The 115,343-nt window shown below is 69.4% G+C and carries 88 protein-coding genes, 1 other RNA gene and 1 pseudogene; 37 read left to right on the top strand and 53 right to left on the bottom strand.

The genetic code is table 11. The annotated features are described in order from the left end of the window. Positions 1–100: 100 nt before the first annotated feature. The 6 genes from BM076_RS32035 (at position 101) to BM076_RS32015 (ending at position 5,443) form a co-directional block, all read left to right on the top strand. Positions 101–661, top strand: a complete 561-nt coding sequence (locus BM076_RS32035; RefSeq protein WP_093717259.1) for a carbonic anhydrase — start codon at positions 101–103, stop codon at positions 659–661. Positions 662–1,992: 1,331 nt separating this feature from the next. Then, on the top strand, positions 1,993–2,379 hold the full coding sequence (locus tag BM076_RS36885; RefSeq protein WP_177246711.1) for a nuclear transport factor 2 family protein: 387 nt from the start codon (positions 1,993–1,995) through the stop codon (positions 2,377–2,379). Positions 2,380–2,441: 62 nt separating this feature from the next. Beyond that, complete coding sequence (locus tag BM076_RS38380; protein ID WP_093717257.1) at positions 2,442–2,996, top strand: alpha/beta hydrolase; 555 nt, start codon at positions 2,442–2,444, stop codon at positions 2,994–2,996. A gap of 326 nt (positions 2,997–3,322) precedes the next feature. Then, on the top strand, positions 3,323–3,565 hold the full coding sequence (locus BM076_RS36270; protein ID WP_143120697.1) for a hypothetical protein: 243 nt from the start codon (positions 3,323–3,325) through the stop codon (positions 3,563–3,565). 22 nt (positions 3,566–3,587) lie between these two features. After that, complete coding sequence (locus tag BM076_RS32020) at positions 3,588–4,520, top strand: GlxA family transcriptional regulator (protein ID WP_218160134.1); 933 nt, start codon at positions 3,588–3,590, stop codon at positions 4,518–4,520. Positions 4,521–4,726: 206 nt separating this feature from the next. Next, positions 4,727–5,443 (top strand): alpha/beta fold hydrolase, encoded by a 717-nt coding sequence (locus tag BM076_RS32015; protein WP_093717255.1) that lies wholly within the window; start codon positions 4,727–4,729, stop codon positions 5,441–5,443. A gap of 708 nt (positions 5,444–6,151) precedes the next feature. Here the strand turns inward: BM076_RS32015 and BM076_RS32010 are convergent. From BM076_RS32010 to BM076_RS31980, 7 genes are all read right to left on the bottom strand, one after another. Then, positions 6,152–7,123 carry an acetylxylan esterase gene (locus BM076_RS32010; protein WP_093717254.1) on the bottom strand — a complete coding sequence of 324 codons (972 nt, stop codon included), beginning with the start codon at positions 7,121–7,123 and terminating at the stop codon, positions 6,152–6,154. A gap of 106 nt (positions 7,124–7,229) precedes the next feature. Continuing rightward, positions 7,230–8,219 carry a hydroxyacid dehydrogenase gene (locus tag BM076_RS32005; protein ID WP_093717253.1) on the bottom strand — a complete coding sequence of 330 codons (990 nt, stop codon included), beginning with the start codon at positions 8,217–8,219 and terminating at the stop codon, positions 7,230–7,232. Positions 8,220–8,320: 101 nt separating this feature from the next. Beyond that, positions 8,321–10,561, bottom strand: a complete 2,241-nt coding sequence (locus tag BM076_RS32000; protein WP_093717252.1) for a cellulase family glycosylhydrolase — start codon at positions 10,559–10,561, stop codon at positions 8,321–8,323. Between the two features lie 109 nt (positions 10,562–10,670). Then, complete coding sequence (locus BM076_RS31995; RefSeq protein ID WP_093717251.1) at positions 10,671–12,596, bottom strand: heparinase II/III domain-containing protein; 1,926 nt, start codon at positions 12,594–12,596, stop codon at positions 10,671–10,673. 69 nt (positions 12,597–12,665) lie between these two features. Beyond that, entirely contained in the window at positions 12,666–13,553 is an 888-nt protein-coding gene (locus BM076_RS31990) for a carbohydrate ABC transporter permease (protein WP_093717250.1), read from the bottom strand. Positions 13,554–13,560: 7 nt separating this feature from the next. Then, entirely contained in the window at positions 13,561–14,469 is a 909-nt protein-coding gene (locus tag BM076_RS31985) for a carbohydrate ABC transporter permease (RefSeq protein WP_093717275.1), read from the bottom strand. A 143-nt stretch (positions 14,470–14,612) separates the two neighbouring features. Next, complete coding sequence (locus BM076_RS31980) at positions 14,613–16,109, bottom strand: ABC transporter substrate-binding protein (RefSeq protein ID WP_093717249.1); 1,497 nt, start codon at positions 16,107–16,109, stop codon at positions 14,613–14,615. Between the two features lie 325 nt (positions 16,110–16,434). Between BM076_RS31980 and BM076_RS31975 the strand changes: the two genes are divergently transcribed. From BM076_RS31975 to BM076_RS31965, 3 genes are all read left to right on the top strand, one after another. After that, entirely contained in the window at positions 16,435–17,472 is a 1,038-nt protein-coding gene (locus tag BM076_RS31975; protein WP_177246709.1) for a LacI family DNA-binding transcriptional regulator, read from the top strand. Positions 17,473–17,780: 308 nt separating this feature from the next. Further along, on the top strand, positions 17,781–18,737 hold the full coding sequence (locus BM076_RS31970; protein WP_245796583.1) for an SAM-dependent methyltransferase: 957 nt from the start codon (positions 17,781–17,783) through the stop codon (positions 18,735–18,737). Then, complete coding sequence (locus BM076_RS31965) at positions 18,734–19,963, top strand: cytochrome P450 (RefSeq protein WP_093717246.1); 1,230 nt, start codon at positions 18,734–18,736, stop codon at positions 19,961–19,963. Before BM076_RS31970 ends, BM076_RS31965 begins: the two co-directional genes overlap by 4 nt. Positions 19,964–19,970: 7 nt before the next feature. Here BM076_RS31965 and BM076_RS31960 read toward each other — a convergent pair whose 3' ends face one another. The 5 genes from BM076_RS31960 to BM076_RS31940 all read right to left on the bottom strand — a co-directional run bounded on the left by BM076_RS31960 (position 19,971) and on the right by BM076_RS31940 (position 24,199). Beyond that, complete coding sequence (locus BM076_RS31960; protein WP_093717245.1) at positions 19,971–21,050, bottom strand: terpene synthase family protein; 1,080 nt, start codon at positions 21,048–21,050, stop codon at positions 19,971–19,973. Between the two features lie 171 nt (positions 21,051–21,221). Then, on the bottom strand, positions 21,222–21,428 hold the full coding sequence (locus BM076_RS31955) for a hypothetical protein (RefSeq protein ID WP_093717244.1): 207 nt from the start codon (positions 21,426–21,428) through the stop codon (positions 21,222–21,224). Between the two features lie 701 nt (positions 21,429–22,129). Further along, the gene (locus BM076_RS31950; protein ID WP_093717243.1) at positions 22,130–23,260 is read right to left on the bottom strand and encodes an MAB_1171c family putative transporter; all 1,131 of its coding nucleotides are present in this window, start codon (positions 23,258–23,260) and stop codon (positions 22,130–22,132) included. After that, positions 23,253–23,624: a hypothetical protein gene (locus BM076_RS31945; protein WP_218160133.1), complete on the bottom strand. Its 372-nt coding sequence runs from the start codon at positions 23,622–23,624 to the stop codon at positions 23,253–23,255. The genes BM076_RS31950 and BM076_RS31945 overlap by 8 nt, the downstream gene beginning before the upstream one ends. Before the next feature lie 137 nt (positions 23,625–23,761). Next, the gene (locus tag BM076_RS31940; protein WP_093717241.1) at positions 23,762–24,199 is read right to left on the bottom strand and encodes a helix-turn-helix domain-containing protein; all 438 of its coding nucleotides are present in this window, start codon (positions 24,197–24,199) and stop codon (positions 23,762–23,764) included. Between the two features lie 258 nt (positions 24,200–24,457). Between BM076_RS31940 and BM076_RS31935 the strand changes: the two genes are divergently transcribed. Further along, on the top strand, positions 24,458–24,913 hold the full coding sequence (locus BM076_RS31935; RefSeq protein WP_143120696.1) for a hypothetical protein: 456 nt from the start codon (positions 24,458–24,460) through the stop codon (positions 24,911–24,913). Positions 24,914–25,133: 220 nt separating this feature from the next. Further along, positions 25,134–25,544: a hypothetical protein gene (locus tag BM076_RS36265; RefSeq protein WP_143120695.1), complete on the top strand. Its 411-nt coding sequence runs from the start codon at positions 25,134–25,136 to the stop codon at positions 25,542–25,544. 237 nt (positions 25,545–25,781) lie between these two features. On the opposite strand, the gene BM076_RS31925 is transcribed toward BM076_RS36265, so the two are convergent. Together BM076_RS31925 and BM076_RS31920 are read right to left on the bottom strand one after the other, a co-directional pair. Continuing rightward, complete coding sequence (locus tag BM076_RS31925; RefSeq protein ID WP_093717238.1) at positions 25,782–26,939, bottom strand: epoxide hydrolase family protein; 1,158 nt, start codon at positions 26,937–26,939, stop codon at positions 25,782–25,784. Positions 26,940–26,990: 51 nt separating this feature from the next. Continuing rightward, on the bottom strand, positions 26,991–27,749 hold the full coding sequence (locus BM076_RS31920; protein WP_093717237.1) for an SDR family NAD(P)-dependent oxidoreductase: 759 nt from the start codon (positions 27,747–27,749) through the stop codon (positions 26,991–26,993). A 122-nt stretch (positions 27,750–27,871) separates the two neighbouring features. Here BM076_RS31920 and BM076_RS31915 point away from each other — a divergent pair, with 122 nt between their 5' ends. Then, positions 27,872–28,435 carry a TetR/AcrR family transcriptional regulator gene (locus tag BM076_RS31915; protein WP_093717236.1) on the top strand — a complete coding sequence of 188 codons (564 nt, stop codon included), beginning with the start codon at positions 27,872–27,874 and terminating at the stop codon, positions 28,433–28,435. Positions 28,436–28,629: 194 nt separating this feature from the next. Further along, positions 28,630–30,655 (top strand): annotated as a pseudogene (locus BM076_RS38375) (transposase). 16 nt (positions 30,656–30,671) lie between these two features. Here BM076_RS38375 and BM076_RS31900 read toward each other — a convergent pair. From BM076_RS31900 to BM076_RS35860, 21 genes are all read right to left on the bottom strand, one after another. After that, the gene (locus tag BM076_RS31900; RefSeq protein WP_093717234.1) at positions 30,672–31,247 is read right to left on the bottom strand and encodes a hypothetical protein; all 576 of its coding nucleotides are present in this window, start codon (positions 31,245–31,247) and stop codon (positions 30,672–30,674) included. Further along, positions 31,244–32,023, bottom strand: a complete 780-nt coding sequence (locus tag BM076_RS31895) for an aldo/keto reductase (RefSeq protein WP_245796582.1) — start codon at positions 32,021–32,023, stop codon at positions 31,244–31,246. The genes BM076_RS31900 and BM076_RS31895 overlap by 4 nt, the downstream gene beginning before the upstream one ends. Next, on the bottom strand, positions 32,020–32,610 hold the full coding sequence (locus BM076_RS31890) for an AAA family ATPase (RefSeq protein ID WP_093717233.1): 591 nt from the start codon (positions 32,608–32,610) through the stop codon (positions 32,020–32,022). The genes BM076_RS31895 and BM076_RS31890 overlap by 4 nt, the downstream gene beginning before the upstream one ends. Continuing rightward, on the bottom strand, positions 32,604–33,206 hold the full coding sequence (locus tag BM076_RS31885) for a 3'-5' exonuclease (protein ID WP_093717232.1): 603 nt from the start codon (positions 33,204–33,206) through the stop codon (positions 32,604–32,606). The genes BM076_RS31890 and BM076_RS31885 overlap by 7 nt, the downstream gene beginning before the upstream one ends. Then, positions 33,203–34,423, bottom strand: a complete 1,221-nt coding sequence (locus tag BM076_RS31880; protein WP_245796581.1) for a radical SAM protein — start codon at positions 34,421–34,423, stop codon at positions 33,203–33,205. Before BM076_RS31880 ends, BM076_RS31885 begins: the two co-directional genes overlap by 4 nt. Next, entirely contained in the window at positions 34,420–34,968 is a 549-nt protein-coding gene (locus BM076_RS31875) for a nucleoside-diphosphate kinase (RefSeq protein ID WP_245796580.1), read from the bottom strand. Before BM076_RS31875 ends, BM076_RS31880 begins: the two co-directional genes overlap by 4 nt. Further along, positions 34,965–35,999, bottom strand: coding sequence for a thymidylate synthase (locus BM076_RS31870; protein ID WP_093717229.1), 1,035 nt, complete (start codon positions 35,997–35,999; stop codon positions 34,965–34,967). The genes BM076_RS31875 and BM076_RS31870 overlap by 4 nt, the downstream gene beginning before the upstream one ends. Positions 36,000–36,052: 53 nt before the next feature. Further along, positions 36,053–36,982: a hypothetical protein gene (locus tag BM076_RS31865; protein WP_093717228.1), complete on the bottom strand. Its 930-nt coding sequence runs from the start codon at positions 36,980–36,982 to the stop codon at positions 36,053–36,055. Beyond that, complete coding sequence (locus tag BM076_RS31860) at positions 36,979–37,512, bottom strand: helix-turn-helix transcriptional regulator (RefSeq protein ID WP_093717227.1); 534 nt, start codon at positions 37,510–37,512, stop codon at positions 36,979–36,981. Before BM076_RS31860 ends, BM076_RS31865 begins: the two co-directional genes overlap by 4 nt. Further along, a complete protein-coding gene (locus tag BM076_RS31855) occupies positions 37,509–37,739 on the bottom strand; it encodes a hypothetical protein (RefSeq protein ID WP_093717226.1) in 231 nt (76 codons plus the stop codon). Before BM076_RS31855 ends, BM076_RS31860 begins: the two co-directional genes overlap by 4 nt. A 162-nt stretch (positions 37,740–37,901) precedes the next feature. Then, on the bottom strand, positions 37,902–40,121 hold the full coding sequence (locus tag BM076_RS31850) for a tetratricopeptide repeat protein (RefSeq protein WP_093717225.1): 2,220 nt from the start codon (positions 40,119–40,121) through the stop codon (positions 37,902–37,904). After that, complete coding sequence (locus BM076_RS31845) at positions 40,118–40,858, bottom strand: hypothetical protein (protein ID WP_093717224.1); 741 nt, start codon at positions 40,856–40,858, stop codon at positions 40,118–40,120. Before BM076_RS31845 ends, BM076_RS31850 begins: the two co-directional genes overlap by 4 nt. Continuing rightward, positions 40,855–42,057, bottom strand: coding sequence for a hypothetical protein (locus tag BM076_RS31840; protein WP_093717223.1), 1,203 nt, complete (start codon positions 42,055–42,057; stop codon positions 40,855–40,857). The genes BM076_RS31845 and BM076_RS31840 overlap by 4 nt, the downstream gene beginning before the upstream one ends. Further along, entirely contained in the window at positions 42,054–43,205 is a 1,152-nt protein-coding gene (locus tag BM076_RS31835) for a hypothetical protein (RefSeq protein WP_093717222.1), read from the bottom strand. The genes BM076_RS31840 and BM076_RS31835 overlap by 4 nt, the downstream gene beginning before the upstream one ends. A gap of 348 nt (positions 43,206–43,553) precedes the next feature. Beyond that, positions 43,554–43,976: a hypothetical protein gene (locus BM076_RS31830; protein WP_093717221.1), complete on the bottom strand. Its 423-nt coding sequence runs from the start codon at positions 43,974–43,976 to the stop codon at positions 43,554–43,556. A gap of 69 nt (positions 43,977–44,045) precedes the next feature. Beyond that, on the bottom strand, positions 44,046–45,269 hold the full coding sequence (locus tag BM076_RS31825; RefSeq protein ID WP_093717220.1) for an acyl-CoA dehydrogenase family protein: 1,224 nt from the start codon (positions 45,267–45,269) through the stop codon (positions 44,046–44,048). Between the two features lie 49 nt (positions 45,270–45,318). Further along, on the bottom strand, positions 45,319–45,873 hold the full coding sequence (locus BM076_RS31820; protein ID WP_245796579.1) for a GAF domain-containing protein: 555 nt from the start codon (positions 45,871–45,873) through the stop codon (positions 45,319–45,321). After that, positions 45,870–46,496: a GTP-binding protein gene (locus BM076_RS31815; RefSeq protein WP_093717219.1), complete on the bottom strand. Its 627-nt coding sequence runs from the start codon at positions 46,494–46,496 to the stop codon at positions 45,870–45,872. Before BM076_RS31815 ends, BM076_RS31820 begins: the two co-directional genes overlap by 4 nt. Beyond that, the gene (locus BM076_RS31810; RefSeq protein ID WP_177246708.1) at positions 46,493–46,879 is read right to left on the bottom strand and encodes a DUF742 domain-containing protein; all 387 of its coding nucleotides are present in this window, start codon (positions 46,877–46,879) and stop codon (positions 46,493–46,495) included. Before BM076_RS31810 ends, BM076_RS31815 begins: the two co-directional genes overlap by 4 nt. Position 46,880: 1 nt before the next feature. Beyond that, positions 46,881–47,369, bottom strand: a complete 489-nt coding sequence (locus BM076_RS31805) for a roadblock/LC7 domain-containing protein (RefSeq protein WP_177246707.1) — start codon at positions 47,367–47,369, stop codon at positions 46,881–46,883. Positions 47,370–47,440: 71 nt separating this feature from the next. Further along, the gene (locus tag BM076_RS35860) at positions 47,441–49,114 is read right to left on the bottom strand and encodes an ATP-binding protein (RefSeq protein WP_177246706.1); all 1,674 of its coding nucleotides are present in this window, start codon (positions 49,112–49,114) and stop codon (positions 47,441–47,443) included. A 242-nt stretch (positions 49,115–49,356) separates the two neighbouring features. Here BM076_RS35860 and BM076_RS31800 point away from each other — a divergent pair, with 242 nt between their 5' ends. The 4 genes from BM076_RS31800 (at position 49,357) to BM076_RS31780 (ending at position 53,627) form a co-directional block, all read left to right on the top strand. Further along, on the top strand, positions 49,357–50,523 hold the full coding sequence (locus tag BM076_RS31800; protein ID WP_177246705.1) for a helix-turn-helix domain-containing protein: 1,167 nt from the start codon (positions 49,357–49,359) through the stop codon (positions 50,521–50,523). Between the two features lie 9 nt (positions 50,524–50,532). Next, positions 50,533–50,976: a GNAT family N-acetyltransferase gene (locus BM076_RS31795; RefSeq protein ID WP_093717216.1), complete on the top strand. Its 444-nt coding sequence runs from the start codon at positions 50,533–50,535 to the stop codon at positions 50,974–50,976. Between the two features lie 562 nt (positions 50,977–51,538). Further along, positions 51,539–52,939, top strand: coding sequence for a helix-turn-helix domain-containing protein (locus BM076_RS31785; RefSeq protein WP_177246704.1), 1,401 nt, complete (start codon positions 51,539–51,541; stop codon positions 52,937–52,939). 94 nt (positions 52,940–53,033) lie between these two features. Beyond that, positions 53,034–53,627, top strand: a complete 594-nt coding sequence (locus BM076_RS31780; protein WP_093717213.1) for a 2'-5' RNA ligase family protein — start codon at positions 53,034–53,036, stop codon at positions 53,625–53,627. 340 nt (positions 53,628–53,967) lie between these two features. On the opposite strand, the gene BM076_RS31775 is transcribed toward BM076_RS31780, so the two are convergent. Both BM076_RS31775 and BM076_RS37770 read right to left on the bottom strand, forming a co-directional pair. Beyond that, positions 53,968–54,780 carry a hypothetical protein gene (locus BM076_RS31775; protein ID WP_093717212.1) on the bottom strand — a complete coding sequence of 271 codons (813 nt, stop codon included), beginning with the start codon at positions 54,778–54,780 and terminating at the stop codon, positions 53,968–53,970. After that, a complete protein-coding gene (locus tag BM076_RS37770; RefSeq protein WP_245796578.1) occupies positions 54,777–55,919 on the bottom strand; it encodes a C40 family peptidase in 1,143 nt (380 codons plus the stop codon). Before BM076_RS37770 ends, BM076_RS31775 begins: the two co-directional genes overlap by 4 nt. A 382-nt stretch (positions 55,920–56,301) precedes the next feature. On the opposite strand from BM076_RS37770, the gene BM076_RS37765 reads away from it, so the two are divergent. The 11 genes from BM076_RS37765 (at position 56,302) to BM076_RS31715 (ending at position 86,984) form a co-directional block, all read left to right on the top strand. Beyond that, positions 56,302–56,679 (top strand): hypothetical protein, encoded by a 378-nt coding sequence (locus BM076_RS37765; protein WP_245796577.1) that lies wholly within the window; start codon positions 56,302–56,304, stop codon positions 56,677–56,679. A gap of 112 nt (positions 56,680–56,791) precedes the next feature. Continuing rightward, entirely contained in the window at positions 56,792–57,502 is a 711-nt protein-coding gene (locus BM076_RS31760; protein ID WP_245796576.1) for a hypothetical protein, read from the top strand. Between the two features lie 37 nt (positions 57,503–57,539). After that, positions 57,540–59,006 (top strand): hypothetical protein, encoded by a 1,467-nt coding sequence (locus BM076_RS31755; RefSeq protein WP_143120694.1) that lies wholly within the window; start codon positions 57,540–57,542, stop codon positions 59,004–59,006. A gap of 28 nt (positions 59,007–59,034) precedes the next feature. Beyond that, positions 59,035–60,537 carry an SCO6880 family protein gene (locus BM076_RS31750; protein ID WP_245796575.1) on the top strand — a complete coding sequence of 501 codons (1,503 nt, stop codon included), beginning with the start codon at positions 59,035–59,037 and terminating at the stop codon, positions 60,535–60,537. Positions 60,538–60,539: 2 nt separating this feature from the next. Then, positions 60,540–61,898 (top strand): ATP/GTP-binding protein, encoded by a 1,359-nt coding sequence (locus BM076_RS31745; protein WP_093717210.1) that lies wholly within the window; start codon positions 60,540–60,542, stop codon positions 61,896–61,898. Then, the gene (locus BM076_RS31740; RefSeq protein WP_093717209.1) at positions 61,895–63,715 is read left to right on the top strand and encodes a type IV secretory system conjugative DNA transfer family protein; all 1,821 of its coding nucleotides are present in this window, start codon (positions 61,895–61,897) and stop codon (positions 63,713–63,715) included. The genes BM076_RS31745 and BM076_RS31740 overlap by 4 nt, the downstream gene beginning before the upstream one ends. After that, positions 63,709–64,323 (top strand): hypothetical protein, encoded by a 615-nt coding sequence (locus tag BM076_RS31735; RefSeq protein ID WP_093717208.1) that lies wholly within the window; start codon positions 63,709–63,711, stop codon positions 64,321–64,323. Before BM076_RS31740 ends, BM076_RS31735 begins: the two co-directional genes overlap by 7 nt. Positions 64,324–64,345: 22 nt before the next feature. Then, positions 64,346–64,864, top strand: a complete 519-nt coding sequence (locus BM076_RS31730) for a hypothetical protein (RefSeq protein ID WP_177246703.1) — start codon at positions 64,346–64,348, stop codon at positions 64,862–64,864. A gap of 52 nt (positions 64,865–64,916) precedes the next feature. Then, entirely contained in the window at positions 64,917–84,530 is a 19,614-nt protein-coding gene (locus BM076_RS31725) for a UvrD-helicase domain-containing protein (RefSeq protein ID WP_093717207.1), read from the top strand. Next, positions 84,508–85,779, top strand: coding sequence for a DUF1173 family protein (locus tag BM076_RS31720; RefSeq protein WP_093717206.1), 1,272 nt, complete (start codon positions 84,508–84,510; stop codon positions 85,777–85,779). Before BM076_RS31725 ends, BM076_RS31720 begins: the two co-directional genes overlap by 23 nt. 665 nt (positions 85,780–86,444) lie before the next feature. Then, on the top strand, positions 86,445–86,984 hold the full coding sequence (locus BM076_RS31715) for a hypothetical protein (protein ID WP_143120693.1): 540 nt from the start codon (positions 86,445–86,447) through the stop codon (positions 86,982–86,984). Positions 86,985–87,062: 78 nt separating this feature from the next. On the opposite strand, the gene BM076_RS31710 is transcribed toward BM076_RS31715, so the two are convergent. Both BM076_RS31710 and mobF read right to left on the bottom strand, forming a co-directional pair. Further along, on the bottom strand, positions 87,063–87,347 hold the full coding sequence (locus tag BM076_RS31710; RefSeq protein ID WP_093717204.1) for a hypothetical protein: 285 nt from the start codon (positions 87,345–87,347) through the stop codon (positions 87,063–87,065). After that, complete coding sequence (gene mobF / locus BM076_RS31705; RefSeq protein WP_093717203.1) at positions 87,344–92,182, bottom strand: MobF family relaxase; 4,839 nt, start codon at positions 92,180–92,182, stop codon at positions 87,344–87,346. The genes BM076_RS31710 and mobF overlap by 4 nt, the downstream gene beginning before the upstream one ends. Positions 92,183–92,547: 365 nt before the next feature. Between mobF and BM076_RS38080 the strand changes: the two genes are divergently transcribed. Further along, entirely contained in the window at positions 92,548–92,964 is a 417-nt protein-coding gene (locus tag BM076_RS38080) for a hypothetical protein (RefSeq protein WP_093717202.1), read from the top strand. A gap of 42 nt (positions 92,965–93,006) precedes the next feature. On the opposite strand, the gene BM076_RS31695 is transcribed toward BM076_RS38080, so the two are convergent. From BM076_RS31695 to BM076_RS31640, 13 genes are all read right to left on the bottom strand, one after another. After that, entirely contained in the window at positions 93,007–93,330 is a 324-nt protein-coding gene (locus tag BM076_RS31695) for a hypothetical protein (protein WP_143120691.1), read from the bottom strand. 383 nt (positions 93,331–93,713) lie between these two features. Next, positions 93,714–94,154, bottom strand: coding sequence for a helix-turn-helix domain-containing protein (locus BM076_RS31690; protein WP_093717200.1), 441 nt, complete (start codon positions 94,152–94,154; stop codon positions 93,714–93,716). Positions 94,155–94,216: 62 nt separating this feature from the next. Beyond that, the gene (locus tag BM076_RS31685; protein ID WP_093717199.1) at positions 94,217–95,851 is read right to left on the bottom strand and encodes a class I SAM-dependent methyltransferase; all 1,635 of its coding nucleotides are present in this window, start codon (positions 95,849–95,851) and stop codon (positions 94,217–94,219) included. Positions 95,852–96,090: 239 nt separating this feature from the next. Then, a complete protein-coding gene (locus tag BM076_RS31680) occupies positions 96,091–96,837 on the bottom strand; it encodes a GP88 family protein (RefSeq protein ID WP_093717198.1) in 747 nt (248 codons plus the stop codon). A gap of 280 nt (positions 96,838–97,117) precedes the next feature. Next, positions 97,118–97,627 carry a hypothetical protein gene (locus BM076_RS31675; protein ID WP_093717197.1) on the bottom strand — a complete coding sequence of 170 codons (510 nt, stop codon included), beginning with the start codon at positions 97,625–97,627 and terminating at the stop codon, positions 97,118–97,120. 301 nt (positions 97,628–97,928) lie between these two features. Next, positions 97,929–98,543 (bottom strand): hypothetical protein, encoded by a 615-nt coding sequence (locus BM076_RS31670; RefSeq protein WP_093717196.1) that lies wholly within the window; start codon positions 98,541–98,543, stop codon positions 97,929–97,931. Positions 98,544–98,552: 9 nt separating this feature from the next. Then, the gene (locus BM076_RS31665; RefSeq protein ID WP_093717195.1) at positions 98,553–100,055 is read right to left on the bottom strand and encodes a DUF6884 domain-containing protein; all 1,503 of its coding nucleotides are present in this window, start codon (positions 100,053–100,055) and stop codon (positions 98,553–98,555) included. 157 nt (positions 100,056–100,212) lie between these two features. After that, positions 100,213–101,475, bottom strand: a complete 1,263-nt coding sequence (locus BM076_RS31660; protein ID WP_143120690.1) for a hypothetical protein — start codon at positions 101,473–101,475, stop codon at positions 100,213–100,215. A gap of 95 nt (positions 101,476–101,570) precedes the next feature. After that, an RNA gene (locus BM076_RS31655) (hammerhead ribozyme type II) lies at positions 101,571–101,636 on the bottom strand. A gap of 5 nt (positions 101,637–101,641) precedes the next feature. After that, positions 101,642–102,019, bottom strand: coding sequence for a hypothetical protein (locus BM076_RS31650; protein WP_143120689.1), 378 nt, complete (start codon positions 102,017–102,019; stop codon positions 101,642–101,644). A gap of 434 nt (positions 102,020–102,453) precedes the next feature. Then, positions 102,454–102,969 (bottom strand): hypothetical protein, encoded by a 516-nt coding sequence (locus tag BM076_RS36260; RefSeq protein ID WP_143120688.1) that lies wholly within the window; start codon positions 102,967–102,969, stop codon positions 102,454–102,456. 259 nt (positions 102,970–103,228) lie between these two features. Beyond that, positions 103,229–104,095, bottom strand: coding sequence for a hypothetical protein (locus BM076_RS31645; RefSeq protein WP_093717192.1), 867 nt, complete (start codon positions 104,093–104,095; stop codon positions 103,229–103,231). 273 nt (positions 104,096–104,368) lie between these two features. Beyond that, positions 104,369–104,584, bottom strand: coding sequence for a hypothetical protein (locus BM076_RS31640; RefSeq protein WP_143120687.1), 216 nt, complete (start codon positions 104,582–104,584; stop codon positions 104,369–104,371). A 349-nt stretch (positions 104,585–104,933) separates the two neighbouring features. On the opposite strand from BM076_RS31640, the gene BM076_RS31635 reads away from it, so the two are divergent. Beyond that, entirely contained in the window at positions 104,934–106,733 is a 1,800-nt protein-coding gene (locus BM076_RS31635) for a helix-turn-helix domain-containing protein (RefSeq protein WP_143120686.1), read from the top strand. Between the two features lie 250 nt (positions 106,734–106,983). Further along, positions 106,984–108,207 (top strand): PAS domain-containing protein, encoded by a 1,224-nt coding sequence (locus BM076_RS31625; protein ID WP_143120685.1) that lies wholly within the window; start codon positions 106,984–106,986, stop codon positions 108,205–108,207. Between the two features lie 32 nt (positions 108,208–108,239). On the opposite strand, the gene BM076_RS31620 is transcribed toward BM076_RS31625, so the two are convergent. After that, positions 108,240–108,923 (bottom strand): hypothetical protein, encoded by a 684-nt coding sequence (locus tag BM076_RS31620; protein ID WP_093717187.1) that lies wholly within the window; start codon positions 108,921–108,923, stop codon positions 108,240–108,242. 372 nt (positions 108,924–109,295) lie between these two features. Between BM076_RS31620 and BM076_RS31615 the strand changes: the two genes are divergently transcribed. The 6 genes from BM076_RS31615 to BM076_RS31590 all read left to right on the top strand — a co-directional run bounded on the left by BM076_RS31615 (position 109,296) and on the right by BM076_RS31590 (position 114,994). Further along, positions 109,296–109,652: an SH3 domain-containing protein gene (locus tag BM076_RS31615; RefSeq protein WP_143120684.1), complete on the top strand. Its 357-nt coding sequence runs from the start codon at positions 109,296–109,298 to the stop codon at positions 109,650–109,652. A 200-nt stretch (positions 109,653–109,852) separates the two neighbouring features. Further along, positions 109,853–111,139, top strand: coding sequence for an MFS transporter (locus tag BM076_RS31610; protein ID WP_093717185.1), 1,287 nt, complete (start codon positions 109,853–109,855; stop codon positions 111,137–111,139). A gap of 36 nt (positions 111,140–111,175) precedes the next feature. Beyond that, the gene (gene egtD / locus BM076_RS31605; protein ID WP_093717184.1) at positions 111,176–112,150 is read left to right on the top strand and encodes an L-histidine N(alpha)-methyltransferase; all 975 of its coding nucleotides are present in this window, start codon (positions 111,176–111,178) and stop codon (positions 112,148–112,150) included. 102 nt (positions 112,151–112,252) lie between these two features. Then, positions 112,253–113,350 (top strand): GNAT family N-acetyltransferase, encoded by a 1,098-nt coding sequence (locus BM076_RS31600; RefSeq protein WP_177246702.1) that lies wholly within the window; start codon positions 112,253–112,255, stop codon positions 113,348–113,350. A gap of 265 nt (positions 113,351–113,615) precedes the next feature. Then, entirely contained in the window at positions 113,616–114,050 is a 435-nt protein-coding gene (locus BM076_RS31595; protein WP_245796574.1) for an XF1762 family protein, read from the top strand. After that, positions 114,047–114,994, top strand: a complete 948-nt coding sequence (locus BM076_RS31590; protein WP_245796573.1) for an adenine nucleotide alpha hydrolase family protein — start codon at positions 114,047–114,049, stop codon at positions 114,992–114,994. The genes BM076_RS31595 and BM076_RS31590 overlap by 4 nt, the downstream gene beginning before the upstream one ends. Positions 114,995–115,343: the final 349 nt, after the last annotated feature.

Raw genomic sequence — 115,343 nt, 5'->3', positions numbered from 1 at the left:
TCGCCCATTGTGAGGCGCCGGATCGGGCTGTGAAGTAGGCCTGCGGCGGCCGACCACGCGTCCGCCTCCGCATTCCTACGATCCGAGGACGAGGATTTCGATGACTGGCTTCACCCGCCTCCTGGAACACAACGAGCACTTCGCATCAACGGACGCCAGGGAACGCGTGCCGGCGATCCCTTTTTTGCCCAATCGGCAGGTCTACGTCCTCACCTGCATCGACCCGCGGGTGGACCCGTCCAGCATTCTTGAGCTCGACCTCGGCGACGCCATCGTCGCCCGCACCGTCGGCGGACGTGCGAACCCTTCCTTCCTGGAAGACCTTGCCTGGATCTGCTACCTGCACCGGACGAAGACCCCTGATGCGGACTGGTTCGAGATCGTTGTCATCCACCACACCGACTGTGGCTCCGGCCTGATGGCCGACGACGACCTGCGGGCCGGGTTCGTCGCGGATGGGCACGACGATCAGGTGCTGCTCGACACCGCGGTCACCGATCCGCATCTAACCGTTCCCGTGGACGTGCGGCGCATCCTCGATGCGCCCTTCCTCCCAGACGCCGTCACGGTGTCCGGCTACGCCTACGACGTCACCACCGGACGGCTTTCCCTCGTCACTCCTGCGGCAACGCGGGGGTTGCAGCCCGCACGGTCAAGCTGACCGCGGCAGGTCGAGCTGCGCCGTGACGTGAGTCCCGGACGTGGCGTAGCGACCGGTCCACTCGGCCGCGGAATAGCTGCGACCCCGGATCGCGCCGGCCACGGCGCGCCTTGTTTTCGCCGAGCCAGGTTCCGGCAGTGCTGCTTCCACTTGTTTCGCTCAGGAGTAGATGCAGAATGCGACAACACTTTTCCCATCTGCTCGCAAAGCCATGGACAGCGACGGGTGCCGCTGCGCATGGTGATCGCCGCGGCGCAGCGATCACCATGCCCCTGGGAATTTACACCGCTTTTGCGCCAATCGCGCAGGCAATCGATGACGGGCAGGCCGCAATCGTCATTCGCGGGGACACGCAGTTCGAGGTGAATGGTGCGTGCCGGTGCGCCGGCACGTTGAGGAGCGCCACGTGGGAGTTGACCGCGAAACACTGCATTATTGCCGGATCCGGGCAGGCAGCCATATTCCTGACAATGCAACCTTGCGGCTTAACAGCCGGCGGCAGGGTCAGGGCATCGACCATGGTGCCGCGCAATTTGTGTTGCACCCGACGACGGATGCAGCCCTGATCAAGTTGAGCAGTTCGGTGCCGGCGTCGCTGTCGGTGGGGCTCGGGACCGGCACCCTCGGGTCGCCCGGGGTTCCGACCCCCGCCCCACCCTGACCATCTCCGGGTGGGGTGAGACCAGTGAAAATCCCGGGCAGCCGACGACCTTGATGAAGACTGCGACCATGAGCTTGGCTGCGGGGACTGGGGCAGCCCCTAATCATTGCCGGCTGGTCCCGAGCGGGACGGCCCCGGGACTCGCGACGCACGGCGACTCGGGCGCTGGCATCATTTACCGTGGGATCACGTGCGGTGTCATCATTCAAGCGTCCACGCTGCAGAGTTACGCAGACGCGGTCGCGACGGACGGCATCGCGGGCTGGATTACGCAGACGACAGGACTGAGCGGCCGCGGGAACCAGTGCATCGGCCGTAATGCGGAGTCCGAGCGTGTTCGGCTGATGCCATTCGGCGACTCCATCACGTATGGGATCGGCAGCAGTACGGGCAACGGCTGCCGAGCAGATATGCAGACGCTGCTGAAAACGACCGTGGGACGGGTCGACATGGTCGGATCCCAGCGGTCAGGTTCGATGGGCGCCAACGAGATCGAAGGCCACCCGGGGTACACGATCGACGAACTCGAATCCGTCGCTCAAACGGAAGTGGCCCGTCACAAGCCCAGCGTCATCACCCTTCATGTCGCGAACGACATGAACGACAACGACGACCGGCTGGCGCACCGGCGCGACTGCACCAGCTGCTGGACACCATTTACGGAGAAACCGTGCCGCAGGTTCAACCAGCCCCTCACGAGGCCCTGGCCTTATCGACACAGTGGCTACGAGCCCATCTACATCGGGATGCTGAGTTCATACGCGCGAACGCCGCAACACCCGACGATACCGCCGTGCACACCATCGGCAGCTTCCCGCTCGAAGTCACATTGGCGAAGTTCCTCCAACTGCTGGAAGCCAGCGAGCCGGCCGACATCCAGATCGAGTCCCACCCCTCCGGATTCGTCCGCAACAATGTGGCATGGGTGACAGATCTCCCGCGTTTCCGGATGCCCTCCGGTGAGACTCGAAGAGGCCGACAGACGATCGTGATGATCGAATTGCATGGCGCCTGGAAGGTCGTGCACTCCCACCTCTCCAGGGGCGTCGTCGGCTAGCGACGGCCGTGCGACAACCCTCTGCACGGTCGCCGTCGTCGACATCTGGCGCGCGTCAATCCATGCAGAGGTCAGCAAGGAGACCGATGAACAGCACGACTGAGACAACCGGGTCGCCTGGTTCCCCGCTGCTCTCGCCTGCACGGCGCTTCCTGATGGTCCACGGTGTGCAGCATCGTCGCCCACGCCAGCACTGGATGTGGTGGCTGACCGAGGTGTTGCGTCAACACGGCGAGCAAGTCCTCTACCCGCAGCTTTCTGCCCCCGAGCAACCGTCGGTGAGCGCGTGGCTTGACCTGCTGTACGCCGAACTCGCTCAACTCGGCAACCGTGAGCGAGTAGTGGTGTGCCACTCCCTTGGCTGCGCCCTGTGGCTACGCGCCGCGCTCAGCCTGCCGGCGGAACTTCGGGTCATCCGGGTGCTGCTGGTGTCTCCGCTCGGCGACCACGCTTTTCAGCGCAGCCGACAGGAACGAGGCGTTTCGGCAGGATCCTGCCGACCCGCAACTCTTGGCCGCGGCGTCGGAGAAGCTGCCACGGGTCGTCATCTAGGTGACCGACCCTTACGCACCTGGCGACCCCACGGGATGGAGCACCGCGCTCGGGCTCGAATATGACGTGCTGCCTGCGGCTGGTCACGTCACGCCCCAGGACGGATACGGACCGTGGCCAGCGGCACTTGCTTGGTGCCTACGCGAAGAGATGCCGATCTTGCCCACGGCCTCGGCAGCACGGTAGGTAGCGGTCGTCATGGCCCGTCCGACGCCGGGTGCTGCCTCCGTACGGCGGCCCAGCTCACGAGCGCTGCGAACGTGCCGTTTAAGACCTTCGACCTGACGCTCATCTACGGCGCAACTCTGGCCTGACATGTGAGCCGGTGAAGCTGCTTTGAGCGGATGGTTCCAATCCGCACGGCAGCGCGAGCGTCACCGCACATCCGAGCGTGATCGTCACGGGCGTAAAGAATGGCGGAGCCCGCGAGCCGAAGGTCGTCTTTATCGTCGACCGCTTCTGGACTAATGCGCGTCAGAAGGCGGTGACGACGATAAATGCGCCACTTGTCGGCAAGATCGGCGGATGGTGGCATTTCTGCGCCGCACTTCCGTCCGTGGCCCGTCATGCACGGCTAATGCTCCCTGTAGCGAATGCTGCCGAGGCGGCATCGATCCAATCGATAGGATCATGACATGCCTCGAAGGCGCATGGTGGTGCTGCTTCTCGACGGCGTGCTGCCACTGGACTTCGCCATTCCGATGCATGTCTTCGCGCGCGAAGCGCCGGAGTTCTATGACGTGGTGACGTGCTCGGTCGGCGGCCTCGTGGTCGCTGTTGCCGGGGGAATGCAGGTCGTGGCTGATGGCGACACCTCGCTCCTGCGAACGGCCCAGATCGTCGTCGTGCCCGGATGGGCCAACGCCGCATCAGCACAGGTCGATCCGATCGCACTCGACGAGCTCCGCCGTGCGGCGTCGCGAGGCGCGCAGATGGTATCGATCTGTTCGGGTGCGTTCGCGCTCGCTCAGGCGGGGTTGCTTGCAGGGTTGCGAGTGACTACGCACTGGTCGCTCTGGGATGTCCTTGCCGAGCAGTTCCCGGACGTGACGATCGAGCGGGACGCGTTCTTCGTCGACAACGGGTCGGTGCTCACCTCCGGTGGTGTCACTGCCGGGGTCGACCTCGCGCTTCACATGCTTCGCAAGGACCTTGGTCCTGCGGTGGCCAACCATGTGGCCCGCAGGATCGTGACGCCGCTGAATCGGGAAGGCGGGCAAGGTCAGTTCGTTGAGGTGGCACCGGAACCTCCAGGAGACGACGTGATGGCCGCCGCTCAGCAGTGGATGCTGCACGAGCTGAGCCGTCCAGTGACGGTCGAGCAGATGGCTGGACATGTGAACCTGTCGGCGCGAGCATTCCATCGACGATTCCGCGCCCACACCGGGACGACACCTCTGGCGTGGCTCCAGCGGCGCCGCATCGAGCGTGCGAAGGAACTGCTGGAGTCGACGTCCTTGAGTGTCGAGGACGTCGGCGCGATCACTGGGTTCGGTACGCCGGCAAACCTGCGCGCACAGTTCCGACGAGCCACGGGTCTCAGCCCGGCCGCGTACCGACGGCGTTTCTGGCACGACACCCCGCCTTAAACAATCGCCGCGGGCTGACCCCGCGCACCAGCGAACGATCCGCGCTGGCTCTCCACAGGCCGTGCGGCAGGATTCTATCGATTGGCGTCGTTCCTGTTGCTGTCGTACCGCACACGGCTGTCGAACAATCGAATGGACGGGTCCTGGCAGCTGTCCACAGCGGCCGGTTTCCTGATCCGACCCGATTCACGACCGAGGAGTCCACCGTGACCAACACCCTGCCGACCGCCGTCCTCATTCACGGAGCCCTGACCGACGCATCGGTGTGGCACGACGTGATTGCGCGGCTCACGCAACAGAGCATCCCGGTCTTCGCCCCCGCCCTTCCGATGCGTTCGTTCGACGGTGATGTCGCCTACGTGCGGGCCGCGCTGGACACGCTCGACGGGCCCCTCGTGGTCGCCGCACACTCCTACGCTGGGTCAGTGATCTCGGCACCGGCCGCACTCACTGAAGCCGTTCGCGCGCTCGTGTTCGTGGCCGCGTTCCAACCGGCGGCAGGCGAAAGCTCCGGCGAGCTCAACGGCAAGTTCCCCGGCACCCAACTGGTCCCAGAGAATCTGATGGTCCGTCGATATCCCGGCGGCAACGAGGTCTACCTTGCTGTCGACCGGTTTGCCGAGGTCTACGCCGCCGATGTCGAGCCCACGCACGCCGCGGTGATGGCGGCGGCGCAGCACCCGTTCGACCCCGCCACCCTCGATGGCACGTTCGCCGAGCCCGCCACCTGGACTAACCTGCCGAGCTGGGCAGTCGTGTCGACCTCCGACGTGTCGATCCCCACCGAGGCACTCCGGTTCATGGCGCGTCGGGCTGGCTCGACAGTCGTGGAGATCGACTCGTCCCATGCCGTCCCCGTCGCTCACCCCGACGCGGTGGCTGACGCGATCGAGGCGGCGGTAATTTCGCTGACCTCCAGGTGACTGCGTTGGTCATTCACTTTCGTTGAGCTTGAGACGCACAATCCAGGGCGTAGGTGCCATCGCGTGCCAGGTTGCTACACCCCTCTGCATGCCCGCAAACAAAGTTTCGGCATTCGCTGAAACCGATCGAGTTTGACTGCGTGCAAATTATCGCTGTCTGCGATGGTTCGGCTTTCGCGTGTAGTGAATTCGAGCAGAAGGAAGTGCGCGTCGGTGACGTCATTCTGTTGGGGGCGAATGTGCTGTGCGGCTGTGGCCCAGAGAGTCTCTGAGCGTCCGGGCCCATCAGCACGCCGCCGGAGCGCTCAAGGGGGCGAATGCCGGGAACCCGACGATGACGCGCTCGGACGCTCCGCGGAGGGCCTTTACCGTTCCCTCCGGTCAGGCCGGTGACGTGCCAGCCTTCGAGGCGGTGATGTCCGCATCCGCGTGTCCTGAGTTGGCCGGGGCAGGTTCCGGACCCGATCCAACGCTGTCCTGGCCCACCGCGCCTGCTCGGCGCGCGCCAGCCGGGCGCATCTTCGGCGCCGGGGAATCCGCGCAGTCATCCCGTCAGATCGACAACCGCCAATGGTGGGGGTGCCACGTGTGCGTGACGTGCCATTGCTTCCGCCTCCAGGTCAGGACGGTGGAGACTTGATGGTTCAGGCCGGGGAGTGCGGGGTCTAGCAGGCCTGCGGGGGACGGGATCCGGGGGGCGGAACTCGTTCAGAGCGTCTTGAGGTAGCGGAGCTGGACCTCGCTGTGGTGGGCGGCGCCTCCCTCGTGGTCGTTCCACGGGTAGACCTTGATCCGTTTGGGCCCTTTCCAGTGGTTGTGCGCGGCGAAGACGGTGGAGGGCGGGCAGGTCGCGTCCATAAGGCCGACGGAATGCAGCACGGGGACGTCGGTACGCGCAGCGAAGTTGACACCGTCCACGTAGGACAGTGTGCGGAAGGCCTGGTCCTCTGCGCCATGTTGGGTAGCGAGGAAGTCGGCGATCTCACGGTACGGGTTGCGGTCGGTGAGGATGACAGCCCTCCGAAAATGGGACAGGAACGGCGTGTCTACCAGCGCGGCTCTGACGCCCGGATAGAGCGCGGCGACGGCGGTGGCGATGCCTCCGCCCTGGCTCTCGCCCCGTACGACCAGCCGCGAGGCATCGATCGCCGGGTGGGCGGCGGCCGTGTCGACAGCGAGGACAGCATCGGTGATCACACGCCGGTAGTAGTACGTCTCGGGATCGAGCAGACCGCGGGTCACGAACCCGTTGCCTTCGGCATGGGTGCCGCCGTACGGATCCGGAGTGGCGCCTGCGGTACGGCAGTTGACCGCGCCTTGACCGCGGGTGTCCATGATCAGCGCAGCCCAGCCGGCGGCCGGCCACACGAGGTGTTCGTACGGCATGCCCCGCCCGTTGTTGTATCCGAGGTAGCTGATCACGCAGGGGTGCGGTCCTTTGCCTGCGGTTGTCGGCAGTAGGACCCAGGCCCGGATGCGGTGGCCGCCCCAGCCGCTGAAGACGCAGTTCTCAACTGTCACGGTGCTCAGCGCAGCGTCGTGCGGTTCGAAGTGTGGTGGGAGCGCGCGAGCGCGGGCCTCGTCCAGGGTGCGCTGCCAGAAGGCATCGAAGTCGTCCGGCTCGTCCCGGGCGGGTCGGTAGAGGCGCAGGTCGTCGAGGGGCAGATCGAAGAGCGGCACGGGAATCCTCCCGGTAAGGCGGCGCTGGATGGTAGGGGGGAGGTCTGTCGGAGGTCGGCTGCACAAGGTCCTTGCGAGAAGTCCGGGCGCCGGACGTGCGGGGGCGTCAGGCGCTCCGGGCGAATTCCTCGGGTGTGACCGCTCCGGCCACCGGTTCGCCCCCGAGATACCGCTCGACCTCGGCGACGGCGAATTCGCCGAGCCTGCGCAGTTCGCGGCCGCGGGACCCGGCCAGATGCGGGGTGACCAGCACGTTGGGCATGTGCAGCAGCGCATGTCCGGGCGGCAGTGGCTCGGGGTCCGTGACGTCGAGGACCGCGTCGAGCCGTCCCGTGGCACAGTGCCGGGTCAGCGCCTCGGTGTCGATGAGGGAACCTCTCGCCGTGTTCACGATGATGCCGCCGTCCCGGATGAGTGCGAGCCGCCGCTCCCCCAGCATCCCGGCGGTGGTGGGGAGCTGCGGGGCGTGCACACTCACCACGTCGCTTGCGGCGCACAGCGCGTCGAGATCGGTGAGTGTGACGCCGAGCGCGGCCGCGGTCTTCGGATCGAGGTACGGGTCGCAAACCAGTATCCGCACGTCGTAGGCCCGCAGCAATTCCATGACGAGCCGACCGACGCGGGAGGCGCCGATGACCCCGACCGTCAGCCGGTACCAGCCGGAGTCGCGGGTATCCTGCGCGGCGGGAAGTCCGGCCGCGAGCGCTCGGGCCTCGGTGAAGGCGCGCTTCGCGGCGAGCAGCATCGCGGCGACCGCGAATTCGGCGGTGGGCCTGGCGTTGGCGGAAGCTGCCGAGGAGACGGTCACGCCCTGGTCGAGCAACAGTGGGCTGACGAGCTGTTTGACCGATCCCGCCGTGTGAATCACCGCGCCGAGTCCGGGCGCGCGCCCGAGCAGTCCGGCGCCGAGGTAGGGCGCGCCCCACCCGGTGATCAGGATCTCCGCGGTGCGCAGGACGGGGTCGTCCAGGGCGCGCAGCACATGACCCGGGTCGCAGCGGACGCCGGCGCACAGCCGTTCCAGGGTCTCGGCCGGGAACAGTTCGGGGATCAGCCCGGGGTCGAGCGCGAAGACCGCGTGGGGCAGGAGCGCCATCGGGAAATGATGCCTTTCGGGAGAGGGAGATGGGTGCGTGCGGCGCCGTGCCGTTGTCCGTCTGCCGGGATGTGCGGGCGGGGCACGGCGCCGTGCGCCGATCAGACAGGAATGCCGGTGGCACTCGACAGCGCGGACCAGAATCCGCTCATCTGGGCGTCGGACAGGGCGGCGGAGAACGGGAACATGCCCCATACGTCGCCGCCGTAGTAGACGTTCGGGTACCAGCGGAAGTAGCCGATGTTGACATGGTTGTCGTACTGGAAGGTGATCTTGCTGGTCTGGGCTGTGGCGGTGGCGATCGGGACGCCGTCGACATAGGTCGACAGGGTGCCGCCACCTGCCCAGCGCACGGCGTAGATGTGCCAGGCGCTGGGGTCGATTCCCATGTCGAGGTCGGTCTCGCCGGTGAGCTGGAAGGTGCCGGCCGCGCCGCCCGACATCAGCAGGTACTGGGTGAGGTGCCAGCTCAGGAGCCGGTTCATCGACGCCTCGGTGGTCGGTTTGGCGACGGTGAAGCAGGTGAAGCCGGTGAGACCGTCGATCGGTGAGACGGCGTCCATCCGGTTGCCGGCGAAGCGGAGCACGGGTGAGTCGTTGAGGCCGCCGAGAACCAGTTGGGGGTAGTCGGCGGTGGAGGCGGGCAGTTGAGTGCCGCCGCTGCCTTCCTTGTTGGAGGTGACGACCGGTCCCGCGTGTCGGCCGCCGGGGCCCTGGTCGTACAGAGTGACGACGTTGACGGCGCTCGTGCCGGCCCACGCGGAGATCGCGGCGGTGTCCATGGCGTCGGTTGCGGTGAAGCCGAAGTTCTTGGTGGCGCCGTCCGAGGCGCGGCGCAGGGTTACCGCGTTGCCGATGTACGGGCTGTAGAGGCGTTGCGTCGCGAGGACGTTGAGGACGGTGGCAGGGTCGAGCGTGCTGTAGGGGTCGGTTCTGGTGGAGTAGCCGAGCGGTGTGGGGTCGCTCAGGCCGGAGCTGTTGGTGCAGCCGATCGTGTACGTCGCGGTGCCCGGGGCCTTGTAGGTGAAGGTGGCCAGGCCGTTGAAGCCTGCGGGCATGGTGAGGGACGCAGGGCTGAAGGTGCCGCCCGCGGCGTTGTCGGTGGGGACGATCGTCAGTGCGGATGTGTGGTAGCCGCGGTAGTCGGCGGTGAAGGCGGTCGACGCCTTTCCCTTGGCGCCGCGCTGCGGACCGGACAGGTAGAGCATCGTCGGCGCGGCGGCGCCGGTGTATTTCTCCAGGACGGCCATCTGTACGGTGTCGCGACCGTCGGCCTGTTGTTCTATGCCCATGGGGTAGTTGCGGAACCAGGCGCCGGCCGCCCAGTAGGTGACGCCGATGCCCTTGGTCCGGCAGAATGCGAGGGTCTTGTCGAGCGTGGTCAGCCAGTTGGGGTCGGTATTGGCGGTGCCGACCTCTCCGATGTGGCCGTAGTGCCCGTTGGCGACGAGCCAGTCGGCGAAGCCGGTGATGCGCTGCACCCCGATGTCGGTGGTGAGCGGCGCGGGCGGGGTGTGCAGGGCGTCGCCCGCGGCGACTTCGGTGGGCCAGTCGAAGTGGATGCCGGAGGAGTCGCGGTCGAAGTAGACGTGTGCGGAGTAGACGAGGTTCTTGCCCGGATCGTTGATCGCGAGGGCGCCGTTGACGGCCTGCCAGCTGGCGGCCGAGGACCAGTGGTCGCCCTCGCAGAAGATCGCGGTGTGTTTGTCCACGGCGCGGATCGCGTCGACGGCGGCCTGCGCGGCGGTCGGCCAGACCGTGGCGTCCGGCATGGCGTTGGGCTCGTTCATCAGGTCGTAGCCCGCGACGCCCTTGCGTCCGGCGAAGACGGTGGCGAGCCGGGTCCACAGGTCGGCGAAGTCGGCGACGGTGACGGCGCTGCTGCCGATCTTGTCCGGGCCGTACGAGCCGAAGGTGTGCACGTCGAGGATGAGTGACTGGCTGTGGCTGCCCGCGTGGTCGACGAGCGTGGTGACGAAGCCGAGATAGGTGGCGTCGAGGTCGCCGCCGAGCGCGGGCTGCATGCGCTGCCAGTTGAACGGCAGGCGGACCACCTTGATGCCGTGCGCGCGCAGATAGTCCAGTTCCGTGGTGGTGGGCACCGCGTAGTCGGTGCGCGGGACGCCGGGGACGGCACCGCTGTTGACCTCGAGGCCGGAGAGGTTGGCCCCGGCGTAGAACGCGGGTGTGGCGGCACGCGCCTTCGGGGAGAACACACCGCCCAGCGCGAGCGCCGCGGCGGTGGCGCCGCCCACGGTGAGCAGGCCGCGGCGGCTGACGCCGTCGGCGAGCGGGACGGCGGGGTGGGAGTCGGCTGCTGACATCCGGTCGTGTGCGGTCATGACTGCCTTTCCGTACGGGTGACGGGTGGGGGCTCGGCCGGCTCGCCGAGCCCTGGCTCAGAGGTCCGTGGGGGCTTGGTCGGGTTCCGGTACGGGATACCGGGTGGCGTTATGCGGCGCGCCGGAACGCGAGCGTGTGCTCGGCGGTGGAGGCGGGGCGCCGGGCGGACAGCACCAGGCGGTGCAGCAGCGGTCCCCAGACCTGTTCGAGAAGCGGATCGTCGATCACGACAGGCTCGATGTGGGCGTCGAACTCCGTCCCCTGCCAGACCAGTTCGAGCCGCGCGTCGTCGCCGACGATGACGGCCCGGCCGGAGTTCATGAGGGTCAGGTCGCCGCTGAGCAGCAGATGCAGCGCGAGCGCACCGGGCGGCGCGGTCGTCTGCCAGGCGTCGTGCACACTGATCCGTCCGGCGGCACGGTCCAGCCGGAAGGTGCGCCGCCAGGTGTGCAGCGCCGCGACGTCCGGGTAGGCGCCGGCCAGGTCGAGCCCGAGCGTGACGGTGTCCTCGCCGGACATGTACTCCACCGCGCGGGAGCGGTGGTGCGAACCGGCGGCCTGCTCGACGCCGTTGACCAGGGGCACGTTGTGGTATCCGCTGCGCATGGTCCAGATGCCGTAGCGGTCGGTGGGGTCGAAGGTCTCCCTCCGGTACGTGCCGACACCGGCGTCCACCACCAGCGGGCGTCCATCGAGGCCGACGATGAACGAGCCGACGTCGTTGTGATTGTGGCTCTCGTCGTTGTGGCCGCCCTTGGCGGCGAGCAGCAGGCCGTCCGTGGTGCCCTGCCGGTGCCGGGCGATCAGCATTTCCGTATCCGGCAGCCACGTCTGGGCGGGAAGCGCGAAGGCCGCGGGCGGCGCCTGCACCCACTCCGTGTCGAGCAGGTCGTCCAGCACGCGGCGCAGGACGATGCCCTCGTACGCGGGCACCGCGGGGTCGCCGTCGCCGCGCAGCGCACGGGCGTGCGCGATGACGTCCGGCGCACCGACCCGACGGCCGAAGCGGTGCAGCAGTCCACAGGCACCGCCACCGCCGCGCGCCGGGCCGTCTGCGAAGTTGACCACCCAGCCGTTGCCGAGCGAGGCGACGAGCGGATAGCGCGCCATGGCCCGCAGCAGCGGGTGCCCGAAAACGCCCTCGTCGTCACCCGTGGCGGCCGCCAGGGTCTCCAGGCATTCGAAGAGGCTGCCCGCCGCGCGCCACCAGTAGCGCAGGCCCTCGTCGCAGCCGCCGTCGGCGGGCTGACCTGTTAGAAAGTGGTCCAGGCCGCGCAGCACCCGGCGCACCACGGTGTCGAGAGCGTCGTCCGATTCGGCGCAACGCAGCGCGGCCAGCAGCAGATTGGAGTGGATCCACGGATTCCAGTTGTTCGCGGGCACCGTGCTGCCGTCGTACCAGCCGAGGTCGGTACGTTCCAGATACGGCCGCAGCACCCGCTCTCGGACCTGCTGGTGCACTCGGCGGCGCAGGATCGGGTCGTACGCGTCCAGGTCGTCGGCGAGTATGCCGTCGGTGAGGACCAGCAGGGCGGCTGTCTCGGCGGCGAACAGGTCGATCTGCGGCCGCTCGGGGTCGTTGAGCGGGCGGTCCTCGGTATACGTGCGCGGGTCGTGGGCGGGCAGGCACCAGGTGGACTCCTCGCACAGCAGCCACAGTCCGTCCACGATGTCGGCGAACAGCCGCTCGCGCCACGTGGGTTCGGTCTCTGCCGAGGCGGGCTCGGTCACCGCGGCGGCGAGTACGTCCCAGGCCAGCCGGTCGCGACGGGCGAAGTACGGCCGCTCGTAGGCCGTGCGGTCGCCGTCCTGCCGGAATCGGGCGAAGAGTGAGGCGGGAAGAGCCGTCCACGGTTCGTCGAGGTGGCGCGCGGCGGCGCGGACGATGCGTTCTCGTGTGACGGGCGGCACGACGTCCCACGCGGCGCGGTCCGAGGAAGCGGGAGCGGGGGTCCAGCCGAGCGGCAGCGGTCGGCCGAAGTGCCTGGCGAGTACCGGTCGCGGCGTCGCCGGGGCGGCGTGCGGAGGGGTCATGATCTGCTTTCTGAGCGGGCGCGAGGATGCGCGCGGTGCGGGAGGGCGACGTCGTCGTGCGGACGGGGGTCAGCCCTTGACGGCTCCGGCGATGGCGGAGACGACATGCCGCTGGGCAAAGGCGAAGACCAGCACGATCGGCAGCAGCGAGATCACCGAGCCGGCGCACAGCACGCTCCAGTCGGTCGAGGTCTGCCCGATGAAGGAGTAGAGCCCGACGGAGATGGTCTGCCGTTCCGGCCGGCCGAGGGTGAACACCAGCGGGATCAGGAAGTCGTTCCAGGAGCTGATGAACACGAACAGGCCGAGCGAGGCCAGCATCGGCCGGGCCAGCGGCAGTGCGATCCGGAAGTAGAGCTGGTGGAAGGTGGCGCCGTCGACCATGGCGGCTTCCTCGACGTCCTTGGTGACGGTGCGGAAGTACCCCATGAACATGAAGGTGTTGAACACCATGGCGTTGGCGACCTGGACCAGCACGACCGCCCAGATCGAGTCGAGCAGACCGAGGTGGTTCACCAGGTCGTAGACCGGGATGATGGTGTAGCCGCGTGGCAGGAAGAAGGTCACCGCGATGACCGCGAGCAGCGCGCGCCTGCCGGGGAATTCGGTCCTGGCGAGCACGTATCCGGCCGCCGAGGAGAACAGCAGGGTGAAGAAGACCGTCGCGACCGTGATGAGCACGGTGTTGACGAAGTAGGTGCCGATGCCCGCGCTGTTCCAGGCGTCGACGAAGTTGTGCCAGCGGTATTCGTGCGGGATCAGGCCGAGGCCGGAGTCGAGGAAGCCCATGTCGGTCTTCAGCGCGCCGGACAGACCCCACAGCAGCGGATAGATCCATGCGAACGCGGACAGCAGCAGCGCCACGTGCGGCAGGGACCGGCCGAGGGCGGGTCCGCGGCGCTGCCGGGCCGGCACCGTGCGGGGCGTCCGGGCGATCGGCGGGGTGGTGGAGGCCATGGGTCAGTCAATCCCCTTCTCTTACGCCGCGGGCCGCGTTCCTGCTGGCGCGCACCCGGCGCAGCAGCAGCGCCTGCGCCACGGTGATGACCATGAGGATCAGCCCGTAGAAGAACGCCGCGGCCGACGCGAAGCCCACATTGGGCTGCACGGTGATCCCGGCGCCGCCCGCGGACAGCCCGCCGCCGAAGGCCTGCTGGTAGATGTAGGTGTTGACCACGCTGGAGGCGTAGTACGGTCCGCCGCCGGTCAGCACCTGCACCAGGTCGAAGACCTGGAGGCTGCCGAGGACGGCGAGGAAGAGGATCATCAGACCGACCTCGCGCAGCCCCGGCAGTGTGACGTGCCAGAACTTGCTCCATGCGCCGGCGCCGTCCAGCGACGCCGCCTCGTACAGTTCCTCGGGGATAGACTGGAGTCCGGCCAAGAAGTACACGAGGTTGTAGCCGAGGGTGTTCCAGATGCCTATGCCGATGACCACCCACATCACACTGTGCGGGTCGCCCAGCCAGTCGACCTGATGGTCGATCACGTGCGCCCTGATGAGCCGGGTGTTAATGCTGTCGCCGAAGTTGCTAAGCAGGAGCTGGAAAATCACCGCGATGATCGCCGGAGACATCACCGCGGGGAGGAAGAACACCGACCGGTAGAAGGTGGAGAAGCGCAGCCTCTTGTTGTTCAGCACCACGGCGAGGACCAGCGCGAGAGCCAACTGGACCGGCACCACCACCGCGGCGTAAAGGAAGGTGTGGCCGAACGATCGCCAGAAGACGCCGTCGTGGACGACCTGGCGGAAGTTCGCGAGTCCCACGTAGTGGTCCGGCGAGCCCACGCCGTTCCACTGGAAGAGCGTGTACACCAGTGACGCGCCGATCGGATACAGCGTGAAGGCGCCCACCAACAGGACGAACGGCATGAGATAGAGGTACGACCAACGGCCGGCCCTGAGACGGGCGCCGATGCCGGGGCGGGGGCGGCCCGGGCGCCGGCCGACAGTCCGGCGCGGCGGCCCCGCGACGGGCGGTGGACCGCCGGTGGATGCGCGTACGAGGTTCTCCGTCACTTGGGGTACTCCGGAATGTCCCACTTGTAGGGCTTGGTGGGATCCCAGTCGGCGAACACCCAGTCGGCGGCACTGATCTTCAGACCGCGCTTCTGTCCGTCCTTGATTCCCGCGTCCAACGCGGACTGGCTGCGTTCGCCGAGCGAGGTGAGCGCGCCACTGATGTCCTTGATCTGTCCGCTGTAGACGCCCGCGACGAAGGCGCCGAGGTCCGGCTGCACCGGAGCGACCACAACGCCCGAGGCGGCGGGGTTGCGGATCCAGGGCTGCGGTCCGGGCAGTGACAGATCCTGGAGAGCCACGTATTCGGCGAACGGCTTGAACCTGATCGCGTCCGACGCATTGGCCTCCGGATGCGCGGACAGGTCCTCGCGGTACTTCTGCACCCACCGGACCGCCGCGGCCTTGCTGTGCCACCAGGAGAACCACTGCCAGGCTGCGTCGGGGTGCTTGGTCCGGGCATTGATGCCCATCAGCGCGCTGCCTGGTGTGCGGTAGAAATACGCTTTGTGCGTCTCGTCGGGACCGACGAGCGTGGTGACGCTGTAATCGGTGAATCCGTGCGCGGTCCATTCCGCTTCGTTCCACACGCCGCCGACGGTCATGCCGAACTTTCCGCGCTCGAAGTACGCGCGGGCGATCTCGTCGGAGACGCTGAGCGAATTGGGATAGAAGTAGTCCTTCTTCTTCCATTCCATGATGAGATTGGTCAGGTCGGCATAGTTGCGGTCGGTGCCATAGGTGTACTTGCCGACCCGCAGATCCAGGCCGGTGGAGCCGCCGGGGCTGCCCGCGCCGCGGATCAGCACGTCGAACCACCAGGCGAAGAGGTTGGTCGAGCCGTTGCCGAACCCGAGGCCGTAGGTCCTCCCGCCGCTCCTGCGGACAATCGCGTCGGCGGCGCGGCTCATGTCGTCCCAGGTCCTGGGCACCTGGACCGAGCCGTCGGCGTTCGTCAGACCGGCGTCGCGGAAGACCTTGTTGTTGACGAAGAGCTGGTTGGGCGGGCCGGAGCCGACGAAGGGCGCGCTGTAGATCTTGCCGTCGAAGACATTGAGTCCTTCGACGAAGGAGTACGCCGGGAAGGTCCGCACCCACTCGGCGGTTGCGTACTTGTCCAGCGGCAGCAGCCAGCCCTTCTGCACCTGCTGGTTGATCGGCACGGTCTGCTTGGTGAGGAAGAAGGTGTCCGGGGTCCTGCCGCTGCGCTCGGCGAGATTGAAAAGATTGTCGTAGCCGGCCTGGGCGTTCTTCGTCCGGCGTACGTGGATCTCCGGATGCGCCTTGCCGAAGAGCGCAAGTTCGTTCTTCACCCAAGGCTCCTGCGAGTCGTAGAAGTCCCAGTGGGTGAGAGTGGTGCCGCCGCCGCTGCCGGACGAGGAACTGCATGCGCTGAGCGCACCGCCCAGCGTGGCGGCACCGCCGAGCACGGCGGCCGACCTGAGCAGGCCGCGCCGGGTGAGGAGGGTTCTCGAAGGGTCCGTCGCGGACATCGTCTCTCTCCAGACTTAATCGATTAACACGATGAGCAGGGCCATCCCCGACAGGCGAAGGAAAGGCACGCGAATGGCGTTCACGCACCCGCGGCGGTGAACTCGCGCTCCACACACGCGGATTACCCGGGTACGGTGTCGGCGCGTACGTGCGGCTCAATCGGATCGGCCTCGCAGCCGACTGGCTTGTGTTACGGTGATGAAACACCTTAAAGCTTTAAGACGCAAGGGGTCCGGCATGGTTTTCCCCGCGGAGCATCGCGGGGGCTCGCACAGCCGGACGCCACCACATATCGCCCTTCCCACATCACAGGAGCGTGCGGGCATGGCCCCCAGGCGAGAGCCGAAACGCGCCACGATCAACGACATCGCGCGACAGGCGCAGGTGTCCACCGCCACCGTCTCGTACGCGCTCAACGACCTGCCCGGGGTGAGTCAGGAGACCAGGCGGCGCATCCTGGAGATCGCCGACCGGATGGGCTGGCGGCCCAACAGCTCCGCCAGGGCGCTGCACCGCTCGCGGGTCGACGCCGTCGGCATCGTGCTCGTCGGCTCCAACCAGGTCAAGGGCGTGCTGCCGGAGTTCCTGCTGCGCTTCCTGCCGGGCATCCAGGAGGAGTTGGCGAGCCGCGACATCCTCCTGATCATGCACAACGTCGCGGATCTCGCGACCGCCAACCGCACGTACCAGAGCTGGCGCGACGAGCGGCGGGTGGACGGCGTGCTGGTGCTCAACCCTTACCAGGACGACCCGCGGCTGCCGTTCCTCGAACAGATCGGTCTGCCGGCCGTCGTCATAGGCGACACCCGGGAAGTCTCCACCATCCCGTCGGTGTGGACCGACGACGAGTCGGCGATGAATCTCGCGGTGGAGCATCTCGCCGGACTCGGCCACCGCCGGATCTGCCGGATCGGGGTCCGCTCCCAGTACCGGCACTCACTGGCCCGCGAGCAACTGTTCCGCGGTGCCATGGAACGGGTCGGTCTGCGGGCCGACTTGATGGGCTATCACCACAAGTCGGACCCGGCCGAGGAGGACGTGCTCTCCCGCTGGCTGCGCTCTGACGACCCGCCGACCGCCCTCATCCACGAGGATCCCACGCTCGCGGTGGAGACGATGTTCGATCTCCAGCATCGCGGAGTGAACGTGCCGGGCGACCTGTCGATCATCGGCTGGGACGACTCCGTCCTCTCCGATGTCGTCCGGCCCGGGATGACCACCCTCCACCGCGACCTCTTCCAGTACGGAATGGTGGCGGCCCGCCAACTCGTTCTGCTGGTCGACGGCGAGGAGGCCAGCCATCTGCGGGGCACCACCACCGAGTTGCTCGTCCGCGGCAGCACCGCCGCGCCGCACGCATGACCGGCGCAGCAGGGGCGTGGTATTTCCCTGCATCCGCGAAAAGCTGACGTGTCGATCATGCAAGGAACCAGTGACAACGACGTCCGTGGTGGGCGCTAGGCCCCATGCGATCGGAAATTTCACAACAGGCCCTATATGCATAGTGACCTGTCAACGAGTGTGGAATGGCGGGCTACGCCGAGGACAGTGCCTCCGTGCGCCCTGCGCATGCGCTCCCGCGGGCCTGCCGCGCGGGCGTATGCCTGGAGGGAGGGAGGGGGGCGGGCTGGTCGCCGATGTGGACCGGCTAGGCCCCCGGAGGGAGTGCCGTGGAGATCTACGAGGTGGATGCGGAGCGTCCGAACCCCTATCGGGGGAAAGTGGAGAGCACTTACGACGACCCGCCATGGATGTGGGAGGCCGCGCTCGGACCGGACAATCTCCTCTTCCAGTTCGGGCTGTTCGGCGCGTCGGAGCTTGCGGCCGGCCCTGGGCCGGGTTCGGTGGGGCCGTCCGAAGTGCGGCACTTCGAGCAGCAGCTGGAGATCGCCGGCCTCAGGAAGGCCCGGGGGAGCGACGTGCGGCGCATCTTGGACCTGGGAAGCGGCTGGGGATTTCTCACCGGGTATCTCGCCGAACAGTTCCCCGGCGCCCGCCGGGTGGACTCGGTGAACGTCAGCCGTCGGCAACTGGAGGCCGCGGCGGCGCGCCTGGCCGGATCTCCCGCCGCGGAACGTATCCGGCTGTATCTGTGCGACGGCCAGGACATCGGACTTCTGCCGGAGCCGGAAACGCCGTACGACCTGGTGGTCGTACGCGGCGTGTACACGCACTTCCCCGACGAGGTTTTCGAAGCGTCCGCGGCGGCCGTCGCCGCACGGATGCGGCCCGGCGGCCTCCTCATCATCTCCGACACCCTGTACAAGACGGACATCTCCCAGTACCGCTCCCCGGTGACGGACACGGTGGACCGGCTGGCCTGCGGCCATCGCAAAACGCCCGCCTACTTCCTGTCGGTGCTGGAACGCAGCGGGATGATGCTGGAGGACATGAGGGTCATGCCGAGCAACCGCGAAGTGATCCACTGGTTCGGCAAGGTGCGGGCGAATATCGACGCCCGGTTCCCGGAGGGTGTGCGGGGACCGATCGGTGAGCTGCGCGAGATGTGCGACAGCTTCTCCACGACTCTCGCCGCGGACCAGGCTTGCGTGTGCAGCGTCATCACCCGCCGGGCACCGGATCCCGGCCGCTTCGAGAGAAGCAAGCGTATGGAGACGGAGCGATGACCGGGGAGACAAGTCCGGGGGCGGGGCCAGCCCGGGGATTCCCGTGGCCGCGCGCGCACGCGCTGGACCCGCCGGAGGAACTGACCCACCTGCGGCAGCAAGGCGGCGTAGCCGCCGCCCTGCTGCCGGATGGCACGCACGTGCATCTGGTGCTGGGCTATCACGAAGCACGGCAGGCGCTGAGCGATCCGCGCCTCAGCCGCGAGTCGCTGTCCCGCAGCGAGCCCGGTGAGCTGGTCGCGGGCACCGTCCGTCGCCCAGCGACGAACGGCGAGGAAGCGGTGACGGGGGCGGGGGCGACGCCGTACGGACTGGTGCTGAGCATGCTGTCCCCGCGGGGGGCCGAGCGGCTGCGGCCGGCCACGCGGCGGGAGGTGGGCCGGCTGCTGGACGCGATGGACGAGGCCGGCCCACCCGCGGACCTGATCGCGCACCTGGCCCGGCCGCTGCCCGCCGTAGTGACCGGGGAACTGCTCGGGGTTCCCGCCCAGGACCGGACCTGGGTGCAGCGGCTCGCATCCTCCACGGTGGTGTTCGCTCCCACCGCGGAAAGCCGCGGTGCGGTCGCGGAACTGCGCTCCTACTTCCGCGAACTCCTCGCGGAACCGCCCTCGACGGGGCCGGCCGGGCCGGAAAAGCCCGGCATGATCGGACGGCTGGCCGGTGCCCGGCGCCGCGACGGCACCCGCGTACCGGTCGACGACCTGGTGACGATGCTGCTGCGGATCGCCGCGGCGGGCGGCCACTCCGTCCAGGTCAGCCTCGGCAAAGGTGTTCCTCTGCTGCTGCGCGACCGGTCTGTATACGCCGCGTTCACCGAACCCGGTCCGGCCCGGGACGGGCTGGTGGAGGAACTGCTGCGCCGCACCGCTCCGGCACCCACCGCACTGCCCCGGCTCGCCGTCGAGGACGTACACCTCGGCGGCAGGACCCTGCCGCGCGGCTCGGTCGTACTGATCAGTCTGGAGTCCGCCAACCTCGATCCGGCCCGTTACCCGGACCCCGATCAACTACGGCCAGAGCGCGGAGACAAAAGACACCTGTCCTTCGGCGCCGGCTCCAACTACTGCGTGGGCGCGGCACTGGCACGCATGGAACTGACCGAGGCCCTCACCGGGCTGTCCCGCCGATTCCCCACCCTGCACCTGGCCGTCCCCGAAGACGCCGTGCGGCTGCGGGAAGGCGGCATCGCCCCGGACCCCCTGGAAGTGCCGGTCCGGTGGTGACTGCCGGTCAGTTCCTCCCGGTCCTTTCCCGGGCGGCCGGGTCGTGGAGCCACCACCAGCCCACTGGGCCCCACGCATCCCCCGGGATACCGCCTCCCGCGCCGGTGCGGAGCGCGGCCGGGTCCTCGCTCACCCGCACCACAGCACCAGCCTCCTCGCGGTAGCGCCGGGAGCCGACGGCCCAGTCCACCCCTCCACGCACCAGCCGCTCCAGCATCCCCACATACCTCTCCACCTCACTCCCTCGCTCGTCGAGCACACGACGACGAACGCGGAGGAACAGGCCCATCACCTCATCACGCAGAAGCAGGGCCAGCTCCACCGACGCGTCGAAATCCATCCCGAAGGTGCGCGACACCACATCGATGGCGTTGTGCCCGTCACCACCCGCCCGCTTTTCCCTGCTCCACGACAGCAGCCCGGTGTCCCAGGACAGCAGCCAGCACGCCATCTCCGTCAGCGCCCGGACGCCGCGGTCCGCGCGCACCCGCCCCGGAACGCCGTACCCCTCGACCAGAGGGGACAGCACCGTCCACGCCTCCCCGCCGCCACTGACGAGAACCAGCGAGGAGTATTCCCCCAGCTCCGGCGTCCTCCCCCCGGCAACATTGCCCGACTTCCACGCCTCGGCGAGGAACCAGCCCCGCATCGACGCGGCCCAGGCCGCGACCTGCTCCGCCGGCCCGAACCCTTCCAGCCTGACCCTCAAGTCGTGCAGCGCGACCCCATAGCGGTCACCGAACACCGCTTCTTCGGGCACCTCCACCGAACGCTGAAGCAACCCCAGGACACGGACGAACCTCTCCGGGGAACGGCCCAGTTCGCCTTCGTCGCAGTACTCGTCATCGAATGCCACGTTCCATGTCGCGAAGTCGGCGGCCAACTGGAGCTGCTCCCGGTCCGCCTCCGGGGCCAGATATCCCCCCAGCACCCCGCACCCCGCACCCACCAGCCGCTCCCGGTGCGCCGCATCCGCGTACAGACCGAACCGGTCCAACCATGCCACCGACGCTGCCTGTGCCTCACCGGCCGCGCCGTTCAGCCGGGTAGGAAACGGCAGGTACAGCACCACACCGTCCAAACCCATATCTCTCACCCTCCGCCCAACACGACTCGCCCAAAACCGGGATACCCACCCGCCACACCGCCTAGCGCTCCGCGCGGCATGGCGCGGCGATCGACGCATACACGCCGGCGACCGGCCTTGCCAGGGGCTGAGCGAGCGGTAGCCAGCCTGTATCCGGTTCCACACCGCGGTCTACTGCTCGTGCCTGACGGATCCCCTCGCACCGTGGGAGAGCTGCGAGGGGATCGTCGTGCGGCCGCTCGTGGCTCCGAAGCCGAAAGCGGGCGAGGCCCCGAGCAGGACGGTCGTCTCGCCCCCGGCAGGCGCGTCCTGGAGCGGGACGGCGTCCGCGTCCGGTCCGTGCGAGACGCGGACGCTGCCCGAGTCGGTGGTGAGCACCGGGGATCGGCAGTCCCCGCCGGTTGAAGGACATCACGTGCGGCGGTCAGCGCATGCTGCCGGTCGCGAAGTTTTCGTAGTGCCGCATGTGCGGCGGCAGCCTCGCCTGTTCTTTCACGACGTCCCTCCGGCCCTCGTGCGGTCTCGCGGTCCGCTCCCGCGCTCTGGACCGCGTCGGTCTCCGACTGCCGGCGGTATCCCTTGAGCGCCGCTGGACCGGACCGGTGTTCGGATCGCGGGCTCGCCGCCGCGGGCGCCGGCTCCTCCGCGGCGCCGGGTTCCGGGCGGGCGCGGACGGCGCCGGACAGCGGGCACTCCGCCCGTACGTAGAACCAGCCGTCGCGGCTCAGCACAGTCATCGAGCCGCCGACCGCAGCCATCCGTGCGGCGAGGTTGTCCAGGCCGGAGCCGCGCCGCCGCGCGCCCGCGGCCTCGGGATGGGCGGCCGGGACCGCGTAGTCGGGGTTCCGGCGGGCTGTCCGGCGGATTGGGCTGCGGCCGTCATTCGAGTGCGCCGCAGCCGAATCCGCCGCCGGAGCCGGACGAATTGAAATCGGAGCCCGAGTAGTCGACGCCGGTTCCGTCGAATCCCTGGGCCGGTCCGCCGATCCCACCGCACAGTAAGATCACTGCGTTCCGGCCTCTGCTCACCCTTCCGGAGCTGACTGGATGCGTTGTCACATTCGACGGCCATGCACAGTTCAGCGGCCACGCGGCCGGCGGCAGCCGTTCAGCCAGGCAAGTGTTCTTCCGACCGCCGAGCGGTGCCGGTCCAAGCGGGCGGGCGGCTCGATGCCGCGATAGGCGTCGGCGAGCCGGCAGAGGTACTCGGTGTCGCTGGCGAGATCGTGGCCGCCCACCGCGACGGTTTTAGCTGAACGCAGTGGTATGCCCTTTTCCCGGGAATGCAGGGCGGCGGCGATCTCGGCGGCTTCCCGCTGATCATCCTCAAGTCCGTCGGCGTCGTCACCGGCCGGGAGGTAGGGGCGTAACGCGAGCAGACCGTCGCGGATTTCGATCACTCGCCGGTACAACTGCAACCGCGTGACGAAGAGAGGGTTGCCCCCCAGCAGGCCCGGGGGTTCCAGTGCGATGGCGGGTTCGGCCCGGTAGAGGGCGAACCACAGCGGGCCGAGCCGCCGGTAGCGCCGGTACCGGCGCGTCCACTCGGCGACGGCCGGCACCGCGACACCGGCGAGCACCAACAGATGGGCGGCAGCGGGAAGTGCCTGGCTCATCAGGAAGCCTCTTCCCAGCGGGAAGCCGACGGGAGTTCGGGCGGAGATCGCGACGAGGGTCTTACTGGTCGTGTAGCAGGCCGCCGCGCCGATGCCGGTGACGACCAGGCCGAGACCGACGTGCAGTGTCCGGTCCGGCGTGTGCAGCGCGTCCCGCAGGCAGAGCTGCGCGATGACGGCGAACTCGGGCAGCTGCGCCACGGCGTAGGCGATGCAGTACTCCATGACCCATGGGGACTGCGGGTACAGGTTCGGCGTGAGAGCGAACAGGAGGCACATCACGGTACCGGCGAGGACCGTCCACGCCGTGTGCACGCGGGCGCGCGCGTTGTACCCGTGCAGCCGCAGCAGGATCTGGGCCCCGGCCCAGAGGGCGGCGAGCATGGAGAGGTGGCCGACGAGCCGTTCGATGCTGTGCAGACCCACCGCGCGCGTGAAGGTGATGACGCCAGGGGTCAGGGCCGTCTGTGAGACGGCCAGGCCGAGCACGCAGAGCCGTACGAGCCGTCGGCCGGGCGCCGGCCCCGGCCGCAGCCACAGGAGCATCCCCCAGGTGAGCAGGACCGGACCATAGTGGAGCACCACCTCACCCACCGTTGCCACCGTTCTCCAGGGCGGACCGGAGGCGATCGGCGGCGGAGTCATTGTCATCGTGACGCGCCGGGCGGACGTGCTGGGCGAGCAGTGACGCCAGGAACTCCGCCTCCTGCTCCTCGACGCTGGAGTAGCCGGTACGGCCCAGTACCCGGCGGATCATGTCCGGGTCGAGCTTGGGCAGCAGGAGCCGGGCTTGCTCGGCGGGGCTGAGTGTGGCGGGGTAGTGGTCGCACAGCATGTGACCGATCTCGTGCAGCACGATGTGGTTCTGGTGCGGCGCGGTCGTGTGCTGTTCGTAAGCGATCAGATCAGCGGTGTCGGTCGCAATCCACAACCCGCACACGTCGAACAGGTCGGGCACGGGCAGCCGCCGGATCGGCCGCCCGCGCCGTGCGCTCAGTTCAGCGCACAGGGTCGGGACATCGAAGGGATCCGGAAGTCCTAAGTCCCGGAGCACCTCGGCGCAGCGCCGCCGCACCTTTCGCCGACGCGGCCCGATCATCGGTCCGGGTCGTCCGAGAGGTCCGGCAGTCCTTCGAGTTCGCGGACGCGCTCGACGAGATCGCTGATCGTTTCGAGGCTCTTCGCCGACAACCCTCGCGCGCGCAGGGCGATCTGCAGTACCGGCGCGCCGCGCAGCGCGCTGAGCAGTGCGAGCTCGGCGTCGATGCGCTCGGCCTCGGCGTCGTCGAAGAAATATGCCGCGGGGACGCCGAAGAACGTGGCGAGTGCTTCCAGGTGACGTTTGGTCGGGTTGTCACGAAGGCCCTTGCGCAGCTGCCACAGGTAGGTCGAGGAGATGGTGGGACCGCCCTGAGCCCTGATCGCTTCGGCGACCTCGTCGAACGTGTACTCGTCGCCGTCGGCCGGACGCACCACGCTGAACAAGTGGTCGAGCTTGGCCGCCAGCGCGCCTCTGGCGATGTCGCCTGTCATGGGGGCATGGTACTCGGGGCACACGCGGAAAACTGATGTGAAGAGAAGTCGGCAATTCTCATCCACACCAGTTGACGGGCTCGGTGGTGCCCGTTACGGTCATGCCCGTCCCGCAGATCCACGGCGACGGCAGGGGGAACGGACGCCTGCGGATCGCTGTGGGCCCCGGGCCGATACGGGGGCGCCCGGGGCCCACAGCCGTACGACCGCCCCCGTGATGTCCTTCCCGTTTACTCGAAGAGACTGGGAGTGGTGGTCATGGTGAGGTTGCAGGACACGCCAAAGGTGAAGAGCCGCACGAGGAAGGTCGGCCAGACCGTGACCGCAGTCGCGGCGGTTGCCGGGGCGATGGTCCTCGCAGCACCGCCCGCCTCCGCCGCCTCCGCCGCCGTCGATCTTCGGTATACGGCGAGCTACTACGTAGGCACGGCCAGCTGGTCCAACCGGTCGGTCACCATCGACGCATCATCGTTCAAGGCCACCGGGTGTCGGCGAGTCTACGCGGCCGCGTGGGCGGGCAGCACCCGGCTGGACTTCAGGAGCACCAGCACATGGTGCAACAGATCCGGGCCGGCGGACTTCCACCTCACAGCGGACGTCGTCGGCGGGTCCGACAACATCTGGGTCTACATGACCGATACGGACCCGGATCACCACCTCGTAGAACAGACCTGCTACCGCAGCTCCGGCGTCTGCTTCGACGGCTTGCTGTAGCGCCAGGGCCCGGCCCACGGTGGACGCGTAAGGCCGACGCGTCCACCGCGGGCCGGGGCGCGGGGGCATCGAGAACAGGCTCCCCTGTGCGCGACGCTCCGAGTCAGCGGTTCTCGAACTCTTCGACGGCTTCCCGGATTACCTTCGCCTGCCGCACCGCTTCCCGCGTGCCCGCCATTCCACAACGCACGCACGATTTCCCTCACCTTCAGGAGATCTTATGCGTTTCAAGCGAATCAGCGCGTCGCTCATGGGCGCCGCCGCGGTGACTGTACTTGCCGTGGGCCCCAGCTCAGCGGCGGACCCTACCCGCTTTGCCATCTCTTCCGGTTCAGGTGCCCACTCGGCATCGGGCAGCCTGACCTGGCTCAACCGCTCTGTGGGAGTTCAAGGAAGCGTGACTGACGTCGGTGGCGCCGGAACAAAGGTGAATTTCCTCGCGTGGGCCGGCGGCTCTCTCGTCGACGATCAGTACCGGCCTACCGGGGGAATACCTGCGGTCAACGAGACCGTGAGCTATAACTTCACCCTCGACGGATCCGCGTACGCAGGCGGAATCACAGAGGTAGACGTCTACATCTACGATGCCCACGCCAACCTGTGGTCCGGCCCCAAGGTGTACAACCGGTAACTTCAGGCTACCGATGGCGGTTCCGCCGCGACGCCTGGTAGCGCCGCCATCTCCTGCGAGGTCGCCGCCGGCTCCTGCCGGCCGCGCTGGTCCCGTCCGTGTCACCCTCGATTTTCAACCCTCCAGCCACCGCGCGCTCAAACGCTGGTGCAACCAAGCCGCCGCCGACCTCGGCTGAGGCGCTGGTGGATACCGTCGCATTCCTACCGGCCGAAGTAGCCGTCTCGGCTGCGGCCCTCATGCCGGGGCATGGGCGAATGCTGCGCGGATCTCCGCGCAGAAGGAGTCGGGCACTTCGAGCATCGGGAAGTGCCCGCCGCGCTCGGCAACGCTCCAGTAACGCAGGTCGCGGTAGCGTGCCTCGACCCAGGAGCGGGGCAGCTTTTGAAGGTCGCGCGGGAAGACCGTCACGGCCGCCGGCACCGTCACGGGTGTGTTCACGTCCGACATGCCCAGACCGCGGAAGCTCTCCCAGTACAGCCGGGCTGCTGAAGCACCGGTGCGGGTGAACCAGTACAGCGAGACGTCGTCGAGGATGCGGTCCCGGGAGACCGCCTCCTCGGGGTTGTCCTCCGAGTCGGAGAACTCGAAGAATTTCTCGGCGATCCAGGCGAGCTGGGCGGTCGGCGAGTCCACGAGCGCGTACCCGATCGTCTGCGGACGTGTGGACTGCTGGAGCGCGTAGCCGCGTCCTGACCGTCCGAACTCGGCGTACTCCTCAAGCCAGCGCTTCTCGGTGGGCGTGAGTGTGGTGTCGTCGAACCTGTCGGGGCGCGGGGCCCATGGCACGGTGGTGTGCATCATGGCAACCCGCTCGGGGTGGCGCACGGCGATCGTGATCGTGACCATGGCGCCCCAGTCCCCGCCCTGGACGAGGAACCGGTCGTAGCCGAGCCGTGCCATCAGCGCGGACCAGGCGTCGGCGATGCGGTCGATGCCCCACCCCGCGTCGGCTGGCTTCTGGGAGTGGCCGAATCCGGGCAGGGACGGGATGACGAGGTGGAAGGCGGGCTTGCCGTCACCCGGCTCGGTCAGCGCGTCGATCACGTCGAGGGATTCGACGACCGATCCCGGCCACCCGTGCGTGATCAGCAGGGGGCGGGCGTCCGGCCGCGAGGACCGGACGTGGAGGAAGTGGATACCGAGCCCATCGATGACCGTGTGCGACTGTCCGCGCGAGGCCAGCTCACTTTCCAGGCGCCGCCAGTCGTACTCGTCGCGCCAGTGGCGGATGAGCTCGGTGAGGTAGTCGAGCGGAATGCCCTGCTCCCAGCCGGGTGCTGTCGCCTCTTCGGGAAGCCGGACTCGGCTGAGGCGTTCTCGCAGGTCAGCGATCTCGTGATCCGGCACAACAGGCCGGAATGGGATGATCTCCGTAGTCTGCGGGTCATTCATGGGCTGTTCCCTTCTCGGTCGGTTCGATGTGGTCTCGCGCTGCAGAGGGCCTTAGCCGGTGACCGGGCGTATCGGAAGAACGGTGCCGGACAGGTGAACCGACACGTCGCTGCACAGGAAACGCACGAAGGGAACGATGTCTTCGGGCTGGCCGAGACGTCCGCCCGGGTACGCCGACGCGACCCGCTCGGCATAGCCGCCTTCGACCGTGCCGCGCATGCCCGGGGTGTCGGTCAGCCCCGGGGCCAGGGCCACGGTCCTGATGCCCTGGTCGGCGAGCTCACGGTGAGCGACGTTCGCAAGCAAATTGAGGCCGGCCTTCGATGCCCCGTACGGCGCGAGTCCCAGGCCCGCCTGGACTCCGATCATGCTGCTCATGTAGATGATCCGGCCTCCTCCGCCGCGGATCATGACCGGCGCGAATGCCTTCGTGACGATGAATCCCGCAACGAGATTCGTGTCCAGGACGCGGCGCACATCGCTGATGTCGGCATTGAGCAGCCGCAGCTTCTCCGTGGGGAGCATCAGTCCCGCGTTACTGACCAGGGCATCGATCCGCCCCCACCTGTCGTCGATCGCGCGGACCGCACTGGCGACGGCCACCTCGTCCGTGACGTCGCACGCGAGGGCCAGCGGCTTCTCCGCGCCCGGCACGCTCCGCTCGATCTCGCGAGCGGTCGCTTCGAGAGCCCCGCCGTCGCGCTCCAGAAGCGCGATACGGGCGCCTGCCGCCGCCAGTCCCAGGCCGAGCGCACGCCCGAGCCCCCGGCCGGCTCCGGTAATGGCGATGACCTTCTGATTCACATCCATGTTCAGATTATCCAACCAACTAGTCGGTTGGTATTGACCGTAACAACCCTGGCCAGGCAAGTCAAAGGTCTAAGACGTTTCAGACGGGTCAACCGTTCGGTTGCTAGTGGTACGCTCGCCACATGGCACGTGACACACGGGAGACCCGTCAGCGACTGCTGGACGCCGCGAGGACGGAGTTCGCCGAACACGGCCTTGAGGGCGCGCGGGTGGATCGCATCGCCAAAGCCGCAGGGGTGAGCAAAGAGCGGATCTACGGCCACTTCGGCAACAAGGAACAGCTCTTCGAAGCGGTACTCTCGGCCGCGCTGGCCGAGGCGGCAGAACTCAAGCCGGGAGCCGACCTCACCGATCCCGCCGCCTATGCGGCCGCGACATTCGACTTCCACCGCGCGAACCCACAATTGATCCGGCTCATGATGTGGGAATCGCTGCAGCGGCAACGCCTCACACCCGAGGCGGCGGCACAGCGCGCGCGCTTCTACACCGAAGAGGCCCAGCGCCTCGGGGCACCCGGCCTGGACAACGAGAACGCCCGTTTCATTCTCTATGGAATCCTGGCACTGGCGACATGGGTGCAAGCGCTGCCCATCGCCAGTTCGATGGTGTTCGGGGGCGCCCCCGACCCGGAAGACCTGCGGGAACGGATCGAGAAGGCCGTCACCGCCCTCGCCGAACCCCGTTAGACTTGTCGTTTGACGGCCGGCGTCGAACGCGTCTCGAACTTGATCAGAATGTTCGCAGTTCAGCGGACATGTAGGCGACGTCCGTCTGATCCTGTGCTCCGTCACAGAGTGGATCAGCGCGAAGGCCGTGGTCGTGGGTTTGGCGTATAAGGGCGTCCTGCGGGAGGCGTTCGCGGAAGGATCTCCAGTCGGATTTGTATAGATGCCTGACCGCGCGAGACGATGCGTTGTTCGAGTTGTACGACGCGCTGTCGTGCACGGACGGGCCGGTGCGGTCGCTGGTTGACCTCGCTCTGGCGCCGGAGCACCGCCGGGGCCACGGGGCCCTCTACGCTGGCCTGAACCGTGGCGGGCTCGATGTGGCCCGTCTGCGGCGGGCCCTCGCCGGGGTGCCGCTGCCGCGGGCGGCTGGTCCTGGCGGTTGGCGTCTCGCCGTGGCTGCGTCCCAACGCCGGCTCGGTACCGGACCGGTCGTTCTGCCACACCTACGGTCGGGGCAACGCCAAGCATCAGATGCTGCCCGGCTGGCCGTACTCGGTCGTCGTCGCCCTGGAGACCGGCCGCACCTCCTGGTCCGCGCTCCTGGACGCGGTCCGGCTCGCCCCCGGCGCGGACCTTGCCGCAGTCACCGCCTGCCAGGTCCGCGAGGTGGTTGAACGGCTCATCGCCGCAGGCCAGTGGACCGAAAGTGATCCGGACGTGCTGGTCGTGCTCGATGCCGGCTACGACGCCTCACGCATCGCGCACCTGCTGTCCGGCCAGCCGGTGGAAGTCCTGGGCCGGGCCCGGTCGGACCGGGTGATGCGCCGCCCGGCACCCTCGCGGGAGGAGTTCTTCCGGGCCCACCCCAAGGGCGGCCGGATGCCCAAGCACGGCGGGGAGTTCGTCTTCGGCGGCCCCGCCACCTGGGGCGAGGAACAGGCCGTCACGTTCACCGGCACCCGCCTCTACGGCAAGGCCACGTCCCAGGCGTGGGACCGGCTGCACCCCTGGCTGACCCAGCGGGCTGCCTGGCTGGACCACGACGGCCCGCTGCCGGTCATCGAGGGCACCGTCATCCGCCTGACAGTCGAGCACCTGCCGTCCAGCGGGGTGAACAAGCAGGTCTGGCTGTGGTGGTCCCGCACCAGCGCCACCCCGGCCGATGTCGACCACTGCTGGCAGGCATTCCTCCGGCGCTTCGACACCGAGCACACCTTCCGCATGCTCAAGCAGATCCTCGGTTGGACCCGGCCCCGCGTGCGCGACTCCGCAGCCGCTGACCGCTGGACGTGGCTGATCATCGCCGCCCACACCGAGCTACGCCTCGCCGGCCCCCTCGCCACCGACCTGCGCCGACGTTGGGAGAAGCTGGCGCCGCCACACAAACTCACCCCCGCGGGCGTCCGGTTCCGGCCGCCTGTCCACGGGGGTGTCCTATCCGTCGCAGCGCAGCAGGACTGCGACGGTGGCGTCGTCACGGTAACCGGCCGCATTCGCGCAGGCGGCTGCAACCAGCGCGTCGGCGAGCGTCGGCGGGTTGCCTCCGTGCTCCGCGCACAGCCGCGACCACACCTCCGGCTTGACCTGGTCCGAAACGCCGTCCGAGCACAGGACGATCAGCCGGACCGCTGCAGGAATCTGCGCCTGCATACACGTGGCCGCGGACGCCTCGGTAAGCCCGAGCCGCACGAAGTCGTCGTACGCCTCCGGGATCCGAGGAAGGGGCGCGCCGATGCGGGTGCGCAGGTACTCGCCCATCGTCTGATCCGTTGTCCACAGGGTGAGGCCGCCGGCCGCGGACCACCCGTACGCCCGGCAGTCGCCGATCCACACCAGGACAGTGGGCGAGTCCGGTCCGATACGGGCGTAGACGGCGGACAGATGAGGCGGTTCGTCGTAGGCGCGCGCCATCTGCCCAGCGGTCATCAGCGCGGGCACACCGCCGAGGGTGTTCCCGATGTGGGTGATGACGGCGGGCGCGATTCCCGCGTACCGCACGGTGGCCGGGCGGTGCCCGGCGCCGTCGACGACGGCCGCGCTGACCGTGCCGTGGGTGCGCTGGACGTCGTGCCCGTCGGCGCAGGGCGGTTCGGTGCCTGGACGCTGCGCGGTGCCGATTTTCACGTATTCGGTCATGTGGCTCCTCGTTGTGGACGTGCAGTTCCCGCCGCGGCGCGGCCCGGGACGGAGGATGGTGGATCGGCCGTGCCCGCTGCCTCGTTTGTCGACAGGCCCTGATGTTGCTGGTCGTTGGCTACGTTCCGGTGTGGAGTGCCGCGGCGGCCCGCAGCGTTGGCGGTTGGCGAGGGCGAGGAAGCGCGTCGTGTTTCGGTTCGCTGTGCGGGGGCGTGTCCGGCGCGGATCGCATGCCGTTGTCGAGGCGGTGGGTCTGGCCGGTGGCGAGTGCGTCGAGCGCGGCTTCGAGGCGCAGCCGTCCTCGTGGGTGAAGCACGGTGAGGGCCTCGGAGAGGGAGAGGATGCGGGGGTGGGCGCGGGCGTCGCTCGGGCGCAGTGCCGCCGCGTGATCCTCGGTGAGCGGGGTGGTGGCCAGGATGTGGACGTGGATATCCCTGCGGCGCATCTGCGTGGTGTCGATGACCAGCTCGCGGAGGTCCGGCAGGCCGGGGCCGTCGCTGAGCATGGTGTCGGCGGCGGCTTCGGCGGGTGTCGTGTGTGGGGGAACGGGGCCGCCGGGCAGGATGAACCGGCCGGGGGCGCCGAGGTGTTGGTTGAGGATGATGCGGCCGTGGCCGACCTCGATCAGCACGGCGGCCCAGTGGATGGGCGGGCGCCATTTCACGTAGGGCGCCGCGGGATCGGGCGCGGTCACAGGGCTACCTGCGTGGTCACGGAGGTGACGAGCTGCCGCAGGTGTTCCACGGCGCTGGTGCCGGGAATGGGCGCGAGGTGGTCGCCGGTCTTCATCAGCCAGCGCAGCGCGTCCCCGGGCCCGGACCCGGCTGCCAGTGCTCCGGCGTTCAGCGGCCGGTACGGCACGTAGGGGATCCCGAGGGCGCGGGTCAGGTCAAGGACCGGGTCGTGGGGGTGGGCGGTGTTGAGGACGTTCTGGACGGCGGCGACGGTGATGTGCCGGCGCGCTTCGACGATGGTGCCGGTGGTGACCTTCGACAGGCCGATGTGCCCGATCTTCCCTTCGTCCTGGAGGTCTTTGAGGGTGCCGAGCTGGTCGGCGAGCGGGTATGCGGGGACGACGCGGTGGAGGTAGCACAGGTCGAGGCGGTCCATGGCGAGGCGGCGGAGGCTGGATTCGACGCTGGCGCGCAGGTAGGCGGGGTCTCCGAGCGGCGTCCAGGCGCCGGGGGCGGGGCGGATCATTCCGACCTTGGTGGCGATGAGTACCTGTCCGGGGTACGGGTACAGAGCCCAGCTGATCAGGTGTTCGGCGGCGTGGGGTCCGTAGGCGTCGGCGGTGTCGATGTGGGTGATGCCGTGGGTGTGGACGGCTTCACGAATCAGGCCGACGGCGTGGTGCGGTTCGCGCGGCATGCCCCAGGTGCCGGGTCCGGTCAGCCGCATGGTGCCAAGTCCGAGGCGGGAGACGGTTTTTCCGGCGATCGTGATGGTGCCGCCGGGGGCGGTGCTCACGCCGGGACCGCGCTGAGGGCGAGGCGGACGGCGACGCGGATCGCGGCGTCCTGCCGGTGCGGGGTGCCGGGGACGCGGACGTGGCGGGTTCCGGTGTCGGCGAGGTGGCGGTGGACGTGGGTGTCGACCAGGGCACGATAGCGGGCGTCGTAGCCGTGTCCGGCGACCGGGGGGACCGCGGGGTCGGGGACGGTGGCCAGCAGCAGGTCGTATTTCGCGGCCTGGGCGGCAAGGAGCGTGAGCCGCTTGACGTCGGCGGTGTCGGAAGGTTCGTCCCGGTATTCCAGGGCGGCGGTGTAGTAGGCGAGGGCGTCGATGACGGCCCGGTCGGCGAGGATCACCCGGGCGCCGGCTGCGGCGAGGCGGATCTCGTCGGCGATGGTCTGCGCCATGATCCACTCGGTGGAGGCTGCGGTGTGGTGCTCCATTTTCGGCAGGCCGAGTGCGGCGGCCCGCTTGGCGAGACCGCCGGTGCGCGCGACGGTGACGCCCTGGGCGCGGAGTTCCATTTCGACGCGCCGCAGCAGGACGGTCTTGCCGGTGGAGTGCGTGCCGGTCACGCCGATGCGGACGGGGGTGTTCACCATAGGGTCGGGTCCTGTTCTGGTTGGGGTGCGCCGGGAAGATTCGGCGGCACGGCGGCGGCGACGAGCTGGTCCCAGGCCGGGTAGCGGCTGGCGAGGGCGGTGAGGATCTGGGCGGTGGCGTACGCGTCGTAGGTGGCGCGGTGCCGCTGGGCGGGTGCGAGGGTGAGGTCGGGCTTCAGGTGGTCGATGAGCGCGTCGAGGTTGTGGGCGGGAAGGCCGGGGACGGTGACCCTGGCCAGGCGGAGGGTGTCCAGGACACCGGCCGGCTGCCAGCCGGGCAGGTGCGCGGACAGCACCCGGTAGTCGGTGTGGGCGTTGTGCGCGCAGATCCACGCGGTGCCCAGCAGCCGGTGGACATCGGCGGCCACCTCGGTCCAGGCGGGGGCGTTTTCGAGGACCTTGTTGGTCAGGCCGTGCACCTGGGCCGCGAACGGTGTGACGGGCCTGGGCGGGCGGATCAGCCACGCGCCCGCGGCCGCGGTCTCGGGTTGTCCCTTGCGCACGGGGAGGGCGGCGACCTCGACCAGGTCCGGCGGGTTGGTGCCGTTGCCTTCGACATCGACGACGAGCAGGGGCGGCCAGGTGCTGAAGTTCATGCTGCTGATGGTCCGTTCGGGCCGGGCCAGCCGATCGGTGCGCGGCCGTGCTGGCGGTGGTGGTGGGGTTTGCTGCGGTCGTGGCACTGGTAGCCGTAGCCGTGCTGGAGGAAGTAGCGCGGCGGCTCGTCCAGGCCCTCCACGATGATGGCGCGGTCGGTGACCTCCACCTCGCCCACCGCGCCGAGCGCGCGCGCCTGCCGGGTGACCTCGGCGGGATCGGGCCGGACCCACGCCTGCCCGCACCGTTCGACCTGCTCCTCCGGGCAGATGTCGCACAGTTCCCGGATGCCGAAGTGCCCGTTGTAGTCCGCTTCCCCGTGGGCGTACGCCACCGCGCAGGAGGTCTTGCGGAACAGGGCTCCCCAGGGGGCGCCCTGCTGGGGGGTGTCGTGGAAGTGGTCGAGGATCCGCTGCTCGGACTGTTCGGGAAGGATCTTGCGCCGGGCGGTGTCGCCGTACGGTTCGGGCAGCCCGTGGGCCTGGTAGTAGTCGGCGATCTCCTGCCGGTAGAACAGGCCGGTGAACACCGTCGCGTGCGCGTGAGCCGACAGCTGTCGGGCGCGGCGGAGGTGGGTGTCGGAGTCGTTGAGGCCGGGGACGATGGGCCGCCAGTACAGCACGGTGCGGTACCGCTCGGCGTGCTCGTACAGGGTGCGCAGGCTGGCGGCGGCGATCGTGGAGTCGACCGGTTCGATGGCCGGGTTGTCGATGCCGGAGTGCGTGACGAGCACCGTGACCCGCAGGCTGGACAGTGGGTTGAGGACTTCACAGTCCTCGGGGGTGACGCGCCACCGGGTGATGATCAGGACGTGGTTGGTCAGGCCCTGGCCGTCCAGTGCGCGCAGGACCGCGAACAGGTGCGGTTTGACGACGGGCAGCATGGGGTCGGTGGCCCGGTTCAGGAGCTGGATCGGCGTGGTGTGCGGCCGGAAGTACCGGTGGCCGGTGAGCGCGAGGACGGCGTCCTCGTCGCTCATCAGCCGCCGCGGCGTCTTCATGCCGAAGTTGTCGAACAGGTGGCGTACGCAGTATCCGCATTCGAGCGGGCAGCCCACGATCCAGTTCAGCGACAGCCCGGACTTGCGGTACTCCACCGGGTCGGCGAGCGACGGCTTCAGTTCGGTGGTCTGCTGCCTGCTCAGGATGGGCAGCGGCCGGCGGGAACCTGTCAGGGGTGTGGACATACGGTCCTCCAGGGCAAGGGCAGTGGTCATCGGGCGGGCGTAGTGCGAGAGCGGGGGAGGAGCAGGCCGCGGTGCGCGGCGCCGTACCAGGTGCCGAAATCGCGGCGGGCGGCGTGCGCGTCGTCGGAGGTGTGCACGAGGTTGCGGATCAGGCGCTGTTCGGTGAGCGCGGCGGCCAGGGAGTCTTGGCCGAGGTCTGCGCGGATCGTGCCGGGCTTGGCCTTGGCGGGGTCGAAGTGGCCCAGCAGGTCGCGGAGGCGCTGGTGGATGCCCGGTGCTCCGTGGGCGAGGGCGACGGTGACGGTGCGTCCGGCGTACTCCGCCTCCAGGCAGGCGGGGATGTCGCGGCCGGGGAAGCGGCCGTCGTCGACCAGCAGGTCCCAGTAGTGGACGTGGATCTGCCACGGCAGCACCCGTACGTCGCGCCGTCCGGTCAGGCGCACACCGGCCGGGGCGAGCCGGGCCAGCACAGTGCCGGCCAGACCGCGTTCGACGGCGTCGGGCTTGCACAGCACGACCGACCAGCACTCCCAGTCAGGTCCGGTCAGGGCGCTTCGCGCCGGCTCGGCGGTCACCGCCGGTCCCCGGCGGTGGAGGTGGTAGGTGTGCAGGCCGGCCAGCGCTGTTCGACCAGCCACCGCAGCCCCGGGTCGAGCGCGCCCAGGACGTCGGTGCTGACGTGGTCGGTGCGCTCGTGCTGGATCTGCCGGTAGATCTCGAACAGCAGCAGCGGCTGCTGCCAGTAGACGTCCAGCCCGGTGGCGGCGATGTCGGCGGCGGTGCAGCGCAGTTGGTCCGTCCGCAGCAACTCCTCGTACCGAAGGACGGTGTCGAGGGTGGCGGTGTCGGTCGCGGCCGGCATCGTCGGGAACGCGAACTGCGCCGGGTGCGAGGGGACCGTTGCCGCCTCGTCCAGGACGCGGCGGACGCGGTCGGCGTTGCGGTCGCAGATGTGCGCCGAGCCGATGTGGTGGGTGTAGGTGCCCAGTTCGAGGCCGAGCCGGACGGCGGCGTACTCCTGGATCATCGTGAAAGAGAACACGTCGGACAGCAGCCCGCAGTCCAGGTCGTTGGCCCGCATGTAGCAGACCATGTGCAGCCGGCCCTGCCGCGGCAGCAGGTGCAGTCCCGCCAGACACGCCATGTCGGGGTTGTCGGGGTCGTTGAGTTCTCCGGCGGTGAAGACCGGGATGTACGCGCGCTTGGTGTCGGCCTCGGTGCGCAGCAGGTCCATGGCCCGGTCGAACGGGGACACCGACGCTCCGGGGGCCGGTTGGAAGATCGTGTGCCCGTACGCGGAGCCGCCGAGATGGATGCCGTCGGCTGACCCGGACCGCATGGACGGGGCGTAATAGCCGATCATGTCCAGGTCCCGGCGCCCGGCCAGATACCAGAGGGTCTCGGCGTAGTGGAAGACCGGGTTGGCCTTCCGCGCCGCGAGGTAGGGCAGCCGCTGGCGAGGGTCGGGGAGCCGGAAGCTCGCGCCGATGATCTCGGCGGCGTCGTTGCCGCGCGCGGAGATGCGGAAATCGGGATCGTCCGACACGCGGGTGAGCAGGCCGACGTAGGCGGCGTGGAGGTCGGGATAGGTCGTAGGGCTCGGCATGGCATCTCCAAAACGGGAGCGGACCGGAACAGGTCGGTGGGCTCGGCGGCTGTTCAGGACAGGCGGTTGGCGTACGCGCCGATGCGGGCGTTCCATGTCTCGGGGCGGTCGAGTTCGTCGTCTACAGGCAGGAGTTGGGGGTCGGTCCAGACGGTGTTCCACCGGGTGGTGCCGAGGTAGGCGATGGTCTGTCGGACGAAGGCGACTTCGGCGTGGGTGCCGATGGCGGGCCGGGTGCGGGCGGTACGGGCGCGCCGTTGTTGAGCCGTTTCGCGCTCGGGCATCGGCGTTCCGCGTCGCTGGTGCGCCCGCACGGCCGCGGCGGTGTCCCGCACGTGGAGGGAGCGTTCGCGCAGGACGGCGCGCCGGGAGACCGTACGGATCCCGGCGCCGAGGGCGCGCGGACCGAAGATCTCCTCGGTGACGTGGGCTTCGGCCCAGTCCGCGTGTCCCTCGAAGACGGCGACGAGCCCGTTGACGCGCTCGATTACCGGGTTCGGCCGGATCGCGATCGGGATCGGCACGACCCGGCCGGCGCTGAGCCGGATCTGGAAATGGTGGACGGCCTCGTGGATCACGAAACGCTCGAAAGCGACGCCTGCGGCGGCCAGACCGGTGTGGTGCATCGCCTGCGGGACGATCAGGGTCTGCGGCAGGCCCTCGCCGGAGGTGAGCGTCACCCCGTTCAGGAGCGGCCAGTACCACCGCGTGAAGGTGCGCTTCTGCCGGAGTTCTTCCCTGACCTCTGCCTTCTCCTGGATGGTTGCGGGGGCCTCGGTGAAGTTGAGATCGAGCTGGCGGGCGGCGTAGTCCCGGTATGCCCGCCGCCACGTGCGGGGGGTGACGAGACGGACCTCGCCGGTGGGCTCGGGGAGTTCGGTGATCTTGGCGATCGGCGGGAGTGCGGTGGCGAGGACGGTTTCGGCGCGGCCGGCGAGCTGGTGGCCGGCGGGTCCGGCGTCGTTGTGCACGGTGATGGTCATCGCGGCGCTCCCGGAGGGCAGGTGGTGGTGGGCTGGCCGTCGGCTGGGTCGGGCTGGGCCGGAGGCTGCGGGCGCGTCGGCAGGGCCGTTCCGGCGGTGATGTGGCGGTTTGCCCAGCCGAGGTGGACGGCGTGGGCGCGGGAGTCGGCGCCGAGCAGTTGGCGCAGGTTGCGGATGTGGAGTTTTGCTGTGCTCAGGCCGATGCCGTCGGTGGTGCTGATCTGCTGGTAGCTCTGGCCGTCGGCGAGTTGGAGCAGGAGGCGCTGTTGCTGTTCCGTCAGGTTCGGCGGCGGGGCGGCCGGCCGCGGGGGGAGGGGAAGGTTGCCGGAGCGGTAGGCCAGGTCCAGGACCTGGGCGACGTGGCCGTCGGCGCCGACGCGTGGGCGCACCCGGCGTATCGCGGCGCGGACCGTGGTGGTCACGCCGAGTTCGGCTGCGATGGACGCGCAGCGCAGCCCGTCGGCCAGCCGCGTCATGACGGTGACGTCCAGGGGGCGCAGTGCCGGTGTCCCGGCGGCGTGTGCAGTCATGCCGTGCTCCGGGTCGGGCGTGCCGGGGATATCGGAGGTGTCTTCCGGTCGATCGGGTGCGGCTGGTATGCCCCGGCGGGGACGGTGGTGATGGTGATCACCGGTACGGCGATGCGGCCGGTGGGCAGGGCGACGGCGACGGTTCCGACGCGGCCGGCGGGGTAGCGGCGGCGCGGTATCAGGAGCGTCTCGGGCCGGCGCGGCACCGTGATCGTGGAGGTCTTCAAGGGCGGCGGGTCCTGTTCGTGACGGGAGGTCGGATCTCAGCGGAAGGGACGGGGGACCGGTTCGGCTGCCGGTGGCGCGACGCGTGACCGTGGCGCGGTGGCTGCCGGGGAGTTCCTCATGGGCGGGGATGTCTGGGGGAGCGGCGCGTTCTCCTGTGTGGGTCACTGGCCCGCTCCGAGTCGGGCGATGGCGGTTTGCAGGCGGTGGGTGTCGCGGGTGGCGTGCAGGTCCCGGTAGGCGGCAAGGGCGGTCCGGTAGTGGGTGAGGGCCTGGTCGGTCCGGCCCTGGGCTTCGGCGGTTTCACCGAGGAACTCCTGGATGTGGGCGGGCCAGTGGGCCGAGCCGCTTTGCGTGAGTTGCTGGGCGGCGGCGCGCAGCCACGTCTCGGAGTCCGTGTAGCGGCCGGCCTGGCGGTGGGCGCGGCCGAGGTAGGCCATGGCGCGGGCGGCCTCGTACCGCTCGCCGAGGGCGGTCAGGTCGCGGAGCGCCTGGCCGAGCTGGTCGCGTGCCCCGTTGTGGTCGCCGGTGCCGCTGGCGGCGTTGCCGAGCAGGATGCGGGTGAGGGCGGCGCCGCGCGGGTCGCCCACCGCGCTCCGGGCGGCCAGCGCTTCGCGCAGGAGAGGGACGGCCTGCACGGGGCGGCCGGCCTCCAGGTGGATGGCCCCGGCCTCGTGGGCGGCCTGGCCGAGATCCCGTGGGTCGCCGGCCGCGTCGGCGCTCGCACGGGCCTCGTCGGCGAGTCTGATGGCGCTGGGGTAGTCGCCCGCATGGCGCAGGCGTCCGGCGGCGGTGGTCAGCATCCGGCGGGCGGCGGTGCCGTTGCCGTCGGCGCGGGCGGCCGGGAGTCCGGTGCCGAGCAGCAGGGTGACCGCGTCGGCGGGGCGGCGGAGTTTGATGACGGGCCAGACGGCGTCGACCAGTTGCCAGGCGAGGTCGGGCCGGCGCAGCGCGGAGGCGGCGTGGGCGGCGGCGGTCAGGTCCGGCCAGCGCACCTCCAGCCAGTCAGTAACGGCGCGGCCGGCGGCGGCGGTGTCCTCCTGGCCGGGATCGGGCAGGACGAACGGGGACACGTAAGTGGGCGGGACGGGGACCCGTTCCAGCCTGCGGTGACAGGGCGTCAGGAAACTCTCGGCGTCGGTGGCCGCCGCGAGCAGCCACTGTGCCCAGCACAGGACGGCGTCGTCCCGGTCGGCCTGGCCCAGGCCGTGTTCGGCGGTGGCACGGGCGTGCTCGCGCACCGGGTCGGGGAATCGGTACACGCCGCCGGGCGTGTAACGGCCGGCGTCCTGGGGCGGGCCGGCGGGGCGGGCGCTTTGGAGGAGGCCGGCCTGGTCGAGGCTGGTCAGGACCCAGTTCGCCTGGGCGGGTGTCAGGTCGCACGCGGCGGCGACGGTGCCGGTGTCCAGGATCGTGGCGGGCAGGGCCCCGAGCCGCTGATACGCGGTACGGGTCAGTTCGGGCAGAACCTGGTAGGTGCTGCTGATGCTCATCTGGACGGCGTGCTCCTGATCGTGTTCGGGGTCGTACGGGCCCGGCCGCGCCGAGGCTTGGGCCCGGCCGCCGCCGTTGGCGGTGAGGCGGTCGGCGAGCCGTTGAAGGGGGAGTGCGGGGTTCAGGGTGTGCTGGGCGGCCACGGTGTGCAGCGCGAGCGGCATCCCGGCGCAGGCGTGTGCGATCCGGCCGGCGGCGGCGCGGTCGGCCGTGCTGGTGCGGCGGGTGCGGCGGACCAGCAGGTCGACGGCCGCCCGCTGCGGGAGCGGGCCGAGGCGGCGGATCTCGGCGCCGTCGACGACCAGTCCGTCCAGGCGGGTGCGGCTGGTGACCACGACCCGGGCGGCCGGCCCGCCGGGAATCAGCGGCCGGACCTGCGCGATGCGCCGCCCGGCGGTGACGGTCCGCCACATCGCGGCCAGCCCGTCGGCCGTCGAGGGAACGTGAGTGCCGGCCACGCCGAGGTCGGCCAGGAACCGGGCCAGCGCCGCCACGGGCGTGACGGGGTCGGCGGCGTTGTGTCCGCGCAGGTCGACATACAGGTGCGGCTCGTCGCCTGTCGCGGGGAGCGTGCGGAGGAACCGTGACGCGAGGGCGGTTTTCCCGGCGCCGCCGGGCCCCCACACCACGGCGACGGTCACCTCGTCCCGGTTGTGCCCGCAGGCGCGGTGGAGCCAGGCGAGGTCCTCGCGCCGGTCGACCCACAGGGGGGCGGCGGCCGGGAGCTGGCGGGGCACCGGCGGTACGGCGGGCGCGGCGGGGTGCAAATGGAGGCCGCTGATCGTCCCGGCCTGGACAACCGGGCCGTAGGCGGTGCCGCCGTCCATGGCGTTCGACACCGGCGGGGTGGTGGGCGGGGTGTCCGGTCCGGGCCGGAGGGTGCCGCTCACCGCGCCCGCCTGTGGCCGGCCCCGGCGGTGGGGGCCGGTGTCGGGTCGAGTGCGGCGAGTTCGTGGTTGAGGTCGACTTCGGTGACGCCGTGGAGCTGGACCGCGTACTGGGCGGCGAGCGTCATGAACCGGGCCTGGCGTGTGTACGGGACGGGCACGTGCTGCAGTGGTTTCGGCAGGTCGACGGCCGTGACGCCGAGCAGGCCGGTGACCTGGTAGACGGTGCCGTGAACGCCGAACGGCCTGGCCTCCAGGGCGCGCAGGGCGGTGAAGCCACCGTGGCGGGCGCCGTGCCGGCAGCGGTCGGCCGCTTCGGCGGCGTGCTCCAGGCACAGCGGTGGCTGGGAGGTGATCGTGCCTTCCGGCCAGCGGGGTTTGGCCCGGCTCGCGGGGCCTGCCACGTCGAGGAACAGGGTGCCCCGCTCGGTCCGGCTGGGCTGCCCGGTGCAGTAGTGGCACAGCAGCTCTCGCATGCACTGGCGTTGCCGGGCGGCGTGGTTGTGTTTCCACTGCGGTTTGCCGGTCGGCCACCCGTCGGGTCCGCGGTTCTGGGTGTCGCGGGTGAGCAGCACGCCGTGGAGTCCGCGGTCGGCGTCGGTCTCGTCGTCGTAGGCGAGGCGCAGGCCGCGCGGCCCGGGGCGCAGTGCGAGGTCCCGGTCGGAGACGTCCCGCTCCCCGTCGCGCAGGGTGATGTAGGGGATGCCGGACCGGTTGGGGCCGGTGGGGGCCGCGGTCACTGCACGTGTCCCTTGCTAAGCAGCGGCTCCCCGGCCCGGCCGGCGGGCACCGGGGCGGCCGGGCGGGAGGGCTGCGGGAGGCGCTGGACGTAGCCGGCCAGGAGGTCGGCGTCGGTCTGCGGGTGCCGGGTGAGGGTGAGGGACTGGCGGGTCAGCCGGTTGAGGGCGGCCAGCAGCCGGCCGGTGTCCTCCTGGTCGGCGGCGTGGGGGCCGGTCACGCCGAGGGGATCACCCGGCGGGGGGCCGGGGGGCAGCAGGTCGGTGACGTTGACGGTGCGCCGGGTGCCGGCCATGGCGGGGAGGCCGCCGGGGCTGTGGCCGGGGAAGATCAGGGCGGCGGCGGTGCCGTGATGGGTGTGCTGGATGGACAGCCAGTAGCGCAGGACGTCCGGCCACAGGCTGACGGTCAGGTCTGCGTCGCGGGTGCCGGGCTGCGGGGCGGGCCCGGTGCCGCGCAGGATGCCGGCGGCGCGCGGGTCGCTGGCGGGGTGGAGATCCTGGCCCTCGGCGAGATGGTGCCGGACGAGTTCGTGCCAGCCGGTGATCGTCAGCAGGCCGAGGCTGACGGTGACGGGTGTGGGCCAGGGCCGGGTGGTGACGGTGCCGTCCGGCTCAGGGCGGGCGAGGACCAGTTCGGGGCTCTGCACGCCCAGCGCCACGGAATAGGCGCCGAGATACAGGGTGGCGGTGGTGGTGCCGCGCCGGCGCGGGCCGACGATGACGGCGGCGGCGTCGCCCCAGGTCACCGACGACGCACGCAGCAGCCGGAATCCGGCGGCTTCCATACGGGCGCGGACCAGGTCGCCGGTCATGCGCACGGCCGCAGTTGCCGCGGCGGTGGCCGTGCGGGCGGTGACGGTGACGTCCGTCCCGCGCACCTCGTAGACGGTGCCCGAGCCCGATTCCACGGCGATGACACCGTCGGCGGTGGTGGTGTGGCGCAGGATCCGCCGGCCGTCGCTGTGCTCCCGGGCGGCCGGGTCCGCGGTGACGGCGCGGGCGAGGTGGGCCGCCTGCGTCCGGTCGACGACGACGGTCAGGTGCGCGGCCGGAGCGGTCCGCTCCTCCGGATCCAGCGGATTCCACCACATGTGGAACATCCGCCGCAGCGCGGCGGCGACCGGACGCTGCGTGGTGGTGATCGTGACGCGGGCGCCGGCCGGGCCGTAGACCACCGGCGCAAGGGGCGGGGTCGTCATCGGGACTCCAGATCGGCGGTGAGGGCGGACAGCATGTCCGCGGTGGCGGCGACGTCGGTGGTGAGGACGGCGTCGAAGCGGGGCAGCGCATTGAGCAGCGCCAGGGCGGCCGGCCGGTCCTCGGCGCGCGGCGCCGTCGTGGTGAACGCGGCCCGCAGGCCGAGGAGATCGTTGCCGGGGGCGGCGAGGTCGGTGACATCGACCGGGCGGCCCCCGGACCGTAGGGACGGGGCGGGCGCGGAGTAGTCGAAACGGGGCACGACCACCGCGCCGGCCCTGGCCTGCGGGGCGAGGCCGATGCCGAACCAGTCCCGCAGCTGGTAGGGGTGGAGGAGCGCGGGGAGTTCCGGGCCGCCGCGGAACTCGTCCATGGCGGCGCGCCGGTTGAGGTGGAAGGCGTTGTCGACGCGCTGGTCCTGCCGGTGGTGCAACTCCTCGCCGCCCAGCACCCGTTCTTGGACCGTGGCGTACAGGCCGAGCGCGTCGAGAGCGGGCAGGCCGATCGCGGCGGGCCCGGCCCACGGCAGCAGGCTCACGGTGCCGTCGCGCTCGGCGCGGGCGAAGACCTTGCCGGTGGACAGCACCGCGAGCCCGCTCTGGCGGGCGAGCAGCAGCGCCGTAATGGTGGCGACCGCCTGGCCCGGCACCGCGATGAGCAGGGCCCGCCCGCCACGGGCGACCGCCGCCCCGTAAAGCAGCACGAAACCGGCGGCCTCCAGCCGGGCCCGGACGATCTCCCGCGCGACACGGGCGGCGGCGACGCGTACACCGTGAACGTCTATTCCGGTGACGCCGACCCCGTGGCCGGTGACGCGGTAGGCGACCGCGGGGTCGGAGGCGACAGCGAGCACCGTCCCGTCGTGGTCGCGCAGGATGTGCGTGCGCGACCGCGCGTAGACGCCCGTGGTGGAGCCCCGGTGCAGCACCGAGTTGGCGATCCGCCCGTACGCGGCCGGGTCCACGTCGGCGCGGACGACCGGGCCGGGCCTGCTCCCGGCCCCACCATGAACGGTGCCGGTGTCGGTCCAGACGCCCAGGTGCCGGGCGATCCACGCGGTGATCGCGGGATTGCCGGATGCGACGGTGAGTCGGGCCGGGGCGGGGCCGACGCCGGCGGAGGCCGGGCCGGTGGCGGGGTCGGTGGTCATCGGATCCTCGTGAGTCGCGGAGAAAGTGGGCGGTGGCGGGGTAGGTCGGGGTCCGGGCAGGACGGTCTGGTAGCGGCACGGACGGTGTTCCGGTCGGCGACGGAGATGACCGTGGGCGGCGGCGGTGTTCTCGGGGGCGCCGGTGCGGGGCGGGCTTCAAGCGGGCGGCTCGGCGGCCGGTACAAAAGCGGGCCGGAGGGGGTGGTGCTGGTGGGCGGCGCGGCCGGTCCGCCGTCGGTTGGTGCCGACTGCGGGCCGGCCGGGGGCCGTGCGGCGGGGTGAGGTGTCACGTGGAGGTGCTCTTTCCGGTGTCCGGGGCGGGTGCGGCCGGGGGGTCGGGGCGGCGGGTCAGGCGGAGCCGGCCGGCTGGGAGCACGGGCGTCCGGAGGCTTCGAGCGAGCGCAGAACGGGGGCGCGCTCCAGGAGCGGGCGGCCGGCGTCGATGGCGGTGAGCAGGTCCGACAGCGGTATTCCGTCGGGGAGGAGCATGCGGGGGATGCCGTCGGAGCCGATACGGACGCGTGGTGCGTGGTCGGCGGGCTGTGTGGGCTGCTTCGGGATGATCTCGACGTGCATGCCGCATGCGAAGCCGCATTCCTCAAGGCTCCGTACGGCGTGGTGGCGTGCCGGGCTGGGGCCGGTCAGGACCAGGTGGCGGACTCCGGCGTCGGCTGCGGTGCGTACGGTGCTCAGCCAGTCGAGCACTCTCATCTCGCCTCCGGAGAGGTCGAGTTCGAGGACGGGCGTGGACAGCAGCGCGTTGAGAGTCATGGAGGTGTCCTTCGGCGGATACACGGTGAAGGGGTGGTTGCGGCGGCCGGGTCTGCGGGCGTGGGCTGGTCAGGCGGCCGGTGCGGAGCGGACGTCGGGATGGGTGTGCGCGGTGCCGGGGAAGCGGGCCGACCATTGCGGGTGGGTGACGCCGGAGGCGGTTTCGCCGAGCCGCAGGAGCTGGATGTCGCCGGTCCCGGCGGGCGGGAACATGTGGAGGGCGTCGCGGACGTAGCGCTGGACGGGGTGTTCGGTGAGCAGTCCGGCGGCGGCCCATATGTTCATGGCGGTGCGCGCGGAGTCCTGGAGGAGTTCGGTGGTGACGTGCTTGGCGTTGATCAGGTCGTCGTCGCAGGGCCGGCCGGCGTCCAGGAGGCGGACGGCGTGGTAGGCCAGGGTGCGGGCGGTCAGCAGGTGGGACCGCAGTTCGCCGAGCTTGGCCCGGATCGTGGGGAGTTTCGCCAGCGGCTTGCCGTAGCGGGTGCGGGAGCGGGCGAATTCCGTGGTGGTGTCGTAGATCGCCTGGTGGAGGCCGAGCGCGACCGCGGTCAGGTTGGGCCGCCCGTACAGGGTGCTGGAGGAGTAGGCGACGGCCAGGCCGTCGCCCGGCTCGCCGATCATGTTGGCGGCCGGCACGCGGCATTCGTCCAGGACGAGTTCTCCGAAGGAGAATCCGTGCAGGCCGAGCGCGGGACGGTGGGGCGACACCGTCAGGCCGGTGCGCCCGGATTCCACCAGGAACGCCGTCAGTCCCTTGCTGCCCTTGCCGGTGCGGACGACCACGCCGTGGACGTCGCCGATGGCGCTGTTGCCGACGAAGACCTTGCGTCCGGTCAGGACGTAGTCGCGCCCCTTCCTGCGGCCGGTGGCCTGCATGCCCAGGACGTGTCCACCGCTGCCGGGCTCGGTGACCGCGATGGTGGGCAGGACCGTGCCGTCCGCGATCCGCGGCAGCCACTCGCGCTGCTGCTCGACGGTGCCGAAGTGGATGATCTTGGCCAGGCCGAGCTGGGACGCCTGGGCGGCGGCTCCCATGGCGGCGCTGACCCGCGAGATCTCCTCGACGATCACGGTCTTGGCCTCGTGGCCGGCGCCCATGCCGCCGTAGGCGGGGTCGATCGTGGCGCCGATCCAGCCCTGGGCGGCGATCAGCCGGGGCAGATCGTGCTCCACCGTCTGGTCCTGTTCGAGGCGGGTGACGTGCGGGGCGATCCAGGTGCGGGCGAAGTCCCGTACGACGCTGCGGAGACGCTCGTGCGGGTCGGCGGGGTGTGCTGTGACGGCTGCGGTCACCGGTGTCCTCCTCCAGATGGTCGGCAGCAACAGAGTTGGTGGCGGTGCGTCAGGTGATGAGGCCGGTGGCGCGGGCGCGGTCCCGGATGATGCCCACCACCTCGTCGCGGATGGCGTTGACCAGGAGGAGGTTGGGGTCTGCGGTCTCTTCGGGGAGCTGCTCGGGGCCGATGAAGCAGACGGTGCCGAGCGACAGGCCGAACTCGGGCACTCTCAGCGGGGATCCGCTGTAGGTGCGCACCCCGAGCTGGTCGACGACGACATTCGACCTGAAGTGGGGGTGTGCGCAGACGTCGGGCAGGACCATCGCGACCGGGCGGTTGACGACGCCGGGGCAGAAACCGTGATTGCGGGCCATGGTCCGGTCCACGGGCGGGGCGCCGGCGGCGACATACAGGCCGGCGAAGTGCTGCTTGTCCTTGGTGAAGAAGTTGACCATGGCCCACGGCTGGGCGGCCTTTTCGCCGAGGTCGGTGGCGATCTCGTCGCATTCCGGGTCGGCATCGACGTCCAGGCCAAGCTCGCGGAGCAGCGCGGCGCGCCGGTCGTCGTCGGGGTCGGGCGAGAACACGCGCGCGCCGATGCCGGGATCGTAGGTGGTCACGCGGGGGCTCCAAGGGGCGAGGGGGCGGCGTGCGGGAGGCTGTGCAGGGCGTGGCGCACGAGGGCGGACAGCGTGGCGGTGGCCGAGGTCCGCGAGCGGGCGTCGCAGAGCACGACGGGCACGCGCGGCTTCAGCTCCAGGGCGTCGCGGACCTCGTCGACGTGGTAGCGGTCGGCGCCGTCGAATTCGTTGACGGCGACGATGAAGGGCAGGCGGCGTGCCTCGAAGTAGTCCAGGCACGCGAAGCTGTCCTCAAGGCGCCGGGTGTCGGCCAGGACGACCGCTCCGATCGCCCCTGCGGCCAGGCCGTCCCACAGGTAGGTGAACCGTTCCTGGCCGGGGGTGCCGAACACGTACAGCGTCAGCAGGTCATCGGGTCCGCCGAAGGTGATGCGCCCGAAGTCGAAGGCGACCGTGGTGGTCGCCTTCGACTCCACACCGGTCAGGTCGTCGGTGGCGGCGCTGGCGACGGTGAGCTTCTCCTCCGTGGTCAGCGGCCGGATCTCGGAGACGGAGGCGACCAGCGTGGTCTTCCCGACGGCGAGGGCCCCGGCGACGAGGATCTTGACCGCGGTCGAGGTGGGCCGTGCGGCCTGCTGCACGGTGCGTCCTTCCTTGATCACGGCTGCCGGTCCAGTGCGTCCAGTCCGGCCAGGACCCGGCGCAGGACGGCCGGGTCGCGGCCGGGGGCGGGCGCGGCGGCCGGCATGGCCAGGGCGCCTGTGTCCAGCAGGTCGGAGACCAGGACGCGTGCGGCCCACACCGGGCGGCCGATCGTGTGGGCGGCCTCGGCGACGGAGATGCTCCGGATGGAGCAGGCGGCAAGGATCTGTGCCTCCTCGGCCGAGACCGGTCGCCGGGCGGTGTGACGGCCGGGCACGAGCTGGGCTTCCAGGCGCAGGTCACGCGTGGTCTGCACCCGCCCGCGGGTGATGGCGTAGGTCCGTGGTTCGCGCGGGATCGGCTCGGCTACGGCGGCCGGGTTGCGGCTGGTCGGGACGGCCATCTCACCGCTCACCACCGTCGGCGATGCCGGGGAAAGGGTGGCGGGCGACGCCGCCTTCCTCGATGGCGTCGCGTGCGGGGGTTGCCAGGTGCGACCTGACGCTGCGCACGAGCGTGGCCATTTCATGGCCGACGATCGTGGGGTTGGTCTCTTGGGTGCTGACGACGATCAGCAGTGTTCCTTCGGCTGCGGCCATCACGAACGTCCTCCGGCTGGAGGTGTCGTAGAGCGCCTGCCGCAGCACTTCGTCGTCGTCGCCTCCCACGACGGCCCGCATGCCGAGCGCGACGGAGTGCATGCCGGCGCCCACCGCCGCGAGGCGGTCGGCGTCGTCGCGCCCCAGGCCGGACATGGCCTTCATCAGGCCGTCGGTGGTGGCCAGGATGGCGGCGGTCACCCCGCTGGTGCGGCTGCGGAAGTTGTCCAGGAGCCAGGTGAGATCGGCGGTCGACTCGTCGACAGCGGCCGGATGCTGCTCTGCGATATGCACGGGGTTCTCCACGCGGTCGGATCGGGGCGTCGCCGCTGCGATGGGGACGGCACCGGCAGGACGGGGCTGGGTCACGGTCGTTCCGGATCGGGCACGGCACCCCGGGACGGCGTGCTGGCTGCGCCCTCCTGGGTTCCGGCGAGGAAGGCGCCGATCAGCCCGGGGGCGATCTCGCCCGTATCGGAGGGGGCGGTGTGCACGGCTGCGGCGGTATCGGCGGGCTGCGACCGCCGGCGCCGCGGAAGGTGCGGGCGCGTCCCCCCGCCTTCGGTCGGGGCCGATGCGCGGCGGTGCTCCGGCAGCGGGCCGCCGGGCGGCGGCGCCGGCGAAACCTCGGCCGGCACCGGGGGTCTTGGCGCCGGTCCCGTCGGCCGGGGGACGGGGCGGATACCCCCGGCGTCCAGGCCGGTGTGCTGGGCGGCGGGCATGGCGGGTGGTTCGTCGGCGGGCTGCAGGAGGAGCTTGGCGGGCACGGTCACCTCCGCCCGGGTGCCGCGCTCGCCGCACGGGAACAGGACGATCGACAGCCCGAACCGGGCGGCCAGCTTCGCGCACACCACCAGGCCGATCCGCCCCTCGGTCAGCCGGTCGCGGACCACGACGGGATCTGGGTCGGCCAGCAGGGCGTTGTTCGCCAGGAGATCGTCCGGCGGCATGCCCAGCCCGCGGTCGACGACGGAGATCACCAGACCGGCCGATGTGACAGTGCCTCCGACCTCGACGTTGTCCCCGCTGAAGCGCGTTCCGTTCTCCAGCAGTGCGGCAATGATGTGGATCAGCGACGGGCGGAGGTAGGGGACGACCTCCACACCGGCAATCGCAACGATGTCCACCCGGCTGAAGTGCTCTGTCTCGGAATTGGCCTGCCGCAGGACCGTGCCGAGCGCTCCCGGCCCGCTGTGCTGCGGGAGTTCACCGCCGGCCAGCACCAAAATCGAGTCGGCGTCCCGGCGGATCAGGTTGGCCCGGTGGTCAGTGGCCAGCACCATCCGCAGGCCCGCCGGATTCTCGGTGATGTTCTCCAGCCCCTGGAGTTCGACCATCATGCGGTTGGCCGCCGAATGCAGACGCCGCGCGAAGCTCGCGAAGACCTGCAGCTCCGCACCCGCGGTGTCGGTATTGACCGCTGCCGCCTGTGCCAGGGAGTCCCGGACCGTGTGGCCGAGCAGCGTCAAGTCGCGGTGGACGTCGCCGAACCGCCCGTACTGGTCGGCGGGAAGAGCGGGAAACGGGGGCCGGGCGGGTACACGCCCCCTGCGGATTCCCGCGAGCAGCTCGCCGACTTCGTCAACGGTCCCGGCGACCAACTGCTGGTAGAACCACAACCACTGGTCGACGAGCCGCCCGTACTCCTCGTCGCGCGCTGTGCCCCGCGCGGCCAAGGCGGCGCGCTCGGCGGCCAGCGCGGCACGGGCATCGCGCAGCAGCCCCGCGCTGTCCGCCAGCGTCTGGCCGGCCCCCCGCCAGACGTTCGCGGTCCGCTCGACGAGCGCGGTCACCTCCGCGGCGTCCGCGGCCGAGCGCCGGCCGGCCTCACTGGCCAGCAGTGCCGCAATCGCGCGGACGCTCCGCCGCACAGCAACACCCGCCCCCGCCAACCCGGCCGCAGTCACGGCGAGGGCCACCGGCGCGCCGACGGCATGCCCGACTGCCGCCGAACCGGCCCACACCAGCCCGGGAACAGCCGCCCACGCCAGGACCGGACCTGCCACCCGGCGGCCCAAGCGCACCGCAGCGTCGGACACCGGCCCGGCATCCCCGGGGACAGGGCCGGCAGACGCGGGCTCGACGCGGTGACGGACGGAACCAGCTCGACGGGACATCACAGACCTCGGCACAAGTCGACGGGAACCAGCGACTTCGACGGAGTCGCTGCGAGTGATCGCGGTAGGCAACTAGCGTTACCGGTGTGGCGGGTCAGCCACAGAGGGAACGTGTCCCCGGGTGTCCCCAGCCCTGGGGACACGCGGGACACGGTGGGGGTGCCGTGAGCACCGACGAGGACTTCAGCGCAGCGCTGCGACGGCTGCGTGCGAACCGTTCGGTTCGCGCCGTCGCGGACCTCGCAGCTGTCAGCAAGACCCACATCAGCGCCATGGAAGCGCGCCAACGGCTGCCCACCCCGGCAATCGCCGAAGCGCTCGACCGGGCCCTGGGCGCCGACGGTGAACTCATCGCCCTGGCCGCGAAGCACGCTCCGACGCCCATCGGCGCCCAGGCGGACGTGCTGCACCGCAGCATCTCCGAGGCGTTGACGGCAGCGGGCCCGATGACGGACGCCGGCATCCGGGACTGGGAGTACACCGTCGCGCTGCACGGGAAGAGCACCCGCTGGCGGCCCGAGTCCGAACTTCTCCCCGACCTGCTGAGCGACATCGCCGACCTGCAGCGCATCCTCAACCACCGCCATACGCCCCAGGCCCGGCGCCGCCTGACGACATGCCTGGCACAGCTCGCCGGGCTGATCGCGCTCACCCTGCTCAAGACGGGAGACCCGGGGGCACGCGACTGGTGGAGGACCGGACGCGCCGCCGCCAACGCCGCCGAGGACCGGGCGACGCTGAGCTGGATATACGCGCAGCAGGCGTATCAGCTCTACTACGACGGCGACCTCAGGGGCGCCCTCGAACTGGCCGGACACGCCCAATACGTCGTCGGCGGCCTGCCCTGCGTCGGACCCGCCCTCGCCGCACCTTTGGAAGCACGTGCCCACGCCGTCCTCGGGCGGCACGACCGCGCCGCGGCTGCTCTCGCCGCCGGACGGACCGCGCTCGACCGCCTCGACCCCGCCCAGCAAATCGCAAGCGCCCTCGGCTACACCGACGCGCACTGGCACTTCCACGCCGGCGACGCCTGGACGAGCCTCGCCGACACCGCCCGCGCCCGGGACGAGCTGGGCCGCGCCGTGCAGCTGTACCCCGACAGCGACTTCACCGACCGGGCGCTGATCCAGCTCGACCTGGCAGCCTGCCACGTCGCCGACCGCGACCCGGAAGCCGCCGCCGACCTCGCCAGACAGACCGTGCTCGGTCTCCCTGCCGCTCACCGGTCCGCGCTGATCATCTACCGTGCCCAGCAGGTGGCCGGTACGGTTCCCGAAGGAACAGCTCGCCGGGCGCTGGACCAGGCACTCATGCGGCCCGGAGCCGAATAGGAGCAGCACGTGCACATCGAGAGGGCCACAGCCGATGACACCGAGGCCATCGCGTCGATACTCGGCGAGATCGAGGCGTATTACGGCGGCAAGGACACCCCGCCAGACCCGGCACAGGTCCGCCAAGCACTCTTCGGCCCCGGCCCCGCAGCGACCGTGCTCCTCGCCCGCGAAGGTGACACCGTGCTCGGCCTGGCGTCCATCTCCTTGCTGTGGCCGGCAGCCGGCGCCGAAGCGTCGGTGTACCTGAAGGAACTGTTCGTCCGTGAAGGCGCACGGCGGCGTGGGGTGGCCCGACAGCTGATGACGGCCGTACGCGACGAAGCAACCGCACTCGGCTGCACCCGTGTTGAATGGACCGCCGACCGCGACAACCCGGCCGCCCTCGCCTTTTACGCCGGACTCGGCTTCACCGAACACAACGGCAAGGCGTTCTACCGGTGGGCAACGTAACGCGCGGGCGGTGATCATTCCTGTGCCCCCGACAGCCTGGTCAGCACGGTGCGTAGGCGGTCGAGGTGGCCCGTGATCGGGGCGAGCACCGCAGCGGTGCTTTCCCATATCGCGACCAGCCCGTCAGGGCGCTTGGGGATGCGGACAGTCAGCGGCAGCCGGATGAACTGCCGGGGCGCACGGCAGGGCGTCTGATGGGCAGTTGGCGTGTCGGATGTCATCGGTCCTCGAAGGGCATCGCGGAAGGGAAAGGGAACGCAGGCAGACGACGACTGGTCACCGGGACCTGACGCTCCCTCCTGGCCGACCGGGAAGCGTCAAGAGGGCGACGGCGTTCGCCGCGCCTCGGGGGAGCTGCGCGGGCGCGCGCGGAGTTGTCGAGCTGATTCACCGCGACCTTCGCCGACTGGGGGTGGAGGGGCGCCTGGTGCGCCGTTCGCTCAGGGGGAAGAGCCTCCGGGAAGCAAGTGACGAAACCAATTCGTTCAGTAATATCGGGCCATTGGGTTTTGAATGGGTCTGTGAGCAGCGCGGACTTGACGCAGATTCACGGAGGGAAACCGTGGCCGACCAGTGCCTGGACTGTGGTGCGCGCCTGAGCCGCTACAGCAGCCTGCCGCGGTGTGGCGCATGCACCCGGGCCCGCGTGCTTCCTGTCGGCATCTGGTCGCAGCCCGCGGTGATCGCGGCGCTGGCGGAGTGGGACTTCGGCCGCCTGTTCCGTATCGTGAGAGAGACCGCCAGGATCAGCCAGGGCACGCTCGCGGAACTGACGGGCCTGACCCAGGGCACCATCAGCCAGATCGAGGCCAACTCGCGGCGCCTGACTCACATCGACCGTATCCGCGACGTCCTGCGCACACTTGGCGTTCCCGAGGACATCTCGCCCTTGGCCACGGCACCGCCGGTACGGCCGGAGACGGTTTGGGAGTCACCGGCCGACGTGGCGTTACGGCTCGCCGAAACCCTGACCACGAATACCGATCCACTCGTTCTGCCTGCGTTCTCCGCAGCCATTCAGGCTGTCGTTTCCCGGTACGACACCCTGGGGCCGTCGGCGCTCGCTCCAGACCTGGTCCGGCTGCGCCGTCAGCTCCAGCGCCTGCTGGAAGACCGTCAACCACCGTCCGTGCGACGGGAGTTGTTCAAGCTCGCCGGACAGGCCGCCGCGCTGCTGGCCTACATGGCGGTCAACGCCGATCGCGTGCAGCTGGCCGACGCCTACAACGTGGAGGCCATGGCGCTGGCCTCCGAGACCGACGACTTGGATCTGAAGATGTGGATCCACGGCACCCGCTCCCTGCGGCACTACTACGCCGGCGACTACGCAGCGGCCCTGCACACAGCGCGCACCGGAATCGCTCTCGCCCCCAACCGCGCCCAGGCCATCCGGCTCCTCGCCAACGGAGAAGCCCGGGCGCTCGCCCGGCTCGGCGACCGCGCCTCCGCTCACCGCGCCCTCGGCCGGGCCGAGGAGTTGTCCGCCCATCACGACGTCCCTGACGAACTGACGCCGTGCATCTCGCTGGACCCGTACGGTGTGATCCGAACCCGCGCCAACGCCGCCACCGCCCGCCTGGCGCTGGGCGAAACAGACCGCGTCCTGCAACTGGCCTCGCAGATCACCCGGTCACCGGCAGATCCGTGGAGCCGGGCCCTGGTCACCCTCGACGCCGCGACCGCCCACCTGGACACCCCGGACGTGGAAGAGGCAATGGCCCTCGGTGCCGCGGCCCTTGCGCAGTCGGCCGGACCGCCGATCCTGTCCGTCGTCGCCCGTGCGCACGAACTCGGCGAACGCGCGCGCATGCGGTGGCCCGGACTTCCCGCAGTCGTCGACTTCACCGAGGTGCTGCGCGCTTGGACCGCGGCCCCGGACGTCGCCAGCCTCGGATGGTCTGCCACCATGAGCCCATCGATATCCCGGGGAAAGGCAGCACGTGCGGATCGGCCCAGCAGTTGACCCGACAGCCTTTCCTGCCGCACCGCCTCCCGACCCCGACAGCCCGCAGTCGGTAGCTACGCATGACTGGGAAGCCTTCCGGCGTATCAAGACCATGATCAACCACTGGGACCGGCCGGGCTGGACCAGCACGACGCGTGCGTACTACTGGCTCATCCCCATTGCGACCAAAGCCCTTGCCGATCAGGCGGAGCAGAGCCAACAGGCCCTTGCCGGCATGGGATTCGATCCCATCGACCGTACCGGTCTGCACCTGACACTCGGCCGGATCGGACTCGCTGAAGACATCACAGATCAGCACCTCACCCAACTGATCGAATGCTCCGCGAAGGGTCTGCCGCCGGCGGCAACTGCGCACGCAATCCCCATGGCCGGCTCACGCGGCGCTGTCCGCTACAGCCTCGCCCCCTGGACGCCGGTCCTACGCCTCCACCAGTACCTCGACACCGCCGTACGCGCTACGGGACTGCGCGGGCTCGGCCCGACAGCACGGTTGCGCCCGCACATCGGGATCGCATACTCGCATCGCGTTCAAGACGCCGGGCCAGTCCAGGCGGCGGTGGAGGCGCTCCGGTGCCTGCCCGCGATGCCGGTACGCGTGGACCGGGCAGTTCTGGTCCTGCAGCGACGGGAACCGGGCGCCTACCGGTGGGACGTTCTCCACGAACTCCTGCTGCCCGAAGCGTGAAGCGACGGCAGCTCGTGCACGTCGACCGTTGAGAGCAGACGCCGTCCTCCTGCTGGACTACTAGGTGATGGCGCGATGATCGACTTGTAGGGCAGCGTTAGCGGCAGAACCGTGTGGGGGAATCGCCGAATGGCGTACCGGCCAAGCTGGCGAGAAGGTCATCGGCGACTGCTGCGTCGTGTGCGGAGCGCGATCCACAGTAGTCCGACCGCTGCGACACTGAGAGCCTGAATCGCGGCCACGGCTCCACCCGGTACGGTGCCTACCTTCGCGGCAGCCAAGACGCCACCCACGAGCATGGCGTACGGGAGAAGAAGGAGAATCGTTCGCGGGTTCACGTCTACTCCTGCTGGTGTGTGACGGCCGTCAGCTGTCGATGCCGGCGGTGGACGTTCTGGAGTGCTTGATCCGAGCCTGGGGCGTTGACCGTTTGGATGAGAGACGTGATTATCCCGACCGTTGCCAGAGCGTCGGCCTGAGGCAATTGACCCCAGCACCAAATCGTGTTGGCCAGCATCGGGATGATCACAGGATCGGTGGACCCGAAGCGATCACGCCAAGCCTGAGTGATGAACGACCAAATTTGCAAGCCATATAGGTAGTCGCCGTTAGTAAGGGCGATGTCGCCCCGTACGACTCCAGTTGCGACGACGGTCGGGTGGCGGGATCCCATAGTCTGGGACAATTCCTGGATGATCTCGTCGACGCAGGTCACAGCGTCTTCAATGCGGCCGCAAGCTACGGTCTCACACGCAGACTTCAGCCGGCTGCGGTGCGGCTCCGGCAGGCTGTCGTAGGGGCGGTTGAGGTCCAGCGTCTCAGCGCGTGGTGCGGGCGGTACCGCGCGGTGGCCGGGCGACGCGGCCGGGCTGAATGGAATGGGCCGCTTCTTTGTGTAGCGGGCGTCAGGTGTAGCCGCGGGCTGGCTCGTGCCGTCCGGGTGTACGACGATGGCGATGGAGTAGTTGGCCTGCTTGTCGGTGATGGTGGCGGCGACGGTTGTTTCGAGGGCTGCTGCATCGAGGCGGAGGTGGTCGAGCACGCCTTCGTGCAGTGAGGCGCCCGGTGGCGGCACGAAGTGTTCGCCGTCGATGGTGCAAATGCCGTCGGCGGCTATGTGCACGTCAATGGTGGGTTGCGGCCGGATCTTCATGTGATTCCCTTCGGTATGGGGAGGGTGCTGGTGCCGGCTGCGTCCGGGAAGGCTGGCTCGGCCCAGCCGCGGTAGCGAAGCCGCCAGTGTCCGTTGGTGAGTTCGCGGCGGTGGACGATGGCAATGGCCCCCTCGCCGCTGAAAGTGTCGAGTACGTCATTGCTTGCGACCAGGTCGCCCCCGAGATAGAGGGCGACGTGGCCGACATTGTGGTTGTCGTAGAACAGGAGGGCTCCGGGGGGCGGCCTGCCGTCTCCCGGGTGCGCGAGTCCTGCGCCGACTAGGCGGTTCCAGTGGACATCGGCAGTCGCCGAGCCGGAGGAGCCGTACCCGTACGCCTGCGCCACGAAGTTGTCGCAGCGTCGGTACCAGCCCGGTCTCCCCGCCTCTGCGCGCGCTGCCGCGATTGCCTGCGAAGGGCTTCTCGGAGTGCGGGTGGTGAGGACTGCTGTCGGATCGGCAGTGGCGGTGTCGTCGCATCCGGTGGTGATCGACGTGACCGCGTAGGTGCCCCATGCCGTGGTCACGAGTGCGCCCGCGGCCTGCTCCCACTTGGCGTACGCCCCGGGTGCGGCACTTCGCTCGACTGCTTGGGCGGCCCGTGAGAGGGGCATCGTCTGCCAGTTGCGGATCTTAAGCAGAGCGTCGAAGAAGGCGTTCGTCGCGTACACGGGATCCGTGAGCTGCGCGGGCGTGCCCCATCCCTGGCTGGGCCGCTGCTGGAAGAGGCCGAGCGAGTCGCGGTCGCCGTCATCGAGGTTGTTGAGGCTGGATTCCTGGATCGCTGTGGCTACCGCTATGACCGCGCCTCGCGGCGGTACGGACCGAGTGCGGGCGACGGCTGTGATCGTTGTCGCGTTGCGGAGCTGCTCCCTGGTCCACCGGGCCGTCTGCTGGGGCCCGATGGGCTTGAGCGGAACAGTGACTTGACCGTGAGTGGGCAGCGTTCGGCGACCGAGCTTCACCGGATCGCCCGGCGGGCCGGCGCCCCCCGAACCCGGTGGAAGCGACTGGAGGACCGTGGAGCACGTCCGGGCGTTGGCTCTGCCTGTGGTGCCGGAGGCCACCAGCACGCACAGCGCGAGAAGTCCCAGGCCAGCGGCGACGACCGCCCCGAAGAGACCGACAGCAGTTTTCATGGAGTCCGCCAATGAACATTTACGTCGTGTCTTGCTGTTAAAGCATATGTCTCGACGGAGTGCCACCAGTCGCGACGCCCGGTCGGGTGTGCCGGTGTGCTCGAAGCCACTTGACGATCAACCTTGGGCGGAGGTGGGCCTGCGGGGCAGTCCCCTTCCCCGGGTCCACTGATCTGGTCCTTCCTTCCCGTCCCCGGGCTGGGTGAATGGTGCGAAGCGTTCCCCCAGTGCTGTCGGCGGAGCGTGCTCGCGGCCGACGGGTCGTGGCCGACGCAAGGTCACGACCATCGGGGATAGACATCAACACTTGTTTATGAGGATTCATATATGTACGGTGTCCTTCTATTGCCGCGTGCCCAATCCAGCGGGGCAGGAGGGGCAGATGTCTGTTGCGCACAGCGTGTTGTCGATGGCTGCCGACGGGAGCATCGGTGTGCTGGTCGACGGCCCGAAGCCCGGTGGAAGCGGCGGGAGCGGCGGCATCGGCTCCCTGGTGAACGGGCTCTCGCCTGACTGGGGACCGTTCGGCGCTCTTGGCGCCACTGCGCGTACGGTGATCCAGGCGCTCATGGCGGGGGTTCTCGTGGCGCTGCTGGGCCGCGCGATCGTCTCCGCTTTCTCGATGAAGATCGGGGAGCGCGAGCACGACACGGCGCAGGTCTCCAAGGGGAAAAAGGACCTCGCTGGCGCCCTCGTCGGAGCTTTTGTCGTGGCCAGCCTTGGCACGGTCTTCACGATCGTCTACGGCATGGGGATCTGACATGGCCCCAAGCCCACGCCCTCCAGCCGCCGGCCGTGGCGGAACCCGTTTCATCGGCCCGGATGACAGGGACGTTGCCGTCGGCACGCGCCCGTGGTGGCGCAGCGCCGCGATGGCCGGCGTCGCCTTCGTGCTTCTGGTGATCATCGCGCTTGTGGTCCGTACTGGAGGTGGCGACGGCAGGACCACGCCCGAGCCCGGCGGCGTCCGTACTCCGTCCACGGTTCCGGCCCCGGACACCGGGGCTGGAGGAAACTCGGCGATCTCGCCGCTGCGGCTCAACAACGGTGTGCCGGTGGGGTATCCGCATAGCTGTGGGGGCGCCACATGGGCTGCCGTGAACTTCGAGGTCGCCCGGTCCTCCGCGTCGTACTTCACCGACGCCGAGACGCGGCACCGGGTGATCGACGCGATCGCGGCGCGCTCCGCGCGCGACAGCCTGACGCGAAACGACGACACCGGCATGAAGCAAGTGCTCTCCTCCTTGGGCATCACGGCCGCGAACCGGGACACGCTCGTGGCTCGGGCTGCGGCCCTCGGGACCAGGACCGTTACCTGCTCCCCTGCGGTGGCGACCGTCGATGTGTGGATGGCCGGCCTGGTCGGCGCGACTGCCGCCGACGCCCCCCTGCCGGTGTCGGCGTCGTGGGCGACCTACACCCTGACGCTCCAGTGGGAAGACGCCGACTGGCGTCTGACCACGGTGAGTTCGGTCCCCGGACCCACGCCGCTGGACACAGGCGGTGACGGCACCCGCCCCTCCTCCACCGAGGAGTTCCGTACCGCAGATCGGGACTTTGATGCGCCCCCGTATATCGGCTGACGGCCTGGAGCGGCTGCGCCTGCGGATCCTGTGGATCGTGGGCCTGACCGCCACGGTCCAGGTGTTCGCCGGGTACGGGCAGCCAGCGCAGGCGAATGGATTCTCCGACTGGTCGTGCAGCCACATCCCGTTCGCCGACAAGGTTTGTGCGACCGTCGAGGCGACGAACAAGGGAGTCGACTTCCTCAGTGACCCCATGGGGTACATCGCCCAGTTCGTTAACAATGCGGTGACCAGCCTCTTCACCGAGTTGATCAAGGCTCTGCTGTCGACCACGACGATCGACTGGAACGACGCGGGATTTCTCCGTACGTACTCGATGGCTTTCGCAGCCTCGACGGTGCTCACGGTGATCTTGTGGCTGATCGCGGTGGCGAAACGCTCGCTCCAGGGGGTCGACCCGCTCCGGGCTGCGACAGAGTCCGTCGGCTACCTGCTGATCTCGGTGATCGTATCCGCGCTGGCGCCGGCCGTGATCGCGATCGTGACCGCGCTGTTCGACCAGGCCGCGAACGCGATGCTGGCCCCGGCGGCCGGCGACGCGGCGAGCATGGTGGTCACGGTGACCGCGGCCATGGCCGTGCTGATGTCGATTCCCGGCGGCGACGTGATCGTCATGTTCCTTGGCATGGCGATGCTCTCGGCGGTGGCGGGCGTGTGGATGGAGATGGTCATCCGCAACGCCCTCATCCTGGCGGGCCTGGTCTTCGGAGCAAGCGTCTTCAGCGGACTCGTCGACCGTGATCTGTGGCGCCACGTACGGCGGTGGGTCGGCGTCATGGGCGCGATCATCGCGAGCAAATACGTGACCTTCACGACCATCGCTCTGGCGACGGGCATGCTGGCGTCGGACGGCAGCCCCTCGGTCGGGCAGGCATTCGCGACCGTTTTCACCGCCATCGCGTTGATGTGGCTGGCACTCGTCCTGCCGTTCCAGATCGCGAAGTTCCTGCCGCTCATGGGCGATGAGGTCGCGGGCATGTACCAGGCCCGCGACGAGGCCAAGGGCCGCGTGAAGGAGGCCGGCGCGGCGGCGGGCGACACCTTCCGCGAACTGGCCGGCCGCCTCGGCGGCGGAACGGGCAAGTCCTCCTCTGGCGGCGGGAGCGCGGAGGAGGAAGAGGACGAGGCGTCGGGTGCCGAAAGCGGCGGCGCGGACGAAGTCGGCGGTAAGACCGCCCAGGGCGCTGGGAACGGCGAGGCCGGTACGGGCGACGGCGCCGCGAAGGAGTCTGCCGCCCGGGGCACCCAGGCCGCCACCACGGGCGACGACGAATCCACTGTTCCCGGCACCCGTTCGACCGGCACCGAACCCGGCGGCGACGACCGGGGGGACGGAGGGGACGGCGGCGCAGCACCCGGCGGCGAGGCGGCCGGGGCAATGCCACGGCCTTCCGGCGCTGCGAGCGCCCCAGATGCCGTACCGGGCGGTTCCACTGATTTGCCGTCAGATCCCGGCGGGAGTGACGACGGCGGCGCTGCGGGCGGAGTGGCGGCGCCATGAGCCCTGCGAACGAGCCGAGGAGGTAACGGTGTCGCGATCATTCTCTTTCCCCCGCCCCAGGCCGCGCGGACTGCTGGGCCGGAGGCTGGACGGCGACGAACAGCTCGTCCTGGGCGGCGGCCTGGTATGCGGACTGGCCGTGGCCGTCGTCGTCACCAGTCTGCCCTTGAGGATCTTCGGATTCCTCACCGTGGCAGGCGCGAGCGCGTGGATGACGCTCGCACCGTACCGGGGCCGGACCTTCCTGCGCTGGTGGGAGATCCGCCGCACGTACCGCCGGCTGCTGCGTGACGGCTCGCTGCTCTACCGCTCCCGCGCTCCGTACACAGGACGGCGGGTCGACGGGCGCCGGCCGAGAGTCGAGGTGCCGCCGGGGGTGCCTCGCGACATGGAATGGATCACCGCCAGGACTACGTTCGGGGAAATCGCGATTCTTCTGCAGCCGCGCGAGAGGCTGTTCACTGCCGTCGTCGAGGTCGAGGGCATGGGGGACTTCGGCAGTCTGGATGTGGGCGACAAGGAAGCGCTGATCAGGGCGTACGAGTTCCTGCTGCGGTCGACGGCAGACGGAGGCGGCCGCATCTGCCGACTCCAGTGGATCCTGCGGCTGGTGCCCACCGACCCCAACGCGCACGCGAGGGACGCCGCCGACCGGCGTGACCCCGCCGCGCCGCCCTGGCTCGACCAGTCCTACGCCGAATTGATCCGTACGGTCGCCGTCACGGCCGAAGACCGCCGCCTCCTGCTCGTTCTGGGCATCCCGTACACCACAGATCTTGTCGCCGAGGCCCGCCGCTATCCCAGTCTTCACGAGGGATACGCCGCCGTCCTCGGCGAAGAGATCGAGACGTTCGTCCGGAGTCTGGCGCGCGGTCAACTCCGGCTGCTGCGCACCCTCGACGAACAGGGTCTCGCGTCCTACCTTCACCACGCCTACGCGCCGAGCCACTGGATCGACGACACCACCGGCATGGACCAGGTCTCGGCCTGGCCGGCGGAAGTCGACGCCCGGGCCGCCGGGCATCTGCTCTCCCGCAGTTGGGAGTCGCCCACCGCGGGCTGGTACTCGCGTACGGCCTGGATCAAGGCGTGGCCCGTGCTGCCGGTCGGCGTGAATTTCCTGGCGCCGCTGCTCCTGTACACCCAGGACGTCATCATCACCGTGTCGGTCACGATGGATCTGGTCCCCACTGACCAGGCCATTTCCGACGCCATGGCCGATGCCACCAACGAACTCGGCCAGGCGGACAAGCGCCCAGGCAAGATTGAGGATCCGCGCGAGCAGAAGGACCAGCGCGCCACGGTCTCCACCATGCGGGACATCGCCGACGGAGCAGCCGGGATCCGCATGGTCGGCTGGGTCACCGTCACCTCCGAGAGCAAGGACGCGCTGCGCCGCGACTGCGACACGGTCCGGAACGCAGCCACCCGCAGCGGCCTGCGCCTGGAGTGGACCGATCACGAACACCACCGCGCGATCACCAACTCCTTGCCGTTCGCAGGCGGCATCCTCGCCGACGGGCGGCGCTGACCATGCTCGAACTGCTGCGACGACAGGACCAGACCCGCCGCCGGTCCATCCGCACCACCACAACGAACGCCTGCGGCCTGTACCCGGCCGTCGGCGCGGCCGGCATGGACCCGCGAGGGGTCATCATCGGCCGGGAGGCGTACAGCGGAAGGGCGTACATCTACGACCCGTTCATTCTGTACGACCCGGACGCCCGTACCCGACTGCCCAGCGGTCACGTTCTCGTGCTCGGCAAGTCCGGGCACGGGAAGTCTGCCCTGGAGAAGACCTACGTCCTGCGCCAACTCCGCTTCAAGGAACGGGCGTTCTGCGTACTGGACGCCCAGGGCGAGGACGGCACCGGCGAATGGAACGCGATCGCCAGCGAGCTGGGCATCACACCGGTCCGGCTCGTCTACGGCGGGTCCGGCCACGGCGTGCGCATCAACCCGCTCGACGAGCGGATCCCCGCCGAACACCAGCTGAAGGTGCTCGTCTCGATGATGGAGATCATCTCGGGACCGCTCGCGCCGCGAACGAAGTTCGCCGTCACCGAGGCCCACGCGCTCGCGGCGCAGGCCGCACTCAGCCAGAACCGCCCGGTGGTGCTGTCCGACGTGCTGGCCGCGCTGACCGCACCGCGCCAGGCGCTGCTCGGCCGCCAGACCGTCACCGCTGCGGAGCTGACCGCGTGGGGACAGCCGGCGGCGCTGGCGCTGGACGAACTGTGCGGCCCGGGCCGGGAGTTGGCGGGACTGTTCGACGGCCCGACGAGCGAGGGTATCGATCTCACGGCCCGCCTGATCGTGTTCGACCTGACCCGGCTGCCGCGGGAGGGAGCGGCGATGCCGCTGCTGATGGCGGCGATCGGCCCGTGGATACGGTTCGGCTGGATCAAGCCCGGCGACCGCATCAAGAGGACCTTGATCGTTGAGGAAGCCTGGCACATCCTCAGCCACCGGCCCGTCGCACGGCTCTTTGAGGAACTCATCCGGTACGGCCGCCGCCTCGGCCTCTCGTTCTGGGGCATCCTCCACCACCTGGCCGACCTGGTCCTGGCCGAAGCTCCCGAAGCAGCAGCGATCCTGAAGCTCAGCGCGACACGGGTGGTGTACCACCTGGACCGCGAGGAAGCCGAGATCACCGCCAACTATCTCGGGCTGACGGCCTGGGCACGGAAGGCCATCGCGGACGGTGCGAACGTGTGCGCCCCGGGACGGGCCATCTGGCAGGTCGGCTCGCGCATCAATCTCGTCGAACACCTCAGGACCGCCACCGAGATCCGGCTGACGGACACCAACCGTGCCATGGCCGAGCGCCGCAGCCGGACACCGGGAGACGCGGCGCCGCTGTTCCGCCTCGCCAAAGGAACGCGCCGATGATGCCCCGGCCGGCCACGCCCAACGCTGCGGGCCGTCTGCGCCTGGGGCGCGACGCCCTGTGGCTGCTTCCCCTGGCAGGGGCATTCGCGATGACGGGACTGGTGTGGCTGTCGGCGGTGCTGTCCGGCCTGCTGCAACACGGCCGCCCGGCCTCGGTGGGGTGGATGGACGCCGGCAACGGCCTCACGTCGGTCATCCGGCACCCCGGCCGGCCGGCCGCAGTGTGGCCGGGACGCGGCGTCGGCGGCCCCGCACCGTTCTGGACGGTCTTCGCGCTGCTCGCACTCGCCGCGGCACATGCCGCCTGGCGCTGGTACCGGTGGCGCACCCGCCGCGGCGCGGACGGCGCCGACGGCCGGGCCACATCGGCACAGCTCCAGAAAGCGATGGGAGAGAAGCAGGCTCTCGCCCGCGCGGCATCCCTGCGGCCCACCCTCCACAGGACGGACCCCGCCTCCATCACGGTCCGCCACGTCGCCGTCTACCTCGGCTGCTCCGATCCGTCACGCATCCACCTGTGGATCACCATCGAGGAGAGCGTCGTCCTCGTCGCGCCCCCCAGGGAAGGAAAGACCTCCCAGATCATCCTGCCCGGCATCCTGGACTTCGACGGCACCGTCCTCGCCACCAGCAGCAAGACCGACGTCCTCTACGCCACCGCCGCAGCGCGGGAGAAGCACGGGCCGGTGCACGTCCTCGACCCGACGGGCCTGTCGCAGTGGCCGCACCCGTTCCGCTGGCCGATCACATCGGGCTGCGAGGACTACCGGGTCGCCCGCAAACGCGCGGAGACCCTCGCCGCCACGACCAAAACCGAAGAAGGCACGCGAAACGGCGGATACTTCGCACTCAAGGCAAAGACGCTGATCACCTGCTGGCTGCACGCCGCAGCACTCCACCGCCGGCCCGCACTGGACGTCCTGCACTGGGCCACGGACCCGGACAACCGGGAGCCGATCGACCTGCTCGCCGCCCGCGGCCGGCACCAGCTCGCCGCAGCGCTCGCCGGCCAGCACGCCGCGGCCGACGAGGAGCGGTCGGCCGCGTGGGCCACCGCCGAGCAGTCCTTCACCGCACTGTTCGACGACGACGTGGCGGCGATCTTCGCCCCCGAACCCGGGACCGACGTATTCGACATCGAGCAGTACCTGACGCAGTCGGGAACACTCTTCCTGATCGGCGAGGACGAAGAGGGCAGCGCCCTCGCACCGCTGTATGCGGCCTTCGCCAAGGCCCTTTTCGACACGGCCAAACGCATCGCCGCGCGGAGTCCGAACGGCAGGCTTCACACGCCGCTGGGCTGCTTCCTCGACGAGGTGGCCAACATCGCGCCGCTGCCGGAAATCCCCAGCCTGCTCAGCGTCAGCGGCAGCGCGAATATTTTCATCCTGACCGTCCTGCAGGGCTACGCCCAGGCCGAGGAACGCTGGGGGCAACTGGGCGTCAGGAAGATGTTCGCCTCCAGCACCGTGAAGGTCTTCCTCGGCGGCATCAGCGACCCCGAAGAACTGAAGGGTTACAGCACCCTCACCGGTGAATTCGACGAGGACGTGGAATCCGTCTCCGAAGACGGCGGACGCATCTCGGTATCCACCTCGATCCGGCGCCGACCGGTCCTGGAACCGGCGGAGATCCGCATGGTGCCCGAGCGCGGCGGCCTGCTGCTCCATCGCCGCACACCCGCAACCCTCGTCACGTTCACCCGCGCCCACGAAGGCCCCCGGGCCGCGGAGATCAAGGCCGCGCAGCAGGCGGCCCGCGACCTCGTCGCCCGGGGCCGCGTCAGCCTCGCCAAGGACGGCGAACGGACATGGTGAGCGGAGGAGGCGGCTTCGATGCGATCTTCGCGGAACTCACCGAGATCAACGCAGAGGTCGTCCTCCTCAACGAACGCGTCGCGATCCTCGAAGAGGAAGGACCCGGCCGGGCCGGGACCCCGGACGACGGCGGCACGGCAGAGCGCCCGGCGGGTGCACCGGTGCTCTGGGCGGACCTGGAGGACGACGAACACGCCGTCCTGTGGCCACAGTTCGTCCACTGGGTCATCCGGACCGCCGACACCTACGAACTGACCACCGACCAACTGCCCCGCCAGTGCTGGTGGCTGCACGGCGCCGTCGTCGAGGAACTCACCGCCCTGTGGACCGGGCACCAGTCCGCCTACGCCGGCACCGACGACGCAGGCTCAGCCCCCTACCTGTGGCAGGACGCCCTGGCCCGCGCCATCGAACGCATCGGCCGCATCTGGCTCGGAACCTGCCGCAACGGCCAGCACAAACAGCGCCACCGCCAGCCGTGGTCGGGAGACGACCAATACCTGACCACCCTCCACCAGGCGGCCCGTCCTCACACGATCACCCTCGACTCCGGTGAGCCGCCCGACGCAGCCGGCTCCGGAACCACCCCATCACCCGGCAACACCTGACAGCCGACGAAGGAGAACACCCATGTCCATCAACCGGTACGGACTCGAAGCCCGCGCCTACTGGAAGAGGTGGCTGCCCCAGCGCTACGCCGCGCTTCCCGACCCCGCGGCCTTCTTCACCGCGCTCGGCGAGCAGGTCGAACAGCAGGCCGGCGACCTGTGGGATCAACTCGTCATCAAAGACACGCCGCCGGCAGAGGAGACCCACGAGCAGCGGGTGGGACGCCTGGGCTTGCTCAAGGCACAGGCCGAGCACGAGGTCCTCGCCGAGTTGGTCCGTCTGGAGCCCGAGCCCGGCATGGGCGTCGATGACGAGGACGGCCTGGAGAGCGACGAGCAGTTCGAGGCGCGCATGCAGCGCGTCGCCGCCCGCACCGAATGGCTGGCCGCGACCGCCGACGCGCTGATCGACGGCACCACCGCACTCGACGACCTCGACGACGCCGAACTGCGCCACCTCCTGGACTACATGACGCCCAGCTTCCTGGCGCTCCTCGGCACGTCTGTGGACGACCTGCGCGCCCGCGGGCGCCACCTGTAGGGACTCGCGTCCCCGCCCAGCACCGACACCGCACCAATGGTGGAGGACCACCATGTACCAAACGCCCCGCCACCTGTCCGACCTCGAATCCCAAGCAGCCTCCGGCACGATCGCCTTCCGCGCCTCTACCAGCCCGGACGCCGGACCCTGGCAGTACCGCCTCTACACCGTCGACATCGACAGCCCCGACGCGGATCCGGCCGAGGCAGGCAAGTTCCTCCTGCTCAGGGTCAGTGACAACGGCGGCGTCCACGAAGTCGCCTCCCCGCGGGTGCTTGCGCACCAGAGCTGGGCCGAAGACGCGTTCGACGCGCTGTGGGAGGCACAGGAGCGGGGCGAACTACCCGCGGCAGACGGCGAGCCGAGCCCCGAGACCATTACCGCGGAACAGGACATCGTCTCCCGGATCACCAGCCGCCCGGCCGTCCCCCCAGCCAGCAGCGTCAGTACCCCGACCCCCTCCGCTCTGACGCCGGACGACGAGGACAGCGCCCCCGCCGTCGACCGGCCCCAGCACCTCGAAGATCTCAACGATGGTGATCTGGTCTGGCACCTGGGCGACAGCCCGCACCACGGACCCGATCCGGAAGAGCTGGTCGAAGCCGTCGTGATCACGGTCACCGGTACCGACACTGCCGAGATCCTGGTGCAGGACCCCGACGCGGACGACGAGCCCTACCCCATCACCTTCGACATGGTGGTCGAGCGGCAGCGCCCCCACCGGCCGCAGCCCGGTGAAGCAGTCCGCTACCGCCCCCATGGGCAGACAAACCTTCCCCCCTCGGGCCCGCTCGGACGGATACGGGCGAACATCGCCGCAATCCGCACACTGCATGTGCTCCGCGGGGAGCAGCGCCCCGCCACCGCGGACGAACAAGCGGTTCTTGCCCGCTGGAGTTCGTGGGGCGCCGTGCCGCAGATCTTCGATCCGCGCAAGCGCGACCTGGCCGGCCTGCGCGCCGAGCTGCGATCCCTGCTCACGGAGACCGAGTGGCACGCCGCCGAGGCCACCACACGCAACGCCCACTTCACCGACCCCGACCTCGTCCAACCCGTCTGGCAGGCCCTCCAGGATCTGGGCTTCACCGACGGGCGGGTGCTGGAACCGGGAAGCGGCTCCGGGAACTTCCTCGCCCTCGCACCGGATGCAGCCCAGATGACCGGCGTCGAACTCGATCCGACCACCGCGGAGATCTCCGCCGCCCTGTATCCGGACGCGACCATCCGGGCGGAGTCCTTCGTCGACACCCGCCTGCCCGAGGGCTATTTCGACGCCGCACTCGGGAACGTTCCGTTCGACGAGATCGCCCTGCACGACCCGGTCCACAACCCCCTGCGGCTGGCCACCCACAATCACTTCATCGTCAAGAGCCTGGAGTTGGTCCGGCCCGGCGGCCTCGTCGCTCTTCTGACCAGCCGCTACACCCTCGACGCGATGGGCAAGACGGCCCGGCTGGAGATCGCCGACCGCGCAGAACTGGTCGGCGCCGTGCGGCTCCCGGCGGGCGCCCACCGCCGCGTGGCCGGAACCGACGCCGTCACCGACCTGGTCATCCTGCGCAGGCGCGAGGGTGCGATGCCCGCCACACCCCCCGAATGGGTGGGCCTGGCGAGTGTCCAGATCAGCCCGGACACCAACGTCCTGGTCAACAGCTACTTCGCCAAGCACCCGGATAGGATCCTCGGCTCCCTCGGCGTCACCAGCAGTCAATTCACCGACCAGGACATCACCGTCCGCCGCCGGCCCGGAAGCGATCTGGCCACCGAACTGTCGGACGTCCTGACGACGATCACGCGGCAGGCCCGTGAGGAGGGCCTGACCATGAGCGCCTCCCCGGACGCCGTCCAGCGTGCGGCGGTCGACCAGCGCGCGGAGCGGATGCGCCAGGCACAGGAGATGTTCGGCCAAGACCTCCAGCGCTACGAGGGCACCATCCTCGACCAGCACAACGGAACGTTTCTTCAGGTCGTCGGCGGTGAACTCGCCGAACGGCCGGTGTTCAGGAACGCCACACAGGAACTCTCCTCGCTCCTGCGGCTGCGCGACACCTACATCGACCTTCTCAGCGCCGAGTCCAGCGGCGACACGGACCAGGCGACCACCCTGCGCCAAAAACTCAACCAGTTCTACGGTGCCCACACCGGCCAGTACGGCTTCCTCAACGCACGCGACAGCCGCCGGGACCGGCGCTCGGCCCACGGCGCGTTCCGGAGCGACCCGTTCGCAGCCGGCGTGTACGCGCTGGAGATCTACGACACCGACACCCAAACGGCGCGGCGCAGCGCCATCTTCACCCGCCCGGTCACCCCGCCCCAGACCGCGCAGACCACAGCCGACACCCCGCAGGACGCTCTGGCCATCAGCCTCAACACCTACGGCGAAGTACGGCTGAGCGAGATCGCACGGCTTCTGGACGTCGACTCGCTCGACGAGGCACGCGACGCGCTCGGCGACATGGTCTTCAACGAGCCGGGCAGCCAGCGGCTGATCCCCGCCGCCGAATACCTCAGCGGCAACGTGAGGGCCAAGATCGAGGCCGCGGAGAAGATCCTGGCGTTCGTGTCCCCGGAGGGCCGCGACACTCACCCTTTCCAGGCCAACATCGCAGCCCTTCGCGGGGTTCTGCCGCCGGACAAGCAGCCCGGGGACATAGACGTCATCCAGATCGGCGTCACCTGGGTCGCCCCGAAGTATTACGAGGCATTCCTCCAGCAACTGCTCCAGAGCCGCTACGTCACCGTCACCCGCACCTCGGGCGCCGACTGGGAGGTCGACGCTCCCTCCTCCGTCCGTACGGGCCGCGCCGCTACCAAGGTCTACGGCACGACCAAGCGCAACGCGGTCGACCTCGCCCAACGGCTCCTGCGACGGGCCTCCCTCGTCGTCCACCCGCCCAAACTGGACGAGGACGCCTCCCAGCAGGACATCCAGAACGGCAAGCGGTGGGCGGCCGAGCAGACCGAGCAGACCGTCGCGAAGGCCGACGAGCTGAACAGGCTGTTCGCGGACTGGCTCTGGCAGGACCCCGACCGAACGACGGCCGTACTGCACGACTACAACCGCCTGTTCAACAGTTTTGTCCCCTACCAGGGAGACGGGGCACACCTCACGTTCCCCGGTCTGTCCGATGCGATCACCCCGCGCCCGCACCAGCGCGCCGGCGTCGCACGCGTCCTGGCCGAGCCCCACGGGAGCTTTCTGGACTACGAGGTGGGATTCGGGAAAACCCTCACCATCGCGATGTCACTGATGGAGATGAAGCGCCTGGGCATGGTCCGCAAACCCTGCATCGTGGTGAAGAACCCCACCGTCAACGACTTCAGGAATGATTTCCTGAAGGCATATCCCGGCGCCCGGGTCCTGGCCATCGACAGCAGTGAGTTCACCAAAGAGACCGCCGCATCCTACGTCGCCCAGATCGCCAACGGCGACTGGGACGCGATCATCCTCCCGCAGAGCCTGTTCAAACGGATTCCGCTGTCCGGGCGGGGTCAGCAGCAATTTGTCGCCGACCAGACGGCCGAATACCGGGCCCGCGTACACAAAATACTGACCGGCAGCGACGACGCACAGTCCGCTGCGATGAATCCCGGCGGTGACCCCTTGATCGCCGACGCCCTGGAGGTCACGGCCGCGGTGAGCACCGTCGCCGCCCGGAGCAGCAAAGCGCCCGATCGCGAGACCGTCAAGAAGCTGCAAGGCGATCTCAAGCGGCACACGCAACGCGCCGAGAAAAACCTGGTCAAGCAGACCACCCGCGGGATCTCGTGGGAACAGACCGGCATCGACTTCATCGCGGTCGACGAGGTCCAGGACTTCGCCAACGGCGAGGTCGGCGCCAACAACAGTGAACTCGCCCTTCCTGTCAGCACGCAGTCGAAGGACCTGAAGATCAAGCTCCGCACCATGGAAAAGGCGTTCGGGCCGAAGGTCGGACTCGGCTCGACCGGAACACCCTTCCCCAACGCCATGCCGCAGGCGTATGTGATGCTCGATTTCTTCCGCCCCGATCTCCTCGCGGCGAGCGAGATCTCGGCATTCTCTTCCTTCCAGGCGCAGTACCTCACCGAGGTCGTCGCGCCGGAGATATCTCCCGAAGGCGTCCCGCGCATCAAGGAACGCATCGGTGCGTTCCGAAATTCGCTCCAGTTCAGCCAGACATGGCGGACGATGGCAGACGTCAAAACCAAGCGCGACATCAACATGCCGGTCCCAAAGAGCGTGGGCGAAACCGTAGTAGTTCCGGCTACGGGCGAGGACCGCGCGTTCATGGAGGAGATCGCGTGGCGGGCCGACCTTGTGCGCGGCGGCAGAGTCGACGCCTCCGAGGACAACCTTCTCAAGATCAGTAACGACGGCCGTATGGCAGCCATGGACCTGCGGATGATCGACAGGGATCCCGACGGGCCCGGCAAGCTCGACGCCGCCGCCGAGAAGATCGCAGCGATCTACCACGAGTTCAAGGACCGTGCGTACACCGACCGGGACGGCAACCCCACTGACCTTCCCGGCGCCCTCCAGCTCGTCTTCGCCGACCGCGGCACTCCCTCCGACAGCAATCGCAAGCTCGGCAAATTCGTGGCGTACGAGTACCTGCGCGACGAGCTGTTCCTGCGGGGAATCCCCGTGGACCAGGTCCGCTTCGCCCAGGACGCGAAGACCGCGGAGGAGAAGGCCACCCTGTTCGCCGACGCCCGGCTGGGCAAGGTCGCGGTCCTGATCGGCTCGACCGAGACCATGGGCGTCGGTGTCAACGTGCAGGACCGCGCCATCGCCCTGCATCACATCGACTGCCCCTGGCGGCCTTCCGACGTCACCCAGCGCGAGGGCCGGATCGTCCGCCAGTACAACCAGCACTACGAACTGGACATACCGGTCCGGATCTATCGCTGGGTGAAAGCCGGATCATTCGACAGCTTCATGTGGCAGACGGTCGAGCGCAAAGCGCGCTTCATCGACCAGGTCAGGACCGGCCGGGAACTGGACGAGCAGGACGCCGCGCTCGACGGGGACCTCGGCAAGGACTATCTCGAATTCGGTGAGATCAAGGCCATCGCCACCGGCAACCCCCTGCTGCTGAAGAAACTCGCGGCCGACGAGCAGGTCCGGACGCTGGAGGCGGCCTACAGCAACTGGAAGCGCACCGAGGATCACCTCCAGCACGTGGTGGCGACCGCCGACGAGACCCTGTCGGCAGCACAGCGACAGGCAGACAGCGTCGGACGCGCCCTTGGGGCCAGCACCGAGACCAAGGCCGACGCCTTCCGCCTGGTGTTGCCCGACGGCACCGTGGTGACCAAACGCCAGGACGCCGCAGCCGCGCTGCGCACCAAACTGGCACTGATTCACCGCCGGATGGGGCTGCGCGACGGTGTCAGCGGCTGGGAACAGGTCGGGACGCTCGGCGGCCAGCCGTTCCAGGTCCGGATCAACACCACCCACGACTTCGCACACTTCTCGATTACCGGCTTGAACGACATCTCTCAGGCCGGCTTCACCATCGACGACGTGGACGCCCTGCTCAACGAGGACAGGACACCGCTGGGCCTGGTCACCCGCATGGAGAACCAAGTCGAACGTCTCGACGGACTCCACACGCTCCTCCTCGGCACAGTCGACCAACTCGCCCAGGAGATCGATCGCGCCCGCAGCCTGGTCGGCTCACCGTTCGCCAAGATGGACAAGCTCACCAGGGCCCGAGCCGAGCAGATGCAACTCGACGCCGAGATCTCCGGCCAGGCCGGCGCCCACCACGCCGACGAGCCGGGCACAGAGCCCCCGTCTAAGGCCCGGGAGATGTCTGCGGCCGACATGGCTATACACGACGCCCAGGTGAGGGCTGCCGAATTCGGCGGCACTGCCATCGTTATCCAAGGCGGCCAGTGGTATGGAACCACGACCGGCGTCCCCCCTGATGCAGCAGGAGAAGACGGCACCTCTGTGCCTCTGCCTTCCGGCCGGCGCCCGGTGGTGATGCTCCCCGACGAGGAACTGCCGGACTTCACGACTATCCCGGGCGAAGTCGCCGAGCCGCAGGCTTTGGCTGCAAAATTTGAGGCCGCACAGACAGCGTTCCGCGAGTGGGCGCAATTGGAGATCGTTCAGGAATACCTCAACGACACGGGGGAGGGGGATTTCGGACCCTTCGACGAGGATCCCGAACCGAACGGCCCAAGAACCAACGCGATCAACGCACTCCATGACGCCTACCTCCACGCCCTGCGCTACCGGGGTGAGGACCAGAACGAATGGACACGCCGCTACGGCAACGTAGTAGCGCAGTCGCGAAACCTAGCCGACCGGTACGACGAGCAGGAAACGCCCGAGAGCGAGAAGCTCGACATCTTGGCCGTGCGCCTGCTCGGCAACAGTGTCCAGGACTTTGTGGCCAGCGCGCTTGCCTCATGGGCGGCCCACCAACTCGAAACCCCTGCGGCTGCGCCGATGACAGCAGCCGAGGTCGATGCCCGCCCGGACAAAGCGCCACTGCTCGCCGTCGCGGACCTGAGCGCAGGAGCGGAGCCGTACGAGGACCGCGCCGACTACTGGGTGGGCGAACACGCTGCCCTGACCGCGTACGTGCTGTTTGCCTCGGGCTCCGGTGCCCGCCTGGCGGACGGGATCGATCAGGAGCAGGCGCTCGTCCAGACAGCCGAGGCGATGATCGCCGAGAGCGTCCAGGCGCGGCAGAGCCGGCTGCTGGGTCTGGATCACGTCGTGCCCTGGGAACTGGCCGACACCTTTGCCCGCAGGGCCCGCGTCGTGGCCGAGCAGTGGGACCGTGAGCGACGGGCAACCGGCCAGGTCAGCGATGCCATGGCGATGGCCGCCGCAATCCGCGACCATGCGGCTCGGTACCGCGCCACCATTGAGGACCCGGCGGGTGAAGCGTTCCAGCAGTGGTTCCGCAGTGACGAACCGATCGACCTTCTCGACGAGGAGGCCGAGGAATTCATCGCCGGTCTGTCCATGACGACCGCCTACACGGTCACCGGCCCGGCAGGCGTCCGCAGCGTGCCGCGTAGCGGCATCGATCTTGCCGCGGGTATCGCCCAGTTGATCGCCGACGGCACCGTGATCGAGGAGACCGACCGGGGGTGGACCCTGTCCACCCCGGAGGGAAACCGTTTCGACATCGCCCCTGCATCGCCCGCGCCTGCCGTCGAAGGGTCCGCGACCCCGCCGAGCCGGAAGAACACCCCGGAGACAGCCGCTGAGACCGAGACCGCTCCCGGGGAGGAGACGCCGCAGGGCGGCTCCGTGAATCCGCGGGCGCGCAACCTGGCCGTCTTCCTGGGCGGCTACTCCGCCCCCGGTGACCTGGTGGTGGCGCGTCAGTTCATCGCGGAGTCCCTCGCCCAGGTGGAGGCCGCCGCCCAGGCCCGCACGGGCTCGGCTTCACCGGTCGCCAACCTGGTGGACGAGGTCGTCCGGGCAGGAGCCGCCGCGACCGGTACCCAGCAGGTCCAACCCGCCGACGCCTTCGGCCAGTACGAACAGCTCGCCGAAGCGGCCACCCGGCTTGCCGACAGCAGTACGGGCAGGCTCGCTCAGCAGGCCGTGCGCCTGGCCCAGCGCACCGAACGACACCTGGGCCGGATGCACGCAGCCGGCCGCGACCTGTTCGACCTCCTGCTGGACGCCGCGGCCCTGGACCCGGACTCCTTTGAAGTGATCCGGCGCAACGACCCGCTGAAAGAGCGGCCGACCCCCTACGCGAGCAGCGCAGAACTGAGCTTCGCCCGCGGCATCGTCAACCGCACGTACGACCAGTGGCCCGCCCTCTACACCAGCGAGGGCGCAGAAGCCAGCGACAAGCTGCGGGCCGCGATGTGGCAGATCCGCGAAGCTCCCGACGCGGACTCCGGCACGGCCCTGACCGACTGGCTGAACATCGCCTCGTACGCGCTGGGTGCATCGGAGGAGGCCGAGCAGGGTGTGAGCCGCAGCGTGCTGCGCGATGTCGCGCAGCGCGCCTATCAGCACTACCAGGGCCTCGCCGCCCACCAGCTCGCCGCGGCCAACACACCCCCGTACGGGCCGGACCGCTCGGCCGCCGAGGGCGCCGCCCGCCTGGCGGATGCCTGGAAGGACTGGACGGAGACGGCTACCGCCCGTGACCTCGTGGAGCGGGCCAACCGTCCCTCGACGGACACCTCGTTGCCCGCGGAGCGTGCGGCACATGAGGAGATCCGCCAGGCACACTACGCGGCCGAGTGGGCCCGGCTGGCCGACGGAACGCTCGATGACGCCGCCCGCCGCACCGCCAAGCTCGCGCACACCACGTACGCGCTCGTGCTGAACATGCGAGAAGGCGGCTACCAGCAAAGCGACGACGAGCGCATCCTGTCCCGGCTGGTGAAACTTGCCCACGAGCACGCTGCCGGGATACGAGCGGCTGCCGCAGAACCGGACACGGCGTTGGTCGTCCACGCCGAATTGGCCGCGCGCCAGGAACAGCTCCGTAGCCACGCACCGTCCGAGGGCGGCGCCCCTGCCGTCCTTACCCACGGTGCCGTGACTCCGTCCGGGACGCTGGAGATCGAGCACCACTACCGCGGGTCGGTCGTCCGAGGTGCGGCCGCAGGGCCGGAAAACCGGGACGTCCGGACGGCACTTGCACGCACCGGGTTCAAGGAGTCCAAGGAGAAGGAGTTTTGGTACCTGCCGCGCCGCATGGTGAAGGCTAATCGGGACACCCACGTCCGCAACCTTGTGGAGGAACTGCAGCAGCTCGGCCGGCGCTACGAGATGCTGCACGAGCCCGCCCCGGCAGGCGACCATGCCGACGACGACATCGTCATTCCCACGGGAGCCGCGTACACCTCTCTGGCCGAGGCGGAAGCGGACGTCTCGGCACTGTATGGCGCCTACTTCGAGTCCAGGGAGACAGCAGCTGGAAAACGGATGATAGGACGCGGCACCGGCGCCCGGCCGGACGGCGAGGCGGTCCACGTGGCACTGGAGGCCCTTCGACAGGGGCCGGTCGGAAGCGCCCTGAGCCCCTTCCGTCTTGCCGCAGAGGATGTCGTCGAGCGGTCGGCCACCTTGGCCCGCGCACTGACCGTCCTTGGCCGGCATCTGGAGGAGGAGCGCTTCCGTGCCCCCGTCGCGCTTCGCCATCTGCGCGCGCTCACCCAGTACGCCACGCTTCTTGCCTCGCGCACCGCCGCCACCGCCCAGGCGGGGGCATGGGATGTGCTGGTCGCGCCTGATCCGGAGGGGACGACGGACCCGGCGGCGCCGCAGCAGGACGCTACCACTGACATTCTCGCGCACGACGCCACGGCGGAGCCCGCGACGGCACAGGCGCCGACCATCCACGACGCCGACGCTCTCCTGGCTGGCCCCTACACCGGCGACCAGATGCTGGAGGTGATCGAGCGGCTGGACGAGCTGCGTCGGCGGGTGACCGACGCGCTTCCCCCGATACCCCAGCCGGATGGAATCCCCGGCCCGCCATCGGCCGGTCCCGAGGAGTGGTTCCGCGGTCCAGCCCGAGTCGAGGTGCCCGACGGATTCGTCCCGTACGTGAACGAGCTGGCCGACCTCAAGCCCGGCGATGTCGTCCGGATCGGCTTCAAGCGGCGGCTGGAGTCCAGGCGCCCGTCGTACCGGACGCTGATGGTCACCGGACCGCGGGACTGGGGCGATGGATATTACCGGGCCGCACCGGACACCCGAATGCACCCACGTGAAATCGTCGCGGTTCCGCCGGACTCGCGACTGCTGACCGGCACCGACGACGACCGCTATACCCTCCGGTACCACTTCACCGAATGGTGGGAGCAAGCGAGGCAAGCCGGCCGGGCCGCCGTCGAGGGTGAGCAGCCCCTGACCGCGGCTCTGGACCTGTACCGTCAGGCACTCATCGCGAGCGGGGCCCTCGAACGAAGCATGCAGACCGCAGCCCCGCCGGAGGCGGCCCGAGCGCTCGCTGCCCGGCTGCTCGCCGAAACCGAACACCACATGGTGCGGCTTTCGCTTACCGAGCGTATCGCCGTCGAAACGGCGGCCGACGCCGAACGCCGCAGGATCGAAAACGAAGCAGCCGCCGGCCACATGGCCGATGCGCCTTTGGCGGTAGCAGATACAGATGTCACCCAGGCCGAACCACACGACGTCGGCCCGGAGCGGCGAACGCCGCCGCCTGCTGACGAATCGGTCCGATTGGGAAGTCACGGTGACGACCGGCAGCTTTCGCTCCTGACGCAGGAAGCCCTTGACGTCCTACCGAAGCACGCGGGCCAGCGGCGCGAGCAGTCCGCTCGCCTTGCGCTCGTCACGACCCTCAGACTCCGGGACGCCGAGGTCCGTGGCGTGCTGCTCCTGCTGACCCACATTGAGACGGACGACTTCGGCGAGGACCCCATCGTGCACGGCGCCCAGATCACCCCACGGGGCTCCCGGCTGGCGAGCAGTCTGGACGCAAGGTTCCTGCCCGCGGACCTCCTTGCGATGGATACCCAGGTGCTGCCGCTGTCGTCACCGATCTCCTGGGCGACAGTCGAGCAACTGACCGCCTTGGAGCCCCGCGCCGCGCGGTCCGCTCTGAGCGTCGACGCGCTCCTCGCGACTGGCCGGGATTCCGGGGCCGACGGCACAGCCGTCCCTGAGGGTGCGGCCGACCCGGCGTCGCAGACGCCCGCACCCCGGGCCGGAAGCGGCGCCGAGTCCGCGGAGGAGGTGATCACCCCCGGCGGGCCGGCCGCCGTCGTGGGCAGCGATGACAAAGATCCGGTGCCGGTCAGGACGACCGAGGCAACCCGTGTCGGGTCGCGTTCCTCGGATTTGACAGGCCCCGACGGCTCGTCTCCGCCGGCACACGTCGCAGCGGAGGCCCTGAAGCGTACGAACGACGAGCGCCTTGAGCAGGCCGCCTCCCCTGAGAGCGTCGCGCTGGACTCCGGCGACGGCGTGGAGAAGTACAGCAGGCTCGATGCGGACGATCGTGAGGACGATACGACCGGACCGGCGCCTGAGCGGCCAGCCGACGACGGCGCCGCTTCGGAATCCACATCGCGCAGCTTCACCACCACCGGACAACTGCGTACGCACTTCAAAGCCGCTCCCATGCGGCACCTGTCAACTACGTCGCGGCGGGAGGTCGGCCGCCTCGCTGACCGGCCGGGCTTCGCTCTGGTCGGGAACGGGAATTTCGCACTGGTGCCCGAGGGCGGGAGCTGGTCCCTGCTCGCAGCCGGAAGCGCAGGCGACATGGGACGCGTCGACCACTACACGTATCTGACCGGCCAAGGCTTCGATACGGCGCTGGTGCCGATGGCGGGCTTCTCCTCGCCGGAGGAGGCCGCGGCCTTCGCCGAGCGCCTGGCAGCTGTGCGCGACGATGACGGCCGGCCCGTCCCCTGGGACGACCCGCGCCCGCCCGGCGCCTGGGATGTTCACCACCGCGAGCTGGACCGCCTCGTGCTGGCGGCCCGCGCCGCATTCGATACCGAAGCCGGACTCAGCCGGTCACACGCCCAACTGGTGTGGCATCTGATCGCCCGACGCCAGCGCGACCGGGCACCGGACGGCCAGGTCTACGTCGACGACCTGGGCCCAGGCAATCGGGTGTGGTTCGAGGCCGACGACGCTTACTGGATCCGCGAGGTCGTCGACGTCGGCGAGAACGCGTCGTCCGGACTCATCACCCTGGTGCTGGCCGAGGTCGGGGACGACGATACGGCGGATCCCGAATCGGGCGACGAGTGGGACGTGCCGCGCAATCTGCTCCTGAAGGCTGCACCGCCCGCGGGCTCGGCCGATCCCGCCACCGCGGGTCAGGCCGTCCCTGTCGTGGAAGAGCACCAGGACCAAGCAGTTGAGCCGGAAGTTCACGGTGGTGAGGCGGCAGGGGTCCCGCCGGAAGATCAGAACGCTGCTCACGGTGCCGAGGAACAGGACAGTGCCCCCGCCGATCGCCCAGAAGAGAACGAGGACACCGACGAGCCCTCCCCGCCTGCGGTGGAGGGGACGTGGTCCAGCCGCATCCGGATCGTCACCGACGAGGAAGGGACCTTCGTCACTGGCACCGGAGGCGACTACTTCCGCCAGGAGGGCGAGCTGCGGCAGCTCCTGAAGCGCAAGGGCCGCAACTTCGGATTCCGGGACGGCCGCTGGCGCTACCTCGGAAAGTTCGCGAACCGCGACGGAGCCGTGGAGGAGATCCGCGCCTACCTACGCGCCAAGGACGCTGAGGAAGCGGCGGCCACCGCCGCCGAGGCGGCGAAGGCGGTCGAATATCCACCGACCCCGCAACAGCAGGCCATCATCGATGCTGTCCTCGCCGGGCAGGATGTCGCCGTCCAGGCCCTGGCCGGCACCGGCAAGACCTCCACCATGCTCATGCTGGCGAAACGGCTGCCCGACAAGCGGATTGCCTACATCGCCTTCAACCGATCCATCGCAGACGAAGGCAAGCGGAAATTCCCTCGACACGTCATCGCCGACACGAGCCACGGCTTCGCCCGCCGCGTCATGGTCCACACACCCTTCAAGGACAAGATCGGAAGGGTCGGCCGTAACGGCGGAGCCTGGCACAAGCCCGAGGACGTCGCGAAGGCCCTCGCCATCACCAAGCCCCTGCGCTACCGAGGCGGGAAGATCGATCCCGACGACGTGGCACGAATCGTCAAGGATGCCGTCGTCCGCTACCGGGAGAGCGCCGACAAGGAGCCAGGAACCCAGCATCTGGGGGGCAAGTGGGCATCCACCCCGGCCGCGGGCCCCCTCCTGGAAGTGGTGGCTCGGGCGTGGTCGGACATCGCCGACCCCGACAGCGACAACCTTCTCTTCGCGCACGACGACTACCTCAAACTCTGGGCACTCACCGAGCCCAGGCTCGACTACGACCTCATCGTTTTCGACGAGGCACAGGACATCAATCCCGTCCTGCAGAAGGTCATCCAGGACCAGCCCGTCCAGACCGTCGTCGTCGGAGACTCGCACCAGGCAATCTACGAATTCCGGGGCGCCATCGACGCTCTCAAGGACTGGCCTGCGGACCAGGTCCTTCCGCTGACGAAAAGCTGGCGCTTCGGCCCCGAGGTCGCCGCCCTCGGCAACGCCTTCCTCGACTTGCTCGGCTCCGACCTCACGCTCGAAGGCAACACCGCACTGAACACCACAATAGGTTCCGTCGAAGACCCGGACGCGGTCCTGAGCCGGACCAACGTGGGTGCGATCGGCGCCGTGGTCGCAGGATTCGAAGCCGGAAAACGCGTGGCCCTCGTGGGAGGCGGCACACAGATCCTGGACGTCGCCAAGGCAGCGAAAGACCTTCAGCGGGGCAGAAAAACGAAGAACCCCGAACTCGCGTCGTTCGCGAGCTGGCACGAGGTCCGCGAACACGCAGAGAACGAGCGCGACAAGAGCCTCCAGGTCTTCGTCCGGCTGGTCGACAAATACACCGCCGACGGCCTCATCGACATGATCGGAAACCTGGTCCCGGAGGACGCCCGAGGCGAGCAGAACCGGCCGCAACTCATCGTGTCGACAGCCCACAAAGCCAAGGGGAGGGAATGGGACACCGTCCGGATTGCCGACGACTTCACCGAACCGGAGGAGAACGAGGAGGGCGAACTCGTCCTCGACCCCGGAGAACTGCGCCTGGCCTACGTCACGGTGACGCGCGCGAAGACACGCCTTGAGATCGGCTCGCTGTCGTGGATCCGCACCCTCGGCACAAATACTGGCCCCGAAGTCGGCGGCGCCGCCGCTGTCGCCGGACCGCAGCAGGTGGCCGCTGCGGAACAGCAAGAGCCGACCAGTCTGCCCGCACCACGTCTGACTGACGATCCGGCAGCACTCGATGCTCCGCGGCAGGTCTCCTCCGAGCCGGCGAAGGTGCCGGAGAGGCTGGCGGGGGCGCCGTACGTGACGGTTGGCCTCTCCGAAGGCCCTGACGGGCAGCTTGTCATCTCGGCAACGATGGAGGGCGGCGGCGGCCTCGGCCGCAGCGCCGGGGGCATCACCGCCGCCGAATTCGCCGGCCAAGCGGGCCCGCTGCCGCTCTCCCAGGTCGTGCCCGCGCCCGTCCGCAGGCCCGGCGCCCAGGAGCAGCTGATCTCGTCCGACGAGATCATGGCCTGGCTGGGGGAGCACCTGCCGAACGGTCCGCTCGCCACACCGTGGGCAATCCCCGCCGTGCAGCGCAGCCTGATCGACACGCTGCTCACCGCGGTCCGCGATGACACCGCACCCCCAGCAGAAGAGATCGTCGACTGGCTTGTCGAAGCAGCCAAAGGTGTCGAGGGCCTGGCTCTGGTCGCGCAGGTGAACGACGAGGACAACTTCACCATCGTCTTCGACCAAGCTGCCGACGACATCATGGACGGCGCCCCCGAACCGGCACTGTGGCGTTACTACCGTGGACCATTCCGTAGGGAAATCATCGGGGCCGCAGCACCGCGCGCCTACCTTGCCCTGCGCGCCGCCGACCCTGAAACCACAGGTCCAGATGCCGTGTACGGCGGTGAAACTCGGCCTCCAGTTGTCACGTCGGAAGCACCCGCATCGGAGCGTGAAGGTTCTAGGCAGATACTCCTGTTCGACGACAGCGTGTCCGGAGAACAGGTCGAGCGCCCGACTGGTGCCGGCGGGTCGTCGAGAACGACGGCGGCGCCAGCGCGTCGCGATCAAGTTGACGACAGGGAAGAACCTCTCGGTGCCGGAGGTTCAGCGTCGCCTACGCCGGACGCTGAGGCGGGCAGCCCCGACCCTGGGCCGGGGCTCAAAACCGCAGCCCCGTTGCCGTGGAGCGTTGAGAAGATCGAGAAGCGCTCTGATGCGGCAATGAGACGCAACGAGAAGTCCGACATTCCCAGCCTCTATCGTAATCTCGTCGAGACACACGGCCACAAGGCGGCTCGTATCTGGGTGGACGACAATCCCTGGGCGCAGTTCCGGCTGAATCTTCAGTTCACCCTCGACGGCTTGCCCGACGCCGAACGGGACTTCGTCTCGCAGGCGGCCGAGAGGATAGAGGAGGGAATCGGCCGCATTGCCGACCGCGAGGCGTCTCGGTACGTTCGTCTGGTCAAGGACGCTGATGGCGACCGGTCGCGTCTCTCGGCTCTTCGTGAAGAGTTGAAGCAGACCGATACTCAGTGGGGATTCGCGGACTCGCCTCTCCGCGAGGGAGTCACATTCGTGATGGAGAGTATCGACAACGCTGAACGAGCCGCCCGCAAGCGGAAGCTGAAGGCGGCCACCGTGCGGAACGCCCTGGACCAGATTGTCGGACTCGGTGGAGCAGTGCTGAAGGATGGAGACAAGATCCCCATCATGGGCGACGCCCTGAGCCCAATTAAAGCTCAGCCAAGGTTTGCGCTGGAAGCCTTGCAGGCGGCCGGACTTGATCCTTCGGCCGCGGAGGAAACGGCCAGAATTCGACTCCTCCTCGGGCGCTCCGTTGAAGATGCCGGCCGGCCCGCGACGCAGACCTCTACCGCTGCGGAAGAACTGCCTGCGGTCAAAGCGCCCGAAGCCAGAGACGGTTCGCTCACAGACGATGATATTGCTGCGGCGATTCTCCGCATCGATGAGCGCCAGTTCGGACTCCTGATTCTCGATACGGGTTCCGAACGCCCGAAGCGCCCCGAACTTCTTCACGCCGATGTGCCACTGCCTGACGGAGCGACAGGAACGGCCGAGCGGGGACAGCTGACCGCTGATCAATCGGGACTTGAGCTGACCGTTTCGGCGGACGGCGCCGTCGTCCGCGCGGGGAAACTGAACTGGGCGCAGGTATCGGCGTGGCTGCGACCCGCCCTCACAGACCGCCGAGCCGACCTGACGTCCCTCTTGTGGAGAACCGGAAACCGTCTCCGCAGCAACGAGACGGGGTTCCGCGTGATCGGCGAGGCCCACCTCTTTGCCGCGGCACAGGTTGAGCTGGACGAGCACGCGCGCCGGGTTCAAGAGCGCGTCGTGGCGGACGCGCTCGGCGCCCACCGCAGTGGCCTTGCGGCCGTCCTCGCGGCCCACACCCAAAGAGGTGCCGTCGCCGCGGACGGCGCCCTCATCAGTTTCAGCGACGTGATCAGCGGGCTGGATGCAACCGACGACGACGCCGAGGTTGTTCTTGAGCGTATCCGGCAGCTCCGTGCTGTCATGCCCGATGCGCACGTGATCGTCCGCAGGGTGTCAGAGGTGCAGGCTGGAGACGCCTTCGCGAGCGTATCGGAGCGCCGGCTGCCCTTCCTCGCCCGAGACGCCGTGGCCGACGCCGACGGTCAACTCGCCATCAGCGGAGTGCTGATCGAGCCTGCGGGGCCCACCACCGATTACACCTGGACGAATGAGTGGTGGACCATGGACACGCACCTTGAAGCAATTCCCCTTCCGGATTCGCTGGCGGCCCTCGTGCCGGAGTCCGTCGGCCCCGACGAGCCGGTTGCGCCGCAGCAACCGATCCTCGACCAGGCCGCGCGCGAGCCGGACGACACACGGGCCAAGGACACGGAAGCACCTGATTCCGCAGTGCCGCATCCGGCCGTCGACGATGCCGCAGTACCGGTCAGCCAGGTGTCAGTCCCGGCACTCCAGCCGGTCGAGGAGCCCGGCAGCGGCGTTGGCGCCGTCATGCTTACCGAGCTGGCTCCGCCGGTCACGAGCACCGGAAGTCAGAGATCGGAACAGCCTCCGGCGAAACCGGCAGACGCCGCGGCGGCCCGCTTCACCGCCCCGTCTTCTCCGGAAGGTCGAGCCGCCGGGTACCGGGACCTTGCCGAGTTGCTGCATGAGGTTGCCGAGCTGGACCGGCTGCACGCCCGGTGGGATGCGTCACCAACCGGCCGCCTGCTGCTGGCCGATGCGGAGGAGCTGCGGCGGGAGACGGGAGCGGTCGACTCAACCGAGGCCGCCCGTATCGACATCGCGATGGCAGCAGTGCTGGCCGTCCTGGACTCTGCACGCGCCCGGCAGGGCCTGCTTCTGGGAGCGGTCCGCCAACTCGCCGCGGTGATAGCCGAGGAGGGCAAACTACTGGGCGAGCGCGCGGCGTTCGCCTCCGTCACGGACCGCGAGGTGCTGCTCGACGTCTATGTTGGCGCACGCGACCTGACCCGGAGGCTGGAAGCAACCGACGAACTGCAGCGTCTCCTGGACAGCACCGGCGGTGGCGGATGGCTGCTGACCAGGTACCGGAAGGCCGCTGCACCCTCGGACGACGTAGGACAGCCGCCCACCGTACCCTCCGACGCCGTTTCAGCGCCCGGCGCGCACGCCCCTGTTCCTTTCAGCCGGCCGGACCTTACGCGACCGGTCTCTCCGGCACAGCCCGAACTGCCTGGTGCCGGCCCGGACCTGCCGGAAAAATCCCCCGGACGCGGCCGGCAGCCCGCGCCGGCTCCGGCGAATGGACTGTTCGACGACTTCGACTTCTGGCGCGACGTCATCGGGGACGACCTGGTCGTCGGCGGAGTCGTCTACGACAGCGCCGTGTACGAGCCAGACGATGACGGCGGCGTCCGGCGCCGCGAGCAGCGCGACACGCCAGCGGCGGGAACGCCGGCCGATGAGGAACGCGAGGACAACACCACGGAGGAATCGATGGCGGAGTCGACGGCAACTCTTGCTCCGGACAGCGGCGCCTCTGCGGACGGACACGACAGCGATCTCGACCGCGCCTTCGAGGACGTCATCAACACGATCAAGGGGACCGCCGCTAAAATCGGCCGCGCTTCCACGCCCCCAGCACTGAGTCCTGAGAGCGAGGAACACCTGCGCGCCGGATATGCCGAGCTGCGAACCGCCCTTAGCGCCATCCTGCGCGGTATCGACGCGGAGCCCGTCGTCGATGAATCGGCAGACCCGGCCGTGGACATGCACGACGCGACGGAGCTGGAGTCGGCCATAGGCACTGCCCGCGCCGAGTCCGGCTACTACTGGGGGACTCCCGAGTGGACGGCCATCCGGTCGATCACCCGGGCCGCAGGCGCATTCCGCGCCTCGGTCCGTACGGCGGCGCTCGCGTACGTGGACCAAACGGTTGCGGACATCAGATTCATGGGCCTTGACCGTACGATCCAGGCTCGCACCGCCCGGGCCGTCTCGTACATCGCGCATTCCCTGGCACGGCGACTGGAGAAGTCGGGGCAGCGCGACACGCGGGGATGGCGCGCCGCGTGGGGCCTCCACCGTGCGGCGGCCACCCGGGCGGACCGCCTCACGGGCATCCTCCCCGCTGGCCACGACATCGGCGGCGTGCAGGGCCTGCGGCGCGCCTGGCGGTGGCTGGCCGAGCAACTGACCACCGGGAAGGCCGCGGCCGGTGCGGACAGCCATGCTCAGAATTCGGCTGTGACCCTCATGACCGCGAGCCTGGACGCGATCAACGGGCTGTACCGCGCTGCGGCGGAGCGTCTGGGGAAGCTCGCCGACCACCCGGTCTGGCGGCGGGCCGTCTCTGTCTGGAACCTCGGCCGCACTGTCGTCACCCGGGTTCGCACGGGCGTGGGCCGCGCGATGACGGACCGGAAGGCCCTGGGGACCATGCGCATGCTGTGGGTCCGCACCCTGGAGGTCGTCTCCCACGCGGCACGTGCGCTGATGCGGCGGCTCGAACGCACCGGAGAACGCGACGGGCTCCGATGGAATCTCCTGCGGGCTGTACACCACGCGGCGGAGGAGGGCATCGCGCACGCTCACGGCCACCTGCCGCCCGAGACCCGCGCTCCTCTCGGCACCTACGAAGCGGCCCGGCCGACGCCGGACCCTCAAGCGCCCGCGCCAGCCGGCGTTCGCGCGGCGGCCACCACCACGGTGAAGACCGATGACACCGACGCGCGCTTCCGCGAAGCGGCGCTCGCCGTTTCCGAGTCGGATGTCACCTTGCCGATGGACCTGACGTTCACCCTCGGCATACCGGCCGAGGACGCAACTGCCCTGCTGGAACGGATGGAAAAGGTGGGCATCGTCGCCCCGCCCGGCGACGGGGGTGTCCGGGAGGTCCTGGTCAATCACGAGACGGCGCGCACGATCCTGGACAGCCTGCCCGCACCAACTCCTCGGGGCAAGCCGCAAGCTGGACAGGAGAAGACTCCACCCGCCAAGCCGACGGCAGCCGAAGGACCGGCGCGAGCCGAGAGTCCGGTGGCGGCGACGAACACGCCGGCAGCACTGCCGAAACGCCAACGTGCGCGGGCCTCCGGAGAACCGTCCAAGATCGCGGCGGCCGGAGCTTCACGCACGACCCCCGGAACAGTGCGGGCGGCCAAGCCCACCAGCGCACAAGATCTGCTCGACTCCCAGGCCGGACGTATGCGAGCACGAGCTGATCTCGCGGCGAAAGCCGCCGTGACACCGGCCGACGAAAAACAGGCCCGCATCTGGAGCCGAATGGCCGACCGGTCCGCACAAGCCGCAGCCGCCCTCCGCGACCAGAAGATACAAACGCCCGCCCGCTCGTACGAGGACAGCGTGACCGCAGATGCGTTCATTGCGGCGCTGCACGTCTACGCGGCAGCGCGGGGTGACCAGATTCCGGAAGGTCTCCTTGACGGAGCTATGAAAGCAGCCGTGCAAGCAGCGCGCGAAGCGCCGCGCGGCGACGCGGGACCGCGCGCTCGTTCGCGCCGCGACGGGCAACAGGACGAGGCAGCTCAGGCACACGGTGCACTCGCCCGGACCAGGCACAGTGATCACGCCCGCCGCCGGTAACGGGCGGATGCCAGCGGAGGCGTCGAGGGCGACACCCTCGGGTGAGCAGGGGCGCACGCGTATCCGGCTGGCCGGCCGGGAACTGCTGCTGTCCGACGTCCGGTCACGGCCGGCGGAGGTCGCGCCGCTTCTCGCACGCGCCCGGGCCGAAGAAGGCAACGGCTGGTGCCTGTGCCGGACGCCGCCGCAGCGACTAGTGATCCGCTCCAGCCGGGGGAACGGCCTCTACCATCTCGCCCGCTGGCCCAACACGGGCACCCTCCACTCCCGTGACTGTTCGTACAACACGACCGAGGACGCGTTGAGCGGAAGATCGGGTTACAGCAGTGAGGCCATCCGCGAGACTGACGACGGCGTCCAACTCCGTCTGGACGCCGCTCTCGCCCGGTGCTTGAACCTCGCACCCGACCAGGCACCGCCCGAACACCGCGGCAGGGCTGAGTCCCGGGGGACCGTCGGCCTGCTGGGAATGCTGCACTGGGTCTGGGAGGAAGCACGACTCAACTGCTGGAACTCCCGCTGGACGCATCGGACCTGGGCTACCTGCCACGCAGAAATCTCCCGCGCCATGGTGGACGTGACCCTCAACGGCACCGATGCCGACGACATCGCATACGTCGTCCCGCCGTACCGGGAAGCTGATGCGGCCCGCAACGCTCTCGCCTTCGCCCGCTTCCGCACGCGCCTGTCCCGTCGAGGCGGACGGCAACACCGAGGACTGGTCCTCGCTGAGATCAAGGATGTTGTCACGACCGACCACGGCGTTCGGTATGCGCTTGCGCATCACCGCGGGAGTCTGTTCGCGACCGCCGCGCTCCACAAACGACTGTGCGCCTCCTACCGGCCGGCGTTCTCCCAGAGCCTTCGACAGGTCCGGGGCCGCCGCATCGGACTCTTCCTCGTGGAACTCACGTCCAAGGGGAATCTCCGCGTGATCGACATGGCCGCCATGCTGGTCAGCCACCTCTACCTGCCGGCCGACTCCAGTTTCGAAGTGCTGATGGCCGACGCGCTCTGCACGCACCGCCGATCCCTCGTCAAGCCGATCCGCTACGACGGCACCCAAGCCGTGTTTCCGGACTTTGTTCTCACCGACACCGAAGCGCCTACGTACGTCGAAGTGTACGGGGTGCGCGGCCGAGCAGAGTACGAGGCGAGGAAAGAAGCAAAGCGCACGTACTACCGGGACCAGGGGATTACGGTGATCGAGTGGGTGACGGGACGAGCCCTTCCGCGCCTGTGGAGATGAGTCGCGGTAGCCCGTCAGTCCGCCCTGTGGCCAGAAATTAGATACCATAGATCCGCTGGCTTCGTAAGGTGACCGCCTTCGGTGTTCACCACGGAAGAGAATGGGATATCGCTATGACACTGCAGCGTGGGCGAAGCGGTGATCTCGGGCTTGAAGTCATGCCATTGATTGAACTTGCTCTGCCGTCTCCCGATGGGCAGAAATCCCTGAGTGAGCGGCACGGCGAGACGGTGGATGCCATCAGTACGGCGTTGCACGACTCGCTAGCCAACCCCTCCAGGCTCCAGGGGTGACGGGCGCAATACGCTTTTGAGGCCGTAGTGGTCGCGCTCGGCGCAGTCCGCATGATCAAGACTGAAGACTCTGGGCTGTTCTAATTTGACAATGCGGAAGGTGATCTCCAGCCACCAGATTTCCGGATCGTTTTGGCTGACGGAGCCCAACTCCTCGTCGAAGTGAAGAATGTAGCACCAGTCGCGATGGGTCCGGACTATGAAGTTTCGGTGCGAGCAAAGAGTATGGCTGCAGCCCGCGCATATGCTCAGGCCACGGGCGGTCGACTGCTGTATGCACATTTCTGGAGTTCTCTACAGATGTGGTCGTTGGTCGACCCCTCAGTGTTTCGCCTGGTCGGATCCCATCAGCGACTTTCCTTGATGGATGCTATGAAGCAGAACGAGATGCATCTCCTCGGGGATGCTCTGCTCGCTACCACGCCACCTCTCACTTTCTCCGTGACCATGGACCGGGACAGGGAACGGGTCGTGGATCAAGCTCACGATAGCGAGACCCGCCGGCTCACTATCGGCTCAGTGGAACTGCTTAGCGCGGGAAATGTCATTACGGACGCCGGTGAGAAGAACCTCGCTTGGTTTCTGATGCTGCACGGAGGTTGGAACGCGAGTGAGCAGAAGGAATTTGATGCCAACGGACGAGTTGAGAAACTAGTTTACACATTTACTCCCGACACCCCGAACGAAGATGCGGATCGGGAGATTGAGCAGCAGGGATTCGCCGTCCTCGGCGCCATGAGCCGCCTGTATACCCTCAGGTTCTTGGAGGCCACAACAACAGAAGGAGGCGATATCCGGGCCCTGCGCGAGGAGCCCGTCCCAGCCCTACTTGCGCGACTTGTTCCGGCCGAGTATTGGGAACGCGAGCATGTTCTTCCTATCTGGCGACTGGAGGTGCGCCCGGCTCATTAGGTGCTGTAGCGCCTGGTTGCACTTCACCACGGCAAGCGTTAAGTCGACGATGGCCGTCAAGGTAGGCTCGGTGCTGGATTACGCAGCCGGAAGCGAGATCGTCCCGGTCAGGGCGGCGTGGAGCGCTGCGGTGAGAACGGCGATCTCGCGGCGCAGCTCGTGGTTCTCCTGCCTGAGCGGATTGTCCCTGTCGGGGTCGGATGCGAACGTCGCGTCCATCTCCTGGAGCTGCGCGGCGAGATCGGCGTGGTCCTGGGCGCCTGCGGCGACCGCGAGCCGTGCGGCGCGCTTGGCGGCGAACTCGGCCAACTGTTCCTGCTGGTTGCCGGTCATCGCCTTGTCGTTGCCGTTGGTGTCCGTCATAGCGTTCTCCGTTGCGAGTGGTGGCTGTCACTGCCTGTTCCCGTGGGCGCGGCAGGCGGGACGCGTGACCCAGCTGCGCCGGCGGCATACCGGTCGGCCGGTCTGTCGTGCGGACGGCCTTCGGATTCCCGCCGGCGGCGGATCTCGTTGAGATGCTGGTGCGTGCGGGAGCGCTGGAACAGAGTCAACGCTGCCTGCATTTCCGCGAGTTCTTCTTGATTGTCGCTGCGATCATTGTCGCCGAGGGGATCGCTGCCGTCGACCCCGTTCAGCAGGCGGTAGGTGTCGATGGCCGTGACGAGGATCCTCCACTGTTCCGCTTGCACATCGTCGCCGGGCCGCGGACTGGGAATCTCGACCACCCATGGCTCGGGCGGTTCCGCGCCGCTCATGACGTGTGTGAGTGCCACGTCCGCGAAAGCGTTTGCGGAATCGGTGAGGACCGAACGGTCGGCGGCGTTGGCCAGGTGGCGGTTCAGCATGCGGCGCTGCGCTCCCGCTGCGGTCCGGGCGGCGATCCGGATGCCGCTGGCCGGATCCTGCGGCCTGCTCAGGGCGGCGGCGGTCGCGCGAGCCCGGCGCCCCGTTGTCCGGACGCGGTCGTGCAGGGACGTCCATGCGGCGAGGTCCTCCGCCCGGGGCGGTGGTTCACCGATACCGTCATCGCTCTCCGGGGTGCTGTGACGGATCCGCCACGCGAGCGCGAGTGCTGCGGTGCGCTCCCACTCGCGGCGCAGCGGATGATCGTCGGACGGGACCGGCCCGAGTGGCCGCACCCAGTCCGGCCGTTCGGAGGCGAGGATGACACCGGCTTCCTCCAGCCGCTGGGCGATGACGGCGCGGCGCTCGACCATGTGGGCGCGCCACGCCTCGGGGGTATCCGGGTCACGCAGGGAGTCGGCGGGTGCGAGCCAGTCCGGCAGGTCGGCGCCATGGTCGGGCCGGAGGGCCGGGCGGTCCGGGAGCTGTTGGCGAAGTCTTCGTTCGGCCGCGATCCGATCGACGATGACCTGCGCGCCGGCGAGGCGCTCATGTGCGTGGTCCTGCCGATGGAAGTTCGTGCTCAACTCGGCGATGGTGGCGGTTACCGGTCCGCTTGCGGTGTGGGCGGCGCCCGGGACGGACTCGCGCTGCCAGTCTTCTCGCATCCGGTCCCGCCTGTTCATCCGGCGACGCAGCCTCTGTTCCTGCCGGAGGAGCGCCTCTTCGCGCGCCACAGCCGTGCCTTCCAGCAGCGGCGCGTCCGTACGGCGGCCCGACCGCCGGGCGGTCGCGATCGACTCCGCCAGTTCAGCGTGCGTGAGGTGACCGTACGGGCGTAGCGGCCATGCCGGACTGGGGAGACCGCCGACGACAACGGTGCGGGGCTGGCTGGCGACGGCGGCATCGGCACGGCGCAGTTCGTCGAGCGCGGTGCGGCGGTGCCGCTGTGCGAGGTCGAAGAGATGCTGCAGTTGTTCGTCGGCGAGGTCTTTGAGGGGCCGGCTCCTGCCGGGTTCTCTTTCGCGCTTCGCTGCACGGGAAAGTGCTTGAGCCCCTTCGGCGAGCCGGTTGTCAATACGCCAGGCAAGCACCGCGGAGGCGTCGTCGGCGTCGTGGAAGTCGCGTTCTGCGTAGGCGGCGGGGACGAGCCGGGTCAGGTCCCAGCCCTGCTTCTCGGCGTCGCGCAGCGAGCGTTCGAGCACGCCCCAGGCTTCCGCGCCGATGAACCACTCCGCTGCGCCGCCGAGGACGCGCCGGAGAACTGCCTGGATGCGGACGCTCGCAGCCCGGGCGTTGACGTCGGTGTATTCGGCGGCGAGCTGACTGATTGAGTAGGCCCGCTCCTGCTCGTTTCGGATCACATCGTGCGCCGAAACCGACGCCTGGCGGGATGCGGCGACGGTCTCCAGGACGTCGCGGACGGTCTGGCCGCTGCCGTCGGTGGCGACGTAGAGGCGGTTGCTCAGCTCTCCCCGGGTGGCCATGACGTATGCCGACTCCCGGGAGGTCGCGGCCGTGATGAGACCGTGGGCGGTGTGAATGCTCAGGCCCTGCGCCCGGTGCACGGTGCAGGCGTATCCCAGCTCGGCCTGCTGTTCCAGGTAACCGGCGGGCAGCATCACGCGCCCGCCGTGGCCGGTGTGCCGGACCTGGGCGGCACCGCGCGGGCCGATCGATTCGACCACCCACTGGTCGCCGTTCTTGACGTGGTCTCGCGCGCCGCGGACCGGGAGCTGCCGGGTGTTCTGGCGCGTCACGATGAGGTCGCCGACGCCAGCGTGGACGTCATCGCGAAGAGTTACAGAGCGGCGCATGTCGACAGCCCCGGCGATGACCTGGGCGGTGTGAGCACGGGCGTTGAGGTCGCGGACGCTGTCGGCCGAGTCGGCCATCATGATGGTGTGCACGCCGGCGTCCGTGTCGGCCTGCCAGGCGGCGAAGACGTCGGCGAGCATTTCCTCGCGTGTGCCGCCGACCACGCGATGGTGATCCAGGTACCAGCGGAAGGCTTGGGCCGGGTCGCCGTCGCGCAAGGCGAGGGTGGCCTGGGCTTCGGCGGGGTCGGAGAACCGACGCAACATATCAAGGTCGACGTGCACCGCGGCCGGATCGCGGGTGATCTGGCGCAGCAGGCCGCCGGCTTCGACCGAGCCCAGCTGGTACGGGTCGCCGACGAGGCGGACCAGGGCCCCTGCGGCGGTCGCTTCGGCGACGATGCGAGCGAGGTTCTGTGATCCTGCCATCCCCGCTTCGTCGACCAGGATGACGTCCCCGGGCCCCAGCGCATAAAGGTCGGCCAGGGTCGCCGATTGCCGGAGTTGATGTGAGCCGCGCCGGGCCGGGGCCGCCTTTCTGCGCACGCCGGGGCGCCTCCGCGGGCGGCGCGGTTCTCGCGATCCGGAGGAGGGAGCGACGATTCGCTCCCGTTCGGCCAGCCAGCTATGGAGGGTGAAGCCCTTGGTGCCGAGCGCGTCCCCCAGCACTTTGGCCGCTCGTGAGGATGGCGCGAGGGGGATGAGCCGTCCGCCTCCGGCGGTCACTGCCGCGCGCACAGCTTTCAGGGCGGTGGTCTTTCCCGAACCTGCGGGCCCGGTCCCGGCGACGACCAGGCGGTCGGAGCACGCGAACTCTTCGGCCAGGTGCCGCTGCCCCGGGTCGAGCTGCGGGAATGTCGCCGAGACTGCGGAGAACTCGGCGCGTGCCAGGGCAGGAATCACCCGGGCGCGCGCAGCATTCAGGACCACTGCCTCGGCGTCGAGGACCGCCCGGGACGTATAGAGGTCGGCTTCGCGGCGCCGGTAGATGCTTGAACCACTGCTGCGTTGCAGCGGCGCGAACGGCTGGTGGAGGTCGGGCGGATTGATGCTGAGCGAGGCTTTCAGGACGGCACGGACAACAGCGTTGACCAGTTCGTCGTCAGCGCCCTGTCCGGCCGTGAGCCGCACGACATGCCGCCGGGTCTCGGCGATGACGTGGCGTTCGGCCCAGACCGCCCGCTGCTCGGACACCGTGGCCAGGACGTCCTCGGCCGCCTCGGCGATGTCGACGTCCGCCGGTCCGCCGGCCCTCGCCCCGCCGACGGCTGCTGCCTGGGCCGTTCGGAGGAGACGAGCCACCCGCTGCTCACCGACCGCGCGCACCGCTGCTGAACGCCAGCCTTTTCGCAGGGCCTCAAGGGAGGACCGCTTCTTCTTCGCCGGGCGGGTCTCCAGAGTCGCCTGCTGGATCAGCGCGGCCCGTACGGCGGCCGTCGGCTCGCCGCGGTGCTGCTGGCCGTACGCGCGGAGAAGTTCATCCAACCGTTGTCGTATGTCCTTCGTCCGCCGCGAGTGCGGCTGCAGTGCGGCCCTGTCGAATCCCGTGATACCGATCACCGGGCGCTTGCCCGCCGTAACCTCTCGCTCTTCCGCCGCCAACCCTAGGCGTCGGCAGACGAGTTCGACGACGCGCTGGTTGTAGTGCTCGGAGGCGGCGACGCCCATGGCGTAAAGCAGTTTCCCGTCGAGCGACCGCCACTTGCCGTCCAGGCCGCGGACCTTGTTGGACACCACCACATGGTCGTGGAGCAGCGGCTCGCCGAGCCGGTTGTCGAAGTGCCGGAACCTCGTGGCGATCAGGCCGCCGGCGACGTCCTCCTGGGCGATTCCGTTGATTCCCGTGCGGGTGGCGAGCGCGTGCTGCTCGATCCACCGAAGGGTTTCACGCACGGCAGCGTCGTGGCACTCCACAACGGCGGCGCACACGGCGTCATCACCGAGGCCGAACAGGCCCTTGCTGATGTCCTCCGGTGCGCGCATCACCAGATCCCAGCCGGCCACCGCCTGCTGCGCGGGCGCCTCCTGCGCGGAGATGTAGCGGCCCAACTCCTCGCTGCTGCGCGGCGAACGGCCGAAGCCCTCGCGGAATGCGACCGCGCCGACTTTCGCGCGCAGTTTCCGGCGCTCCTCCGGTCCTGGCTCCCTGCCCGTACGGGCGGTGAAGGTGTCGACGGCGTCCTGGATCGCCGCGGTGAGCGGGCCGCTGCGGTCGTACCGGTAGTACCGCCGGCCAAGGCGCGCGCGACGGGTCGCTGCTGCCACGGACAGCCCCTCGTCGAGCGCGGAGCGGATGATCGTGTCGGCGTTCGGGTGCAGTCCCTCGCCGTAAAGGGCGGCCATCTGCTGCTCGGTGACGGTACCCGCCACCCCCAGCGCCGCCGCTCCGGCGCCCATCCAGATCCCCGGCGGGTTGCCGTCCGCCGTGTAGTAGTCGCCAAGCTCGCTCTTGACGGGACGCCGCGCATCGCCGGCCGCCGTCTCCTGGACGTAGTAGCGGTATCCATCCCCAGCAGAGAGCTTGTGGATGGTCATCATCTACTCAATGTACCTAGTGTCATTGTGAATGCAAGAGCTTTGAGCGTGAAGATGCGGGGTGCGGAGAAGGGGAGTTGGCAAAGGCGAGGAACGAGCCGGTGACAACGAGCCGCGACGCGGCCCGCATCTTCACGCTCCGCGTAGCGACTACGGTTTTCCACGGGCCCGCTCTCCCGAGCGGGCCCGTGGAAAACCGCGCCTTCCGAGTTATCCACAGGCATGATCAATTTCGAAGTGACTGCCTCTGACTGCCTCTGACTGCCTCTGACTGCCTCAAGCCACGAATTCACCGCGCACCGCATCCGGTCCCGCCGCGCATCGGCCACAATGGCCGCAACGAAGGTCGACCAGGGAGGCGATTCGGATTGTCAGAACAACGGGCACAACGACGATCGGCGCGGGAGATCGACGCGCGCCGAAGGGCCCGCGAGCGGACGGCGAGGGTCCGGGCGGCCGAGCAGAAACTGGAGGACCTGGCGACGGAGTTCTTCCTGGCGGCGGGTGAGGCCGACGACGTTCAGGAGCGCGCGGAGACGCGTCTACGCGAGCACGCCGAGAGAGTGGCTGCGGAGACGCGGGCAACGACGGAGCCGCTGCGGGCCCGTCAGGCTGCGGCGGTGGGAGAGATGCTGAAGCTGACGCGGATTGGCGCCGTCTGTGAGCGGCTCGGCCAGCCGCGGGATGTCATCGCGCAGTTCAGGGACGCCGGGCTGCGTGGCGAACGGCAGGCGAGTGCCCCCGGGAGCGGCCAAGCAGCCGCGGCCCCGGACGCCGATTCGTGATCACGGGGGCCGGGGCCGCAGCTCCGGCTGGGCAGACGGCGGTCAGCCCTGGGGAGCGGGCGAGAGCCACGACTCCGGGGTGCGCGGTGCCTCGGCAGCGACCGCGGGCATCGTGCCTGGGGCCGGCGGTGCGCCGACGATGGGGTGCGTTCCGGACGCGACAAGTCCGAAGGGCTGGCAGCGGATTCGCGTTCCGGCAGGAAGCTTGATGGTCCACGCGCTCTGATCGCTGAAAAGGCGCCATTGCTGAACACCGTCGACAAGGCTGCGCTCGTACCGGCTGAGCCGGAAGCCGACGAGCGTTCCGTCCTTGTCGACCTCCATGGCCATGCCGATATGCTGCGGGCCCAGATCTTCGATCGCCATCTCCACAAGCGTCGGTCCTGGCACGGCTGCCCCCTGTCATCGTGTGTCCCACCGGGCGATTCATTCGACAGTACCGTGCACCTTCGGTTAGGGACCGGACGGCTGCCTGTCGCACGCCCAAGCGGCACACCTACCGCAGGCAATCTTGTGCTCGGAGTTGAAGACTGCCGAGCGCGGCGGGCCATGGATTCCGGGCTGCGCAAACGGCAAAGGCCGTCCGTAACGCGTGGCGAGCCGAGCGTCTCCTCCCGGCCGGCGGGACGGACTGCCGGGCCGCGGGCCGGGCACAGATGTCGTCTCGGCTCACCCCCGCGGGTGCGGGGGTGAGCCGAGACGCGGTTTCCCGGAGGACTTGACCGACGGTCCGTCCCGCCTGGGCGAGGTCAATCGGTCAGGAAGCGATGCTTGCGGAGCAGCTCTTCCAAGGCGGCGGGTTCGACGTCGAGGTCGGAGGCGAGCCCTTCGACCTGGCCCCGGAGGAGTCGGGGGGTGGTGCTGCGCAGGCGGGTTGCGTCGTCTCTGCTGCGGTTGACGCCGAGCCGAGTCAAGTGGCGGTGCACGGTCGCCGGGTGCACCCCGTATCGCTCGCCCAGCACGATCGTGGAGTCGCCGTCGATCGTGTGCTCGTGTGCGACCTGGTACCAGTCGATGGTGCTGGTGTCGATCGTGGGCCGTCCTCCTCCGCCGCGGCGGGTCGGTACGCCGAGAGCCTTGAGGTGGCGGGAGACCGTACGGTCGTTGACGCCGAGCCGGGCGGCGACCTGAACCAGGGTCAGGCCCTGCTGGTAGAGGCGTTTCGTCTCAGGGTTGGGGATGAAGGTCATGACTGGGGCACTCCGGGGGGGCGGGGCCGGGGCGGTGACCGCCCCGGCCCGAGACGGACGTGTCAGGCGGTCTGGAGCAGCGCTGTGGCTTCGACCTCGAACAGACCGAGTTGCTGGTTCGGCAGCGGCATTTCAGTCGGCTCGGCGGCACACGGCAGGGGCGCGCGCTTACGGCGGTCCAAGCGGTAGATCCTCGCCTGGTGCACGACGGCCGGGAGGTACCAGTCCCCGCCGTCGACCGACGCGGACACGGCTGCGCCGATGAATACGGAGACCATGTCAGCGATCATCTGGGTGAGGTTCCGAATACCGGTGGCGCCTTTCCGGGTCGGGATGTACGTCCACGGGTAGTCGCGGCGCATGCCCACCAGCACGCCGAGGTCGGGCAGGCTCAGCCGCATCGTGCCCTGGCCCTGAGGGACGTCAGCCGGACGGAGCCTCACGCCGTACCACGTGGCGGTGACGCACTGGCCGACCGCGTCCAGCGGGAAGCTGCCGCCACCGCGGACCCGCCCGGTCTTCGGGTCGACGGTGCGCTTGCCGCGGGTATCGGCCCACCAGCTCTCTGGCAGCCCGAGGGCTTCTGCGACGCTGACGACCGGCAGGGCCGGGCGGCCCTGGTAGAAGTCGAGCCGCTGGGTCAGCTCCGGCGCAAAGTCGGGGAGCTGACCCGTCTTCCTGAGGAAGGGCGCCCACATCTCCCGGGCCGGGGCCTCGCCGTCCTTCTGGACGGCGTAGCGCGGCCACTCATAGCGGGTGGCGACCATCCACGCCCGCTCGCGGTGGGTGGCCGCGCCGAAATCGGCGGCGTCGGCGACCTGGAAGCTGCACCAGGCCCACCCGAATCCGTCGGGCGAGGTGATCTCGCTCTGGAGCGCCTCGGCCAGACCGGGGCTCTGACGCAGCAGATTCGCCGACTGCTCCATCGTGATGCTGATCAGCGGGGCACCGATCTGGACCAGGCACATGGGCCAGATCAGCATCTCGACCATCAGCGCGGTGCGGTCGTCGCTGACTAGCTCGGCTGCCTCCTGGCGGAACTGGTCGGGCGTGACGCACGGCGGGAGCACGCCGCCCTCGCACAGGTCCTCGTCCCAGCCTTCCGGGTCGGTCATGCACCCGCCGTGGTAGTCGTGAGGGCCGCCGTACAGGGAGCACAGGTCGTCCACCGGCAGGAATCCGAAAGCCTCGGTCGCCTGCCACATCAGGGACTGGAGAAGCGCGACCTCGTCGGTGTCCCACCCGGACCGCAGGCCCGCGCCGGAGAAGGTGCCGCACGGCGGGGAGCCGTGCACACGGTGCGTCCAACGCAGCACCGGCTGACGGGGGTCCAGGGTGCGGACATCGGCCTCGACCACCCAGTGCCCGGCCGCCCGCGCGGTGGCGGCCGCGTGCGGGTTGACCTCGATCAGCACCCAGTCGCCGCCCCGGTCGACCAGGCTCCGCCCCGCCGCCATGCCGCCGGGGCCGCCGAACAGTTCGATCCCCCGGTACGGCTCCCCGGGCCGCCAGTCCTTCGCCCAGTGGGGCGGGTACGGGGCCGCGAAAGCGGTGCAGGCAGCGCAGTCCGCGCACGCCGCGCCCGCGCCGCAGACCGGGCAGTCCGCGCACGTCCACCCGTCCCAGTCGTAGACCGCCGGCCGGAAGCCTGCCGTGTACGGGCGCTGCTCCGCGTCGAGCGCTTGTTCATCGTTCATCGCATCGTCCTCGGGCTGTTGAGGTTTCGGCGGCATCGGTCGGGATTCCGGCCCCGCCCGATGTTAATATGTCTAATTCAATCATCAAAATGTCGTCGCGAAAAGCCTCTTATCTGCATCTTTCGGTATTTCTCGCTCGCAGTTGGCGGCGGCGAATGCGCCCGCTGGCCGCGCGGTCTCCGCGTGCGATGGCACGGGACCGCGCGGCCGGGTTAGTCGCCTCGGGCCTCGAAGTCTGGTCAGGCGGAGTCGGCGCTGCGCCGTGCGCGCTGCCGTGCACGCACCAGTCGAGCTGCGTGCTGTCGGTCCTGTTCGGCTTGGAGTTGGCGGAAGGAGTGAGGGCCTTGTTGCTTGAGCAGGTGGGGGATGTTGTTCGCGGCCATTCCTACACGTGGCGGTCCGGTGACGGCCAGGAGGTCGGAGGCGGCCTGGTCGAAGTAGCCTGCCGCGTCTATCGCCTGCCGGTTGTGGAAGACGTCGGCGGCCCGGTCGCCCGGCTCTATCCTGTGGTCGTCGCGTCCCCCGAAGCTGAAGACGATGTCCAGATTGGGCGGCAGACTTCCTGGAGGCAGGTCTTTGAACAGTGCAACTTCTTTGGTGTAGGCGTACAGGTGTACCTGCGGCGCGCTGCGGGCGATCCTCAGCCACGCCAGCGCGTATTCGCGGGAGTAGAAGTCGCCGGCGTCGTGTAGCCTCACGTGGCCGTTGTGGTATCGCGGGTGCTGGAGTTCAGCGCGCATGCACTGCTCGAACAGGGGAAGGTCAAAAGTGAGTTCGAGATTGCGAAGGTGCGCTGCGCGGACGTTGCTGAATCGGTAGGTACCGGTGCGGGCATAGCAGAGGCGTGCGCATACTCCTGCGCTCGGACAGACGTTGATATTGCCTCTGCCCGGGATGCTCACCACCCAGGCGGGCAGTGACCAGACCCATATGCGATCACGGCTGAGGTCCTTGTTGTTCTGCCGGAGCAGCCATTTCTTGGGCACGGCAGATCACTCCTTGCTGAGGATTTCGGTGAGTGTGGAATGGGCAAGGATTCCGGCCTCGCCCATCCGCTGAAAAATGCGGGCGCCTTCCGGCCGCCGCAGTGCCGTGAATGGGGAATCGCTGGCACCGGCGGCGACCTGTGAGGGGCGGTGCTGGCGCTGAAAATGCGTCAGCCTTTGGGGCCGCCCGGATCCCGACCGTCTTCGCCCAGGAGTCTCCGGCGCGATTGGGAGAGAGTCCGAGTTCCGTGGTCCCGTCAGGCGTTCGGAGGACGCTGGTTCAGCACCGATGTGCCTGCTCGACACGCAAGTCGTTGCTGCCGCGCAAGTCGCTTATGCCGAGGCCGCTGCGGTCGCGATCGAGCGTGATCCGCGGTTCTGTGTCGGGGTTGTTCCAGTCCCGCTCGCTGTCTGCCCATTCCTTGAACGTCGGCAGGCTGTGAAGGATTTCGTCTGCTTCGTCAACGCTGGTCGCGGTGACAATCCAGAGCCACGGTGCGGCGCCTTCGGCCGTCCCACGGTAGACGAGGGTGTGAGGAAGGCCGGGAGCGGGAGTACCGAATGCACAGCGGAGCGTCGCCATCGTCGCAACAAGATGCGCGTTGCCTTCCTCAGCATGCCGGGCATTTACCTCCTCCCATCGGGCGCGAGATGACTCGATGACTCCCTCCTCGTCCACGTAAGGGTGGACCTCGTCGAGGTGTCGGGTGGTGATTTCGTCGAAGCTGGTGATTGCGGCATGAATGAGGGAAATGGCGTCGAGGTGCTGACCGGGACCGGTGATGTCCATGAGAGTTGAAGTCCTTTGCTGAGAGTTCCGGTGTAGGCCGAGGCCGTCCCGGGGACATCCGCCCCCGGAATGACTGGCTGAGGTGTCGGTGGTTCGGGCGGGCGGGGATTCCGGCCCCCGCCCTCCCGTAGGCGGACGGCGGTTCTACGGGCCGACTTCTGCGCGTATGGCACCCTCGACGGCAAGGGCCGATGCGATGGCGGCGGCCGCGATGACATGTCTAATTCAATCATCAAAATGTGCACGGGTCAACGCGCTCCCGCGACAAACGTGCAGTTCAGGCAGGTGCCTGTCGGCGCGGCTACTGGCTCCGGAGGCGCTTGCGGGCTTCGGTGACGATGGGCCGCCAGGTGACGGGGGACTGGCCGTACTCGGCGGCCAGTTCGCGGGCGACCACGCCCGCCGGACGGTCCGGTGCGGCGGTCATCGCCTCGACGGCGCGCTGGATTCGCGCCTCCGGTCCCGGACCTGCCGTGCGTCCGGCCACACCGGCGCGCGAGGCGTTATCGGCGTACTCCCACAACTGCCGCCTGGTCCGGAACTCGATCACCCCGCGCCCGTTGCGTTCGGTGCGGAGCGGGGGCGGCCAGCCCGGCGGCGGGTTTCTGCGGTACTGCGCGATGGCGCTGCGTTCGAGGCCGAGCACCCGGGCCTGCTCGACCGGCGGCAGTTCCTCGTCCGGGTTCCCGCTGCGGTCCACCGGTCGAATACTCTCGCGCCGCGCGCGCTGATACCCCGCGCTCCACTCCAGCCAGTTCTCCAGATCCCAGCGCATGACGCCGTCCACCGTGACCTGCGGGGGGTGGCCGTTGCTTTCCCGGTCGCGCCACAGCTTGGCCAGGGTCGCCCGGCTGTAACCGCTGGCCTCCATCAGCTCCGGCCTGCTGGCGTACGGGCGGCCGTCGATCTTTTCCACGAGATGCTCCTACTCGGCTGAGGCGTCACTACGATGATGCCGTCCGGTTTGGTTCGTTGAGGGCCACGGTGGCTGGACACATGGCCCGGCGGCGATTCCGAACCACCAGCCGCCGCCGGGCCGCCCGCCGAGGTCAGGCGTCGATGTCGGTCCGGGTGTCTCTGCGGAAGGCGTCGGTGACTGTGACACGGGAATAGTGGTCGGCTCCGTGAAGGGCGGACCCGCCCAGGTGTCCGCCGGGCCGGAACTCGGCTGACGGCCGCAGGGCCACCGCTGAGTCTGCGGAGCGGCATCGAAGACACCGCCGCCCTCGACACAGAAAACCGAGCCGGAGTGCTCGCGCAGTGAGGCCAGGCGGGCGAGCTGCCGTCCGATGCCCATGTGCGCCAGGGGGGCGCGGGCCTCCGGCCAGACGCGCGCGGCGCGCGCGGTGTAGGCGCTGGGGGTGAGGAGGATGACATCGTCGGCGTCGGCCAGCCCCAGAGCTGCGGCCTGCGCGAGCAGTTCGACGGCGGTCACCGATCCCGGCTGGTTCCACCGGTGCTCGTAGGGCTCGATCTCGCGCGTCAGCGAAAGGAAGCCGTGCAGTGCACTCAGGACCAGGACTGTTCCGCCGCCGGCGGTCAGGGCGTCTGCGGCACGGCGGGCCTGCCCGTGAAGCCTGCCGGTGTAGATCTCCCCAGCCGTCGCGCGGCGGTCGAGCTTCGCGCCCGAGCAGGGGATGACGACCACCGTCGTGCCGGACGACCGCAGGTGGCCGGAGTCCGGAATCGGCAGGGCGAGTTGTTCGAAGCCCGCGGTGTCGTGGCTGGCGGTGCGGTGGTCCAGGGCGCCGTAGCCGGTGGCGGGGATCGCGTGGGCCAATAGCTGCTGGACCTCGGCCGGGTCGTACGCGTCGGCGACATCGACCCATCCGTACGACGCGTAACCACCGGCGATCGCCTCGACCTGGTCCCACGGGGGAAGTTCGGTCCGCGCCGCAACGCAAGAATCTGTGTACGGGCCCGCGAGAACGCGGGCCGCGACGTCGAACGCTGCGGCCCGGAACTCCCTGGCCCGCGTGTGCAGCTCGACCGCGCCCAGCGCGGTGACCAGGGCTGCCTCACAGGAATGCCGGGACCATCTGCCGAATGCCCGTGCGGCCTCCGACGCCAGAACCTCGACGTAGTCCAGAATCCGCGGCATAGCCGCCACACACCTGGCGACCGGCGCCGGGTCGCCCTCGACGACGACCTGTACGGCGGACCACCGCGTCGACGGCAGCCGCTGCGCGCGCACGCCGAACCGGGGCGCGAGCACGCAGGCCGCCTCCGCCCGCGCAAGGCTCCGCGCCGCCTCGCCCTGGACGGGAAAGCTCAGCCGAGAAACGGCTTGGCCGTCGTCGAGCAGCAGCGGCGAGGCGACCATGTGCGAGCGGCAGCGGTCCACCCGATGGGCCTGCTGCACCGGCCCGCCAGCGACATCGCGCAGCGGGCGGCGGCGCGGACGGGTGGTGTCTTCGTCGATCGTCACAACTGTTCCTCAAATCCGGGGCGCGGAGCTGGAATGGGCGGGCGCTGGAACGGACCGGCGGGAGCAAGTCTGGGGCTCGCGTGTTCGGGCTGTGGCCAGGGTCCGGCCGAACGGCCGGACCCTGGCCACGCCTACTCGGCCTGCGGGTCGTTAGGCGTCACGGAGTAGGGCGCCGGAACGCCGCCACCGATCCGCCGGCGAACAGGATGCTGATCGTGGCTGGCGTCCACTCGAAGGAGACGGTGTCGTCTTCGGTCGTGTAGTAGGTCAGCAACTGCCGGATGACGGTGAGGGGGCGGAGTCCGCTGCTGGCGAGCGTGCCGTCCGGGTAGTGAAACTCATAGAAGAGTTCCTCCAGCGGGCCCGCGAGTGCGGCGAGCGACATCGCGTTGGCGAGCATGTGCGCCGCCATCTGGTCGGAGGTCGTTCCCAGGGCGGCCGTGCCCACGCTGTCCCGGACCGCCCACCGCCCGGGAGGGGTGGTCGCAACGACCTCGTACCGCAGACCTGCGCGCGGGACCTGGTCCTCGGGACGGGGCCGCTCGGTGTCGAGAAGCCGGTGCATGTGCACGGCGAGTCGGCGCAGCTCCGTGCCCGCGACAAGCAGGTTCTCCAGGAGCGCGGCGTCGAGGCTGTGTTCGTGGTGGATGGTGGAGACCCCCTCGACGGTCGCGCTCAGCGTGAGGTCTCGCGCGGATCCCGTGTGGATGGCGATGACACTCCCGTCGGCGTGCCGGAGCCACGAGTCTCCGTAGGGCTGGCTGCCGCATGTCCAGCCGGGTCCCAGAGCCTTGGCAGCGACCGCGGCGGCATCGGAGGGCTGGTAGTCGGTGAGGTGCTCTGCGCTCACCTTGATGCTCAGCGCGGTGCCGGGGGTGACGGCGGTTCCCATCTCCGCTGCGACATCCCTCAACTCGTCGGTGAAAGGGCTGAGTTCTGCGTCCATGAAGCCGATCGAGCCGTTGGCGTAGTGCAGCGTGATGGTGCCCGCGTCCCACGCGCCGGGGCCGTCGCTCGGCGGCCCCGCAGATACCAGCACCTCCGAGAGCGGGCTTCCGTCGCCGGTGTGGCAGTCCCGTACGAGAGCAGCGTGGTACGCCGCGGTACTTGCCCAGGCAAGGGTGCACGGGATCTCAGCCGCGCGCTGCGCCACGACGAGGTTCAGGAGATCGACCGCCGCGTCGAGCCCGCCCTTCGCCACGGTCAGTGCCCGGCGGACCTTGGCCTCCGGCCGGGACGGCAGGGGCGTGATCCCCTGCTCGGACAGAAGGTCGCCGACGGCGGCAACCAGGGTGTCGATGTCGGGGTTGCTGAGGTCCGCCTTCTGCTCGCCGTCGGTCCACAGCTGAATGGTGAACTTCTGGGTCGTCGGGTCGAACAGGGTGACGACCTGGCTGGTGTCATTGAGATCCACTGTCATTCCGTATTCCACGTGATTTCCCGTCTCTCCTGTGTGGTGGATTCGGGGCTTGCCCTGCCCCGCGGCGGACTGCGATTGGCGGGTCCGATCGAGATGCGTGGCAGCCATCGTCAGGCCCCGGGCGCCACCCCGGGACGACCCCTCGTGGAGGGGTTTCGGCCGCATCTCAGACTCGGCGGATCACGAATTCGGTGAACGACTGCGGCAATCCGAGGTGGAGATCCAGGTGCCCGCCGGCGGGAATCTGGGTCGCGCTCTTCTCCACCCATTCGCGGCAGGCTTCCAGTCCCAGCTCTTCGCACTCTTCGGACGGACCGTCCTCGGGGCACTCGTGGGGTTCGTTCCAGAACGCGTGTGCGGAGTCGAATTCTTCCATTCCCGAGTACCGGGCGCCCGGCCCGGCCTCCCGCAGAATGTCGATGGCGTGGACGGATATCTGCGATTCGTCGTATGTGGAATATGCCTTGTGGGACACGCAGCGGTAGGGGTGGATAGCGCTCTTGCTTTTCGTCTTCTTGTATTCTCGAACTGCCACCAGATACACGGCGCCTCGATTCCACCGACAGTCGGTCGGCGGGTGGTGGATCCTCGGGGTCTTGCCCTGACCCCTTCCGACATATGTAAATCTATCGATCCTGGTGGGGTGGTGTCAACGGACATGTGGCCCTGGCCTCGGGTTTCTGCCAAACGTGGCGTTGGTCCGCCCCGCCGGTCCGCAGACGGCAGCGGTGCCTGGCGAGTGCTGAGCGTGGCCGGAGAGGATGCCCCGGCCCCTTCCCGGCAAAAGAGATGGTGGGGGGCCGCTGGGCGGAGTGCAGGGGAGGGTGGCGGGTATTTTCGCAGCGACGGAGGAGCGGAGAAAAAACCCGCTGGCCGACCTTGCGCGGAGGCCACCGCGGCCCCCCATAATCGATGGCCGGGAAGGGAAACCCCCAGAGTCGGAGAACGGACTCGCAGGTCATTTCCGGCGGGGATCTCCTAGGATTCCGCTGCGGCGCCGCGCTTTGCGTAGCCGGGGCGTGAAGAGTCGTACCAGTGGAACCAGTCGCTGACCGCTTGTGCGTCGCGTCTATTGTCTGGGCCAGCCGGTGGAAAAGGATTTACGGCGTGGTCGGCGTACGATCGTCCGAGATTGCTGATCGCTCCCGGTGTGACACCCCGCATCCGCGCGATATCCGTCCACCTCCACCGTTCGCCCGCTGTGTAGCTGAGCCGTTGGACCTCGGCCGCCAGGCGCGGGCCCGGTTGGCGGCCGAGGTCCTCGTCCTCCGGAAAGAGCTTGGCGCGCGTCCATGTGGCGGCGGTGTCCCGGTCGATGAGCTGTACGCGTCGCGGGCCGGTACGGGTTTTTTCCGCCGGGATGGGATCGGCTGCCAGCCATTTCACCACGGCGCTCCGTGACGCCCCGGCGAGATATTCCACCTGTCTCCTGGTCAGCCATGGGTCGGTCAACTCTGCAAGGCGCTGCTCGAACTGTGCGCGCGTCGTGGTCATGATGCCTCCAGCCGTTCCCCGTAGACTCCCGTTTACCACAGTGATGTACGGCCTTCCGGCCGGCCTTCGCCCGTGGTGGATCAGGGGCCGGCGGTTTGCCCGAGTCGGCAGGCTCCGGCCGTGCCGGCACGAACCTTTGGTTCGTACCGTCGGCCCCGCCCACGCGTGCGGCCGGGCGCACCTTGCGGTTGCGCCCGGCCGCACGCGTCGACGAGGAGCGCCCGGCCCGCCTTCTCGTGGGCCCGGCAATTTTCTGGAGCTACCTGACGAGAGCGTGGTGCGCGGCGATCTCGGCCAGCAGCAGGTGGTTCATGCGGTTCACCGATGCGGTCGGCAGCGTCACGGTGGTGGCGTCGCTGCCGTCGGGCGCGGCGATCGTGATGACCGCCGTGCCGTCGCTGGAGGCCGAGGCGAAGACGGGGGGCAGGGCCGCGAGTTCCTCGAACAGCCAGCCGAGCGTGTCGTGCCCACTCTCGCCGGGGATGGCGGCGTGAAGCGGGCTTGTGCCGTCGTAGCGCACCATGAGTTCCCGGACGTACCGCGCGAGGCTGGCTGCGAGCCGGTTCACGTCGGCGCCCCCGGTCCTCGGCCGCTCGACGTCCGGGCCGTCGGGAACGGAGTCGTACACGACCGTGACGGAAGTGTCGTCCACGAAATGCTCAGTCCGCCAGCCGGTGACCTGGTCCAATCGCGGGGGCAGGGCATCGGGCGACCCGACCAGGAGAAACCCGTCCGCGTGGAGCGGGACCTTGATGTAGTAGCCGCCGCCCTGAGCGGGGCAGAGCTGTCCGGTCAGGCCGTGCCGGTGGAGCGCATCCAGGACAGGCCGGTACTGCGGCCCGTACTCACTGGTCGAGTACGCATGGCGCAAGACGAACTGCACGAGCATGTCGATGTCGCCCGCCGCAGGCCACGGCAGGTGACCGGACTTCCCGGTGGCGGCGCCGATGTCGGTGCGCTGCTGCCAGAAAAGCCGGGGCGACTTGACGCTGCGGCCGGGGGAGAGGACGAGCTGCTCGCGGCTGCACGGCAGGCTGACGAACAACTGGTCGGCGAACACGTGCGCGTCGAGTCCGTTGGAGCGCACGCGGGCGCCGACATCGGCGAGGTTGACGGTAACGGCCATCGGTTGGTCTCCCTTGACGTGGTGGATCTGCGGGGCCTTGCCCTGACCCCGGAATGACATATGTAAATCTATCGATTCAGAGTGCGGTGGGTCAACATGATTCGTCATCGGGACATCAGGTTCCGCGGGTGCCGCCGGCGTGCGGCGACTCCCTCGTACGGGGGCGTGCGGGGAAAACGGATCGACTGCCGGGCGACCGCCGGGCGTCCACGTGCCGAGACCGCCTCGGCCCGTCCTGGGCCGCGACCGGGCGGGGCCCGGCACACAGAGGCGTCAGTCTCGTGCCCGCTGTTCCGGCCGGTAGCGGCCGAGTTCCAGTGCCCGCGCCACCAGGTCCGGGTCGAGTGCGGGCAGGAGGCGGCACGCGGCGTCGAGGAGTGGGTCCGCGTCGTCGTCCCGCGCCGCCGTCGGCGGCGCGGGAGCCTGCGGGACGTCTCCGTCCGCTGCGCGTGTCTGCGCCGACTGCTCGCTTCCCGTCCGCCCCGTCATCATCTCTCCTTGTTCCGGCCGAAGATGATGCGGCGCTTCGCGGCGCCGCGACCGGATCTTGTGTCCGGATCTGACGTTATGGGCGGCGTATCACCCGTCCAAGGGCACTGACGCTGAGGCAGGACCGATACGTGGGGCACGAACGCGGATATTCGGCCAATGTGCGCGTGTGACAGAGCACACCTCATCGCTTGTGCCCCGTCGCACGCGGTCGGAGTCGCATACGGTTCAAACAGATGAGGTCCCGGTCGGCCGCTGAGCGGCTCCCGTGACTGAGGGTGGCGCCCCGGAGTGGCGGTCAGGGGCGTAAACCGGCCAGATGCGGGCTGCCAGGAGGTTCCAGGGGGACGTGCTCGATCTCAGCGGGTTGGTGGCCGCGTGGCCCGAACGGCTCAGGCTCCTCCGTCCGGAGGGCGGCAGCCGGGCAGTGGTCGGCGTCTGGCCGGCCAACGGAATTCCGGCCCGCCGTGAGGGGTGGCGGGACATGCTCGCCGTGGTCGAGCCGGTGAATCCTGGGCAGGCCGTGTCGCTCGTCGATGCGGTGGCAACGGCGGGTGCTGCGGGGATCGTGACGGACGAGCGCGCGCCGACCGCTCTTCTTGCTGCCGCCAGGGCACGCCGCTTGCCGGTCGTTGTGGCCCGCGAGCTGTCGGTGGCATTCCTGGCGGGCGCAGTGGCCGAACTGAGATTCGCCGAGCAGGCGGCAGCTGCAGAACGCAGCACCCTCCTGCTGCGCTTTTCGCAGGAGCTGACCGGTGCGGAGTCGGCGGCGCCGCTCCTGCAGTGGCTGGCGTCTGAGATCGGCGGGCAGGCGATCCTGGTGATGCCGTATCAGACTCCGTCCGGACCGGTGGGGCAGGAGGAGGTGCCCGGCAGCCGCCTGGAGGCGGTCGCGGAGGGATCGGCGTTCACCGACGCGTACGACACGGTGGACGACTGGTCGGTGCGTCTGTACGGGCTCGCGCCTGAGCCCCCGAGGAGCGTCCTGGTCGTAGCGCGACGAGGAGGCTGGCCGTCCCCGGTGAGCGAGGCCGTCTCGCAGACCGAAAGACTGCTGACGAGCTGGCTCGGCCGCCGGTCGAGCGCCGAGGCAGAACGCGCACCGGTCCGGTCCAGCATCGTTCAGATGCTTCTGGACGGGCAGATTGCTCCCGCGCGGCGGGCCGCGGCCGCCCTTCACCTGGGCGCCGCCCTTTTCAACGGCGCACGTGCCCAGGTGCTGGTCGTCAGCGTGCGGTCTCCGCGGCGCAAGGTGCTGGCCGCGGCGCTCCATCAGCGTCTGGGCGCCGACGCGCTGGTGGTTCCCAGTCCCGACGACGAGCGGCACATTGTGGTCGTCGCCGACGACGCCGAACGGCCACGGGCCGCCGTGCGGGGCATTCTCGCCAGCCACCCCGGTATCTACGTGGGTGCGAGCCGGTCCGCCGCGGTCGGTGATGGCCTGGCGGAGGCGTACGAGCAGGCTCAGCAGGCCGTCACCATGGCCACCGACCTCCCCGACCGGTGGGCGGCGTACGACCCGGCCGCGAACCTCGCCTCCGCGCTGCCGAGTGCGCCGGCGCACCAGTGGTCCGGGGCTCTGCTGAGGCCGCTGGCGGAGTGGGAGCCCGGCCGGCGCGGGACATGGTTGGAAACCACGCGAGTGGCTCTGGCCGTGGGCATCGTAGCGGCGGCACGGAAGTTGGGGGCCGACCGCACCACGATCCGGTCCCGGGCCGAGGCCACCGCCGGCGCCGTCGGGCTCGACTGGAGCAGCCAGGCGGACCGAATCCGCCTCGACATCGCCCTGCGCGTGGACCGGCTCCGGCTGCGGGCACCGGTGAGTTCGGTGCCGACCACCCTTGCTGATCTCCTCGCGACCGACGAGGCCCGCATCTGGGCCCACGGTCTGTTCGGCCGACTTGGCGAGGACCTTCATGAGTTCGCCGTGGCCTGGCTCACCGCAGGCCAATCAACTCATCGCACCGCCGAAGATCTCCATCTGCATCCGAAAACCGTACGAAAGCGGCTCCGGGAGATCGAGGCCGCACTCAAGCGCCCGCTTATCCAGCGGTCGGGCTCCAGCGACGGCACCAACCAGGTGAACGCTGTGCACGATCTCTTTCTCGCCGCAACCGTCACCGGCGAACTGGACGGGCCTCTGCTGTGACGCGTCCGGACGGCGGCGGAAGTAGCTCCCGCGGTGGGCGGGCGTTAAGTAACTCCTTGCCTACGGCGGCAACGCCATGAAGAATCACGTCGGGGCAAGGTTGTTACGGTGGTGCCCCCTCCGGCAGGCGGCCCCGGTCGATGCGGCGTGTTCGGTCGCTTTTCTCGCTGATTGACATACTGACGATGTATATGACCAATGCCCTTTGTGATGCGCACGCGCCCTCGGCCGGGCGGTGGAGGCGAGAGCAGTGACCAGTTCCGGACACCGCGACGACGGCGCTGCCCTGCGTCCTGAAGACGCGCTGCGTCTGCGCTGGCTGACCGCGCCCGAGGACGCCGATGGGGCGGAGGTTCTCAGGCGCGCGCTCCAGCAGGCGGTTGCGGCGCTCGGTGGGCTCGGCGGCCTGGCGCATCTGTCGGGAGAGGAAGCGGACAGCCTCTATCTCGCGGCGGTTCACGGTGTTCCGGCGGAGATTGCTCGCCGCTGGGAGACAGTGGACAAGACCTCCGATCTCGCGCCGTCGGCCGCCGCCGACCGCCGCAACATCGTCTGGTCCACCTCGTGGCCCGGGGACGACAGTGGTGAGGAGGCTGCGGGGCTGGGCGTTCTGTCGGTGCCACTGGTCGCGGACGGTATTTCGATCGGCGCACTGTCCGTGCTGACCTGCACACCGCCGGAACCGGAGCGGCGGGAATTCCTGCTGCGGCTCGGCGGCGTCGTCGGAGACCGGCTTCCGACGGCGCGCCGCTGGATCAGCGGTACGACGCCGTGGTGGCAGGAGCCGCTCCGCCCGCGGATGATGCGGGAGATGAGGGTCGGGGCGTGGTCGTGGGATCTGGCCAGCGGTCTGCTCGACTACGACCACGTCATCGAGGACCTGGTGGCGATGACCGACCTCGATGCCGACCGCTGGGACCGGCACATCGCCACGTGGATGGAGCAGATCCACCCCGACGACCGGCCAGGGGTCGACCGGGCGATCGAGAGGTCGTTCACCGACGGCACCCCGTACGCCGTCGAATACCGCGTCGTGAACTCCGGCGGCAGAATCGGCTGGGTCGAACTCAGGGCGAATTTCGAGACGAACACGTCAGGGGAAAAAGTGCGCATGGTGGGGACGGCGATGGATGTCACCGCGCGCCGGTCCCGTGAATCGTGGCTGGTAAGTCTGCTGGAACTGCACCCCGACCCCCACTACGTCGTCGACGCCTCGAACCGCGTCGCCTGGGCGAACCGGGCGGCGTCCGCGGCGGCCGAGGCCGCCGGGATCAGTCTCATCGGCAGGCCCGTGCCCGATACCATGGCCGGCCTGATGAACCGGGCGCGCGCGACGTCCGGCACCGCGGTGACCATGATGGTGGACATCCCGCAGCTCACACAGGGCGGGAGCGGTGCGCGTGAGGTGCGGGCTGTCGAGGTCGAGGGCTACGTCGCCGCCCAGGTCGCCGACGTCGCGCCCGGCGGCAGCTGAGCTGCGACCGCACGCCCCGGCCCCAGCCGCAGTTACGCGGTCGACCCGTGCTCGACGCTCAGGAACTGACGACAGACGGCGAGAACCGCGTCCCGGCTTGCCGGGGACAGATCCGCCAGGACCGTGATGACCTCCTGGACTTCGGGGTCGGCGAGCGCGTCGAGGATCCCCGGACGCGCGAGCGCCATTGCGAGCGGCTGACGCTGCCCGGCCGCTGCCTCGGACACTACGGCAAGGATCGCGCGGGCATCGGCGTCGGCCAGCACGTCGAGGACCACGGGATCGGCGACGAGGCCGGCGACGGCTTCCAGGCGCTGGCCGTCCAAAGCGGCCAGGCGTACGGTCAGGCCGTCCAGTTGCGTGTCTCCGGCGTCAGCGAGCCGGATCTCACCGCGCTTGAGCGCGCCCAGCAGGCGCAGATCCTGTGTCAGCCGCGTGTAGTCGCCGTTGTCGCCGACGAGATAGCCCACGGGCACCTTGAAAACTACGGCGAGCGCCTGGACCGTGCTGATCTTCGGGTCCGGCTGAGCCCCGCTGGCGATGTTGTGCAGGTGCGCGCCGGTCACCTTCAGGCCGGTCCGGTCCTCGATCTCCCGCGCCAGCTTCTCGTAGCTCAGGGGCGGCTCGCCCCTGGGAGTGATCAGGTCGCGCAGCTGGGACACCCGGCCCGCCAGGGTCGTCGGAGCCTTCTCGGTGACCGCCGTCTCGTCGAACATCGCCGCTCAGCTCCCCTCAGTGGCACCCACAGACGTCCACGTTCATTGACATCCGATCCGCGCACCTGATGGTGCCCGTCCCGGCCTGGATCGGCAAGGCGACCACTGACACAGATCTTCACAGATGTTAATGCCGGACATGGCAGATGTCGCAAAAGCGACAACATGGCGGGCGGAAGCGATGCACTTCCATCAATAATTCTTGATGATTTTCTTCGCAAACCCCTTATTCCGGATATCGGGCGTCGCGGGTCATGGCGGCGGAAGGCTACGGTGACCAACCTGTCGTCAATGTTTGTTGATGACCGGTAGGTGGCGGCGCGCTCCGGCGGCCGTGGCCGTATCCGGCGTGGCCGGAAGAAGGGGAGAGCAATGGTCGCACTATCCAGACGTACGGGGGGCGTGCTTGCCACGGTGTGCGTGGTCGGCGCAGCACTGGGCCTGGCACAGCCGGCCCAGGCGTACGACACCGGCACGATGAAGGTCTCGTGCTCGGCGGTGAACATCCGCAGCGGCCCGAGCCAGGGCAACGTGATCGTCGGGGTGGGCTACCGCGGCGACACGGTGCGGGTCACGCAGTTCGTCTACAAGGTCTCCGAGCGCCGCTGGTACAGCCACGGGACGGTGACGCGCAGGTCCGACGGCCGCAAGGTTTCCGGCTACGGCATCTACGACTGCATCAACCCCTACAACGCCAGCCCGCCGCCCGCGTACCCCAAGCGCCCCTGATCCTGCCCGGGCCGGTGTCCGTCACCGGCTTCTTAGTCTCCCGGCCCCGGGCAGTCCGTGCCCCGGGCGTGCCGGGAGGACCGGTGCAGCCGCCCCCGCCGCACCCCTCGGCGGCTGCACCGGTACGCCGGGCGTTGACGCGACGCGCACCGGCTCCCTTCTCTCCCGGCCTTGTTCACCGTGTCTAGGAGCCCGCTGCCGTGACCGCTGCTGTCCCGCCCGCCGTATCCGCCGATCCGCCGCTCGGGCACTCCAGCCGGTGGCCGCCGCCGGTCCGGGCTCTCATCTGGGGCACGCTCATCGCGCGCGCCGCCGGATTCGCTTATCCCTTCTTGGCCTACCGGCTTGCCGGGATCGGGCATTCACCCGCGACGGCAGGGCTCGTTCTGGCTGCTTTCGGAGTCGGCTGGTTCGGCGGACAGGTCGTTGCGGGGTGGGCCACCGACCAGTACGGCTACCGCGCCACCCTGCTGGGCGCGTCGCTGGCGGGCGCAGGCGCGATGCCGCTGCTGGCGCTCGGCACCGGCCCGGCCTGGCTGCTGACGGTCGCCACGATCGCCGGCGCCGCCTACGACGCGCCCCGCCCTGCGGTGTCCGCGGCACTGACCGACCTGGTGGACAACCCGCAGATGCGCGCCCGCGTCAGCGGCTGGCGCCTGGCGGCCATCAACGTCGGAGCCGCGGCCACCGGAGGCATCGGCGGGCTGCTGGCCGACCGCGTCGGCTACCTCGCGCTGTGCACGGCCAACGCCGCAAGCTTCATTGTCTTCGCGGCCGTGGCCGTACCCCGACTCGCTCCGCGCAGCACTCGACGGGGCGCGGGAGTCTCAGCAGCCGAGGCCGGACGGGCCGCGCTGCGCGACCGCAGGCTCTGGCTGCTGTGCGCGAGCAGCCTGATGGCGATGACCTGCGCGGTGGGACTGATGTCCGCACTGCCGATGATGATGGCGCACTCGGGCCTGTCCAGCGCGGCGTACGGGTGGACACAGGTCGTCGACGGGGTGATGGTGCTGGCGCTCAGCCCAGTGCTGACGCCGGTGCTGTCCCGGCTGGCCGGGCGTCCCGGCCCGCTGCTGCGTGCACAGGCCATCAGCTCGCTGGTGCTGGGAGCCGGCATGGGCAGCGCTGGCCTCGCCCAATCCACCGTCGGCTTCTCGCTGGCGGTGACCGCCGGAGTTCCCGGCGAGATCGCCCTGTACATCGTGGCGACCGAAATCGTCACCGTCATCGCTCCGCCCTTCGCGATCGGGACCTACCACGGGGCGTTCGGGGCCGTCTTCGCCGGCGCGGTGGTTCTCGCACCGCTGCTGGCGGGCTGGTCGATGGCTGTCGGCGGCAACGCGCTGGCCGGCGCCGCGGTGGTTGCCTGCGGCGCGGCCGGGGCCCTCTTGTGCATCCCGCTGCGCGCCGCGTTGATGACCGCACCGTCCGCCCGCGCCGCGCCCGCCGAACACCCTCAGCCGGTGTCCGTACCAGCCGCCGACTGAGCCGAGACGTCCCGCCCCCTCGCGAAAGGAACCTCCATGCCCAGCCGCTTCAGCCTCGACAACCGGCTGCCCGCCGACTACGTCACCAACGCGCTGCGCGCCGACGCCACCGCAGGTTTTCGTGCGGCACCGTACGAGATGCCATCGAAGTGGCTGTACGACAAGAGAGGGTCCGACCTCTTCGAGCTGATCACCCGGCTGCCGGAGTATTACCCGACGCTGGCCGAGCGCGAGATCATCTCCCGCCGTTCCTCGGAGATCGCCTCGTACTCGCGGGCCGCGACCCTGGTGGAACTGGGCTCGGGGTACTCCCGCAAGACCAGGCTGCTCCTGGACGCCCTCACCGCCCGCGGCAGCCTGCTGCGCTACGCGCCGCTGGACATCAGCAGTTCCGCGCTGGCCGAGGCCGGCGCCGCGATCCGCGCGGACTACCCCGAGATCACCGTCAGCGCCACCGTCGCCGACTACGAATCCGGCCTGGACCTCGACGCCGTGCCCGGACCCCGTCTCCTGGCGTTCCTCGGCAGCACCCTCGGCAACTACGACGCCGGCCAGCGCCGCGCGTTCTACCGCACGCTGTCCTTCGCGCTCGGGCCCGACGACGTGCTGCTGCTCGGGGTCGACCTGGTCAAGGATCCCACCGTGCTGGTCCGCGCGTACGACGACGCGAAGGGTGTCACGGCCCAGTTCAACAAGAACCTCCTGTACGTGCTGAACCGGGAGCTGGGCGCCGACTTCGACCCCGACGGGTTCGACCACGTCGCGCACTGGAACCCGGCGGACGAGCGGATCGAGATGCGGCTGCGGGCCCGTACCCGGCAAGCGGTCGAGATCCCGGGCATCGGCCTGACCGCTCAGTTCGCCGCCGGACAGGACCTGCGCACCGAAATCTCCTGCAAGTTCCGGCCCGAGCTACTCGCCGACGAACTGGCCGAGTCCGGGTTCGCCGTCAGCCACTGGTGGACCGACCAGGACGAACGCTGCGCCCTGCTCATGGCATCGCCCAACTGACCCGCCCGGCCTGCGCCTTACGCGCGGCAGCCAGCCGAACCGGCTGCGATGCGCCCCGGCGCGCCTCCTGCCGGTATCCGCACCCTTGACGAGGAATCCTCCATGACCCACTTCCCGGGCTTGTACCCGACAGGTCCCGCATCCGCTCCGCCGTCCACCGCGACCGAACCGACCCCCTTCCACACCGCGCAGTGGACCTCGGCGTGGGGGCAGGTGACCACCGAACTCTTCACCGACCGGCACGTGATGCGCTGGCCGGTCGACGGCGCCGTGTCCCACCTGCCGTACTACCGCACCGTGCACAGCCCGCTGTGGACGGCGATGGAGGGCGACGCCGAACTGCCCGGACCCGTGTGGCGCGGCAGGCCCGTGACGTACGCCCGGAGCCTGTACGGGGAATACGGCGGACTGCCCGCGGCGCCCCCCGGCGTCCTCGCGCACGCCCTCGACCGCGGCCTGGACCTGGCTCGCACCTGGGACACCCCCGCACTGGTCGTACCCAACCTAACCACCAACGAGGCCGCCCGCTGGACCGCGGTACGACGTGCCGATGCTGTCGTCGTCCCGTACTGGGCACACCGCATCGACCTGCCCGACGGCGGCGGCATCGACGCCTTCGTCGTCGCGGACCAGACCCGCCGCCGGTCGCGACGGGACCTGCGCCGCCAGTGGCGGCGCGGCCACGAGGCCGGCCTACGCGCCGAGGTACTCCACGGACGCGACATGCTCCCCGTCCTGCCCGACATCGTCCGCCACGCGCGCGAGACCAGCCAGCGCCACGGCCCCGCCCTGTATGGCATGGACATGCTCCAACCGGTCGCCGACGTGCCGGGTGCCCTGGCCATCGTCGCCCAGCACCCGACTGGCCTGGCTGGGGCGTTCGTATGCTTCCGCCGCGGCGACACTCTCTACCTGTGGACGGCGGCCGTCGATCAGGCCCGCAAACGGGCCCTGTCCACATACGCGTGGCTGATGTACACCTCCCTCGCGCACGCCTGCGACACCGGGGCCAGCGTTGTCGACGCCGGACGGGGCAACTACCGGTACAAAGCCCAACTGGGCTTGCAAGCACGTCCGTTGGCGTCACTGGTCTACCTCACCCGCCCGGACCGGCCGCTGATCGAGCGGCTGGAACAGATGCACCAGGGCCTGGACAGCCACGCCCACCGCGCCTGGGCCCGCACCGCCAGGGCAGCCTGACATGCCGGACGCACCACAGTACCGACGGAGCCTTGCCCCGGAGCGCCTGTCGCCTGAGAAGCCGTGCGCCGCGCCGCAACGCCACTCGGACTGCGGGCAGTCGATGCTCCCACTGTTCGAGCCCGCAGCGGGCGGCGAGCGCAGCACGGTTCCGGCACGGAAGTCCACCGCACCGCCGGCAGCGGTCCCGTCCCTCGCGGCTGTCGACGCGCCATCCGACCAGACGGTCACCCCGACTCCGGCGCAGCATGAACGACTGCACGTGGTGCCCGTACGGTTCCGGGCCGCCTGCGACTTCGTGGAGCAGTGGCACCGGCACCACCAGCCGCCAGCCGGTCACGTCTTCTCGGTCGGCGCGGCCGACGAGAAAGGAGTGCTCCTCGGCGTTGCGATCGTCGGCCGTCCCGTCGCCCGCCACCTCGACAACGGCTCGACGCTGGAAGTGACCCGGACCTGCACCGACGGGACTCCCAACGCCAACTCGCTGCTGTACGCCGCGGCATGGCGTGCGGCAAAGGCGCTGGGCTACCGACGGCTGATCACGTACACCCAGCACGGGGAAAGCGGTGTGAGCCTGCGGGGTGCTGGATGGAGTGTCATCGCGGAGCGCCCCGCCCGGCCGGGCTGGCACCGACCGGCCCGGCCTCGGGTCGACCGGGGGAACGGGCACATCGCCCGGACCTTGTGGGAGGCGTCGTGAATATCGGCGAACCCGCACATTTGAACCTACGGAATATCCCCTCTGTTCCGTGGCCAGCCAGCCACGGGACGGCCTCGCGCGGTGTCGCTGAAATGGGGGCGGCGAATGTTTCGCCGTCCGTGGCAGGTGAGGACTGCGGCATCCGCGCCATCTCGTTCGGCGGAGGCCAGCAGTCCACCGCACTCCTCGTCCTGGCCGCACAGGGGCGGATCAACTTCCGCACATTCCTGTTCGCCAACGTCGGCGACGACTCCGAGTCGCCAGCCACGCTGCGGTACGTCGAGGAATACTCCAAGCCGTTTGCCTTCGACCACGGCCTGGAGTTGACAGAACTGCGGCGCATCATGCGCTTGACCGGCTTGGAGCGGACGCTGCTTCAGCGGCTGGAGATGCCAGAGTCCCGGTCGATCGAAATACCGGTGCGCATGGGCAATGGGGCGCCGGGTAATCGCGCGTGCACCGACCAATGGAAGATCCGCGTCGTCGCTCGCGAGACCGCGCGGCGGGGCGCCACCCAGGAGCACCCGGCACTCATCGGCATGGGCATCAGCCTGGATGAGATCCACCGCGCGAAGGACACCAATCCGATCCCCCATCAGCGCAAGGCGTACCCGCTACTCGACCTGGGGCTGCGACGTACAGACTGCCAGCGGATCATCCTCGACGCTGGCTTGCCCCTGCCGCCGAAGAGTGCCTGCTGGTTCTGTCCGATGAAGCGGGCTGAGGATTGGCAGAACCTACGCCGTGAGAAGCCCGCCCTGTTCGCGCGGGCGTGCGCCCTGGAGTCAACGCTGAACGACCGGCGTGACGCGCTCGGGCTGGACCACATTTACCTGACCCGTTATGCCCGCCCGCTCGCGGAGGCCATCCCCGACGGCGTGGATCTGCTGCCGATTTTCGACGAGGCCGACGGTTCCTGTGACTCCGGCTGGTGCATGACGTGATGACCCGTAGAGCAGCGGCGCCTGCCGCCATCAACTTCCACCATCTCCCCCGCGGCTACGGAGAAAGGATGACCGATCCGCATTCCGCGCTGCGCAATTCTCCGGGTTCTGTCGGTATTCCGCGCGATCAGAACGTGCGAAAGGCCCTCTCCGCCACGGTCGTGCCAGCGGTGAGCGGCTGTCCCAGAACGCACCTACCTTTCGTCGGCCTTGCCCTGCCAGTAGGCGAGGTTGCGGCTGATTGTGAGGGTGTCGGGGTGGTCGGGGCCCAGGACGCGCAGATAGTCGGTGAGCAGGTCGGCGGTCGCCTCGGCGGCGGCGGCTGGATCGCCCGCCTCACCCCGCCAGC

This window comes from Actinacidiphila alni, assembly GCF_900112845.1.
GTDB lineage: Bacteria > Actinomycetota > Actinomycetes > Streptomycetales > Streptomycetaceae > Actinacidiphila > Actinacidiphila alni.
Note: the sequence above shows the minus strand (reverse complement) of the source record. Positions and strands in the feature narration are given on the sequence as shown.

Excerpts from the sequence above, each read along its gene's own strand:
- BM076_RS31745 (WP_093717210.1), top strand. The coding sequence starts at position 60,540 with ATGCTCGAACTGCTGCGACGACAGGACCAGACCCGCCGCCGGTCCATC.
- BM076_RS31980 (WP_093717249.1), bottom strand. The coding sequence starts at position 16,109 with ATGTCCGCGACGGACCCTTCGAGAACCCTCCTCACCCGGCGCGGCCTG.
- BM076_RS31915 (WP_093717236.1), top strand. The coding sequence starts at position 27,872 with ATGGCACGTGACACACGGGAGACCCGTCAGCGACTGCTGGACGCCGCG.
- BM076_RS37765 (WP_245796577.1), top strand. The coding sequence starts at position 56,302 with ATGTCTGTTGCGCACAGCGTGTTGTCGATGGCTGCCGACGGGAGCATC.
- BM076_RS31975 (WP_177246709.1), top strand. The coding sequence starts at position 16,435 with ATGGCCCCCAGGCGAGAGCCGAAACGCGCCACGATCAACGACATCGCG.
- BM076_RS31935 (WP_143120696.1), top strand. The coding sequence starts at position 24,458 with ATGGTGAGGTTGCAGGACACGCCAAAGGTGAAGAGCCGCACGAGGAAG.
- BM076_RS31995 (WP_093717251.1), bottom strand. The coding sequence starts at position 12,596 with ATGACCCCTCCGCACGCCGCCCCGGCGACGCCGCGACCGGTACTCGCC.
- BM076_RS32000 (WP_093717252.1), bottom strand. The coding sequence starts at position 10,561 with ATGACCGCACACGACCGGATGTCAGCAGCCGACTCCCACCCCGCCGTC.
- BM076_RS31675 (WP_093717197.1), bottom strand. The coding sequence starts at position 97,627 with ATGGACATCACCGGTCCCGGTCAGCACCTCGACGCCATTTCCCTCATT.
- BM076_RS31775 (WP_093717212.1), bottom strand. The coding sequence starts at position 54,780 with ATGAAGATCCGGCCGCAACCCACCATTGACGTGCACATAGCCGCCGAC.
- BM076_RS31865 (WP_093717228.1), bottom strand. The coding sequence starts at position 36,982 with ATGACCATCACCGTGCACAACGACGCCGGACCCGCCGGCCACCAGCTC.
- mobF (WP_093717203.1), bottom strand. The coding sequence starts at position 92,182 with ATGATGACCATCCACAAGCTCTCTGCTGGGGATGGATACCGCTACTAC.
- BM076_RS31615 (WP_143120684.1), top strand. The coding sequence starts at position 109,296 with ATGGTCGCACTATCCAGACGTACGGGGGGCGTGCTTGCCACGGTGTGC.
- BM076_RS31685 (WP_093717199.1), bottom strand. The coding sequence starts at position 95,851 with ATGAACGATGAACAAGCGCTCGACGCGGAGCAGCGCCCGTACACGGCA.
- BM076_RS36265 (WP_143120695.1), top strand. The coding sequence starts at position 25,134 with ATGCGTTTCAAGCGAATCAGCGCGTCGCTCATGGGCGCCGCCGCGGTG.
- BM076_RS38380 (WP_093717257.1), top strand. The coding sequence starts at position 2,442 with ATGCAGAGGTCAGCAAGGAGACCGATGAACAGCACGACTGAGACAACC.
- BM076_RS31660 (WP_143120690.1), bottom strand. The coding sequence starts at position 101,475 with ATGACAGTGGATCTCAATGACACCAGCCAGGTCGTCACCCTGTTCGAC.
- BM076_RS31840 (WP_093717223.1), bottom strand. The coding sequence starts at position 42,057 with ATGACGACCCCGCCCCTTGCGCCGGTGGTCTACGGCCCGGCCGGCGCC.
- BM076_RS31695 (WP_143120691.1), bottom strand. The coding sequence starts at position 93,330 with ATGGCGATCGAAGATCTGGGCCCGCAGCATATCGGCATGGCCATGGAG.
- BM076_RS31735 (WP_093717208.1), top strand. The coding sequence starts at position 63,709 with ATGGTGAGCGGAGGAGGCGGCTTCGATGCGATCTTCGCGGAACTCACC.
- BM076_RS32035 (WP_093717259.1), top strand. The coding sequence starts at position 101 with ATGACTGGCTTCACCCGCCTCCTGGAACACAACGAGCACTTCGCATCA.
- BM076_RS31780 (WP_093717213.1), top strand. The coding sequence starts at position 53,034 with ATGATCAACCACTGGGACCGGCCGGGCTGGACCAGCACGACGCGTGCG.
- egtD (WP_093717184.1), top strand. The coding sequence starts at position 111,176 with ATGCCCAGCCGCTTCAGCCTCGACAACCGGCTGCCCGCCGACTACGTC.
- BM076_RS31640 (WP_143120687.1), bottom strand. The coding sequence starts at position 104,584 with ATGACGGGGCGGACGGGAAGCGAGCAGTCGGCGCAGACACGCGCAGCG.
- BM076_RS31730 (WP_177246703.1), top strand. The coding sequence starts at position 64,346 with ATGTCCATCAACCGGTACGGACTCGAAGCCCGCGCCTACTGGAAGAGG.
- BM076_RS31920 (WP_093717237.1), bottom strand. The coding sequence starts at position 27,749 with ATGGATGTGAATCAGAAGGTCATCGCCATTACCGGAGCCGGCCGGGGG.
- BM076_RS31715 (WP_143120693.1), top strand. The coding sequence starts at position 86,445 with ATGAAGCAGAACGAGATGCATCTCCTCGGGGATGCTCTGCTCGCTACC.
- BM076_RS31620 (WP_093717187.1), bottom strand. The coding sequence starts at position 108,923 with ATGTTCGACGAGACGGCGGTCACCGAGAAGGCTCCGACGACCCTGGCG.
- BM076_RS31890 (WP_093717233.1), bottom strand. The coding sequence starts at position 32,610 with ATGGTGAACACCCCCGTCCGCATCGGCGTGACCGGCACGCACTCCACC.
- BM076_RS31690 (WP_093717200.1), bottom strand. The coding sequence starts at position 94,154 with ATGACCTTCATCCCCAACCCTGAGACGAAACGCCTCTACCAGCAGGGC.
- BM076_RS31760 (WP_245796576.1), top strand. The coding sequence starts at position 56,792 with ATGGCCGGCGTCGCCTTCGTGCTTCTGGTGATCATCGCGCTTGTGGTC.
- BM076_RS31710 (WP_093717204.1), bottom strand. The coding sequence starts at position 87,347 with ATGACGGACACCAACGGCAACGACAAGGCGATGACCGGCAACCAGCAG.
- BM076_RS31645 (WP_093717192.1), bottom strand. The coding sequence starts at position 104,095 with ATGGCCGTTACCGTCAACCTCGCCGATGTCGGCGCCCGCGTGCGCTCC.
- BM076_RS31925 (WP_093717238.1), bottom strand. The coding sequence starts at position 26,939 with ATGAATGACCCGCAGACTACGGAGATCATCCCATTCCGGCCTGTTGTG.
- BM076_RS31985 (WP_093717275.1), bottom strand. The coding sequence starts at position 14,469 with ATGCCGTTCGTCCTGTTGGTGGGCGCCTTCACGCTGTATCCGATCGGC.
- BM076_RS37770 (WP_245796578.1), bottom strand. The coding sequence starts at position 55,919 with ATGAAAACTGCTGTCGGTCTCTTCGGGGCGGTCGTCGCCGCTGGCCTG.
- BM076_RS31860 (WP_093717227.1), bottom strand. The coding sequence starts at position 37,512 with ATGACTGCACACGCCGCCGGGACACCGGCACTGCGCCCCCTGGACGTC.
- BM076_RS31880 (WP_245796581.1), bottom strand. The coding sequence starts at position 34,423 with ATGACCACTGCCCTTGCCCTGGAGGACCGTATGTCCACACCCCTGACA.
- BM076_RS31990 (WP_093717250.1), bottom strand. The coding sequence starts at position 13,553 with ATGGCCTCCACCACCCCGCCGATCGCCCGGACGCCCCGCACGGTGCCG.
- BM076_RS31940 (WP_093717241.1), bottom strand. The coding sequence starts at position 24,199 with ATGACAGGCGACATCGCCAGAGGCGCGCTGGCGGCCAAGCTCGACCAC.
- BM076_RS32005 (WP_093717253.1), bottom strand. The coding sequence starts at position 8,219 with ATGGCGCTCCTGCCCCACGCGGTCTTCGCGCTCGACCCCGGGCTGATC.
- BM076_RS31885 (WP_093717232.1), bottom strand. The coding sequence starts at position 33,206 with ATGAACTTCAGCACCTGGCCGCCCCTGCTCGTCGTCGATGTCGAAGGC.
- BM076_RS31740 (WP_093717209.1), top strand. The coding sequence starts at position 61,895 with ATGATGCCCCGGCCGGCCACGCCCAACGCTGCGGGCCGTCTGCGCCTG.
- BM076_RS31870 (WP_093717229.1), bottom strand. The coding sequence starts at position 35,999 with ATGCCGAGCCCTACGACCTATCCCGACCTCCACGCCGCCTACGTCGGC.
- BM076_RS31960 (WP_093717245.1), bottom strand. The coding sequence starts at position 21,050 with ATGGGTTTGGACGGTGTGGTGCTGTACCTGCCGTTTCCTACCCGGCTG.
- BM076_RS31725 (WP_093717207.1), top strand. The coding sequence starts at position 64,917 with ATGTACCAAACGCCCCGCCACCTGTCCGACCTCGAATCCCAAGCAGCC.
- BM076_RS31600 (WP_177246702.1), top strand. The coding sequence starts at position 112,253 with ATGACCCACTTCCCGGGCTTGTACCCGACAGGTCCCGCATCCGCTCCG.
- BM076_RS31835 (WP_093717222.1), bottom strand. The coding sequence starts at position 43,205 with ATGACCACCGACCCCGCCACCGGCCCGGCCTCCGCCGGCGTCGGCCCC.
- BM076_RS31810 (WP_177246708.1), bottom strand. The coding sequence starts at position 46,879 with ATGGCCGTCCCGACCAGCCGCAACCCGGCCGCCGTAGCCGAGCCGATC.
- BM076_RS31965 (WP_093717246.1), top strand. The coding sequence starts at position 18,734 with ATGACCGGGGAGACAAGTCCGGGGGCGGGGCCAGCCCGGGGATTCCCG.
- BM076_RS31830 (WP_093717221.1), bottom strand. The coding sequence starts at position 43,976 with ATGACTCTCAACGCGCTGCTGTCCACGCCCGTCCTCGAACTCGACCTC.
- BM076_RS36260 (WP_143120688.1), bottom strand. The coding sequence starts at position 102,969 with ATGACCACGACGCGCGCACAGTTCGAGCAGCGCCTTGCAGAGTTGACC.